The sequence below is a fragment of the Streptomyces sp. KL116D genome (assembly GCF_030766975.1).
GTDB lineage: Bacteria > Actinomycetota > Actinomycetes > Streptomycetales > Streptomycetaceae > Streptomyces > Streptomyces longispororuber_A.
The window spans coordinates 1-110,527 of sequence record NZ_JASERH010000032.1; the positions used below are offsets into that span (position 1 = coordinate 1).

A 110,527-nucleotide genomic window follows, 5' to 3' on the forward strand; every position below is an offset into this window, starting at 1 on the left:
TACGTCCTTGTTCGCTTCACCCGCGGATGTGCGCTGCTCTCCCACAACGATCCCGTCGGCCTCGTCGGCCTGCTCGGCTGGGCTACTGACCTGGCTGGTCACTGAACTGGACCTCCCTCGGGGCGGCTGTTCGGGCAGGCTCGTCCCACCGGCCTTCCCAAGGCCCACCCTACGTCTGTAAGGGTCGCCTTCCTCCGAGCATTCGCATGATGGACGTCGAAATGAGACGGCTTGTCGCCCTGGTTTGTCATGGTTCGCTCGATTCCCCCGACCCTCCCTTGAGACGCGCTCCAGTCATCCTTTGGTTCTAGGTCCGGATCGGCGCCCCGACATGCCCGATGCAGATATCTGACAGAGTGTCAGGTACTCAGGAGTTCAGGTAGGTCAGGACGGCCAGAACGCGACGGTGATCCCCGTCACTGGGCGACAGGCCCAGCTTCAGGAAGATGTTGCTCACGTGCTTCTCGACCGCACCGTCGCTCACCACGAGCTGCCGGGCGATCGCCGAGTTCGTCCGCCCCTCCGCCATCAGGCCGAGAACCTCGCGCTCGCGGGGCGTGAGATTCGCGAGCACGTCCTGCTTGCGGCTGCGCCCGAGCAACTGCGCGACCACCTCCGGGTCGAGCGCCGTACCGCCCTCCGCGACGCGTACCACCGCGTCCACGAACTCACGCACCTCGGCGACCCGGTCCTTGAGGAGGTAGCCGACGCCGTGGCTCGAACCGGCCAGCAGTTCGGTGGCGTACTGCTCCTCCACGTACTGCGAAAGGACCAGGACCCCGAGCCCGGGGAACTTCCCCCGCAAGTGGACCGCCGCGCGCACCCCCTCGTCCGTGTGGGTGGGCGGCATCCGTACGTCCGCCACGACGACGTCCGGGAGCTGGTCCTGCGCCCCCAGGTCGACGATGGTCTTGACCAGCGCGTCCCCGTCGCCGACACCGGCGACGACCTCGAGTCCGCGGTCGGTCAGCAGCCGGGTCAGCCCCTCCCTGAGCAGCACTGAATCCTCGGCGATGACCACCCGCACCCTGTCCTCCACGTTTCTCGTCCCCCCAGCGCCCCCGTGAATCTGTTCACGAGAGCCGTTTCTGACAGGTCCAGCATTCCAGCATCCGCACCCCCGTGCCCCTAAGCGGCGGAAATAGGGGGCGCATGCAGACAGCGCAGTGGTCGGGCGGCACCGAAACGGTGCCGCCCGACCACTGCGCTCACTTCCGTCGCGTACGTCTTCCCGTCATGCCCGGCGCCACGGCAGCTCCGCCGTCACCCGGGTCGGCCCGGCCGGCGGCGAGTCGACGAGGAGGATGCCGTCGACCGCGTCGAGCCGCTCGGCCAGGCCGGCCAGGCCCGAACCGCCGTCGGCGCTCGCCCCGCCCACCCCGTTGTCGTGGACCTGGAGCATCAGCCGGTCCCGGGTGCGCCACACGTCGACGGTCGCCCGGGTCGCCCGGCTGTGCTTGCTGACGTTCTGCAGCAGCTCGGACACGGTGAAGTAGGCGATGCCCTCGATGGCGGGGGCGGGCCGCTCCGTCAGGTCGACCTCGACCGTCACCGGCACCGTGCAGCGGGAGGCGACCGAGGACAGGGCCGCGTCCAGGCCGCGGTCGGTGAGGACCGCCGGGTGGATGCCGCGGGCCAGGTCCCGCAGCTCCTGCAGCGCCGTCTTCACCTCGCCGTGCGCCTCGCCCACCATGCGCGCCGCCTCCGCCGGGTCCTCGGCCAGCTTCTCCTTGGCGAGGCCCAGGTCCATCGCCAGGTTGACCAGGCGGGCCTGCGCGCCGTCGTGCAGATCGCGTTCGATGCGGCGCAGGTCGGCGGCGGCCGTGTCGACCACGACGCCGCGGTCCGACTCCAGCTCCACCACGCGGGAGGCGAGCCGCGACGGGCCGAGCAGCCCCGCGACCATCAGCCGGTCCACGGTGGTGAGCGCCCGCACCACCCACGGCGTCGCGAGCACGAAGAGCAGACCGACCAGCGAGGTCAGACCGATCTCGAAGGGGTTGTTCAGGTACACCGAGTGCTGGTCGTCCCCGTAGAGCTGGAGGCCGGCCTGACCGGCGTACATCGGGAAGACCCACTGCCACAGCGGGTAGGTGAACAGCGTCCAGCCCGTCGTCCAGAACGCCACCGCCACGGAGAACGCGAACGTCGCCCACGGGAAGTGCAGCACCCCGTACAGCAGGTGCCGCCAGGAGACGCCGCTCTTGAGCGTCGCGCCCATCCACGCGAACGGCCCGCCGTTGCGCGGCCGCAGCGGCTCGGGGGTGCCGACCTCCAGGCCGAGCAGACCGCGCGCCCGCACCCGCTCCAGGGCGCCGAACCCGCGCGCCCCCGCCAGCGCCGCCGCGAGCACCGGCACACCGATGAACGTGACGAGCAGGCCCGCGCCCAGCGACACCATCGTCACCGTCCACACGAAGAAGACGATGCTGAGGGGGAAGCTCAGCAGCACGTACCCGAGCTCGCGCCAGGCCCGCCCCTCGATCGGCGCCCGCAGCCCGGCGGGCAGCCGGCCGAGACCGCGCCGGGGGCGGGGCGCGCCGCCCGGGTGGTCGGTGTCGCCGATGTCGCCGATGTCGTCGTACGAGTACTCACCGCGGCGCTCACTGCGGTGTTCACTGCGGTATCCGTACTGGTGCGTGGCCATCGGTGTCGTCCGTTTCTGCTCGGGTCTCTGCTCGGTTCCGCTGCTCTGGTTCCAGGGTCCTCGCCGAGGCGGGGCCCGGCCATGCGGCGGGTCGGCGTCTTCGACCGGGGGTTTTCCCTACCCCCGTGGGGCCCGTCGGGCCTACTGCTGGTGCCGGTCGCGCCACGGCAGTTCGGCCGTGACCGTCGTTCCGGTGCCCTCCGGCGAGTCCACGACGAACAGGCCGTCGACCGCGCCGAGCCGCTCCGCGAGCCCGGCCATGCCGGTGCCCTTGTCGAGGCTCGCCCCGCCCCGCCCGTCGTCCCGCACCTGGATGAGCAGCCGGTCGTCCGACCGCCACACGTCGACCGACGCGGAGCGGGCGCCGCTGTGCTTGCTGACGTTCTGCAGCAGCTCGGACACGGTGAAGTACGCGATGCCCTCGATCGCCTCCGCGGGCCTGGCCGGCAGGTCCGCCGTCACCTTCACCGGCACCGTGCAGCGCGAGGCCACCGAGGAGAGGGCCGCGTCCAGGCCGCGGTCGGTGAGCACGGCCGGGTGGATGCCGCGGGCCAGGTCGCGCAGCTCCTGCAGCGCGAGCTTCACCTCGCCGTGCGCCTCGTCGACCATGGCGGCCGCCGTGTCCGGGTCCTCCAGGAGCTTCTCCTTGGCGAGACCGAGCCCCATGGCCAGGTTGACCAGGCGGGCCTGCGCGCCGTCGTGCAGATCGCGCTCGATGCGGCGCAGGTCGGCGGCCGCCGTGTCGACCACGACACCCCGGTCCGACTCCAGCTCGGCGATCCGCTGCTCCAACTCGTCGGACGGCGACAGGAGTCCGCGGACCATCGCCCGGTCCGCGTTGGTCAGCCCGCGCGCCACGAACGGCAGCACGGGCCACAGCACGAAGAGCCCGGTCAGCGTCACCGCGAACGTGACGATGCCCCACGGCAGCCGGATCACCTCGTACAGCACCGCGCGCCAGCCCACCGGGTCCTTCAGACCGGTCCACAGCCATCCGAAGAAGCCGCCGGCCCGCCGCACCGGCAGCGGACTCGGCTCCTCGACCCGCACCCCGAGCAGCTTGCGGGCCCTGGCCCGCTCCGCCCTGCCGAGCATCCGTGCGCCGCGCAGTCCCGCGGTGATCAGCGGCAGGCCGATCACCGTGACCGTCAGCCCGACGCCGAGTGCCAGCATCGTCACCGCGTACACGAAGCCGACCACGGCCAGCGGGAAGCTGCTCAGGAGGTACGCGATCTCCATCCAGGTGTGTCTGTCGTAGGCGAAACGCGGCGACGGCAGCGCCGGGCGGTCATCGCCCGGAGCGTCGGCGGCGTGCAGTGGGTCCGTCATAAGCGAAAGGGTGCCCTGCGCGCGCGGGGCGGCGCCATGAGGCGGGCTGCCGGGGACGAACGGGGGATAACCCCACCTCGCCGGTGCACCCCTTCGTACCGGGCTGCTTACCGTCCCTTTAACAGGCCCTAGACTCCCGTGCGTACAGATCGTCGAACACGACACATCACTACGAACACCCAACGAACACACGAGGGGCGACAGACGTGACGGGACCGACCGTGACCGTCATCGCGGCGGACTACTTCCACTCGTACTCGGTGGTCGGGCTGCTCGCCGTCGTCGGTGTGCTGTTCGTCGCCGTGGCCTTCGGCGCGGGCCGCCTGCTGCGGCCGGTGGTGCCCACCCCGGAGAAACTCCTCACGTACGAGTGCGGCGTCGACCCCGTCGGCGAGGGCTGGGCGCACACCCAGGTCCGCTACTACGTGTACGCGTTCCTCTACGTGATCTTCGCGGTCGACTCGATCTTCCTCTTCCCCTGGGCCACGGTCTTCGCCGCGCCGGGATACGGCGCGACGACCCTGGTCGAGATGTTCATCTTCCTCGGCTTCCTCGCCGTGGGCCTGCTGTACGCATACAAGAAGGGCGTCCTTACGTGGACGTGAGTGACGTGAGCGATGTGACCTCCTCGGAGCCGGTGTACCTGCCCGAGCCGAAGAAGCTGGGCGTGCTCTCGCGGCTCGCCCCCGAGCCGATGAAGGTGGTCCTCAACTGGGGCCGCCGCTACAGCCTGTGGGTCTTCAACTTCGGACTCGCCTGCTGCGCCATCGAGTTCATCGCGGCGTCGATGGCCCGCCACGACTTCATCCGGCTCGGCGTCATCCCGTTCGCTCCGGGCCCGCGCCAGGCGGACCTGATGATCGTCTCGGGGACCGTGACCGACAAGATGGCACCGGCCGTGAAGCGGCTGTACGAGCAGATGCCCGAGCCGAAGTACGTCATCTCGTTCGGCGCCTGCTCCAACTGCGGCGGCCCGTACTGGGACTCGTACTCGGTGACCAAGGGCGTCGACCAGATCATCCCGGTCGACGTCTACGTGCCCGGCTGCCCGCCCCGACCGGAAGCGCTGCTCCAGGGCATCCTCAAGCTCCAGGAGAAGATCGCCCGGGAGTCGCTCGGCGAGCGGTACGCGTCCGCCGACGCGGCGGCGGGCCGGCCCTCGGCCGCCGCGCTGAGCAGCGGTCTGGTCGAGCCGCCCGCCCCGGCCGGGGGTGAGCGATGAGCTGGCTGCCGAACCCCGTCGATGAGCTGTTCGGCGCCGGGGCCACGGTCGAGGAGGCGTACGACCTGCTGACCGTCGACGTCCCCGCCGCCGACTGGATCTCCGCCCTGGAGACGGCCCGTACGACGCTGGGATGCACCTACTTCGACTGGCTGAGCGCGGTCGACGAGCCGGAGGCGGGCTTCCGCGTCTGCGCCCACGTCGCGGCCGTCGCCCCCGGGTCCGTACGCCGGCTGCTGCTGCGCACGACCGTGCCGCACACGGCACCGGTGCTCGCCTCCGCGGTCGGCGTGTACGCGGGCGCCGCCTGGCACGAGCGCGAGACGCACGAGATGTTCGGCGTGGACTTCACCGACCACCCGGGCCTCGACCCGCTGCTCCTCCCCGAGGGCTTCGAGGGCCACCCGCTGCGCAAGGACTTCGTGCTCGCGGCGCGCGTCGCCAAGGCATGGCCGGGCGCCAAGGAGCCGGGGGAGTCCGAGCACGGCGGACCCAAGCGGCGTCAGATGCTGCCGCCCGGGGTGCCCGACCCGAACGAATGGGGTCCGCTGAAGGGCCAACTGCCGCCTGCTCCGGCACGCCCCGCACGTGGTGCGGGCCGTGCGGCGGGGGCCGGCGCGGCGGGCCGTACCGCGGGTGCCGGTGCGGGTGCCGAGGGGCGGGCCGTGGGGGAGCGTCCGGCGCGGCGCTCGCGGTCGGCGAGCGACGGTTCGGCGAGTCAGGCGGCGGCCGCGACCCCGGCGCCCGAGGCCTCGGAGGGGGCCGCCCGTCCGGCGCGGCGCTCGCGGAGCGTGTCGGACGGCTCGGCCTCGCAGCGGACGACGCCTCCGACGGCGGACACGGAGCCCACGCCCACGCCCAAGCCCCGGACGAGCGACGCGCCCTGGCACCACGCCAAACCGGCCTTCGACGAGGAGTCCCGCCCACCGGCGGCTCCCACGCCCGAGTCCGAGCCGGGCACCGCACCCGAATCCGAGCCCGCACCGGCTCCCGCGCCCGCGCCCGAGCGGGATCCCGCACCCGAATCTGACGACACGACCGACGGAGGCTCGCAGTGAACGACGCTCTCGACGTCGCCCTGCGCCTCGTCGTCGTCTTCGTCGCCTTCCTGGTGCTGCCCCTGGTCGTCGGCCAGACCGAGCACAAGGTCATGGCCCACATGCAGGGCCGCCTCGGCCCGATGTACGCGGGCGGCTTCCACGGGTGGGCCCAACTCGTCGCCGACGGCGTCAAGTTCGCGCAGAAGGAGGACGTGGTCCCGGCCGACGCCGACCGCCGCGTCTTCCAACTCGCGCCCGCTGTCGCCCTCCTGCCGTACCTCCTCGTGCTCCTCGCGATCCCGGTCGGCCCCGGCGACGGCGCGGTCGGCGCGGTCGTCGACGCGGGCATCTTCTTCGTGCTCGCGGTGATGGGCGTCGGCGTGCTCGGCTCGCTGATGGCGGGCTGGGCGAGCGCCAACAAGTTCTCGCTGCTCGGCGGTCTGCGCACCGCCGCACAGCTGCTGGCGTACGAACTCCCCATGCTGCTCGCCGCGGCCTCGGTCGCCATGGCGGCGGGCACGGTCTCGCTGCCCGGCATCGTCGACGCCTTCGAGTGGTGGTGGCTGCCCTGGCAGATCGTCGGCGCGCTCGTCTTCTTCGTGGCGGGTCTCGCGGAGTTGCAGCGCCCCCCGTTCGACATGCCGGTCGCCGACTCCGAGATCATCTTCGGCGCGTACACCGAGTACACGGGCCTGCGCTTCGCGCTCTTCCTGCTCGCCGAGTACGCGGGCATCGTCGTGCTGTGCGGCCTGACCACGGTCCTGTTCCTGGGCGGCTGGCACGGGCCCTGGGGCGCCGACGGCCTCGGCTGGGTCTGGACGCTCCTGAAGACGGCCGTGCTGGCCTTCGTCGTGATCTGGCTGCGCGTCTCGTACCCCCGGCTCCGTGAGGACCAGCTCCAGAAGTTCTCCTGGATCCTCCTCGTCCCGCTCGCCCTCGCGCAGATCGCGCTCACCGGCATCGTGAAGGTGGCGATCAACTGATGTCCGCGAAGTTCCCCGGGTCCGGCCTGGCCAAGGGCCTCGCCGTCACCCTCCGCACGATGACGAAGAAGACCGTCACCGCGCAGTACCCCGACGTCCAGCCCGAACTCCCGCCCCGCACGCGCGGCGTGATCGGCCTGTTCGAGGAGAACTGCACGGTCTGCATGCTGTGCGCCCGCGAGTGCCCCGACTGGTGCATCTACATCGACTCCCACAAGGAGACGGTGCCCCCGGCCGCCCCGGGCGGCCGCGAGCGCAGCCGCAACGTCCTCGACCGCTTCGCCATCGACTTCTCCCTCTGCATGTACTGCGGCATCTGCATCGAGGTGTGCCCCTTCGACGCACTGTTCTGGTCCCCGGAGTTCGAGTACGCCGAGACCGACGTCCGCGAACTCACCCACGAGCGCGACAAGCTCCGCGAGTGGATGTGGACGGTCCCGGCCCCGCCCGCCCTCGACCCGGCGGCCGAGGAACCCAAGGAACTGGCGGCGGCCCGCAAGGCGGCGGACAAGCTGGCAGCGGCGCAGGCGGCATCGACGGAAGCCCCGACCGCCCCGGCAACCGCGCCCGCGCCCGAGCCCGGGTCCCGCCCCGGCGGCCCCGGAGAGGAGCCGACCGCATGACCCTCGCCGTCCCGACGGCATCGGCAGCCGTCACCACGGCAGCCGAGAGCCACGGGTTCCTCTCCCCGACGGGCGTCGAGATCGCCTTCCTGCTCGTCGGCGTCGTCACCTTCGGCGCCGCGATCGTCACCGTCACCACGAAGCAACTGGTGCACGCCGCCCTGTGGCTGGTCGTCGCCCTCGGCGGCCTCGCCGTCGAGTACCTCCTGCTCACCGCCGAGTTCATCGCGTGGGTGCAGGTACTGATCTACGTGGGTTCCGTCGTGGTCCTCCTCCTCTTCGGACTGATGCTGACGCGGGCGCCCATCGGCCGCTCACCGGACGCGGACGGCCCCAACCGCTGGGCCGCCCTGGCCGTGGCCGTCGCGTCCGCCGCCGCCCTGGTCTGGGTCGTCGTCGACGCCTTCCGCACGACCTGGATCGACCTCGACCGCGCCGCCGACTCGGCCGGTGCCGGCGGGGGCAGCACGGCCGTGACCGGCTCGATCCTCTTCCGGCACTGGGTGCTGCCCTTCGAGGCGCTCTCGGTGCTGCTCCTCGCGGCCCTGGTCGGCGCGATCGTCCTGTCCCGCAAGAAGAGCGCCGCCGAGCCGTCGGACCCGGCCGGTGCCAGAGCCGGTGCCGGTGCCGGTACTGGAGCGCAGGAGGGCACCCGCTGATGCATCTCGCCTATCCCGCCGTCCTCGCCTCCCTCCTCTTCTGCACGGGCCTGTACGGAGTCCTGGCCCGCCGCAACGCGATCCTGGTCCTGATGTCGGTCGAGCTGATGCTCAACGCCGTCAACCTCAACCTCGTCGCCTTCGACGTCTGGCTGCGCGACGCCCTCCACTCCGGCCAGGCCCTGACGCTGTTCACCATCGCCATCGCCGCGGCCGAGATCGGCATCGGCCTGGCGATCGTGCTGGCCGTCTACCGCAACCGCGGCACGTCGGACATCGACAAGCTCCGCGACTCCGCCGAACCGCACGACCCGGACGACGACCCGCACGACCCGTCCGACGCCACCGCGACAGCCGTCACCCCGGCCACCGCGGCGGACGAGAAGGCCGAGGCCACCGCGTGACCACCACGACCCTCGCCGTACTCGTCCCCCTCCTGCCGTTCCTCGGCGCCGTCGCCGGCCTGCTGCTCGGCCGCACCGCACCCGGCTTCGTCCGCCCGCTGGCCGTGCTGCCGACCCTGGCCGCGCTCGTCCTCGCCGTGACCGTCGCCGGCCGGCAGGGCGGTGGCGGCGGCAACCGCACCGCCGCCCTCGACGCGCACACCGAACTCACCCCGACCGGCTCCGTGCCGATCGAACTGGCCCTGCACATCGACGGCTTCGCCGCCCTCGTCGCGATCCTGGTCGGCCTCGTCGCGACCTGCGTCCAGCTCTACTCGACGGGCTATCTGCGCGACGACCCGCGCTACCCCTCGTACGCCGCACTCGTCTCGCTCTTCACCTCCGCGATGCTCCTGGTCGTCTACTCAGGCGATCTGATGGTGCTGCTGGTCGGCTGGGAAGTCATGGGCATCTGCTCGTACTTCCTCGTCGGCCACTACTGGGAGACCCCCGAGGCGCGGGCCGCGTCCCTCAAGGCCTTCCTGGTCACGAAGCTCGGTGACGTCCCCTTCCTGATCGGCCTGTTCGCGCTCGCCACGGACGCCGGCTCGTTCCGCATCACGACGATCCTGGGCAAGGTCGCGAGCGAGGGCGGCCTCGACCACCCGACCCTGATCGCGCTCCTGCTGCTCGCCGGTGTGGCGGGCAAGTCCGCGCAGTTCCCGCTGCACACCTGGCTGCCCGACGCGATGGCCGGTCCCACGCCGGTCTCCGCGCTGATCCACGCCGCGACGATGGTCGCCGCCGGTGTCTACTTCGTCGCCCGCCTCCTCCCGGTCTTCACCGCCTCGCAGACGGCGCTGATCGTGCTCGCCGTCATGGCCGCCGTGACCATGGCCGGCTCGGCGCTCGCCGCGCTCGCCCAGGACGACATCAAGCGCGTCCTCGCGTACTCGACGATCGGCCAGCTCGGCTACATGACCGGCGCCCTCGCCGTCGGCGACCGTGGTGCCGCCGTCTTCCACCTCCTGTCCCACGGCGCCTTCAAGGCCGTGCTGTTCCTCGCGGCCGGCGTGATCATCCACGCCGCCGGCACCAACTCGCTCGCCGCGATGTCCCGCATGGACAACCTGCGGGCCCGCGTGCCCGACGCCTTCTGGACGATGACCGTGGCGCTGCTCGCGCTCGCCGCGATCCCGCCCTTCAGCGGCTTCTTCTCCAAGGAGGCCGTCCTCGGCGCCGCCAAGCACACCGCGACCGGTCACGAGCCCGGCGGCGTGGTGACCTCGGCTGTTCCCTCTGCGGCCGGCTGGATCGTCCTCGTCGCGGGCCTGGTCACGGCCCTGCTCACCGCCGCCTACGCGACCCGCCTGTGGCTGCTCGCGTTCAACGGGCGGGGTGCGCAGGCACCCGACCACGGCAGGCAGCCGGTCGTGATGAACGTCGTCCTGTGGGTCCTGGCGATCCCCTCCCTCACCTTCGGTCTGGTCACGCTCGTGCTGCCCGACTGGTTCGACGGGCGCTCGCTCACCCCGACCCTCACCACCTCCGTCCTGGGCACGGGCTTCGCTCTCGTCGGCGGCCTGGTCACCTACGCGGCCTGGCGCCACACCACCGCGATGGCGGCCCGCGCCACCGTCCCGATCGGCGCCGTCGCGATCGACACCGAGCAGGGCGACGGCGGCCTGGTCGAGGCCGAGGCCATCGCGACGCACACCCCGGCCTACGGCGACATCGCGAGCGCCCCCGACCCGGCCGACCCCGGCCGGCTGCTGCTCGGCCCGCTGCACCGCCACGCGGCCGTCGGCTTCCACCTCGACGCCCTCTACGCGACGCTCTTCGTCCGCCCCGTCCGGGCCGCGGCCGCACTGGTCCGCTTCCTGGACAGCGCGGTCGTCGAGACGTACGTGCGCGGAGCGGCCGAGGTCCCCAAGGCGCTCGGCTGGGCCGTCCGCCGCGCCCAGACCGGAAACGTGCAGACCTACCTCAGCGCACTGCTCGCAGGCACCGTCGTCCTGGTGGTCGCCGTCGTCCTCGTCGCCACCGCCGGAGCGTGAGCAGCCGTGATCGATATCAGCGAATCCGTGATGCAGTTCCTTCTCGCACTGATCGTCGTCGGCCCGCTCATCGGCGCCGTCCTCGCCCTTCTCCCGGCCCCGCCCGGACTGAAGGGGAAATCCCCGGACCAGGCCGTGCTCCGCCACGGCGTGACCGTGACCGGCGTGATCCTCGTCGCCGCGATCGTCCTCGCGCTCGGCTTCGACCACGACCATCCGTCCAAGATGCAGGCCACGACCGACATCAGCTGGATCCCGGCGCTCGACGTCCGTATCCACCTCGGCATCGACGGCATCTCCCTCCCCCTCCTCGTGCTCACCGCACTGCTCACGTTCCTGTGCGCGCTGTACTCCTACTTCAAGATGCCGAGCGGGCCGTCGCCCAAGGCCTTCGTCGCCCTGATCCTGGTCCTGGAATCGGGCACGCTCGCCACCTTCGCCGTCCTCGACCTCGTCCTGTTCTTCCTCGCGTTCGAGATGGTCCTCATCCCGATGTACTTCCTCATCGCCCGCTGGGGCGGTGCCGAACGGGCCGCGGCCGCCTGGAAGTTCATCCTCTTCACGCTGCTCGGCTCGGTCGTGATGCTGCTCGGGATCCTCCTTATCGGCGTTAAGTCGGGCACGTTCGACATGATGGCACTCGCCACTGACAACGGCCGGGGTCTGAGTACGTCCGTGCAGGTCATCGCCGTTCTGGCGATCGGGATCGGGCTCGCGGTGAAGACCCCGATGTGGCCGCTGCACAGCTGGCTGCCGGACGCCCACACCGCCGCCCCGACCGTCGGCTCGGTCCTCCTCGCCGGCGTGCTGCTGAAGATGGGCACGTACGGCTTCGTCCGGATCCTGCTGCCCGTCGCCCCCGACGGCTTCCGCACCTTCGCCCCGTACCTCGCCGCGTTCGCCGTCATCGGGATCGTCTACGGGTCGCTGGCCTGCCTGAACCTGGCGAAGCAGGGCGCGAAGGGCGACCTCAAGCGGCTCATCGCCTACTCCTCCGTCGGCCACATGGGCTTCGTGCTCCTCGGCATCGCGACGATGACGCCGACCGGCGTGAACGGCGCGCTGTTCGCGAACATCGCCCACGGCCTCATCACCGGCCTCCTCTTCTTCCTCGTCGGCGCGCTCAAGGACCGCACCGGCACCAGCGACCTCGACACCCTCGCCGAGCAGGGCGGCATGGCCCTGTACGGCAAGGCCCCGCGCCTGGGCGGGCTGCTCGCGTTCGCCGCCGTCGCCTCGCTCGGACTGCCCGGACTCGCCGGGTTCTGGGGCGAGATGCTCGCCCTGTTCGGCGCCTTCGACCCCGCGGACGACCTCAGCCGCCCGGCCTTCCTCGTGTTCATGTCGATCGCCGCGTTCGGCACCCTGCTCACCGCCGCGTACATGCTGATCGTGGTCCGCCGCGTCTGCATGGGCCCGCGCCCCCAGGCGGACCCGGGAACGCCCGTCCTCGCCGACGTGCAGGGCTACGAGTTCGCCGCCTGGACCCCGCTCGTCGCCCTCACCGTCCTCGCGGGCCTGTGGCCCGCTGCGCTGCTCGGCCTCACGAACCCGGCCGTGCAGAAGCTCCTCGCAGGAGGCCTCTAGTGACCGCCGTCGCCGCGCCCTCCGTGGCCTCCCTCGTCCAGTCCGTCGACTGGGCCGCGATCGCGCCGCCGACCATCGCGGCGGTCGTCGCCCTCGGCGTCCTGGTCGCCGACCTGTTCGTGGGCGCGCACCGCAAGGCGGTCCTCGGCTGGATCTCCGTCGCGGGCCTGGCCGCCGCCGGACTCGCCCTGATCCCGCTGATCGGCGACGAACGCTCCACCTTCTGCCTCACCGGCACCTCGTACGACGCCTGCAGCTACACGGCGGACCGCTTCACGCTCGTCATCCAGTTCCTGGTCCTGGCGGGCGCGCTGCTCACGGCACTGCTCTCGATCAGCTCCCTGAAGGACGCCAAGAACGCGAACAAGCCGCTTCCCGAAGGGGAGTTCTGGTTCCTGCTCCTGTCGTCGGCCGCCGGCGCCGCGCTGCTGCCCGCCTCCCGCGACCTGGCCACGCTCGTCGTCGCCCTGGAGGTGGCCTCGCTGCCCGCCTTCGCCCTCGTGGGCCTCAAGCGGGACGACAAGCGGTCGTCGGACGCGGCCCTGAAGTTCTTCCTGTCGTCGGTCACCGCGACCGCCGTCACCCTGCTCGGCGTGAGCTTCGTCTACGCGACCACCGGCAGCCTGCACCTCACCAGGGTCGCCTCCCAGCTCACCCACGTGGACGGCCAGTTCCACACCCTCGCCCAGGCCGGCGTGGCGCTCACCCTCGTGGGCTTCGCCTTCAAGACGGCCGCCGTACCGTTCCACTTCTGGGTGCCCGACACCTACGTAGGCGCACCGCTGCCGATCGCCGCCTACTTGTCGGTCATCGGCAAGGCGGTCGGCTTCTCCGGCATCATCCTCGTCACGGTCGTCGCCTTCCCGTCGTACGCCGACGTCTGGGGCCCGGCCCTCGCCGCGCTCGCCGCCCTGACGATGACCGTCGGCAACGTCGCGGCGCTGCGCCAGCAGGCCACGCGCGCGTACAGCGCCGTCCGCCTGCTCGCCTGGTCCTCCGTCGGACAGGCCGGCTACCTCCTGGTGCCGATCGCCGCGGCCGCCTACTCCGACGACCCGCAGAAGTCGATCGGCTCCACGCTCGCGTACGCCCTCATGTACGCCGCCGCGAACCTCGGCGCCTTCGCCGTGGCCGCCCTCGTCGCCCGTACGAAGCCGCTCAACCGCCTCGTCGACTACCGCGGCCTGTACGCCTCGCGCCCGCTCGCCGCGCTCGTCCTGGGCTTCTTCCTGCTCTGCCTGGCGGGCCTGCCGCCGGGCATCATCGGCCTGTTCGCGAAGGTCACCGTCTTCTCCGCCGCCGTCGACGCGGGCCTCGGCTGGCTCGCCGTCGTCATGGCCGTGAACGTCGTGATCGCGCTCTACTACTACCTCCAGTGGACCGCGACCCTCTTCCGCGCCCCCGAGGGCGAGCCGGTGGCCTACCGCACCTCCGTGCCGCTCACCGCGGCCATCGCCGTGACGGCCGTCATCGGCGTGGCCCTGTCCGGCGCGCCGCAGCTGGTCCTGCGTTTTGCCTCGACGGGCCTCTTCTAGGCACCCTCGTACGGCACCAGGAAACGCCCCACCTTCAAGGAGACAGACGCCGTGCTGAGCGGGTTCAAGGACTTCATACTCCGCGGGAACATCGTGACGATGGCCATCGGCCTCGCCGTCGGTTCCGCCTTCACCGCGGTGGTCACCGGTTTCAGTACGGCGTTCATCGCCCCGCTGATCGGCCTCGCGACCCGCTCCACCGGCGACTTCAGCAAGGCGCACTTCACGGTCGAGGGCACCGACTTCCCGTACGGCAAGTTCGTGAGCGCGGCCATCGCCTTCGTGATCACCGCGGCGGTGCTCTACTTCGTGGTCGTCGTCCCGATGATGAAGCTCCAGACGCGCATGGACCGCGGCAAGCCGGTCGACATCAAGGCCGCCCTGCGCGACTGCCCCCGCTGCTACAGCCAGATTCCCGGCATCGCCACGCGCTGCCCGAACTGCACCAGCGAGATCAAGGCCGACCCGGCCGCCCTGGAACTCGCGGGCATGCTGCCCGAGCAGCGCTGACCCGTACGGCCTACAGCGGCGCACCGCCCGCCGGGCGCGCACAAGGGAACTAGTCCTGCTCGTCTGGCGTTGACCAGTACGGGAGGGTCCACTGGACATGGAGGCGCGGCGCACCGCCGCGCACCCCCAGTGGAACAGCAAGACAGCAAGCAGTGGGTTCCCCTGCGCACCATCAGGAGGGCGTACCGTGCACCGCCGGCACAATGGGCTGAAGACCGCCGTACTCCTCGGGGGACTTTCCGCCCTCATCATCGTCATCGGCAGCTTCTTCGGCCGTATGGGGCTGGTCATCGGCCTCGTCATCGCGATCGGGACGAACGCGTACGCGTACTGGAACAGCGACAAGCTGGCCCTGCGCGCGATGCGTGCCCGTCCCGTCAGTGAGTTCGAGGCGCCCGCGCTCTACCGCATGGTGCGCGAGCTCTCCACGCAGGCCCGCCAGCCCATGCCGCGCCTGTACATCTCCCCGACGGAGGCGCCGAACGCGTTCGCGACGGGCCGCAACCCGCGCAATGCCGCCGTGTGCTGCACCGAGGGAATCCTGCGCATCCTGGACGAGCGCGAGCTGAGAGGCGTCATCGGGCACGAGCTCAGCCATGTCTACAACCGCGACATCCTGATCTCGTCGGTCGCCGGCGCCCTCGCCTCCGTGATCATGTTCCTGGTCAACTTCGCGTGGCTGATCCCGGTCGGCCGCTCGAACGACGACGACGGCCCCGGCCTCTTCGGGATGCTCCTGATCATGATCCTGGGCCCGCTCGCCGCCTCCCTCATCCAGCTCGCCATCAGCCGCTCCCGGGAGTACGAGGCCGACGCCTCCGGCGCGCAGCTGACCGGGGACCCGCTGGCCCTGGCCAGCGCCCTGCGCAAGCTCGACGCCGGAGTGAAGCAGCTGCCGCTGCCGCCCGAGCCGCGCATCGAGACGGCGAGCCACATGATGATCGCCAACCCCTTCCGTCCCGGTCAGGGAATGTCGAAGATGTTCTCCACGCACCCGCCGATGGCGGAGCGGATCGCCCGGCTCGAGCAGATGGCAGGTCGACAGCAGTGAAGACAATCCTGAACGTCATCTGGCTGGTCCTCAGCGGCTTCTGGCTGTTCCTCGGCTACCTGCTCGCGGGCCTGCTGCTGTGCATCACGATCATCGGCATCCCCTTCGGGATCGCCGCCTTCAGGATCGGCATCTACGCCCTGTGGCCCTTCGGGTACACGACGGTCGAGCGCAGGGACGCGGGCGCGCCGTCCTGCATCGGCAACGTGCTGTGGCTGATCCTCGCGGGCTGGTGGCTGGCCCTGGCGCACATCTTCACGGGCATCGCGCTGTGCGTGACGATCATCGGCATCCCGTTCGGCATCGCCAACTTCAAGCTGATCCCGGTGTCGCTGATGCCGCTCGGCCGCGACATCGTGCGCACGGACCAGCCCTTCGCGACGCGCTAGAAGGCTCTGCGCGCTAGAAGGCTCTACGCGCCAGAAGGCTCTGCGCGTCAGCGGGCTCTGCGCGGCGGGTGGCCCTGGCCCCTGCACGCCCACGCCGGCAGGCAGGGCTATGCGACTCGCTTGCGTACCCCGTAGGCGAGCGCCCCCACGGCGAGCACACCGGCGCCCGCCACCACCGACGTCACCGGCAGCGCGCAGGCGAGCGCCACGCACCCCACGGCCCCGAGCGCGGGCAGTGCGCGCGCCCGCGGGGCCGGACTCAGCGTCCACGCCGAGGCGTTGGCGATCGCGTAGTAGACCAGCACGCCGAACGACGAGAACCCGATCGCCCCGCGCACATCCCCGACAGCGGCCACGACGGCCACCACCGCGCCCACGGCGAGTTCCGCCCGCACAGGCACCCGGAAGCGCGGGTGCACGGCCGCCAGCGCGCCGGGCAGGTGCCCGTCCCGCGCCATCGCGAGCGTCGTCCGCGAGACGCCCAGGACCAGCGCGAGCAGCGACCCGAGCGCCGCCACCGCCGCCCCCGCCCGCACCACCGGCACCAGCCCCCCGACGCCCGCCGCCCGCACGGCGTCCGCCAGCGGAGCGGCGGCTCCCGCCAGTCCGTCCACCCCGAGCACGGCGACGGCCGCCGCGGCCACGGCGGCGTACACGACCAGAGCGATCCCCAGCGCCACCGGGATCGCCCGCGGAATGGTCCGCGCCGGATCGCGCACCTCCTCGCCGAGCGTCGCCACGCGCGCGTACCCGGCGAACGCGAAGAACAGCAGCCCCGCGCCGCTCAGTACGCCGCTCACGCCCTCGGAGAGCCCCGGCGCGAGCCGCCCGCCCTCCGCGCCTCCCGAGCCCGCACAGGCCACCACGACGGCCGCCAGCACCCCGAGCACGACGGCGACCGCCACCCGTGTCAGCCCCGCCGACCTCTCAACCCCCAGACAGTTCACGGCAGTCAGCGCCACCACGGCCGCGACCGCCACCGCGTGCGCCTGCCCCGGCCACACGTACGTGCCCACGGTCAGCGCCATCGCCGCGCACGACGCCGTCTTGCCGACGACGAACGCCCAGCCCGCCAAGTACCCCCAGAACGGCCCCAGTCGCTCCCTCCCGTACACGTACGTGCCGCCGGACACGGGATAGCGGGCGGCGAGCCGCGCCGACGCCATCGCGTTGCAGTACGCCACCACGGCGGCCACCGCGAGCGCGAGGAACAGCCCCGAACCGGCCGCGCGCGCCGCGGGACCGAGCGCCGCGAAGATGCCGGCCCCGATCATCGAACCGAGGCCGATCACCACCGCGTCCCGTACGCCCAACGCCCTGCGCAGCGAAGTCTCAGAAGCTCCCGGCTGTGTCATGGCCCGCACCCTAGAAGGCTGTGAGAAAGCTGTCGCAACCACGCCACGCCTACTTGTCGTCCTTCAGGGCAACAGTGGATCAAGGCAACGCCACTGCACGGCAACGCCGCACAACAGAAGGGCAGTACACGGCATGGGCATCATCAGCTGGATCATCCTGGGCCTGCTCGCCGGTGCCGTCGCCAAGTTCCTGCTACCGGGCCGGGACCCGGGAGGCCTGATCGGCACCACCCTGATCGGCGTGGCGGGAGCCTTCATAGGCGGCTGGATATCGGCGGAGTGGCTCGACCGGCCGATCTCCAAGGACTTCTACGACGGCGCCACCTGGGTCGCCGCGATCGGCGGCGCCCTGGTGCTCCTGATCGTCTACCGGATCTTCTTCGGCGACTCCCGCAGCCGCCGCTGAGGCGTGGCCGGACCGGGACCGGCAGCGAGACCGGTAACGAGACCGGTAACGGTGACAAGACCGGTAACAAGGAGGGGCGGTACCCGGCCGGGTACCGCCCCTCCTTCCGTCTTCCGTCCTCCGTCTTCCGTGCGACGGGCAGGCGGAGACCTACCGGTAGTTCACGAACTGCAGCGCGAAGTCGAAGTCCTTGCCCTTGAGCAGCGCGATCACGGTCTGCAGGTCGTCGCGGCTCTTGGAGCTGACGCGCAGCTCCTCACCCTGCACCTGCGCCTTGATGCCCTTCGGGCCCTCGTCGCGGATGATCTTCGCCACCTTCTTGGCGTTGTCCTGGGAGATGCCCTCCTCGATGGAGGCGAAGATCTTGTACTCCTTGCCGGACAGCTGCGGCTCACCGGCGTCCAGCGACTTCAGCGAGATGCCGCGCTTGATCAGCTTGGACTGGAAGACGTCGAGGATGGCCTTGACCCGCTCCTCGGAGTTGGCCTCCATCAGGATCTTCTCGCCGGACCAGGAGATGGAGGCGCCGACGTTCTTGAAGTCGTAGCGCTGGGAGATTTCCTTGGCGGCCTGGTTGAGGGCGTTGTCGACCTCCTGCCGCTCGACCTTCGAGACGATGTCGAAACTGGAGTCGGCCATGTCCTGTGGCTCCTTGTATCGGGGTTGTATCGGTGATGGGCCGGGAACCCGATCGGGTGCACATCGGGTTCAGGCCGGGTGCGCACCGGAGCTCCGCACCATGGGCAAAGCCTAGCCACCGCCCGGGGCCCGGCCGTCGATCAATCGGGTGGCGAAGCACCCCTGTCCATCGGGTATTGTTTACGTCGTTGCCACCGAGCACCGCCCAGAGCGGGTCTCACGGCAGCAAACCCAAGGCGGTGTGCCCGAGCGGCCAAAGGGAGCAGACTGTAAATCTGCCGGCTCAGCCTTCCCAGGTTCGAATCCTGGCGCCGCCACACTTGGGGGAAGCCCTCTCCGGATTCTGGAGGGGGCTTCGTCGTGTCCAGAGCCGTGCCGTGGTGCGGCGTGGCGCGGGGAGCCAGGGGCGTCCCCGCGCGATCCGCTCGGTCCAGTCGGTCCAGTCGGTCCAGTCGGTCCAGTCGGTCCGGGCAGTCCCGGGCAGTTCCGGTCGGTCCGGTCAGTCCACCGGCCGTAGATCGCTCCAGGTGCGCCCGCCGCCCGCGGCCCACGCGTCGAGCAGCCGCCCGGCCTCCTCCTGGGGCGCGGCGAGCCAGATCTCCTGGGAGCCGCCGTGGGCCGGCCTGCTGGACTCGTCCCAGTCGACCGTGCCCTCGCTGCAGCAGGCGCAGAGCAGGTGGAAGCTGCTGGCCGCCTCGGCGCCGAAGTCCTGGTCGAAGAACGACGAGACCAGGGCCTCCACGTCGGACGCCTCCGGCGCGTTGACGGTGACGTGCAGCGTCGGCAGCGGGGAGGGCTCGAAGAGCAGCAGTTCGTCGAAGACCGCGACCCGCTGCCCTTCGAAGGTCCGCTCGCCCGTCGGCTCCCCGTCGTGCACGACGATCTCGCCGAACCGCCGCCCCTTGGACGCCGGCACGTTCATCACGCGCCCGCGCGTGGGACAGAGCCGCTGGATCCAGACGACCTCCCGCTCGCCGTCCGTGTGCAGCCGCACGCACGCAGGACCGAACGCGCCGTTGATCTCGCCCTCGCCCTCCGGCAGGGGGATGCCGAAGCCCTCCCAGGCGTCGCGCGCGGTGGCCCAGTCGCGCTGGATGGTGGCCGCGACCCCCAGGTTCCAGAACGCCGGGTCCTGCTCGCCGCGGGGCGCGCGGGCGGCGGCCTCCCGGCCCAGCTCGTGGGCCTTCGGCCAGTCGCGCAGAAACTTGTACGCCAGGGCGGCGTCGTACCACCAGTCCGCGCTGGGCTTCTCGTCCGGGTAGTGCGCGAGGACCTGCTCGTACAGCTGGGCGGAGCGCAGCCACTCCTCCGCGTCCCACGCCTCCCTGGCCTGCCCCAGCAGCCTCTTCGCCTCGGACTTCTCCACGTGCCCCGCCCCTCCGGTAGTCAGGCCAGGAGTGTCGCACGCGGACCGGACGGCACATCACCCCCGTCATCCCCCTGACCAGGAGTGATGCCGGTGGCTCGGGCGGTCAGCGGGCCTGTACGTAGCCTTCGCGCAGCGGGCCCCCGACGAGGGCGAGCACCTTCTCCACCGCCGCGGCCAGCGGCGCCGTCTCGGCCCGCTCCGCGGCCGCCCGGTGGCCGGCGAGGAGGGCCTCGCCGCGTTCCGGGTCGGCGGCGAGGAGCCGGCGGGGCAGCCAGCGGCCGATGCCGGTCCAGGCGCCGTGGTGGGCGGTGAGCAGGTGGGCCGCCTCGCGGAGCACGAAGTCGGCCGTCGCGAGCTGCTCGTAGCGCTCGGTCGGCGGGGTGTCGAGGAGGTCGTCGAGGAAGCAGGTCAGGACGTAGCGGCTGCGCTCGCGCTCGGCCCCGGTCAGCGGGGCGGGCCCGGCCGCGAGGAGGGCGCGGGCCCGGCCCCGTACCCGGGCCAGGTCACCCTCGCGGTCGAGCAGCGGGATGCCCTGGTCGTAGATGAACAGGATCGTGCCGCGGCGCAGCAGCCGGTCGCGCTCGAAGAAGCCGGGGACGTCGGCGCGGGTGTGCAGGAACAGTTCCGCGGGACGGCCCTCGTGGCGGATCACCTCGCGGCGGCTGGTGCCCGTGTCGGGCAGCAGGACCGCCAGGTCCAGGTCGCTGGTCGCGCGCGCCGTGCCCCGGGAGGCGGAGCCGCCGAGGACGGCGCCCAGGGCGTCCGGGAAGCGCTCCTCGACCAGGCGAAGGGCCTGGGCGGCCAGCAGGGCGGAGACGGAGGCGGAGGTGGAGGCGGCCGGGTCGGAGGTGACGTCGGCCGGGGCGGAGGCGGCGTCGGGCTGCGGCAGGGCTTGATCACTCATGCCGTACGGGTCTACTCGGCGGCCCGCGACCGCGTCCAGTGCTTTCCGGTCGCCCGTCGCCCGTCGCCCGTCGCCCGTCGCCGGTCGTCGGTCGTCGGTCGTCGGTCGCCCGTCACCCGTCGCCCGTCACCCGTCGCCCGTCACCCGTCGCCCGGCACCCGTTGCCCCGGCACCCCTCGCCCCTCGCCAGTCGGCAATCGCCCGATGGCGCTGGGGCCCGCACGGTCTTGTGTGACGCATGGGGCACCCATAGGGTGAACCGCCTTATGGCATACGGGTGTTCGATCTCTGAGGGGCGAGGTCGGCACTCCTTCGACAGTCCGAGGATCCGAGGGGGCGGCATGGAGATCAAGAAGACCGTGATCCGTGAGGAAGAGCGCACCAACCGCAGGCCGGCCGTGATGGAGAAGCGGCCGACCCGCTGAGCGGCCACGGAGGGGGCGGTATGCGCGTTCAGCTGGTGACCATGCCCTGGCACCCGATCGATCTGCCCTCCCTCCAGGTGGGCCTGCTGCATCAACTGCTGCGGCAGGTCCGCCCGGACGACGAGGTGCGCGAGTTCCACGGCTCGCTGCGCTGGGCGGAGTTCCTGCTCGAACGCTCCGGCGGACGGCTGCGGCCCGGCGACTACGAGGCGATCGGCAGCGACTCGATCTTCCACGGGCTCGGCGACTGGGTCTTCTCCGGTGTGCTGTACGAGGACGACGACTGGGGCGTCGCCCGGCTCCAGGACTACGCCCGTAGTCGCGAACTGTGCGGCGACACGATCGACACCGTCACCGAGATGCGGGTGCACGCCGCCGAGTACGTCCGGCGCTGCGCGAGCGACGTCCTCGCCCACGACCCCGACGTCGTCGGGTTCACCAGCACCTTCATGCAGAACGTGCCCTCGCTCGCCCTCGCCCGCGAACTCAAGCGCCACCGCCCGGAGTTGACGATCGTCTTCGGCGGCAGCAACTGCGACGGCGTCATGGGCCACGCCCTGCACCGCAACCACCCCTACGTCGACCACGTCGTGCGCGGCGAGGGGGAGTACGCGTTCCCCGCCCTCCTCGCCCACCTCGACGCGGGCACCCCGCCCGCCGACGTGCCGGGCCTGTGCTGGTGGGACGACCGGGGCGACCGTGAAGGCGACAGCCCGGACGGCCCGGTCGGCGGGCAGCGAGTGTCCCGCGCCAACACCGAATCGCATCGGACCGTGGCTCCCGCGGACATCCCCTCGCCCGACTACGACCAGTGGCAGGCGGAGATCGAGGCGTCCCCCGTCATCGAGTACGTCTATCCGAAACTGGTCGTCGAGGGCGCGCGCGGCTGCTGGTGGGGCGAGAAGCACCACTGCACCTTCTGCGGCCTCAACGGCACGGCCATGGCCTTCCGGGCCAAGCCCGGCGAGCGGCTGTGGAGCGAGATCGACCGGCTCGTGCGCCGCCACCGCATCCTCGACGTCGTCACCGTCGACAACATCATCGACATGGCGTACTTCAAGGACTTCCTGCCGCGCGCCGCCGACAGCGGCTGGGACCTGCGGATGCACTACGAGGTGAAGTCCAACCTCAACCGGGAGCAGATCGCCCAGCTGAGCGCCGCGGGCGCCGTCCTGCTGCAGCCCGGCATCGAGAGCCTCAGCAGCCGCGTCCTGGACCTCATGGACAAGGGCGTCAGCGGCGCCCGCAACATCCGTACGCTGCGCGAGTTCGACAACCACGCGATCACCTGCACCTGGAACTACCTGTACGGCTTCCCGGGCGAGACGACGGAGGACTACGCGCGCGTGCTCGACCAATTGCCCGCGCTCGTCCACCTCCAGCCCCCCGGCGGCGCCCACCGCATCCAACTGGAGCGGTTCAGCCCGCACTTCACCGACCCGGGCCTCGGCTTCGGCAAACGCCGCCCCGCGGCGATGTACCAGCACGTGTACGAGCTGCCCGAGGACGAACTGACCGACCTGGTCTACCTGTTCGACACCGAGGACGCGGGCATCGGCGGCGCGACCGAGGCCGCGCTGCTGCGGGCCGTCGCTCAGTGGCGGGCCGGGCACACCGATTCGACGCTGGTGATGGAGGCGGCCGGCGAGGACGGGGGCACGCTGCTCGTCCACGACCAGCGCCAGGGCTGGCCGCAGCGCACCTACTGGTTCACCGGCTGGCAGGCGGCCGCTCTGCGCCACCTGGAGGACGGCCGCACGGCCCCCGCCCTGCACCGCAAGCTCACGGGCGACGAACACGACGTCTCCCTGGAGGAGTTGGGGGAGTGGCTCACCGAGGCGGTCGGCCTCGGCCTGCTCTTCCGGGACGGCGACGGCCGCACGTACGTGGCCCTGCCCACCCGCTCCGTCCCGGTCCGCGTCGACCGCGAGGCGGTGGCCGGATGACCGCCCTGCCCGCCAACGCCCTGCCCACCAACGCCCTGCCCGCGACCACCCTGCCCGCCACGGTCCCGCACCGGGTCACCGGCACCGACGTCCACGTCACCGATCCGCTGCCGCTGGACGGGGACGGCCGCGCCGTCACGCAGGCCGTCCAGTTCCTGCGCGAATGCCTGAGCCACGGGCTGCGTGTCACGTATGACGTCGCGCCGCCCGCGTCCGACCCCGCGCGCCCCGCCTCCGAGCCCGCGCGACCCGCCTCCGACGGCAGCAGTGCTACGTACGACGCCACAGGTGGTACGTACGACGCCACAGGTCGTACGTATGACGCCACAAGTGGTACGTATGACCCGGCCACGCTGCGCGCCCTGCGCCATCTGCCGCCGCCCGCCCAACACCCGGACGAACCGGCCGGGTTGGCGTCCTGGCGGGATGGGCACGCCTACGGAATGCTCTACCACCGCCGCGGACCGGACTTCGTGACCGTCATGGACCGCAGGGAGCGCCCCGCCTCCGCCCGGTTCACCCTCGACCACCCCGACCTGCTCGCCGCCTTCGACGCGCTCCACGAGGCCACGCCGCTCGACGCGCTCGACGCCGTCCACCAGGAGGCCGCGGGGCTGCTCGCCGAGGAGCGGCTCGCGCTCGTCGTCGACGGGTGGGCGGTGGCTCTGCCCCCACGACTGCGCCGCTGGCCCGTGCCCTGCACGGGGATCTGACGGGTGACCACCGCCCCTGGCAAGGGCACCGGCACGACAACGGAAGCGAGCACCGTCCCGCTGTGGCGGCACCGCCCCTTCGTGCTGCTGTGCGGCGAGCAGATCGCCAGCTCGCTGGGGCGGCAGATCACCGCGCTCGCGCTGGCGCTGCTGGCCGTGACGGGTCTCGGCGCCGGACCGTTCGGGGCGGCCGCGCTGCTCGCGCTGACCTATCTGCCCGGCGCGCTCCTGAGCCCGCTGGCCGGGGTGCTCGTCGACCGCGTCCCACTGCGCGGCCTGCTCGTCGTGGTGACGGCGGCGCAAGCCCTCGTCGTCGGCTCGGTGCCGCTCGCGGACGCGGCGGGGCAGCTCACCCGGCCGCATCTGTACGGCGTCGCCGTCGTCTCCGGCGCCCTCACCTTCACGCTCTCGGTCGGGCTCCAGGCCGCGCTGCCCCGCGTCGTCGGCCCCGACGGGCTCCTCGGCGCCAACTCGGCGCTGACCGCGGCCCGTACGAGCGGGCAGATCGGCGGTCCCGCGCTCGGCGGCGTCCTGGTCGGGCTCGTCGGACCGGCCCCCGCACTGTTCGCGGGCGCCGCCGCGTACGCCGTGGAGGCGCTGTTCGTGCTCGCCCTGCCGGCCGCCCTGAACGTACGGCTGAAGGCTTCCGCGATGTCCCCGCTGGACTCGCTGCGCTCCGGCCTCGCCGTCGTCCGCGCCGCACCGCGCCTGCGCCGCATGGTCCTCTCGGGCACGGGCCTGAACCTCGGCAGCGGCGCCGCCACCGCGCTCTACGTCTTCTACGCCACCCGTGAACTGGACCTCCCCGCCTGGCAGCTGGGTGCCACGTACGCCGTGTACAGCGCGGCCACGGTCGCCGGGGCGCTGCTCGCCGGACGCTTCGCGCGCACGGCGGGGCTGTGGCGGGCCACGCAGGTGTGCGGCCTCGCGGCGGGCGCGGCGGTGTTCCTGATCCCGGCCGCCTCGCTGGGCGCGGGCTTCGCGCTGCTGCTCGCCCACCAGGTGGCGTACGGCCTGACCGGCACCGTGTGGATGGTCTCCATGACGACCACCCAGCAGCTGGTCACCCCGAAGGACATGCAGGGACGCGTCGCGGGCCTCGTCCAGGCGGTGCTCCTGACGACGGTCCCGCTCGGCGCCCTCGCGGGCGGCGCGCTGGCGGCGTGGCTCGGCAACGTCCCCGTGCTCCTGGGCGCCGCCGCGATCGCGCTCCTCTCGGCGGCGACGCTCTGGGCACCCACCGCCGCCGACGAACCACTCGCCCGGTGACCGGAAACCACCCGCCCTGTAACCGGTGGCCGCCCGACCGGCTGGCCGGCTACGCCCGCTTCAACCGCTCCCGGAGCCCGTCCACCGACGCCTGCCGCTGCGCGCGATCATCGCGGCCAGGCCCCGGCCAGCCCCCGCTCAGACCCCACCCAAGCCCCTGCCGACCCCCGCCCGGCCCCGACACAGGGAAGCCCCCTCAGGAACGCTCCTGAGGGGGTTTCGCCGTGTGCCCGCGTCGATCACCGCGCAGACTGAACCCATGCCGACCACATCCCGCCGCCGAAACTGCCCCGAGTGCCGCCGCGAGATCGCCGTCGTCGGGGGCCGCTTCGCCCGCCACGACCCGCCCGGGGCCCGCGCCGCGGGCGAGCTCGTCTCCTGCCCCGGCTCCCGCCGCCAGGCCCAGCTCGGCGCGGTCCAGGACGCGCTCGACGGCTACGTCGTACCGCACGTGCCCGGCCAGATGCCGCTGTTCTGAGGGCGCGGCTGTTCTGAGGGCGCCGACGCTTCGACGCCCTCCAGGCGTGACGCCTTCCCGGCGGCGACGTGGCGCGCCGCCGGGACCGTACGGGATCAGTTGCCGGCGACCGACTTCACCGCGACCGACACGGGGGCCGAGCCCGAGACGAGCTCCAGGGTGAGCCCGGCCGTGGCCGGTGTCTCCACCAGCTCCGCCAGGACCGCGGCCACGTCGTCGCGCGGCACGGGCCCGCGCCCGGTCGAGGCCTCCAGACGTACGAGCCCCTTGCCGGCGTCGTTCGTCAGCTGCCCGGGCCGCAGGACCGTCCAGTCCAGGCCGGCACGCGCGCGTACGTTGTCGTCCGCGGCGCCCTTGGCCCGCAGATAGACGTCGAAGACGTCGTCGCCCTGGTGCGCGGCGTCCGCGCCCATCGACGACACCACGACGTACCGCCGCACCCCGGCCCGCTCCGCCGCGTCCGCGAACAGCACGGCGGCGTCCCGGTCCACGGTGTCCTTGCGGTCGACGCTGCTGCCCGGACCGGCGCCCGCCGCGAAGACGGCCGCGTCCGCGCCCTGCAGGTGCGCCGCGACCTCCTCCACGGACGCCGACTCCAGGTCGCACAGGACCGGCTCCGCACCGGCGGCCCGCAGGTCGTCACCCTGCTCGGGCCTGCGGATGATCCCCGCGACCTCGTCCCCGCGCGCGGAGAGCAGCCGCTCGAGCCGCAGCGCGATCTGACCATGACCCCCAGCAATGACAATGCGCATGCTTCCGACCGTACGCCCGACGCGAACAGTTCACCGCGCAACCATGTGGGCGGCTCGCGGGTCACATGGATACCGCGGCTCCATCCCGGCCGCGGTGGAACACGGGAGCCGGACATCAACGTCATACGTACCACCACCCTCACCGCGGCGGGCTGCGCCGCCCTGCTGCTCGCGACCACCGCGGCCTGCGGCACCGTCGAGAACCTCACCGCGGCCCAGAAGATCGACCGCGCCGCGGACAAGCTGGGCGAACGCACCTCGCTGTCACTGGAGTTGGGGCTCGACGCCACGCCCGCGGCCCTCACGAAGCTCGCGCAGTCCGACGAGGAGCCGCTGCCGCCGCAGATGGCCAAGGCGTTCACACAGTCCCGCATCAGCTTCTCCGTGCGCTCCAAGAAGCCGCTGGCCGACTCGGGAGAGAAGGACATCGTCGGCGCTGGCCTGAAGGTGACGGGCCCCGACGGCATGCTCGCGGAGTACCGCCTCGTCGGCGACTTCACGTACTACCGCATGAACCTGGACTCCTTCTCGAAGCTCGCGGGCTTCCCGGCGCCCACCGCCGACGAGCTCCCCAAGGGCGAGGAGGGCGAGGCCCTGCGGAACGTCGTCGAGGGCAAGTGGGTCAAGTTCAAGACCGACGACCTCACCGAGGGCCTCAAGGAGAGCGGCGCGGCCGGGAGCGGCAAGGGCGACAAGAAGGCGTCGTCCGACTCCGTGGACTCCGCGACCCAGAAGAAGATCATGAAGGCCGTACGCGGCGCCCTCACGCGCAACGTGACCTTCACCGACAAGGGCACCAAGGACGGCACCGACCACGTCACCGCCAAGGCGTCCTTCCGCGCGCTCCTGACCGACGTCTTCGACCGGCTGCGCCCGCTCGCCGACGAGCTGCCCGAAGGCGCCGAATTCCCCACGGCCAAGGACCTCAAGGACGCGCCGAACAAGAAGGTGGCCGTCGACTTCGCCATCAAGGACGGCGCCCTGACCCGCGTCTCCCTGGACGTCGCGACCCTGGCGGACGACGCCCGGGGTGCGAAGGTGCCGCTCTACATGAAGTTCGGCGAGGCCGCCTCGAGCGTCTAGAAGGCCCCGTCAGGCGCCACCGAAGTCTCCCTGACGGGCTCATGCTGGCGCGCAGCCCGTTCGGGGCCGACCCCAGCGGCGGCCCGGACTCCTTCGACCCGCTGGACGAGAACTTCTGACGATCCCTCACACATCAGCACGTACGCGCGCGTGTTCACTCACGGGTGACCACGCGCGCGGAGGCGGGGCGCTACGCGGGACCGCCGCCCCGTGCTTGGCCGCCCGCCCCTGCCGCGGCAGGTCGAGCGCGACGCGGCGGCCGAGTCGCGAGTACTCCCGCACCGCGCTGGTCCGTGCCACGACCGCCCCGGTGCACGACGATCCGGCTAGTACGCGAGCGACAGCGCCCCCGCCAGCGAGATCGCCCCGCACCGCGAGCAGCTCCGCGGGGAACCCCGCCTCCACCCGCACCTCCGGCAGCCCGAGCGCCGCCCGCGCCGCCGAACTCACCGCGTCGTACGCGTCTCGGCCCGCATCCCGACCGCGAGGCCAGCAAGTAGCCGGCCTCCAGCGGATCGCCCCGGCCCACCGGATTCGCGACGTCCCGCAACGCCCGCTGCCCGCCGCCACCCGCACCCCGGCCGCCCGCAGCAGCCGTACCGGCGCGACCCCGCCCGTCCACGCCCGCGCAGCCGCCTGCGGCAGGCACGCCACCGCACCCGGCGCCGCGAGCCCGTCCGCGGCCCGCCGCGCCGCCTCCGCGGGCAGCCGCGCCAGACCGCCCAGCGGGCCCACCGTGACACCACTGCGCGCGCCGCCGGCGGCCTGCCGCGAGCCGTCCGAGCGGGCCGGGTCGGCGCCGTCCGTGTGCAGGTCGGCCGGGCAGCCACCGTGCTCGGCGGCGACCTCCAGCCGCCGCCTCCACGTAGCCGTCGGGTCGGGATCCGGGCCAGGGCAGCCACCTACTACGGAGGCGCCCATCTTCTCGGCGTCCGCAGCGTCGCGACCCGTCCGCACGCGAGCGGTCAGCAGCCGCGGCATCGCCACCGCCGCAGGTCCGCGAGAGCCCCATCAGGGACCGCCGGGCCTGCAGCTTTCGGCTCCGGCCAGCCGAGCTCCGCCATGTCGCCGATCCGCACGTGGGAGCGCACCGCGGTGGCCCCAGTGCCCGAGCTGCAGGAGGGTGGCCTCGGTGCCCGGCGCTGGACGTCGTCCGCGTCGTACGGGACCGGCCGTCGCCGTCCGCCGTCGTGCCGTGTCGCCGATGCGCGTGATGCGGCTCTCCGCGGGGGCGGGCAGCAGGAGGTAGCCGGAGAGGTCCACGCGCGGCCCGTGCGCCGTGAGGCTGCCGGCGTGCCGCGGCCTCGATGCGCCCGCCGCCGAGCGCACGTCGGCACGGCACTGCCGTCGGTGAGCCGGGCGCCGCTCAGCGCTAGCAGTCCCGAGCCGTCCGGCACGGAGTCGTCGCCGGGTGCGCCGGGGACGGGGGCTGCGGCGGCGGGCTGTCGGGCATCGCGCTCCAGAGGGCTCGTCAGGGCTGGTGGCGGACTCAAGATCACGCAGAGTGGGATCGAGCCTACGGACGGTGGCCGGGCCGCTTCGGGGAAGGCCGCAAAAGTCGTACTGATGAGGTCCGAGTGGCGCAAGTGCCGGTCGGGGAAAGAGCGCCAGGGTTCCCTCGGGCAGTGGCGGCGAAACGGATTTGGGCGATCGGCGCGCGACCGTGTAATGTCTTCATCGCTCGCCCCAATAGCTCAGTCGGTAGAGCGTCTCCATGGTAAGGAGAAGGTCTGCGGTTCGATTCCGCATTGGGGCTCTGCGTGATGGTTCCTCACCTCCGTGAGGGCTCGCATCACAGCAGGGTGTAGCTCCGAGTCGGTAGAGCAAGCGGCTCATAATCGCCGTGTCACCGGTTCAGAGTCCGGTGCACCACGCTGCTGACAGTAGCCGATTTCGGGAGTCGGTCCTCTCGATCGAGCTACTCTTATGCTGTTAATCCATCCCGTCCGTCCGTCAAGGAGCACTTCACGTGGCTGCCACCGACGTCCGCCCGAAGATCAATACGCTGGCCTGCGTGGAGTGCAAGTGAGCGGAACTACATCACCAAGAAGAACCGGCGTGGCGACCCGGACCGTCTTGAGATGAAGCTGCACTGCCCGCGTTGCAACGCGCGCACACCGCGCACCGCGAAACGCGCGCGCTAATTGGGCGCTCGCACATGAGCGCCGTCCCCAATCTTGCGGCCTCATGTCGTTGTCCGCTGCTTGATCCCGTCGCATTCCCTCTCGTCACTCACCCAGGAGGTGCCGAGTCCATGGCGCATTCGAGCAGTCCTTCGTGGGGCGGACCTACCCGCCCACCGCCCCGTACGAGGTCGGCCGAGAAGATCCGCGAGTTCGCGTGGAGGCGGTCGGGGACGCGAACCCCGCCTACGTCGACCCGGCGGCCGCGCGTGAGCTCGGCCGCCGATGTGATCGCCCCGCCCACTTTTGTGTTCGCGATCACGTTCAAGGCGGCCGGCGAGGTCGTCCACGACCCGGAGCTGGGTCTCGACTACAGCCGCGTCGTGCACGGCGACCAGAGTTCGCCTACACGCGCCCGGTGCGCTCTGGTGACCGGCTCAGCGTCACCTCCACCATCGAGGGCATCAGGTCCCTCGCGGGCAACGACATCATCGACGTCCGCGGCGAGGTGCACGACGAGGCGGGCGAGCACGTCGTGACCGCCTGGACCAAGCTCGTCTCGCGCGCCGCTGAGGAGGCCTGATCGCCATGGCGACGACCATCAAGCACGCCGACGTCGAGATCGGCGCGAGCTGCCGGCGCAGAGCTTCCCGTGACGCGCGCACAGCGCTCGTCCAGTACGCGCGCGCCTCCGGCGACTTCAGCCCGATCCACTGGAACGAGAAGTTCGCGGTCGAGGTCGGTCTGCCGGATGTGATCGCGCACGGCATGTTCACCATGGCCGAGGCGATCCGCGTCGTCACCGACTGGGCCGGCGACCCGGCCGCGGTCGTGGAGTACGGCGTGCGTTCGCAGCCGGTCGTCGTCCCGAACGACGACAAGGGCGCCGAGATCGAGGTCGGCGCCAAGGTCGCGGCCAAGCTCGACGACAACCGCGTGCGGGTCGACCTGATGACGCCATGAGCGCGGGCCAGAAGGTGCTCGGGATGTCGCGAGCGGTCGTCCAGCTGGTCTGATCGCCGCCTGTAGCTGTGTGCGTAAGGGTGCCCGCCATGCTGGGCACCCTTACGCGCTCTCGTGGGCACCTCGTGCGCGTTCCGCCCTTCGGCCGCGAGGGGTTGACGTAGATAGTGATTGGCCATCTAACTTGGTCGCATGGTCAGGATGAGTGCGGAGGAGCGGCGCGAGAGCGTCATCCGTGCGGCGATGATCGAATTCGCCCGCGCGGCTACAAGGGCACGTCCACCGAGGCGATCGCCAAGCGTGTGGGTGTCTCGCAGCCGTATCTCTTCCGGCTCTTCCCGGGAAGCAGGCCATCTTCCTGAGCGTCCCGGCGTTGCTGCGAGCGGACCACACCGAGGTCTTCCGCAAGGCGCGTCAGGAGGGACTCCAGGGCGAAGAGAGCCTGCATGCGATGGGGCGGCGTACCAGTCGCTCATCGCCGACGAGCTCGGACGTGCTGCTGATGCAGATGCAGATGTACGTCGCCGTGGCCTCCCGCGGAGGCGTCCGGTGACCGGGAGTTCGCGGAGACGCTGCGGGCCGGCTGGATGGAGATGTACGACACGGTCCTGCTGGCGCTGGGCGAGGGTGAGACGACGCAGTTCCTGGCGTTCGGCATGTTGGTCAACGTCCTGGTGTCGATGGGCTTCCAGCCCGATCACCGGGTGCGGACGGGCTTCTACGAGCTCAGTTCAGCCGAGTAGCCGACGGTGCGGGCGTCATGAGGGTGCGGTTTTCTGTGCCCGTGAAAGTTGAGTCATCAATAACTAATCTTTCGGATCTCAGAAAGCACGTGTCGGAGCGAGCTGCGGCGGATAGCAGGCGCGGGGGAGCGGTCTGGGCCCTCCTCATCACCAGCGTCGCCGGATTCATGGCGGCGCTCGACAGCTCTCGTCGTCACCACCGCCCTGCCGTCCATCCGCGCGGACTTCGGCGGCGCGCTCGACGACCTGGAGTGGACGGTCAGCGCGTACACGCTCACCTTCGCCGTGCTGCTGATGTTCGGCGCCGCGCTCGGTGACCGGTTCGGGCGCCGCCGGCTCTTCCTCGTCGGCCTGACGGTCTTCACCGGGGCCTCCGCCGCCGCGGCCATGGCCCCGGTATCGACTCGCTGATCGCGGCCCGCGCGGTGCAGGGCGTCGGCGCCGCGATCATGATGCCGCTCACGCTGACCCTGCTCACCGCGGCCGTCCCGGTCGCCAAGCGCGGGATGGCGTACGGGATCTGGGGCGCGGTCAACGGACTCGCGGTCGCCTCCGGGCCCTCATCGGCGGCAGCCTCACCGAGCACATCTCCTGGCACTGGATCTTCTGGCTGAACGTCCCGCTGGGCCTCGCCCTGCTGCCCCTGGCCCGGCTCCGGCTGAAGGAGTCGTACGGGTCCGGCGCCCGGCTCGACATCGTGGGCACCCTGCTCGCCAGCGGCGGCCTCTTCGGCATCGTCTACGGGCTGGTGCGCGCGCCGATCGTCGGCTGGAGCGACACGCTCGTCCTGACCGGGCTGTTCGCCGGCGTGGCCCTGCTCTGCGGGTTCGTCCGCCACGGCAGCCGGCACCAGAACCCCATGCTCCCCATGCGGCTCTTCCGGTCCCGTGCCTTCGCCGGCATCAACGCAGCGAGCCTGCTGATGTTCCTCGGGATGTTCGGCTCGATCTTCCTGCTCGCCCAGTTCATGCAGGGCGTGCTCGGCTACTCGCCGACCGAGGCGGGCCTGCGGATGCTGCCCTGGACCGGCATGCCGATGCTCGTCGCGCCGATCGCCGGATACCTGTCGGACCGGATCGGCGGCCGCCCGGTCGTCGCCGCCGGACTCTTCCTCCAGGCCGTCGGACTCGGCTGGTTCGCCGCCGTGGTCGCCGCCGACGTGTCGTACGCCGCCCAGCTGCCCGCCCTCATCGTCAGCGGCATCGGGATGTCCCTCTACTTCGCCCCGGCATCCAACCTGGTCATGTCCAGCGCCGGCCGGACGAGCAGGGCATCGCCTCCGGGGCCAACAACGCACTGCGCGAGGTCGGCGGCGCCCTCGAGCATCGCGGTCATGGCGTCGATCTTCTCGGCGCAGGGCGGCTACGGCTCCGCGCAGCAGTTCGTGAGCGGCATCAGAGCCCGCCCTGTGGGTCGGCGCCGCCGTGGTGGCCGTGGCGGGCGTCGCGGCCCTGTTCATCCCGCGGGCCCGGAGCGCCTGCAGCCACTACGGCCGTAGTGCGGGACGCCGAGCCGGCGGTTCTGGAGAGACGCCTGACCGCAGGACGCCTGACCACAGAGCGCCTGGCCACCGGACAGCGGCCACAGGACGCCCGGCCACTGGACACCGACCTGGGAGGCGCGTCATGCCGACCCTGCCCTGGACCGTTCCGAACACCCCGCCACGCGCGCGGAGGCCGCGTCTTCGCCTCCCGCTTCGAGGCCCGCACCCTGTGCGGGCGCCCTGAAGTTCTTCCTCCGCACGCCCGCACGATCTGGCGCCAGGTGGGCCGCGCGCCCCGGCAGCCTACGGAGCGACCCTGAAGGCGCAGCCCCTCAAGCGCACCTTCTGGACGCTGTCCGTCTGGGAGTCGCCCAAGGCGCTCAAGGCCTTCGCGGCCTCCGCGCCGCACGGGCCGATCGCCGCCGGACTGCGCGGCCAGATGAAGGACGCGAAGTTCGTCACATGGCAGACCACCACCGACGCACTGCCGATCGACTGGAAGCGACGCCTCTGCGGCGCCTCCCGTGAGACGCGGTACGAGAACGGCCCCGCCCGACCGGCGGGGCCGTTCTCGTACCCTGGTGCGCGATGCAGGAACTCACGAAGCCCCCCTCGCTGACCACCTTCCGGCTCGGCGGGCCCGCCACCCGGCTGCTCACCGCGACGACCGACGCCGAGGTGGTCGACGCGGTGCGCAGAGCCGACGCCGCCGGCACGCCGCTGCTGATCATCGGCGGCGGCAGCAACCTCGTCATCGGCGACGAGGGCTTCGCAGGGCACCGCCCTGCGCATCGCCACCAAGGGCTTCGAACTCGACGGCACGAAGCTGGAGTTGGCGGCCGGCGAGGTGTGGACCGACGCCGTGGCGCGGACCGTCGAGGCGGGCCTCGCGGGCATCGAGTGCCTCGCCGGCATCCCGGGCTCGGCCGGCGCGACGCCGATCCAGAACGTCGGCGCGTACGGCCAGGAGGTCTCCGCCACGATCACCGAGGTGATCGCCTACGACCGCGAGGCGGGCGAGACCGTCACGATCCCGAACGCCGAGTGCGCCTTCTCGTACCGCCACAGCCGCTTCAAGGCCGAACCCGACCGCTATGTGGTGCTGCGGGTGCGGTTCGAGCTGGAGGACGCGGACGGGCTGAGCGCGCCCATCAAGTACCCGGAGACCGCCCGCACCCTCGGCGTGGAGGCCGGGGACCGCGTCCCGGCGGCCACCGCGCGCGAGACCGTCTTGAAGCTGCGCGCGGGCAAGGGCATGGTCCTCGACCCGGAGGACCACGACACCTGGTCGGCCGGCTCGTTCTTCACGAACCCGATCCTCACGGAGGCGGAGTTCGCCGCCTTCCACGCGCGCGCGTGGCCGAGCGCCTGGGCCCCGACGCGAAGGCCCCGCCTTCCCCGCGGGCGACGGGCTCACCAAGACCTCGGCGGCCTGGCTCATCGACAAGGCGGGCTTCACCAAGGGCTACGGCACGGGCCCCGCCCGCATCTCCACGAAGCACACCCTGGCCCTCACCAACCGCGGCGAGGCCACCACGGAGGACCTCCTGACCCTCGCCCGCGAGGTCGTCGCGGGCGTGCGCGAGGCCTTCGGCGCTGACGCTGGTCAACGAGCCGGTGACGGGCTCGGCGTCCGCCTCTGAGCCGCGATTTTCCATTGACCCCGTAGGCACTCGCGATAGTGACGACGTCAGAGCAGATCGACACGTACATCAGGGGTGGGGACACAGATGCAGGAGAACGGCGGCAGTCAGTGCTGCCCGCACACGAGCGCGCGCAAGCGCTGCTGCGCGCGCGAGTTCGGGCCGCGCGCGCCGAGGCACGGGCCGCCCTGGAGGCGCGCACGGACCGCACGCGGGCCTTTCGCTGAGTCCTCGGCCGCGCCCATGCCGCCGAGGACTGACGACGGCACGACCTGGAGGCCGAGCGCGCCTACCGCGCCGGACTCGGTACGCCTTCCGGACGACCTCGACCTGCTCGCCGCGTACGCGGAGCCGGTCCTGGCCTGGCGACCCCATGGAGCAGCCTCGGGCGCCTGGCGCGCGGGCGATCGGGCCGCGGACCGGCTAGCGGGAACTCGGCGCGGACTCGCCGCAGGCGCCGCGCCACGCGAGCCGGCCGACTGAGCGGTACGGCACCGCCGCGCGTCCGAGAACCGTGTCCAGCGCCACGACGCCAGGACCGCCCTGAACAGCGGCGTGGACCGCGCGCCGCCGCCGCGCAGGCGGAGGAGGCCGCACCCGGCCTGGCTCGAACGACCGGCGGCTTGCAGACGCGCCAGGGACGCTCGCCGCGCTGGTGCCGGACTCGGCCTCACGTGTCTGACGCTGCGCCGGCCGTACGCGGGCCGCTTTGCTCGTGCTCGGCCTGCTGGCGGGCGGCTCGGCTGCCGCCGATGCCCGCTCTGGGACTCTCCGAGCCGCGCTCCTGTGCGCTGACCGTGCTGGTCCCGTGCACTGCGCGAGCAGCCAAGGTGCTCTGTGGACGCGCAGGCGGCGGGCGCGCTGCGGCTGCCTCGGCACGGGATCCGCTCCGGCTCCCCGGACGTGCCGCCGCGGACCCGGCTGCGCGAGCAGGCGGCCCTCGCGCTCGCCCTGACCGTCGTGGCGGGCGCGCTGCGTGCGTCGCGGGATGGCAGTACGAGCGGTGGGCGGACTATCCGCGCTATGCGGCGGCGACGCCGAAGACCTTCCACGGGATGCCCTCGACTCGACGCGGGCGGCGTGGCCGACCAGCCGGAACTCTCTCGCTGGCGCAGACGGTGCCGGCCGACGACGCCGAACCGTTCTCCGCCGTCTACAAGGACGAGAAGACCGGCGCGCTGATCGTGTCCCGCCGGAGCACCGACCTGCACGACCAGGTTCCTCGAAGATCGCGGCAGGACGAGATGCGCGACGGGTTCGGCAGCGCGGGCATGATGCGGTGAAGGACACCTGGAGTGCCGACCGGAGGCCCTCGGCGGAGAGCTCGGGTGCGGCGCCTACAGCGCGTCCGGCGTGACGATCTCGGCATGTGCGCGCGCGCCGACAAGGGCAGCATGGGCATGGTCATGGTGTCCGGTGACGACGACCGCGAGGGCATCGCCAGGACCACTCGCGAACGGCGCGAGGCCACCTTGCGACCCATCGCGGAGGGCGCGGTCGGCGGCACGCCACCCCATCGCCCTGCTTCACCGCCGCCGGGTCGTCCACCATCGCCAGCATCGCAGTGCGCCACGTCCGCGCGGGAGATGAAGCTGGCCCGAGCGCGGGAAGCGCCCACGACGGTCCGGTACGAGCCGGTGAGCGGCTTGTCCTGGAGAGCGCGGGCGCACCTGGCGTCCAGTCCGTCGTGCGCTCGCCGCCACCTCGGCCTCCAGTGGCGGCCAGATCGACGCAGACGGCGCTCGAGGACCGAGCCGACCAGTTTCACCATGGCGCGCCGGCGAGCGGCGAGTTGGCGGGCGCCACCGTCCTGCGCTGACCACGAGCAGCCGGCGCACGCCCTCCGCCTCCATCGCCTTGAGGACGGAGCTGCGTCAGCTCCGCGGCGACGCCCGCGTCCGCCTTCTCTTGCGGGCGCCGAGCGAGAGCACCGCGTCCCGGCCCGCGACCGCGGGGCGCAGCGACTCCGGGTCCCTCAGGTCGCCGCGGAAGACCTCCAGGCGCTCCCCGGTCACGGAGAACCGCGCCGGATCGCGCACCACCGCCGTGACCTCGTGCCCGGCCGCCAGGGCCTGCTTGACGACCTCCTGCCCGATGCCGCCCGTCGCACCGAAAACCGTCGAGCTTCATGACCGCCTCCATGCTGCGTCACGTGGTGGGTGAGTACTCACTCACCCCCTCTCACCCTTAGAGTGAGTGAGTACTCACCCCCGCGGCGCCGCATGCTGGGAGCCCGCATGGACCAGAAGCCGGCCCGTGTCCGCATCACCGTCGACGCGGCGCACGAACTCATGCTGAGCATCGGCCTCGCCCGCACCACCACCAAGGCGATCGCCAAGGAGGCGGGCTGTTCCGAAGCGGCGCTCTACAAGTACTTCGCCAACAAGGAGGAGCTCTTCGTGACGGTGCTCAACGAGCGCCTACCGAAGCTGGGCTCCCTCCTGGGCCGCCTCCTCACGGAGGGCGCGGGAAACCCCGACCGCACGGTCGAGGAGAACCTCACCGACATCGCGCACGAAGCGGCGCTCTTCTACGAGCAGACGTTCCCGATGGCCGCATCCTGCACGCGGAGCCCCAGCTCAAGCGCCGCCACGAAGAGGTGATGCGCGAGCTGGGCACCGGCCCGCACAAGCCGATCCAGGGCCTCGACGCCTATCTGAGGGCCGAACAGAAGGCGGGCCGCATCAGCGCCGGAGCCGACACGTACGCGGCCGCCTCGCTCCTCCTGGGCGCGTGCTCCCAGCGCGCCTTCGCCTACGAGATGTCCCCGACCGCAGACCGCCGCAACCGGTCGACGAGTTCGCCCGGCACATCGCCGCCCACGCTGCTCACCGGCATCGCATAGGCCCGCCCCGCCCCGAGCCGGCCGATCAGTCGATCAGCCGACCAACCACGCGTCCACGCCGCCGAGGAGCTTGGTCTTGACGTGCCCCGGGCGCCGCGGAGCGCGCACCGACTGCCGTGCCAGCTCGGCCAGTTCGGCGTCGGAGAAGTCGTGGTGGCGGCGCGCGATCTCGTACTGGGCCGCGAGCCGCGACCCGAACAGGAGCGGGTCGTCCGCGCCGAGCGCCATCGGCACCCCGGCCTCGAACAGCGTGCGCAGCGGCACGTCCTCGGGCTTCTCGTAGACACCGAGCGCGACGTTCGACGCCGGGCACACTCGCAGGTGACGCCCCGGTCGGCGAGCGCTTCAGCAGCCGCGGGTCCTCGGCGGCCCGCACGCCGTGCCCGATCCGGGTGGCGTCCAGATCGTCGAGGCAGTCCCGCACCGAGGCCGGACCGGTCAGCTCGCCGCCGTGCGGCGCCGAGAGCAGCCCGCCCTCCCGGGCGATGTGGAAGGCCCGGTCGAAGTCCCGCGCCATCCCGCGCCGTTCGTCGCTCCGAGAGCCCGAACCCGACGATGCCCCTGGTCCGCGTACCGCACCGCGCGAGCCGCGCCAGCGTCCGGGCGTCCAGCGGATGCTTCATGCGGTTCGCGGCGACGAGCACCGCATCCGAGACCGGTCTCCCGCGACGCGCTCTCCACGGCGTCGAGGATGATCTCCAGGGCCGGATCAGCCCGCCCAGCCGGGGTGCGTACGACGTCGGGTCGACCTGGACTCTCCAGCCACCCCTGAGCCGTCCGCGATGATCCTCCTCGGCGGCCTCCCGCACGAGCCGCTGGATGTCCTCGGGCTCCCGCAGACAGGACCGCGCCGCGTCGTAGAGCCGCTGGAAGCGGAACCATCCGCGCTCGTCGGTGGCCCGCAGCTTCGGCGGCTCCGCCCCGGTCAGCGCCTCGGGCAGCCGCACGCCGTACTTGCCGGCGAGTTCGAGCAGGGTCGTGGGCCGCATCGACCCGGTGAAGTGCAGGTGCAGATGGGTCTCGGCAACTGACGTACGTCACGTGCTTCACGCTCCATCCCAAGATCCTGCCGTACGTACCTGTAGTACCGGTAGCGCCTTCCACCTTCGGGGCCCCGCCCGAACGAAGAAACGGGCCGCCTCCTGAGGAGGCGGCCGTTCGCGAGGCTTCTGCGCGCAGAAGCGGAAACTCAGTCCCGCGCCTCGGCCAGCAGCTTCTGGACGCGCGAGACGCCCTGCGACCAGGTCCTCGTCACCCAGCGCGTACGAGAGGCGCAGGTAGCCCGGCGTACCGAAGGCCTCGCCGGGCACGACGGCGACCTCGGCCTCCTCCAGGATGAGCGCGGCCAGCTCGACGGAGTCCTGCGGGCGCTTGCCGCGGATCTCCTGCCGAGCAGCCCCTTCACCGACGGGTACGCGTAGAAGGCGCCCTCGGGCTCGGGGCAGACGACGCCGTCGATCTCGTTCAGCATCCGCACGATCGTCCTGCGACGCCGGTCGAAGGCCTCACGCATCTTCTCCACGGCGGTCAGATCGCCGGACACGGCGGCGAGCGCGGCCGCCTGCGCCACGTTGGAGACGTTCGAAGTGGCGTGCGACTGCAGGTTCGTCGCGGCCTTCACGACGTCCTTCGGGCCGATGATCCGCACGCGCCAGCCGGTCATCGCGTACGTCTTCGCGACGCCGTTCACGATCGATGCAGCACTTGCCAGCGCAGCTCCGGAAGGATCGCGGGCAGCGGCGTGAACTTCGCGTCCCCGTAGACGAGCGGTGCTCGTAGATCTCGTCCGTCATGACCCACAGACCGTGCTCCACGGCCCAGCGGCCGATCGCCTCGGCGTCGGCCTCGCTGTAGCACGGCGCCGCGTCGGGTTCGGCGGCGACACGAACAGCAGCGACCTTCGATGCGCTCGGTGCGCGCGGCCTCCAGCCGCTCGACGGAGGCGCGGCAGCGGTCGTCCCGTCGGCCACGACGTCCACCGGCACGCCGCCCGCGAGGCGGATCGACTCGGGGTACGTCGTCCAGTACGCCGGGACGATGACCTCGTCGCCCGGGTCGAGGATCGCGGCGAACGCCCGTAGATGGCCTGCTTGCCGCCGTTCGTCACCAGGATCTGCGACGGCGTCGACCTCGTAGCCGGAGTCGCGCAGCGTCTTCGCGGCGATCGCGGCCTTCAGCTCCGCAGACCGCCGGCCGGCGTGTAGCGGTGGAACTTCGCTCTTGCAGGCTCGATGGCCGCCTCGACGATGTAGTCCGAGTCGGGAAGTCGGGCTCACCGGCACCGAAGCCGATCACCGGACGCCCGGCGGCCTTGAGGGCCTTGGCCTTGGCGTCGACGGCGAGGGTCGCCGACTCGGAGATGGAGCCGACGCGGGCCGAGACCCGGCGCTCGGTGGGGACGAACCAGCGGACCCAGCGGACGGGAAGGAGTTGCAGCGCTGCCATAACCCCATCGTTCCAGACCCGAAACCCGCCCGGCACACGGGTTTCCAAGACCATCGGATCCGCCGCCGATCCGATGTTGATCCACTTCCCGTCGGCATCTCGTTCGACGGAGGGCCGCGGAACACGTACACTCACTGCTCGTTGGCCTTCACCGGCCGCACTTTCTCCACCGCACTCCGTGCGTCCGGGCAGATGCGGTACGTTGGGGGAGACAAAGCGGTCGTAGCTCAATTGGTAGAGCACTGGTCTCCAAAACCAGCGGTTGGGGGTTCAAGTCCCTCCGGCCCTGCTACACACTCCTTCGCCAGGATGTGTGCGCATGTACGTACTGCATTGCACCGCCGTGCGGCTCAACCGGGCGCGGCACGGCCACGACCCGGAATCAGGTGAGGACGAGTGACGGACGCCGTGGGCTCCATCGACATGCCTGATGCCCAGGATGAGGCGCCGGAGTCCAAGAAGAAGGCCCGCAAGGGCGGCAAGCGTGGCAAGAAGGGCCCCTTCGGCCGCCTGCGCACTCTTCTACCGCCAGATCGTCGCGGAACTCCGCAAGGTCGTCTGGCCGACTCGCAGTCAGCTCTCGACGTACACGACCGTGGTGATTGTGTTCGCCGTCATCATGATCGGTCTGGTTACCGTGATTGACTATGGGTTCAACCACTCATCAAGTACATCTTCGGCTGAGCCGAGCGGAGGGCGCCGTGTCCGCGCCCCTTTCGCGTGTTCCACCCCCATGTATCCAGGAAGAAGCAGCCACCGTGTCTGACCCGAACCTGAACGACGCCATCGAGTCGGCGGAGTCCGTGGAGGACCAGCTCGACATCGTCGAGGCGGCGGACGCCGAGACCCGGACCAGGTCGAAGCTGCCGACATCGCCGCTGGTGAGCCCGCCGAGGAGGCCGCCCTCGAGGTCGAGGCCGACGGCGGGAACGACGTCGACGACGCCGAGGACGAGGCCGTCGAGGCCGAGATCGAGGCCGAGGAAGCCGTCGCGGAGCAGGTCGACCCGATCACCGCTCTGCGTGACGAGCTCGCGCGGCCTGCCCGGCGAGTGGTACGTGATCCACACCTACGCGGGCTGCGACGAAGCGCGTGAAGGCGAACCTGGAGCAGCGCGCCGTCTCGCTGAACGTCGAGCGACTTCATCTACCAGGCCGAGGTGCCCGAGGAAGAGATCGTCCAGATCAAGAACGGCGAGCGCAAGAACGTCCGGCAGAACAAGCTGCCCGGCTGACGTGCTCGTCCGCATGGATCTGACGAACGAGTCCGGGGCGTCGTCCGCAACACGCCGGGCGTCACCGGCTTCGTGGGCAACGCCTACGACCCGTACCCGCTGACCCTGGACGAGATCGTCAAGATGCTCGCCCCGGAGGCCGAGGAGAAGGCCGCCCGCGAGGCCGCCGAGGCCGAGGGCAAGTTTCGGCTCCGGCCCGCAAGGTCACCGTCGAGGTCCTGGACTTCGAGGTCGGCGACTCGGTCACCGTCACCGACGGCCCGTTCGCGACGCTGCAGGCCACGATCAACGAGATCAACGCCGACTCCGAAGAAGAAGGTCAAGGGCCTCGTCGAGATCTTCGGCCGCGAGACCCCGGTCGAGCTCAGCTTCGACCAGATCCAGAAGAACTAGTACGTCCTAGCAGCTTCTGGGCACACCGCTTCCGAACAGGTCAGATGGGCTCGCAAAAGCCTGTCTGACCTGCTCGGTTTTTGTAGCCGCGCATGGATACCCGTTATCGTTGTGCGGTATGCCTCCATCCGGATGATCTGGACGATCATCGTTCACGGGTGGCGGCTGAACACTCTCACTAAGACCCGGAGAGAGAGAGCACATGCCTCCCAAGAAGAAGAAGGTCACAGGGGCTCATCAAGCTCCAGATCCAGGCCGGCGCCGCCAGCCCGGCTCCGCCAGGTCGGCCCCGCGCTGGGCCAGCACGGCGTCAACATCATGGAGTTCTGCAGGCCTACAACGCCGCGACCGAGTCGCAGCGCGGTTGGGTCATCCGGTGGAGATCACGGTCTACGAAGACCAGCTCCTTCACCTTCATCACCAAGCACCCGCCGGCCGCGAAGATGATCCTCAAGGCCGCTGGTGTCGAGAAGGGCTCCGGCGAGCCGCACAAGACCAAGGTCGCCAAGATCACCGAGGCGCAGGTCCGCGAGATCGCCACGACCAAGATGCCCGACCTCAACGCCAATGACCTGGACGCCGCGTCCAAGATCATCGCCGGCACCGCCCGCTCCATGGGCATCACGGTCGAGGGCTGACACCCACCTCGTAGGTACATCCGTGGCAGGGCCTGCTCGGCCCGGACCACGACTCCTCAGAACACACAGGAGCAGTAGTGAGCAAGCGCAGCGAGACTCTCCGCGCTGCGGACGCCAAGATCGACCGGGACAAGCTCTACGCCCCGCTCGAGGCCGTCCGTCTCGCCAAGGAGACCTCCGCGTCGAAGTTCGACGGCACCGTCGAGGTCGCCTTCCGCTCCTGGGCGTTGACCCGCGCAAGGCCGACCAGATGGTCCGTGGCACCGTGAACCTTCCGCACGGCACCGGCAAGACCGCCCGGGTCCTGGTCTTCGCGACCGGTGACCGTGCTGCGGCCGCGGAGGCCGCCGGCGCCGACATCGTCGGCTCCGACGAGCTCATCGACGAGATCTCCAGGGCCAGCGCCTGAACGAGTTCGACGCCGTCGTCGCCACCCCGGACCTCATGGGCAAGGTCGGCCGCCTCGGCCGCGTGCTCGGTCCCCGTGGCCTCATGCCGAACCCGAAGACCGGCACCGTGACCCCGGACGTGGCCAAGGCCGTGAACGAGATCAAGGGTGGCAAGATCGAGTTCCGCGTCGACAAGCACTCGAACCTGCACTTCATCATCGGCAAGGCGTCCTTCGACGACACCAAGCTGGTGGAGAACTACGGCGCGGCGCTGGAGGAGATCCTCCGTCTGAAGCCGTCCGCCGCCAAGGGTCGCTACATCAAGAAGGCCGCCATCACCACCACGATGGGCCCCGGCATTCCGGTCGACCCGAACCGCACCCGCAACCTCCTCACCGAGGAGGACCCGGCCGCGGTCTGAGCTGCACAGCTCGCCTGAAGTCGGCGACGGGCCCCTGCACCTTCCGAGGTGCGGGGCCCGTTCCTCTTTCCCGCCCTCGTACGTACGGGCTGCGCTAGCGTCGTCGTGACCGACCCGGGGAGCGGATGAGGCACGGACGGATCGCGGCGCTCGTCGCGGCGGGCGCACTGCTGGTCGCCTGCGGCGGGCGGGAGCCGCAGGCCGACGAGGCCGCGAGCGCGCGCCCTGCGCACGGCGCAGCGGAAGGTCGCGGCGGCCGGCTCGGCGCGCGTCGAGGCGACGATGGACAGCGGCAGCCGCCTCACGTCGCGCAGCGCGGGCGCGCTCGGCTGGTCCGGCGGTCCCGCGGCACCCTCGAAGTACGCGTCACCGGCGGCGAACTGGCCGCCTCCACCCGCAAGTTGGGCGGCGACCCGTCCCAGACGCGGTTCCTGCCCGACGCGTACTACACGCGCATGACCGACGCGTTCGCCGCCTTCCAGGGCGGCCGGCACTGGATCCGCCACCCGTACGACGCGCACAGCGACCTCACCCCGGCCGACTCCCTCAAGGCGCTCGCGAAGGCCGACGACGTCCGCAGGGTCGGGCGGGAGACCGTGCACGGCGTCCGACCACCCACTACCGGGGGACCGCGGGCAAGCAGCGCATCGACGTCTGGCTCGACGCCCGCCACCTCCTGGTGCGGCGCACCCAGCGCGCGGGCGATTTCACCAGCACGGTCCGCTACAGCGACTACGGCGCGAAGGCCCGCGCCGAGCGGCCGTCCGCCCACGACACCGTCGACTTCGACGACGTGACCGAGGCCCGCTGATCCACGGACCGCTGTCCGAGGCGTCCGATATGGTGCGCTCAGTACGCATGTTCTAAGGGGTGGGATTGAGATGACTGTTGTCGTACGACGCGCGCTCGGCACTGCCGCCGCGACCGCACTGCTCTGCACCGGGGCCGTGGCCTGCGGCGGAGGCTCGGACAAGGGGACCGAGTCGGACGCGCAGTCCCACTCGCAGATCACCCGCGCCCTGACGGCCGCGTACGAGAAGACGTCCGAGGTCAAGTCCGCCAAGGTCGAGATGACCATGAAGATGCCGTCGTCGCCGATGGCCTCGGCCACGGGCGGCGGCACCATGAAGATGTCCGGCACCATGGGCTGGGACCCCACCGTCATGGATATGACGATGAGCGGTTCCGCGCTGGCCGCCGGGGACGGATGCGCCCAAGGACATCCGCATGGTCTGGCAGGACGACGTGATGTACATGGACATGGGCACCGCGGCCGCCAAGGACATGGACGGCAAGCGCTGGATGAAGATGGACCTCGGCGCCCTCGCGAAGGAGTCCGGCGACCAGGCGCTCACCCGCCAGATGACCGGCAGCCTGGACAGCGTGAACCAGGACCCGGCCCAGCAGATCGCGGTCCTGCTCGACTCGCCGAACCTGAAGCACATCGGCTCCGCCACGGTCGACGGCGTGAAGACCCAGCACTACAAGGGCAAGCTGACGGTCGACGAGATGATGAAGTCGAACGACTCCCTCAAGGTGCTCAGCAAGTCCGAGCGCAGCGAGCTCCTCAAGAACGTCAAGAAGGCCGGCATCAAGGACTACGACACGGAGCTGTGGGTCAACGAGGACGACCTGCCGGTCCGGATGGACGTCACGATGGACAGCGCGCAGGGCGCCGTCGAGGTCTCCGAGAAGTTCTCCGACTACGGGGCCGCGGTGAAGGTCGACGTACCGCCGGCGAACCAGACCTTCGACCTCATGGACATGCTCAAGGAGCTCGGCGACGCGGCGGGCGAGGGCGCCTCCGACAGCGACGTCTGAGCGGATTTGCTTGACACGTATCCCTTCACGTAACCTTCCACAGAAGCCAAAGACCGCTGGTCGTTGCCGCACTTTCGCAAGAGGGTGCTGGCGGCCGAAGAGATCCGCTGAAACCGCGGACGACCCGCGCAGGTGACTGTGGAAGTGCTCCTGGAGTCCTCACGGATTCTGGTCGAGCTCACGCCCCGTGCACCTGTGCCGGGGCGTTTCGTTTTTCCCAGCCTCCTTCTGAGCGGTCCTCATCACCCGGAAGGAGGCCGACGCTCTATGCCGACGCCCGACAAGGCTGCCGCGGTAGCCGAGCTCACGGACAAGTTCCGCAGCTCGAACGCCGCCGTGCTGACCGAGTACCGGGGTCTCACCGTGGCCCAGCTCAAGCAGCTGCGCCAGTTCGCTCGGTGAGAACTCCGAGTACGCCGTGGTGAAGAACACGCTGACCAAGATCGCGGCCAACGAGGCCGGGATCACCACGCTCGACGACCTGTTCAACGGTCCGACGGCGGTTGCCTTCGTCACCGGTGACCCGGTGGAGTCGGCGAAGGGTCTTCGTGACTTCGCCAAGGAGAACCCGAACCTCGTCATCAAGGGCGGTGTCCTTGACGGCAAGGCGCTGTCCGCCGACGAGATCAAGAGCTTGCGGACCTCGAGTCCCGCGAGGTTCTGCTCAGCAAGCTGGCCGGTGCCTTCAAGGGCAAGCAGTCCCAGGCTGCTCAGCTCTTCCAGGCGCTGCCCTCGAAGTTCGTCCGCACCGCGGAGGCGCTTCGTGCCAAGCAGGCCGAGCAGGGCGGTGCCGAGTAATTCGGCTCGCACATTGACCGCCGCCTGAGGCGACGGTCGAAGCGGGCCGACAGTACGCCCGCCTACATGGACAACCGGCACCAGCCGATTTAGTGGAAGGATCGCCCATCATGGCGAAGCTCAGCCAGGAAGACCTGCTCGCCCAGTTCGAGGAGATGACCCTCATCGAGCTCTCCGAGTTCGTGAAGGCCTTCGAGGAGAAGTTCGACGTCACCGCCGCCGCGGCCGTCGCCGCTGCCGCCGGTCCGGCCCAGGGTGGCGGCGACGCCGCTGCCGCCGAGGAGCAGGACGAGTTCGACGTCATCCTCACCGGCGCCGGCGAGAAGAAGATCCAGGTCATCAAGGTCGTGCGCGAGCTCACCTCCCTGGGCCTCAAGGAGGCCAAGGACCTCGTCGACGGCACCCCGAAGCCGGTCCTCGAGAAGGTCGCCAAGGACGCCGCGGAGAAGGCCGCCGAGGCCCTCAAGGGCGCCGGCGCCTCCGTCGAAGTCAAGTGACCTTGCGAGTCTGCTGACTCCTCTTCGGTGAAACTGGTCCCTCGAGCTGTAACACTGACGTACTGAAGGGCGATCACCCAACTGCGGTCGCCCTTCGGCGTTCGCTGGCCGCAGGTGGACGGTGCCTTGCGATGTCGGTCGCGACGAGTATGGTGATCTCGCTGCGCCTGGCGCCACCCCTGTTCGGCCAAGAGGGGGCCTTGACGAACCGCACGCAGCGCGCAATTCTCAGGACGCGTCGTCACAACGATCCGGATCCGAGGCATGGATCGACGGCGAAGAGGGCAGTAAAGATGTGCGCTCAGCGCACAAGGAACGCCGCAGACGGTGAACGGTTGAGGACAACGAGGGTCTCAAAAACCCGCACTGGACATCAGTGGGCCTTCTGGCTACACTGTCCCTTTCTGCGCTGCCTGTTAGCTGCTCCCTGCCGTCACCAGGGGCATGCCTCGCTTGAGCACTGTGGACTAAACCCGCCCTGACCTGGCCTTATCCCCAGATCAGAGGGGCCGTCCCCCTGCACGGCTTGGGACCGGTACGCGCGTAGTGAGTCCGAGCCCTCGGAAGGACTCTTGGCCGCCTCGCGCAACGCCTCGACCGCGAATACGAACAACGGCGCCAGCACCGCCCCGCTGCGCATCTCCTTTGCAAAGATCAAGGAGCCCCTCGAGGTTCCGAACCTTCTTGCGCTGCAAACCGAGAGCTTCGACTGGCTGCTCGGCAACGACGCGTGGAAGGCTCGTGTCGAGGCGGCTCTCGAAAGCGGACAGAACGTCCCCACCAAGTCCGGCCTCGAGGAGATCTTCGAGGAGATCTCCCGATCGAGGACTTCTCCGGGTCGATGTCTCTGACGTTCCGCGACCACCGCTTCGAGCCTCCGAAGAACTCGATCGACGAGTGCAAAGGAGCGCGACTTCACGTCTCGCCGCCCCGCTCTTCGTCACCGCCGAGTTCACCAACAACGAGACCGGTGAGACCGAGTCTCAGACGGTCTTCATGGGCGACTTCCCGCTCATGCACGAACAAGGGCACGTTCGTCATCAACGGCACCGAGCGTGTCGTGGTGTCGCAGCTGGTCCGTTCGCCCGGTGTCTACTTCGACTCCTCCATCGACAAGACGTCCGACAAGTGACATCTTCTCCGCCAAGATCATCCCGTCCCGTGCCTGGCTGGAGATGGAGATCGACAAGCGCGACATGGTCGGTGTGCGCATCGATCCGCAAGCGCAAGCAGTCCGTCACCGTCCTGCTCAAGGCTCTCGGTTGGACGACCGAGCAGATCCTCGAGGAGTTCGGCCAGCACGAGTCCATGCGCGCCACCCTGGAGAAGGACCACACCCAGGGCCAGGACGACGCGCTGCTCGACATCTACCGCAAGCTGCGCCCGGGCGAGCCGCCCACGCGTGAGGCCGCTGCAGACGCTGCTCGAGAACTCTACTTCAACCGAAGCGCTACGACCTCGCGAAGGTCGGCCGCCGCATGGTGAACAAGAAGCTCGGCGCCGACGAGCCGCTGGACGCCGGCGTGCTCACCACCGACGACGTCATCGCGACCATCAAGTACCTGGTCAAGCTGCACGCCGGTGAGACCGAGACGGTCGGCGAGTCGGGTCGCGACATCATCGTCGAGACCGACGACATCGACCACTTCGGCAACCGCCGCATCCGTAACGTCGGTGAGCTGATCCAGAACCAGGTCCGTACGGGTCTCGCCCGTATGGAGCGCGTCGCGCGCGAGCGCATGACCACGCAGGACGTCGAGGCGATCACGCCGCAGACCCTGATCAACATCCGCCCCGTGGTGGCGTCGATCAAGGAGTTCTTCGGTACGTCCCAGCTGTCCCAGTTCATGGACCAGAACAACCCGCTGTCGGGGCTGACGCACAAGCGTCGTCTGAACGCCCTCGGCCCGGGTGGTCTGCCATCCCGTGAGCGGGCCGGCTTCGAGGCTATCCGTGACGTGCACCCGTCGCACTACGGCCGCATGCGCCCGATCGACGACGCCCGAAGGCCCGGTCATCGGCCTTCCGATCGGCCGCTCGCCTCGTACGGCCGATCAACGCGTTCGGCTTCATCGAGACGTACCGCAAGGTGACCGACGGTGTGTCGTCGGCGACGAGGTGGACTACCTCACCGCCGACGAGGAGGACCGCTTCGTCATCGCGCAGGCCAACGCGCCGCTGACCGACGAGCTCCGGTTCGCCGAGGCCTTCGCGTCCTGGTCCGCCGTCGTGGCGAGAGGTCGACTACGTGCCCGGCGCACGGATCAAGCCGACTACATGGACGTCTCCTGCCGCGCCAGATGGTGTCGGTCGCGACCGCCATGATCCGTTCCTCGAGCACGACGACGCCAACCGTGCCCTCATGGGCGCGAACATGATGCGTCAGGCCGTGCCGCTGATTAAGTCCGAGGCGCCGCTGGTCGGCACCGGCATGGAGTACCGCTGCGCCGTCGACGCGCCGGCGACGTGCTCAAGGCCGAGAAGCGACGGTGTGGTCCAGGAGGTCTCCGCGACCACATCACCGCAACCAACGACGACGGCACGCGTACATGCACCACGTACCGCCTGCACAAGTTCTCGCCAAAGCTCCAACCAGGCACCTCTGTGAACCAGTAGCGTCGTCGTGGACGAGGGCCAGCGGGTCATCGCCGGCCAGGTGCTGGCCGACGGTCCCGCGACCGAAGAGGGCGAGATGGGCCCTCGGCAAGAACCTGCTCGTGGCGTCTCAGCGCCGTGGGAGGGTCACAACTACGAGGACGCCATCATCCTGTGCCAGCGGGTCTCGTCCGAGGTTGACGTGCTCTCTTCGATCCACATCGAAGAGCACGAGGTCGACGCGCGTGACACCAAGCTCGGCTCGAGGAGATCGGCCTTCGGGACATCCCGAACGTCTCCGAGGAGGTCCCGCCGACCTCGACGAGCGCGGCATCATCCGTATCGGTGCCGAGGTCGTCGCCGGCGATCATCCTCGTCGGCAAGGTCACGCCCAAGGGTGAGACCGAGCTGACGCCGGAGGAGCGCCTGCTCCGCGCGATCTTCGGTGAGAAGGCCCGCGAGGTCCGTGACACTCCCTGAAGGTGCCCCACGGCGAGATCGGCAAGGTCATCGGCGTCCGCGTCTTCGACCGCGAAGAGGGCGACGAGCTTCCCCGGGCGTGAACCAGCTGGTTCGCGTCTACGTGGCCCAGAAGCGCAAGATCACCGACGGTGACAAGCTCGCCGGCCGCCACGGCAACAAGGTGTTATCTCGAAGATCCTTCCTGATCGAGGACATGCCGTTCCTCGAGGACGGAACTCCGGTCGACATCATCCTGAACCCGCTGGGTGTGCCGTCCCGAATGAACCCGGGACAGTCCTGGAGATCCACCTCGGCTGGCTCGCCAGCCAGGGCTGGGACGTCTCCGGCCTCGCGACGAGTGGGCCCAGCGCCTCCAGGCGATCGGCGCCGACCAGGTCCAGCCGCGTACGAACGTCGCGACCCCGGTCTTCGACGGTGCGCGTGAGGACGAGCTGGCCGGTCTGCTGGAGCACACCATTCTGAACCGCGACGGCGACCGCATGGTCCTCCCGTCCGGCAAGGCGAGGCTGTCTCGACGGCCGCTCCGGCGAGCCGTTCCCGGACCCGATCTCGATCGGGTACATGTACATCCTCAAGCTGCACCACCTGGTCGACGACAAGCTGCACGCCCGCTCGACCGGTCCGTACTCGATGATCACCCAGCAGCCGCTGCGGTAAGGCCCAGTTCGGTGGCCAGCGCTTCGGTGAGATGGAGGTGTGGGCGCTGGAGGCGTACGGCGCCGCTTACGCCCTCCAGGAGCTGCTGACCATCAAGTCCGACGACGTCACCGGCCGCGTGAAGGTCTACGAGGCCATCGTCAAGGGCGAGAACATCCCCGAGCCCGGCATTCCCGAGTCCTTCAAGGTGCTCATCAAGGAAATGCAGTCCCTGTGCCTCAACGTGGAGGTGCTGTCCTCGGACGGCATGTCCATCGAGATGCGCGACACCGACGAGGACGTCTTCCGCGCAGCGGAGGAGCTCGGCATCGACCTGTCCCGGCGCGAGCCGAGCAGCGTCGAAGAGGTCTGACGGGAGTCAGGTGCGGGGGCTCAGGATGAGCCCCGCACCGACCCCGCGACCCCCGTTTCAGACCACAGACTTACGAACCCTGAGAGGGATTGACGCATAGTGCTCGACGTCAACTTCTTCGATGAGCTCCGGATCGGTCTGGCCACCGCTGACGACATCCGTCAGTGGAGCCACGGCGAGGTCAAGAAGCCGAGACCATCAACTACCGCACCTCAAGCCTCGAGAAGGACGGACTCTTCTGCGAGAAGATCTTCGGTCCTACCCGGGACTGGGAGTGCTACTGCGGCAAGTACAAGCGTGTCCGCTTCAGCGGGCATCATCTGCGAGCGCTGTGGCGTCGAGGTCACGCGCGCCAAGGTGCGCCGTGAGCGGATGGGCCACATCGAGCTCGCCGCTCCCGTCACGCACATCTGGTACTTCAAGGGCGTCCCTGTCGCGCCTCGCCAGCCTGCTCGACCTCGCCCCGAAGGACCTCGAGAAGGTCATCTACTTCGCGGCGCGACATGATCAGCGTTCGTCGACGAGGAGCGTCGTACCCGCGACCTGCCCTCCTCGAGGCGCACGTCCAGGTGGAGCGTCAGCAGGTCGAGAACCGCCGTGACTCCGACCTGAGGCCCGCGCCAAGAAGCTCGAGACCGACCTGGCCGAGCTCGAGGCCGAGGGTGCCAAGGCCGACGTGCGCCGCAAGGTGCGCGAGGGTGCCGAGCGCGAGATGAAGCAGCTGCGCGACCGCGCCCAGCGCGAGATCGACCGTCTCGACGAGGTGTGGAACCGCTTCAAGAACCTCAAGGTCCAGGACCTGAGGGCGACGAGCTGCTCTACCGCGAGCTGCGTGACCGCTTCGGCACGTACTTCGACGGGTCGATGGTGCCGCAGCGCTGCAGAAGCGCCTGGAGACCTTCGACCTCGAGGAGGAGGCCGAGCGCCTCCGCGAGATCATCCGTACCGGCAAGGGCCAGAAGAAGACCCGTGCGCTCTGGCAGCCTCAAGGTCGTCTCCGCGTTCCTGCAGACCAGCAACAGCCCAAGGGCATGGTGCTCGACTGCCGTGCCGAAAGTCATCCGCCGACCTGCGTCCGACGCGTGCAGCTGGACGGTGGCCGCTTCGCGACCTCCGACCTGAACGCACCTGTACCGCCGCGTGATCAACCGCGACAACCGCCTGGTGCGCTCTTCTCGACCTCGGTGCAAGCCCGAGATCTATCGTGAACAACGAGAAGCGCATGCTCCAGGAGGCCGTCGACGCGCTCTTCGACACGCGGCCGCCGTGGTCGCCCGGTCACGGGCCCCGGCAACCGTCCGCTCTCGAAGTCGCCGTCCGACATGCTCTAGGGCGCGTCCAGGGTCGATTCCGTCGTAGAACCTGCTCGGCAAGCGAGTCGACTACTCGGCGCGTTCCGTCATCGCCGTCGGCCCGCAGCTGAAGCTGCACCAGTGCGGTCTGCCGAAGGCCATGGCGCTGGAGCTCTTCTCGCTGGGCGCCGTGATGAAGCGCCTGGCGTCGACCTGAACCACGCGCAGAACATCAAGAGCGCCAAGCGCATGGTGGAGCGCGGCCGCATCGGTCGTGTACGGCGTCCTCGAAGAGGTCATCTGCCGAGCACCCGGTTCTGCTGAACCGTGCTCCCACTCCTGCACCGCCTCGGCATCCAGGCCTTCTCGAGCTCGCAGCTGGTCGAGCGTGCAAGGCCATCCAGATCCACCCGCTCGCCTGCACCGCTGCGTTCAACGCGGACTTCGACGGCGACCGATGGCCGTGCACCTGCCGCTCTCCGCGGAGGCGCAGGCCGAGGCCCGCATCCTGATGCTGTCCTCGAACAACATCCTCAAGCCCGCCGACGGCCGTCCGGTGACGATGCCGACGCAGGACATGGTCCTGGGTCTGTTCTTCCTCACCACCGACGGCGAGCTCCGTGACACCAAGGGCGAGGGCCGTTCGTTCGGCTCCACGGCCGAGGCGATCATGGCGTTCGACGCCGGCGAGCTGGCGCTGCAGTCGCAGGTCGACATCCGCTTCCCGGTGGGCACCATCCCGCCGCGTGGCTGGACGCCGCCGGCCGTCGAGGAGGGCGAGCCGGAGTACCAGTCGGGCGACAGCTTCCGGCTGCGCACGACGCTGGGCCGCGCGCTCTTCAACGAGCTGCTGCCCGAGGACTACCCGTTCGTCGACTACTCGGTGGGCAAGAAGCAGCTCTCCGAGATCGTCAACGACCTGGCCGAGCGCTACCCCAAGGTCATCGTGGCGGCGACGCTCGACAACCTGAAGGCGGCCGGCTTCTTCTGGGCGACCCGTTCCGGTGTCACCGTGGCCATCTCCGACGTCGTCGTTCCCGAGGCGAAGAAGGAGATCGTCGCCGGGTACGAGGCGCAGGACGAGAAGGTCCAGAAGCAGTACGAGCGCGGTCTCATCACGAAGGAAGAGCGCACTCAGGAGCTCATCGCGATCTGGACCAAGGCGACCAACGAGGTTGCCGAGGCGATGAACGCGAACTTCCCGAAGACCAACCCCATCTTCATGATGGTTGACTCGGGTGCCCGAGGAAACATGATGCAGATGCGTCAGATCGCCGGTATGCGTGGTCTGGTGTCGAACGCCAAGAACGAGACGATCCCGCGTCCGATCAAGGCCTCCTTCCGTGAGGGCCTGTCGGTGCTGGAGTACTTCATCTCGACGCACGGTGCTCGTAAGGGTCTGGCGGACACCGCTCTGCGTACCGCCGACTCGGGTTACCTCACCCGTCGTCTGGTCGACGTCTCCCAGGACGTCATCATTCGCGAGGAGGACTGCGGCACCGACCGTGGCCTCAAGCTCACGATCGCCGAGCGTGGCGCCGACGGCGTCCTGCGCAAGGCGGACGACGTCGAGACCAGCGTGTACGCCCGCATGCTCGCCGAGGACATCGTCGTCGACGGCAAGGTCATCGCGCCGGCCAACGTCGACCTGGGTGACGTCCTCATCGACGCCCTGGTCGCCAACGGCGTCGAGGTCGTCAAGACCCGCTCGGTCCTCACCTGCGAGTCCGCGGTCGGCACCTGTGCCTTCTGCTACGGCCGCTCGCTGGCGACCGGCAAGCTGGTCGACATCGGTGAGGCGGTCGGCATCATCGCCGCCCAGTCCATCGGTGAGCCCGGTACCCAGCTGACGATGCGTACCTTCCACACCGGTGGTGTGGCCGGTGACGACATCACCCAGGGTCTGCCCCGTGTCGTCGAGCTCTTCGAGGCTCGTACGCCGAAGGGTGTCGCCCCGATCTCCGAGGCTGCGGGTCGTATCCGCATCGAGGAGACCGAGAAGACCAAGAAGATCGTCGTCACCCCGGACGACGGCAGCGACGAGACGGCGTTCCCGATCTCGAAGCGTGCCCGTCTGCTCGTGGGCGAGGGCGACCACGTCGAGGTCGGCCAGAAGCTGACCGTGGGTGCCACCAACCCGCACGACGTGCTGCGCATCCTGGGTCAGCGTGCGGTCCAGGTCCACCTGGTCGGCGAGGTCCAGAAGGTCTACAACTCGCAGGGCGTGTCGATCCACGACAAGCACATCGAGATCATCATCCGGCAGATGCTGCGCCGCGTGACGATCATCGAGTCCGGCGACGCGGAGCTGCTGCCGGGCGAGCTCGTCGAGCGCTCGAAGTTCGAGACCGAGAACCGTCGTGTGGTCACCGAGGGCGGTCACCCCGCCTCCGGCCGTCCGCAGCTGATGGGTATCACCAAGGCCTCGCTGGCGACGGAGTCCTGGCTGTCGGCCGCCTCCTTCCAGGAGACGACCCGAGTCCTGACGGATGCGGCGATCAACGCCAAGTCCGACAGCCTCATCGGCCTCAAGGAGAACGTCATCATCGGTAAGCTCATCCCGGCCGGTACGGGTCTGTCCCGCTACCGCAACATCCGGGTGGAGCCCACCGAGGAGGCCAAGGCCGCGATGTACTCGGCCGTCGGCTACGACGACATCGACTACTCGCCGTTCGGCACCGGCTCCGGCCAGGCCGTTCCGCTGGAGGACTACGACTACGGTCCGTACAACCAGTAAGCGAGCAGGTTGCTTGAACCGCAGGGCGGTCACCCCGAGGAATTCCGGGGTGGCCGCCCTGCGGCGCGTTGGCGCATGATGGAGGGCACCGAAAGTCCGGTCCGGGGGAGTTGGTCTCGTGTCGAATTCGTCGTGGCAGCCCGCTCCTTGGCCGCCTCAGCAGGGCCACCAGCCGTCGATGCTCGCCGCGCACGCCGACCGGGAGCGCGCGGTCGACGTGTTGCGGGCCGGGTTCGCCGAGGGGCGGTTGCCGCAGGGGGAGTACGAGAAGCGGGTCGAGCGGGCCTATCAGGCGCGCACGGTGGGGGAGCTGTCCCAGTTGGTCGCCGACCTGCCGCAGGGGCCCGTACCCCAGCAGTCGTTCCCGCAGGCGCCCGTGCCGCGGACGTTCCTGCCGGCTCCGGTGCCGCCGCCGCCCACCAACGGCAAGGCGATCGGGTCGCTGTCGTGCGGGGTGGCGACGTTCTTCACGGCGGGGGCCACCGGGATCCCGGCCGTGATCCTGGGACACATGGCGCGGGCCGAGATCAGGCGTACGGGGGAGCAGGGCGACGGGATGGCCGTGGGCGGGCTCGTGCTCGGGTGGCTGTCCGTGGCCGGCTGGGCACTGGTGCTGCTGATCGCGATCGTGGCCGCGGCCCAGAGTGGCGGCTAGTAGCAGGCAGTGACGCCACGCCCGGCGTGTCCTGGCTGCGGGGTATTTGTTTTGACCGCAGCGTATGAGATAGGTACGCTCAGACCTTGTGCCTGGGGTGTGCCTGGGCTCGTGTGCGTGTCTTCAGCCGCACGGCGAGTCCGGATCGGAGCCGGTTCACGGTTTTGATCAAGGCCACCGCAATCTGCCGCCTTCCCGCCTTTGAGCGGGGGTCTGCAGTATTCGACACACCCGACCGCGTGGGTCGGCGACGTTCCAGGTTAGTTTCACGATCGGCACACAGAAACCGGAGAAGTAGTGCCTACGATCCAGCAGCTGGTCCGGAAGGGCCGGCAGGACAAGGTCGAGAAGAACAAGACGCCCGCACTCGAGGGTTCGCCCCAGCGCCGTGGCGTCTGCACGCGTGTGTTCACGACCACCCCGAAGAAGCCGAACTCGGCCCTCCGTAAGGTCGCGCGTGTGCGTCTGACCTCCGGCATCGAGGTCACGGCCTACATCCCGGGTGAGGGACACAACCTGCAGGAGCACTCCATCGTGCTCGTGCGTGGTGGCCGTGTGAAGGACCTGCCTGGTGTTCGTTACAAGATCATCCGCGGTTCGCTCGACACCCAGGGTGTCAAGAACCGCAAGCAGGCCCGCAGCCGCTACGGCGCCAAGAAGGAGAAGTAAGAATGCCTCGTAAGGGCCCCGCCCCGAAGCGCCCGGTCATCATCGACCCGGTCTACGGTTCTCCTCTGGTGACCTCCCTCATCAACAAGGTGCTGCTGAACGGCAAGCGCTCCACCGCCGAGCGCATCGTGTACGGCGCCATGGAGGGCCTGCGTGAGAAGTCGGGCAACGACCCGGTCATCACGCTGAAGCGCGCGCTCGAGAACATCAAGCCGACCCTCGAGGTCAAGTCCCGCCGTGTCGGTGGCGCGACCTACCAGGTCCCGGTCGAGGTCAAGCCCGGCCGCGCCAACACCCTCGCGCTCCGCTGGCTCGTCGGTTACTCCCGCGCCCGTCGCGAGAAGACGATGACCGAGCGTCTGATGAACGAGCTGCTCGACGCCTCCAACGGCCTCGGTGCTGCCGTGAAGAAGCGCGAGGACACGCACAAGATGGCCGAGTCCAACAAGGCCTTCGCGCACTACCGCTGGTAGTCGCTACCCACATCGAGACCGAGAGAAGACTGAAGCCTTATGGCTACCACTTCACTTGACCTGGCCAAGGTCCGCAACATCGGGATCATGGCCCACATCGACGCGGGCAAGACGACCACGACCGAGCGGATCCTGTTCTACACCGGCGTCTCGTACAAGATCGGTGAGGTCCACGACGGCGCCGCCACGATGGACTGGATGGAGCAGGAGCAGGAGCGTGGCATCACGATCACCTCTGCTGCCACCACCTGTCACTGGCCGCTCGAGAACGACGACTACACGATCAACATCATCGACACCCCCGGGCACGTCGACTTCACCGTTGAGGTGGAGCGCTCCCTGCGTGTGCTCGATGGTGCTGTGACGGTGTTCGACGGCGTCGCCGGCGTTGAGCCGCAGTCCGAGACGGTGTGGCGTCAGGCCGACCGTTACGGCGTGCCGCGCATCTGCTTCGTGAACAAGCTGGACCGTACCGGTGCCGAGTTCCACCGCTGCGTCGACATGATCGTCGACCGCCTCGGTGCGACCCCGCTGGTCATGCAGCTGCCCATCGGTGCAGAGGCCGACTTCCAGGGTGTCGTCGACCTCGTCACGATGAAGGCGTTCGTCTGGTCGGCCGAGGCCGCCAAGGGCGAGGCGTACGACATCGTCGACATCCCCGCCACGCACACCGAGGCTGCCGAGGAGTACCGCGGCAAGCTGCTCGAGGCCGTCGCGGAGAACGACGAAGAGATGATGGAGCTGTTCCTGGAGGGCACCGAGCCCACCGTCGAGCAGCTGCACGCCGCCGTGCGTCGCATCACCATCGCCTCCGGCAAGGGCGGCGACACCACCGTCACCCCCGTGTTCTGCGGCACCGCGTTCAAGAACAAGGGCGTTCAGCCCCTGCTCGACGCCGTCGTGCGCTACCTGCCGACCCCGCTCGACGTCGAGGCCATCGAGGGCCACGACGTCAAGGACCCCGAGGTCGTCGTCAAGCGCAAGCCGTCGGACGAGGAGCCCCTCGCCGCGCTCGCCTTCAAGATCATGAGCGACCCGCACCTGGGCAAGCTCACCTTCGTCCGGGTCTACTCGGGCCGCCTGGAGTCCGGCACTGCCGTGCTGAACTCCGTCAAGGGCAAGAAGGAGCGCATCGGCAAGATCTACCGCATGCACGCGAACAAGCGTGAGGAGATCGAGTCGGTGGGCGCCGGTGACATCGTCGCCGTCATGGGTCTGAAGCAGACCACCACGGGCGAGACGCTCTGTGACGACAAGAGCCCGGTGATCCTGGAGTCCATGGACTTCCCGGCGCCGGTCATCCAGGTCGCCATCGAGCCGAAGTCCAAGGGTGACCAGGAGAAGCTGGGTGTCGCCATCCAGCGTCTCTCGGAGGAGGACCCCTCCTTCCAGGTGCACTCGGACGAGGAGACCGGCCAGACCATCATCGGTGGTATGGGCGAGCTTCACCTCGAGGTGCTCGTCGACCGCATGAAGCGCGAGTTCCGCGTCGAGGCGAACGTCGGCAAGCCCCAGGTCGCGTACCGCGAGACGATCCGTCAGGCCGTCGAGCGCGTGGACTACACCCACAAGAAGCAGACCGGTGGTACCGGTCAGTTCGCCAAGGTGCAGATCGCGATCGAGCCGATCACCGAGTCCGACGGTCCGGCGTACGAGTTCGTGAACAAGGTCACCGGTGGCCGCATCCCCCGGGAGTACATCCCGTCGGTGGACGCGGGTGCGCAGGAGGCCATGCAGTTCGGCATCCTGGCCGGCTACGAGATGACGGGCGTCCGCGTCACGCTTCTCGACGGTGCCTACCACGAGGTCGACTCCTCCGAGCTCGCGTTCAAGATCGCCGGTTCGCAGGCCTTCAAGGAGGCCGCGCGCAAGGCCAAGCCCGTGCTGCTCGAGCCGATGATGGCCGTCGAGGTCACCACGCCCGAGGACTACATGGGTGAGGTCATCGGCGACATCAACTCCCGCCGTGGCCAGATCCAGGCCATGGAGGAGCGCAGCGGCGCTCGCGTCGTGAAGGGCCTCGTGCCGCTTTCGGAGATGTTCGGCTACGTCGGCGACCTCCGCAGCAAGACGTCGGGTCGCGCGAGCTACTCGATGCAGTTCGACTCCTACGCCGAGGTTCCGCGGAACGTCGCCGAGGAGATCATCGCGAAGGCCAAGGGCGAGTAACTCACTCGAGTTCACGCTTTAGGCTTGACTCCGGAGCCCGACCGGGCAATCCGTGACAACAGTCGCGGATTGCCCCCGGGCACCGGGCTTTCCAGCAAAGATCACCTGGCGCCGATGAAGTAAGGCGTACAGAACCACTCCACAGGAGGACCCCAGTGGCGAAGGCGAAGTTCGAGCGGACTAAGCCGCACGTCAACATCGGCACCATCGGTCACATTGACCACGGTAAGACGACCCTCACGGCCGCCATTACCAAGGTGCTGCACGACGCGTACCCGGACCTGAACGAGGCCTCGGCCTTCGACCAGATCGACAAGGCTCCTGAGGAGCGCCAGCGCGGTATCACGATCTCGATCGCGCACGTTGAGTACCAGACCGAGACGCGTCACTACGCCCACGTCGACTGCCCCGGTCACGCGGACTACATCAAGAACATGATCACGGGTGCCGCGCAGATGGACGGCGCCATCCTCGTGGTCGCCGCCACCGACGGCCCGATGCCGCAGACCAAGGAGCACGTGCTCCTGGCCCGCCAGGTCGGCGTTCCGTACATCGTTGTCGCCCTGAACAAGGCCGACATGGTGGACGACGAGGAGATCCTGGAGCTCGTCGAGCTCGAGGTCCGTGAGCTGCTCTCCGAGTACGAGTTCCCGGGCGACGACGTTCCGGTCGTCAAGGTCTCCGCTCTGAAGGCCCTCGAGGGCGACAAGGAGTGGGGCAACTCGGTCCTCGAGCTCATGAAGGCCGTCGACGAGGCCATCCCGGAGCCCGAGCGTGACGTCGACAAGCCGTTCCTGATGCCGATCGAGGACGTCTTCACGATCACCGGTCGTGGCACCGTCGTCACCGGTCGTATCGAGCGCGGCATCCTCAAGGTCAACGAGACCGTCGACATCATCGGCATCAAGACCGAGAAGACCACCACCACGGTCACCGGTATCGAGATGTTCCGGAAGCTCCTCGACGAGGGCCAGGCCGGTGAGAACGTCGGTCTGCTGCTTCGTGGCATCAAGCGCGAGGACGTCGAGCGCGGCCAGGTCATCATCAAGCCGGGTTCGGTCACGCCGCACACCGAGTTCGAGGCGCAGGCGTACATCCTGTCGAAGGACGAGGGTGGCCGTCACACCCCGTTCTTCAACAACTACCGCCCGCAGTTCTACTTCCGCACCACGGACGTGACCGGCGTCGTGACCCTCCCCGAGGGCACCGAGATGGTCATGCCGGGCGACAACACTGAGATGACCGTTGAGCTCATCCAGCCCGTCGCCATGGAGGAGGGCCTCAAGTTCGCCATCCGTGAGGGTGGCCGGACCGTCGGCGCCGGCCAGGTCACCAAGATCAACAAGTAAGCATCGCTTACCTGTTGAGTCCCTTCGGGGCTTGATGCCTGGTAGCTCCTGCGAGCTCTGAAAGGGCCCGTACGACATCACGTCGTACGGGCCCTTTTGCATGCGCGCGCGCAGGTTCTGCAGGGCTATCGCGGGACGGTCGCCCAGCGCACCACGGCGACCGCCACGAGGACCGTGGCCGGGACCGCCCACGGCCAGCTCATGAACCGGCGTACCGAGGGCGGCAGCCACAGGAGGACGACCGCGCCCGCCAGGGACACGGCGACGAAGCAGGACACCTCGATGCCGCGGTACGCGTCGTCGTCCCAGGCGCCCGCGGGGCGGATCGTCACGGCCAGCCGGCAGAACCAGGCCGCGACCAGGGTGAGCAGGACGAACGGCACCGCGAGCACGAGGCGCAGCAGGCCGCGGCCGGCGACGTCCCGGTCCGGGAGGGTGGGGCGGCTCATGGGCGCAGTGTCCCAGGGCCGGCGCCGTAGGGTCAGGCCTTCGCCTGGGTCGGGCGCCACAGCCAGGGGCGGGCGTCCGGGGACAGGCCCGCGGCCGTCGGGCCGCGCCGGTCCACGCTCAGGGACGGGCCGTCGAGGGTGGCGGGGGGCGTGGCCGGGCGGGTGATGTGGCCGTCGTGGAGGAGCTGGACGTGCCCGTCGGTGTCGCGGCCGAGCAGGTACGCGCCCGCCGCCGTCACCGGGCCGTAGCCGGGGAAGCGGACGGCCGGGGCGCCGGGGGAGAGCAGGCGGTCGGAGGCGGGCGGGCGGAAGTAGAGACGGCTGCCCGCTGCGGCTATCGCGTCCGCCGGGGTGGGCAGGCCGGTGAGCGGCGCGGGCCCGTCCGGCGTCCAGTGGTGGACGGTGTCGCGGCCGGGGGCGTACACGTGCACGACTCCGTCGTCCCCGACGACCGCCGTGAGTCCGTCCTGGACCGGGCCGCCGCCGAGCCGCCGCCAGGGCGACCAGGTGCCCGCCGCGTCCCGTACGCGGGTGCTGACGCCCTGGTCCGCGTCGCGTACGAAGAGGTGGACGCGGCCGTCGGGGGCGGTGACGGCGACCGGGACGCCGACGCGGCGGCCGCGGTCGGAGTCGGTGCCCTCGGGGTTGCCGAGGCCGGTCCAGGAGCCGTAGCGGCGCGGGCCGCGCTGTTCCAGGACCACGATCTCGCGCACGTCGGGGGCGCCCCGGCCCTCGATCGCCGCGAGGCGCAGGCCGAACACCAGGTGCCGGCCGTCGGTGAGCGTGGCGCTGCCGAGGACCGGGGCGAGGGGGCCGCCGCCGAGGTCGACCGGGGCGCCGAACCCGCCGTCCGTCGTGGGCCTCTCGTCGTAGCGGACCGCGCGCAGGCCGAGGACGCCGTACGCGGTGAGGCGGCCGTCGGCGGCCGGGGCGAGCGCGAGGCGGGGGCCCGGGTAGCGGTAGTGGGTGGCGCGGACCCAGCCCTTGCGGTTGGTCAGGGGGCGGTCGCCGCCGACGTTGTAGTCGCCGCAGCCCGCGGGGTTGCCGCACTGCCAGTCGGGGGCCGCGCCGTACGGGATCAGGTGGGCGGCCTTCTGGTCCAGGACCTGGGGCGGGAGGTTCTTGGGCCAGTGGTGGTTGTAGTAGCCGCGGAAGGCGGTGACGGCGAAGGCCGGGGGGCCGCTCTTCGTCCGCTCCGCCCAGCGGATCAGCGCGGCCCAGCTGAAGCAGGCGACGGCGGTGTGGTCGGCGTGGTCGGAGTAGCCGGGCTGCTCGCTGTCGCGGATCTGGGTCATCCGGTCGCTCGCCTGGATGTCCGGGTCGGGGTCGAGGGTCTGGACGAGGGTGGGGCGGTAGCGCTCGTAGAGCTCGACGAGGACGCCGACCAGCGACTCGTAGTCGTACGTCTGGACGGCGCGCACCGGGGAGCCCTGGGGGACGAGGGTGCGCAGCAGGAGGCCGCGGTCGCGCCACAGCGCGGGGACGCCCATGTGACCGGCCGGGGTGTGCATCGCCAGGTCCAGGTGGACGAGCTCGATCCGGCGGCCACGGTGCTGGAGGGTGCTGACCTCGGCCTGGAAGCCGCTGCGCAAGCGGATCGCGCTCGTCTCCCAGCGGGTGAAGACGGGCAGGCCGAGCTGGGTCGCGTACGACTGGCGCAGGCCCTGGTGGCGGGCGGCGGCGTAGGCGGCCTTGTCGGGGGCGGGGGCGCGGTCCGCCGACGTCTTGTTCCGCCCGTCGGCCTCGCCGGCCGTGACGTAGACGCAGACGAGCGGGGTGCCGGCGGCCAGCGTGTGCTGGGTGTCCGGGTTCATGAAGTACAGGTCGTCGTCGGGGTGGGCGAGGACCTGGAGCAGCAGGGCGCGCTCGGCCTGGGCGGCCGGGCGGCCCGTCGCGGGGGACGGGGCGGTGGTGTGCGGCGGGGGAGCGGGGGTGAGGCGGGAGCAGGCGGTGAGGGAGCCGGCGGCCGCCGCGGCGGCCGTGCCGAGGAGCATGCCGCGACGCGAGAGACCCGGGGAGATTGGTCTCTTAACGGGCTTTTCGGGCCTCGGTATCGCAGGTCGCTTCCGCACGGTGGCGCTCACTCCGTCCGCTGTGGAGGCAGCGGTCGGTGGGGCGCTCGCCTCTGTTCAGGTGGTTCACCTGGCTAGAGGGTCACCGAGCGGCACGGGTTCCATGCGCGTACATGTTCCGTTCACCCGGAAGGAGACGTCAGTCCCTGGTCACGAAGTCCCAGCGGGTGCCGAGCACTTCGAGCCGCTCCCGGTACTCCACGGCCCCCTGCCACTCCCGCGGCCAGTTCGCCGTGCCGCGGTGGGCGCCTGCGAAGGTGCCTGCCAGGGCCGCGGTCGCGGCCGAGGCGCCGGAGGTGTGGGCCGCTCGGCGCAGGGTGTCGCGGGGGCGGGCGTCGGTGATCAGGAAGGCGTACAGGGCGGCGGCCAGGACCTCGTCGGCGGTCCAGGCGGTGCCGACGGCGGCTCCGGGGTCCCGGTCCGGGTCCTTGGCGGCGACCGCCGTGGCCACGGTGTCCAGGGCCGTCAGGCACTCGTCCCAGCCCGCTGCGACGAAGGCGGCGGGGCTCGCCGCGCCCGCCCGTACGGCCAGGTCGCCGAGCCAGTCCGTGCGGTACGTCCAGCGGGACGCGGCCGCGTGGGCGCGCAGGCGGGGCAGCAGGTCGGCGGGCGGGCAGCCGTGTGCCAAGAGGTGGACGGCGTGCGCGGCGAGGTCGCTCGCGGCCAGCGACGTCGGATGGCCGTGGGTGAGCGCGGACTGCAACTGGGCGACGCCCGCCCGCTGTTCGGCGCTCAGGTACGGAGCGAGCCCGACGACGGCGGCCCTGACCACGCCGGCGCAGCCCTTGGAGGTCAGGGCGGACGCCGCCTGCCAGGGCGTCTCCCCGGCCAGCGCGGTGCAGGCGTCGACGGTGGTGCGGCCGGGGGACCGGTCGTTGTCGGGGGCGCGCAGCCAGCGGACCAGGTGGGTGCGCAGGGCGGCGGCGACGGCCCCGGGGGTGATCCAGGGCGGGGCGGGCAGCGCGCCGCGCGTGGTCAGGCTGTGCCGGGCCTCCGCCTCCGTCAGGGGCGCCCTGACGGCGACCTCGGCGAGCCCCTCGGCGACGGCGAGGGCGAGCTGCGTCTGGTCGGAGACGCGCACCGACTCCCCGTCGTACAGCGGGAGTTCCATCGCCGACCAGGTGCCGTACGTGGCCGTGATCCGGTCCAGGGGCAGGGTGGACAGCGGTCGGCCCATGGCGTCGCCGAGCGCGAGCCCGACGAGGGCGCCGCGCGCCGCGGACCACCGGCGCTCCGGGGCGGGCCGGTCCGCGAGGTCGTCCAGGAGGCGCAGGTGCGGGGCGGTGGCGAGCGGCCCGGCCACCAGACGGCCCGGTCCGGCCGCGGCGACCAGTTCCCGCAGCGCCGCGACCGGGGCGAGGCCGCGGGCCTTGGCGTCGTCGAGGCGGGGGCGCAGGTTCACCGCCTGGTTCCCGGCGTCCCCGCGGTCGATCTGGCCGGCCGCGCCGTCCTCGTCGTTCGCCCAGACGTACCCGGTGACGGTGCCCTTCGCGTCGGCCACCGCGACGTACCGGACGGGCAGCCCGGTCGTGCCCGCGTACCGGTCGGGCCCGCTCACGGAGCGGAACGCCAGGTCCTCCTCGAACCGTGGATTGATGGGCTTGCGCGGGACGAAGTGCGGGCCCGGACCGGCCGGCTGACTCACGTGCAGTTCCCCTCTGACGGCTCTCGCAGGAAGATCCGTCACAGCCAAACACACGCTTCCCCGTCGTCACCAGCCGCTCCGGGCCCTGCCCTCAGGCGGGGGTCACACCCGCTGCCACAGCGCGGGCACGTTCGGCGGCTCCCAGCCCGGCTGCGCCTGGTGGCCCTGGAGGCAGCGGTACGTGCCGCCGCCGTACGTCACGGTGGCGCCCGCCTGGTAGACGGTGCCGGCCGCCCAGGTGCCGCCCGGCTCACCGGGCTCGCCCGGGTCGCCGCCGCCCGTGGTCCTCAGCGTCAGCCCGTAGGTCTGCAGCAGCGGGTTGATCGGCTGGAAGTACGTGGTGCCGCCGCTGGTGCAGTTGCCGGAGCCGCCCGAGGTGACGCCCTGGGCCTGGCTGCCGGAGATGAACGAGCCGCCGGAGTCGCCCGGCTCGGCGCAGACCGAGGTGCGGGTCACTCCGGAGATCGTGCCCTCGGGGTAGGTGACGCTGGTGTTCAGCTGCTGGACCGTGCCGCAGTGCCAGCCGGTGGTGGAGCCCGAGCGGCACACCGAGGAGCCGACCGTCGCCTGCGTGGACCCGGCGACCTGGGCGCTCGACCCGTTCACGTACGGGGTCGCGGTCCAGGAGGAGTTGGCGGCCACCCACGCCATGTCGTTGCCCGGGAAGATCGAGCCCTGGAAGGTGCCCTGGGCGACCCGGTTGGACCCGGTGGTGCTGCTGCCCGCCCGGCCGCAGTGCCCGGCCGTGGCGAAGCCCTGCTGGGTGCCGCGGGTCACCGGGAAGCCGATGGAGCAGCGGCTGGAGTTGTCGATGTAGTACGCGTCCCCGCCCCGCAGGTCGTACAGCGGCCGGGGCCGCTGCGTCGACGCGACGACCCGCACCAGGCCCTCGTCGACCGCGGCGGACTTCAGCAGCGCGGGCACCGCGCCGCGCCGACTCGCCTCCACCACAAGGGAGTTGGTGGGTACGTCGACGTACCAGACCGGGGTGGCCGTGGTGTCGCGGTGGTCCGCGGCCCGGTCGAGGCGGGCCTTCGCGGCGTCGAGCGCGGACAGCGGGTGGCGTACGACGGCGGCGCGGGCGCCCGCCGCCTCGATGCCCGGCACGTCGGCGGCGTCGGTCGTCGCCACGGTCAGCACGGCGGATTCGGCGCCGCGCACCCAGGCCCCCGCGAAGTCCCGGCCGAGCGAGAGCCGCAGGGCGCCCGCGGTGGCGCCCGCCGCCGCCTCGTTGGCCAGCCGCTCCCGCGCCTGCGCACGGTCGAGGCCGAGGTCCCGTTGCATGGCGCTCAGCAGGGCGGGCGGTGCCTGGTCGGCGCCGAGGGTCTCGGCGGCCGTGGGGGCGGGAGAGGGGGCGGAGTCGGCGCTCGCGGAACTGCCGAGCCCCGCGACGAACAGCGCGGCGGACGTCGTCAGGGCCGCACACACGGCCCTGGTGCGTCTGTGGAGCATGGCGTCTCCTCGGTTGTCGGTGGGGAGGTGCCGAAACCGTAGGAGGCCGGATCGGGCCGCATAAGAGGTCAGCCGACCCCGGGGGCCGGCGTTATGGAAGCTCCGGCGGCGGCCGTGCGGGCGGTGGCCGCGTGCGCGGCACGGGCCTGGGCGAGGACGAGCCCGGCGGTGTCGGGGTGCTGGGCCGCGGGGTGCAGCCCCAGCAGGTGCCGCCACAGCAGCGGGGCCCCGGCGAGCGGGCGCACGGTGATCCCCGGGGTCGGCGGGAACGTGGCCCGGCACAGCCCCACCGCCCGCCCCACCTGCACCAGGTGCACGCAGGACGCGGTGTCCGTCTCGTACATCCGGCGCGGGGTGAAGCCGGCCCGCGCGCAGGCCGCGCCGAAGCAGTCCGCGAAGCAGCCGTCGCCGGGCACACAGGCCCACGCCTCGTCGGCCAGCGCGGTGAGCTCCGGCTCGGCGGCCCCGGCCAGCGGGTGGCCGTCCGGGAGCATCGCGCAGACCGGGTCGAGGGCGATCTCCCGCCACTCCAGGTGGGCGGGGCCGGGCGGCGGAGCGGAGCCGCAGGTGCCGAGCAGGGCGAAGTCGAGGCGGCCCTGGTCCAGGTCCTCGGCCAGCTCGCCCTCGGACCAGGAGGCGCGGGTCGTCACCGTGGTGTCCGGCAGCGCTCCGGCCAGCCGGTCCACCAGGGCGCCGAGCAGCGGGCCGTGCGTGCCGCCGAGCCGGAGCCGCTCGCGGCCGGGCCGGGCCGCAGCGAACCGGATCGCCTCCTGTTGCAGCCCGGACACGGCCGGCAGGACGATCCTGGCCCGCTCCAGGACCAGCTCGCCGAGGGCCGTGGCTCGTACGCCGTGCCGACCGCGTTCGAACAGTTCCCCGCCGAGGGCCCGCTCGATCCGCCTGAGCTGGGCGCTCAGCGCGGGCTGCGCGAGGCCCAGCACGGTCGCCGCCCGGGTGAGGCTGCCCGCATCGGCGATCGTCCGGACCGTCCTCAGATGCCGCAACTCCAGCTCCATGAAGGGAGCTTGGGGTGTGGGAGCAGCAGGAGCAAGGGGCTGGTACAGGCCAATGCGCGGCGACGGGGGTCGTGGGGCGTGGACACCCCTGGTTTGACCTTCGTCACTCAGGGGGTACTCTCTACGGCTCGATTGGCCCCGGACGTGCCCCGTATGGCAGACTGTCGGGGTTGCTCGGTTGAGTGCCGATGCTGCGCGCCTCCCGCCGGGAGGACCGGAAGCGAGTCCCACAGTACTCGTCGCCCTATCTGTCGCTTGCGGCAGCGCTGGGGCGGACGTACGGGAATCTTTCGGGAAGCTCAGCGCGGGGCGAGACCAGGCGCCTGGTGGGTTTCTTCCCCCAGTCCATGTGGCCCAGGGCCGCGGTTCCTGTTAGCAGGGAAATCCGTACGGATATTTCTGTCAGCAAGACTGCGACACGCCCGACCGCGTGGGTCGGAGGAAGTGTGAAACAGGGCCCCCAGGAGCCAGAGCGTTTCGAGAGACAGGACTACTAAGTAGCCATGGCGGGACAGAAGATCCGCATCCGGCTCAAGGCCTACGACCACGAGGTCATCGACTCTTCGGCGAAGAAGATCGTCGAGACGGTGACTCGCACTGGTGCGTCGGTCGCGGGCCCGGTGCCGCTGCCTACCGAGAAGAACGTGTACTGCGTCATCAAGTCGCCGCACAAGTACAAGGACTCGCGCGAGCACTTCGAGATGCGCACGCACAAGCGCCTGATCGACATCCTCGACCCGACGCCCAAGACCGTTGACTCCCTGATGCGACTCGACCTCCCGGCCGGTGTCGACATCGAGATCAAGCTCTGAAGGCCGGTGATCTGAGAGATGGCTAAGCAGATCAAGGGCATCCTGGGCGAGAAGCTCGGCATGACGCAGGTGTGGGACGAGAACAACCGTGTTGTTCCGGTCACCGTCGTCAAGGCCGGCCCCAACGTCGTGACCCAGGTCCGCACGAACGACACCGACGGCTACGAGTCCGTCCAGATCGCGTTCGGCGAGATCGACCCGCGCAAGGTGAACAAGCCCCTCAAGGGCCACTTCGCCAAGGCCGACGTCACCCCCCGTCGTCACCTCGTCGAGATCCGTACCGCTGGTGCCAGCGAGTACACCCTCGGCCAGGAGATCACCGCCGAGACCTTCGAGGCCGGCGTGAAGGTCGACGTGACCGGCAAGAGCAAGGGCAAGGGCTTCGCCGGTGTCATGAAGCGTCACAACTTCCATGGCGGCAAGGCTTCCCACGGTGCGCACCGCGTGCACCGCAAGCCCGGTTCCATCGGTGGCTGCGCCACCCCGGGCCGTGTCTTCAAGGGCATGCGCATGGCCGGTCGCATGGGCAACGAGCGTGTGACCACCCAGAACCTGACCGTCCACGCCGTTGACGCGGAGAAGGGTCTGCTGCTCATCAAGGGCGCGGTTCCTGGTCCGAACGGCGGCCTCGTCCTGGTCCGCACTGCGGCCAAGGGGGCCTGAGGTAACCGATGAGCACTGTTGACATCCTTTCGCCGGCAGGCGACAAGACCGGGACGGTCGAGCTCCCCGCGGAGATCTTCGACGTCGAGAAGATCAGCGTTCCGCTGCTTCACCAGGTCGTCGTCGCGCAGCTGGCCGCTGCCCGCCAGGGCACGCACAAGACCAAGACCCGCGGCGAAGTCCGTGGTGGTGGCAAGAAGCCTTACCGCCAGAAGGGCACCGGCCGCGCCCGCCAGGGTTCGACCCGCGCGCCGCAGTTCGCCGGTGGTGGCGTCGTGCACGGTCCCGTGCCGCGTGACTACTCGCAGCGGACCCCGAAGAAGATGAAGGCTGCCGCGCTGCGTCACGCCCTCACCGACCGGGCCCGCAACGCTCGCATCCACGTCGTCTCCGGCGTGGTCGAGGGCGAGGTCTCCACCAAGGCCGCCAAGACGCTGTTCGGCAAGATCTCGGAGCGCAAGAACCTGCTCCTGGTCGCCGACCGCGCCGACGAGGCCGCGTGGCTCTCCGCCCGCAACCTGCCCCAGGTCCACATCCTGGAGCCGGGCCAGCTGAACACGTACGACGTTCTCGTCTCGGACGACGTGGTCTTCACCCAGGCCGCTTTCGAGTCCTTCGTGTCCGGCCCGAAGGCCAATGACACCGAAGGGAGCGAAGCCTGATGGCTATCCGTCACCAGAGCATCGCGTCCAAGGCTGCGAAGGCTGCGAAGGCCGCGCGCGTCGCCAAGGCGAAGCGCATCGCGACCGAGGGCAAGATCGCCGTTGAGCCCACCCCGCTGAGCAAGTCCTTCTCGGACCCGCGCGACGTTCTCGTCAAGCCGGTCGTCTCCGAGAAGTCGTACGCGCTCCTCGACGAGGGCAAGTACACGTTCATCGTGGCCCCCGGCGCCAACAAGACCCAGATCAAGCAGGCCGTCGAGGCGGTCTTCTCGGTCAAGGTCACCGGCGTCAACACGATCAACCGTCAGGGCAAGCGCAAGCGCACGCGCACCGGGTTCGGCAAGCGTGCCGACACCAAGCGCGCGATCGTGACCCTTGCTGAGGGCGACCGTATCGACATCTTCGGCCAGGCCTCCTAACGGAGACCCTGGTCCGAATATCGGACGAGGACTGAGAAATGGGAATCCGCAAGTACAAGCCGACGACGCCGGGCCGCCGTGGCTCCTCCGTCGCCGACTTCGTCGAGGTCACGCGGTCCACGCCGGAGAAGTCGCTGGTCCGCCCCCTGCACAGCAAGGGCGGTCGTAACAACTCCGGTCGCGTGACCGTTCGCCACCAGGGTGGCGGACACAAGCGCGCCTACCGCGTGATCGACTTCCGTCGTCACGACAAGGACGGCGTGCCGGCCAAGGTCGCTCACATCGAGTACGACCCCAACCGCACCGCGCGCATCGCGCTCCTGCACTACGCGGACGGCGAGAAGCGCTACATCCTGGCCCCCCGTGGGCTCGCCCAGGGCGCCGTGGTCGAGAACGGCCCGGCGGCCGACATCAAGCCCGGCAACAACCTGGCGCTCCGCAACATCCCGGTCGGTACCACGATCCACGCGATCGAGCTCCGTCCCGGTGGTGGCGCCAAGTTCGCCCGCTCCGCGGGTGCCTCCGTGCAGCTGCTGGCGAAGGAGGGCACGATGGCCCACCTTCGTATGCCTTCCGGTGAGATCCGCCTGGTCGACGCGCGCTGCCGCGCCACCGTCGGCGAGGTCGGCAACGCCGAGCAGTCGAACATCAACTGGGGCAAGGCCGGCCGCATGCGCTGGAAGGGCGTCCGCCCGACCGTGCGTGGTGTCGTGATGAACCCGGTCGACCACCCGCACGGTGGTGGTGAAGGCAAGACCTCCGGTGGTCGTCACCCGGTCTCGCCGTGGGGCAAGAAGGAGGGTCGTACTCGTGATCGCAACAAGGCGAGCAACAAGTACATCGTCCGCCGCCGCAAGTCGAACAAGAAGCGCTAGGAGCGGGTTTAGATGCCGCGCAGTCTCAAGAAGGGACCCTTCGTTGACGGCCACCTCGTAAAGAAGGTGGACGCTCAGAACGAAGCCGGTACCAAGAACGTCATCAAGACCTGGTCCCGCCGCTCGATGATCATCCCCAGCATGCTGGGCCACACGATCGCGGTGCACAACGGCAAGACCCACATCCCGGTGTTCGTCACCGAGTCGATGGTCGGCCACAAGCTCGGCGAGTTCTCGCCGACGCGCACCTTCCGGGGTCACGTCAAGGACGACCGGAAGTCGAAGCGCCGCTAAGGCGGGGTGGAATCGACTATGACTAACACCGAAGGGACAACCATGGAAGCCAGGGCCCAGGCGCGGTACATCCGCGTCACGCCCATGAAGGCCCGCCGCGTGGTGGACCTCATCCGTGGCATGGATGCCACGGAGGCTCAGGCGGTCCTGCGTTTCGCCCCGCAGGCCGCGAGCGTGCCGGTCGGCAAGGTGCTGGACAGCGCCATTGCCAACGCCGCGCACAACTACGACCACACCGACGCCTCCACGCTGGTCATCAGCGAGGCGTACGTGGATGAGGGCCCGACCCTGAAGCGGTTCCGTCCGCGTGCTCAGGGCCGTGCCTACCGGATCCGTAAGCGGACCAGCCACATCACCGTGGTCGTCAGCAGCAAGGAAGGAACCCGGTAATGGGCCAGAAGGTAAACCCGCACGGGTTCCGGCTCGGTGTCACGACCGACTTCAAGTCGCGTTGGTACGCCGACAAGCTGTACAAGGACTACGTCAAGGAAGACGTCGCCATCCGTCGGATGATGACGTCCGGCATGGAGCGCGCCGGCATCTCGAAGGTTGAGATCGAGCGCACCCGTGACCGCGTGCGGGTGGACATCCACACCGCTCGTCCCGGCATCGTCATCGGCCGCCGTGGCGCCGAGGCCGACCGCATCCGCGGTGACCTCGAGAAGCTCACGGGCAAGCAGGTCCAGCTGAACATCCTCGAGGTCAAGAACCCCGAGGTCGACGCTCAGCTCGTGGCCCAGGCCGTTGCGGAGCAGCTGTCCTCCCGCGTCTCCTTCCGTCGCGCCATGCGTAAGAGCATGCAGTCGGCGATGAAGGCGGGCGCCAAGGGCATCAAGATCCAGTGTGGCGGTCGTCTCGGCGGTGCCGAGATGTCCCGTTCGGAGTTCTACCGCGAGGGCCGCGTGCCCCTGCACACGCTCCGCGCCAACGTGGACTACGGCTTCTTCGAGGCCAAGACGACCTTCGGCCGCATCGGCGTGAAGGTCTGGATCTACAAGGGCGACGTCAAGAACATCGCCGAGGTTCGCGCCGAGAACGCCGCAGCCCGCGCCGGCAACCGTCCGGCCCGTGGCGGCAACGACCGCCCGGCCCGTGGTGGCCGTGGTGGCGAGCGTGGCGGTCGCGGTCGCAAGCCGCAGCAGTCGGCTCCGGCCGCCGAGGCCCCCAAGGCCGAGGCGCCCGCCGCTGCTCCGGCTGAGAGCACCGGAACGGAGGCCTGACCGAAATGCTGATCCCCCGTAGGGTCAAGCACCGCAAGCAGCACCACCCGAAGCGCAGCGGTATGTCCAAGGGTGGCACGCAGGTTGCGTTCGGTGAGTACGGCATTCAGGCCCTCACCCCGGCGTACGTGACGAACCGTCAGATCGAGGCCGCTCGTATCGCCATGACGCGTCACATCAAGCGTGGCGGCAAGGTCTGGATCAACATCTACCCGGACCGTCCCCTCACCAAGAAGCCTGCCGAGACCCGCATGGGTTCCGGTAAGGGTTCGCCGGAGTGGTGGATCGCCAACGTCAAGCCCGGACGCGTGATGTTCGAGCTGTCGTACCCCAACGAGAAGATCGCGCGTGAAGCCCTGACTCGTGCGGCCCACAAGCTGCCGATGAAGTGCAAGATCGTTAAGCGCGAAGCAGGTGAGGCGTGATGTCGGCCGGGACCAAGGCGTCCGAGCTGCGCGAGCTGGGCAACGAGGAGCTTCTCAACAAGCTCCGCGAGGCCAAGGAAGAGCTGTTCAACCTCCGCTTCCAGGCGGCGACCGGTCAGCTCGAGAACCACGGCCGGCTCAAGGCCGTCCGCAAGGACATCGCGCGGATCTACACCCTCATGCGTGAGCGCGAGCTGGGCATCGAGACGGTGGAGAGCGCCTGATGAGCGAGAAGACTGTGACTGAAGAGACTGCCGCCCGCGGCTTCCGCAAGACCCGTGAGGGTCTTGTCGTCAGCGACAAGATGGACAAGACCGTCGTCGTCGCTGTCGAGGACCGCGTCAAGCACGCGCTGTACGGCAAGGTCATCCGCCGTACGAACAAGCTCAAGGCGCACGACGAGCAGAACGCCGCGGGCGTCGGCGACCGTGTCCTCCTCATGGAGACCCGGCCGCTGTCCGCGACGAAGCGCTGGCGCGTCGTCGAGATCCTGGAGAAGGCGAAGTAATCAAGCGGGGGCCATCCGCCCCCGCTGTCCCTCGCCCCGTTCCCGGGGCGCGGGTCTTCGCCTGCGACAGGCCAAGTAATTCCTGCGGGAAACTCCGCAGGACAGTTCCGCCAGGCTCGGCAGGGGTTCGTTCCAGAACCCCTGCCGGGAACCGGCAGACGATCAGGAGATAGACGTGATCCAGCAGGAGTCGCGACTTCGGGTCGCCGACAACACGGGTGCGAAGGAAATCCTCACCATCCGTGTTCTCGGTGGTTCGGGTCGCCGCTACGCGGGCATCGGTGACGTCATCGTCGCCACCGTCAAGGACGCGATCCCCGGTGGCAACGTGAAGAAGGGTGACGTCGTCAAGGCGGTCATCGTTCGCACCGTCAAGGAGCGCCGCCGTCCGGACGGCTCGTACATCCGCTTCGACGAGAACGCCGCCGTCATTCTGAAGAACGACGGCGACCCTCGCGGCACCCGTATCTTCGGCCCGGTGGGCCGTGAGCTGCGCGAGAAGAAGTTCATGAAGATCATCTCGCTCGCGCCGGAGGTGCTGTAAGCATGAAGATCAAGAAGGGCGACCTGGTCCAGGTCATCACCGGTAAGGACAAGGGCAAGCAGGGCAAGGTCATTGCCGCTTACCCGCGCGAGGAGCGCGTCCTGGTCGAGGGTGTCAACCGGGTCAAGAAGCACACGAAGGCCGGCCCGACCGCCAGCGGCTCGCAGGCCGGCGGCATCGTGACCACCGAGGCCCCCGTCCACGTCTCCAACGTCCAGCTGGTCGTGGAGAAGGACGGCAACAAGGTTGTCACGCGCGTCGGTTACCGCTTCGACGACGAGGGCAACAAGATCCGCGTTGCCAAGCGGACGGGTGAGGACATCTGATGACGACCACCACCACTCCGCGTCTCAAGACGAAGTACCGCGAGGAGATCGCGGCCAAGCTGCAGGAAGAGTTCTCGTACGAGAACGTCATGCAGACCCCCGGTCTCGTGAAGATCGTCGTGAACATGGGTGTCGGCGACGCCGCCCGTGACTCGAAGCTCATGGACGGTGCCGTCCGTGACCTGACGACGATCACCGGTCAGAAGCCGGCCATCACCAAGGCCCGCAAGTCCATCGCGCAGTTCAAGCTGCGTGAGGGCCAGCCGATCGGTGCCCACGTCACGCTCCGTGGCGACCGCATGTGGGAGTTCCTGGACCGCACCCTGTCGCTCGCGCTTCCGCGCATCCGCGACTTCCGTGGTCTGTCCCCCAAGCAGTTCGACGGCCGTGGCAACTACACCTTCGGTCTGACCGAGCAGGTCATGTTCCACGAGATCGACCAGGACAAGATTGACCGCGTCCGGGGTATGGACATCACCGTGGTCACCACGGCGACCAACGACGACGAGGGCCGCGCCCTCCTTCGTCACCTCGGCTTCCCGTTCAAGGAGGCGTAAGCGAGATGGCGAAGAAGGCTCTCATTGCCAAGGCTGCTCGTAAGCCCAAGTTCGGTGTGCGTGCGTACACCCGCTGCCAGCGCTGCGGCCGCCCGCACTCCGTGTACCGCAAGTTCGGCCTCTGCCGCGTGTGCCTTCGTGAGATGGCTCACCGTGGCGAGCTGCCGGGCGTGACCAAGAGCTCCTGGTAGTCCCCTAGTTGGGACTATTTGGATCTCTCGGTAAGTAAAGGGTCGGCAGAGGTCCCTGCTCTCATGGCTTAGGCTAGGAGGGTTGGGCGTCTGCCGCCCTGACCGACTTACTACGCCGTAGGTCCCCGCGCCGCACCCGTCCCGCCCCTGTGTGGGGAGAGGGATGGCGCATACAGGAAACCCCGGCGAGAGAGGCCGAAGGCCAATTCATGACCATGACTGATCCGATCGCAGACATGCTTACGCGTCTGCGGAACGCGAACTCGGCGTACCACGACACCGTGGCTATGCCGCACAGCAAGATCAAGTCGCACATCGCCGAGATCCTCCAGCAGGAGGGTTTCATCACCGGCTGGAAGGTCGAGGACGCCGAGGTCGGCAAGAACCTCGTCCTCGAGCTGAAGTTCGGCCCGAACCGTGAGCGTTCGATCGCCGGCATCAAGCGCATCTCCAAGCCGGGTCTGCGCGTTTACGCGAAGTCCACCAACCTGCCGAAGGTCCTCGGTGGCCTGGGCGTGGCGATCATCTCCACGTCGCACGGTCTCCTGACCGGCCAGCAGGCAGGCAAGAAGGGCGTGGGTGGGGAAGTCCTCGCCTACGTCTGGTAGCGGAAGGGAACGGAGGAAACAGCTATGTCGCGTATTGGCAAGCTCCCCATCACGGTTCCCGCCGGCGTGGACGTCACCATCGACGGCCAGACGGTCACGGTCAAGGGCTCCAAGGGAACCCTGACCCACACCGTCGTGGCGCCGATCGAGATCGCCAAGGGTGAGGACGGCGTTCTGAACGTCACCCGCCCGAACGACGAGCGTCAGAACAAGGCCCTGCACGGCCTGTCCCGCACGCTGGTGGCGAACATGATCACCGGCGTGACCACGGGTTACGTGAAGAAGCTCGAGATCAGCGGTGTCGGTTACCGCGTTCTGGCGAAGGGCTCCAACCTGGAGTTCTCGCTCGGCTACAGCCACCCGATCCTGGTCGAGGCGCCCGAGGGCATCTCGTTCAAGGTCGAATCGGCGACCAAGTTCTCGGTCGAGGGCATCGACAAGCAGAAGGTCGGCGAGGTTGCGGCCAACATCCGCAAGCTGCGCAAGCCCGACCCGTACAAGGCCAAGGGCGTCAAGTACGAGGGCGAAGTCATCCGCCGCAAGGTCGGAAAGGCGGGTAAGTAAGCCATGGCATACGGGCAGAAGATTGCTAAGGGCGACGCTTACAAGCGTGCTGCCATCAAGCGTCGTCACATTCGTATCCGTAAGCACATCTCGGGTACGGCTGAGCGTCCGCGCCTGGTCGTGACGCGCTCGAACCGCAACATCGTGGCCCAGGTCATCGACGACGTGAAGGGTCACACCCTCGCGTCCGCTTCGACCCTGGACGCTTCGATCCGCGGTGGCGAGGGCGACAAGTCCGCCCAGGCCAAGTCGGTCGGCGCCCTGGTCGCCGAGCGCGCCAAGGCCGCCGGTGTCGAGGCTGTCGTGTTCGACCGTGGTGGTAACCAGTACGCCGGGCGCATCGCCGCCCTGGCGGACGCCGCCCGCGAAGCCGGCCTGAAGTTCTGAGCCGGTTCCGTAGCTAGCGGAAACAGAGAGAGGTAATTCCAATGGCTGGACCCCAGCGCCGCGGTGGCGGTGCCGGTGGCGGCGAGCGGCGGGACCGGAAGGGTCGCGACGGTGGCAACGCCGCCGCCGAGAAGACCGCGTACGTTGAGCGCGTCGTCGCGATCAACCGCGTCGCCAAGGTTGTGAAGGGTGGTCGTCGCTTCAGCTTCACTGCGCTCGTCGTAGTGGGCGACGGTGACGGCACCGTGGGTGTCGGTTACGGCAAGGCCAAGGAGGTGCCGGCCGCCATCGCCAAGGGTGTTGAGGAGGCCAAGAAGCACTTCTTCAAGGTCCCCCGTATCCAGGGCACCATCCCGCACCCGATCCAGGGTGAGAAGGCTGCCGGCGTCGTGCTGCTCAAGCCCGCGTCCCCGGGTACCGGTGTTATCGCCGGTGGTCCGGTGCGCGCCGTGCTCGAGTGCGCCGGCGTTCACGACATCCTGTCGAAGTCCCTGGGCTCCGACAACGCGATCAACATCGTGCACGCGACCGTGGAGGCCCTGAAGGGTCTGCAGCGCCCCGAGGAGATCGCGGCTCGCCGTGGTCTGCCCCTCGAGGACGTTGCCCCCGCGGCTCTGCTCCGTGCGCGTGCCGGGGCTGGTGCGTAATGGCGCAGCTCAAGATCACGCAGGTGAAGTCGTACATCGGCAGCAAGCAGAACCACCGTGACACCCTGCGTTCCCTTGGTCTCAAGGGCATCAACACGCAGGTCGTCAAGGAGGACCGCCCCGAGTTCCGCGGCATGGTGCACACCGTCCGCCACCTCGTGACGGTTGAGGAGGTCTGATCATGGCGGAGAACAACCCGCTGAAGATCCACAACCTCCGTCCGGCCCCCGGCGCCAAGACCGCCAAGACCCGTGTCGGTCGTGGTGAGGCGTCGAAGGGTAAGACGGCCGGTCGTGGTACCAAGGGCACGAAGGCCCGTTACCAGGTTCCGGAGCGCTTCGAGGGTGGCCAGATGCCCCTCCACATGCGTCTCCCGAAGCTGAAGGGCTTCAAGAACCCCTTCAAGGTCGAGTTCCAGGTCGTGAACCTGGACAAGCTCGCCTCGCTGTACCCCGAGGGTGGCGAAGTCACCGTCGAGGGTCTGGTGGAGAAGGGTGCTGTCCGTAAGAACAGCCTCGTCAAGGTCCTGGGCCAGGGCGAGATCACCGTGGCGCTGCAGGTGACGGTCGACGCCGTCTCCGGCTCCGCCAAGGAGAAGATCACCGCCGCCGGCGGTACGGTCACCGAGCTCGTCTGAGTCACTCGGACGTCTCGATGACGTGAGCGATCCCGACCGGGGATACCCCACAAATGGGGTATCCCCGGTTGGTCGTTCCTAGGGGGGCATGTACGCCGGTAAGGTGGCGTCCGCTGTTAATTTCCGGGCTGTTGTGTGCCCCCGGCACCAATCCCGGGTTTTGACCGTTACCCATTCGTCGAATCCTCAAGACCGTCACCTCTGACGCACGCGCGCGGGGGTCGCAGGAGGCACCGTGCTCACCGCGTTCGCCCGGGCGTTCAAGACGCCCGACCTGCGCAAGAAGCTGCTCTTCACGCTCGGCATCGTCGTCATCTACCGGCTCGGGGCGCACATCCCGATTCCCGGCGTGGATTACGGCAATGTCCAGACATGCATGGACCAGGCCAGCTCCAACACCGGCCTGTTCGGTCTCGTCAACATGTTCAGCGGTGGCGCGCTGCTGCAGATCACGGTCTTCGCGCTCGGCATCATGCCGTACATCACCGCGAGCATCATTCTGCAGCTGCTCACCGTGGTGATCCCGCGCCTCGAAGCCCTCAAGAAGGAGGGCCAGGCCGGTACGGCGAAGATCACGCAGTACACGCGTTACCTGACCGTCGCGCTCGCCATCCTCCAGGGCACGGGCCTCGTCGCCACCGCCCGGACCGGCGCCCTCTTCCAGGGCTGCCCCGTCGCGAGCCAGATCGTGCCCGACCAGTCGATCTTCATCACCATCACGATGGTCATCACGATGACCGCCGGTACCTGCGTGATGATGTGGCTCGGCGAGCTGATCACCGACCGCGGCATCGGCAACGGCATGTCGATCCTGATGTTCATCTCGATCGCCGCCACGTTCCCGTCCGCCCTCTGGGCCATCAAGCAGCAGGGTTCGCTGGCCGACGGCTGGATCGAGTTCGGCACCGTCATCCTCGTCGGCCTGGTCATGGTCGGCCTGGTGGTCTTCGTCGAGCAGGCCCAGCGCCGTATTCCGGTCCAGTACGCGAAGCGCATGATCGGCCGCCGTTCCTACGGCGGCACGTCTACGTACATCCCGCTCAAGGTGAACCAGGCGGGTGTGATCCCTGTCATCTTCGCGTCGTCCCTCCTCTACATCCCCGCACTCGTCGCTCAGTTCGCAGGCGGCGACTCGCAGTGGAAGGTGTGGATCGACGACCACCTGACCAAGGGAAATCACCCGATTTACATCGTCACGTACTTCCTCCTGATCGTTTTCTTCGCGTTCTTCTACGTGGCGATCTCGTTCAACCCCGAGGAAGTCGCGGACAACATGAAGAAGTATGGTGGCTTCATCCCGGGCATCCGGGCTGGCCGACCGACCGCTGAGTACCTTTCGTACGTGCTCAACCGGATCACCTGGCCGGGTTCGCTGTACTTGGGTCTGATCGCTCTCGTACCGACGATGGCGTTGGTTGGTTTCGGGGCAAACCAGAACTTCCCGTTCGGCGGTACGAGCATCCTCATCATCGTGGGTGTTGGTCTGGAGACGGTGAAGCAGATCGAGAGCCAGCTCCAGCAGCGCAATTACGAAGGGTTCCTCCGCTGATGCGAATCGTCCTCGTCGGGCCGCCTGGTGCCGGCAAGGGAACGCAGGCCGCGTTCCTTGCCCAGAACCTGTCGATCCCGCACATCTCCACGGGCGACCTCTTCCGTGCCAACATCAGCCAGGGCACGGACCTCGGCAAGCAGGCGAAGTCCTACATGGACGCGGGCCAGCTGGTTCCGGACGAGGTCACCATCGGGATGGCCAAGGACCGCATGGAGCAGCAGGACGCCGTGAACGGCTTCCTGCTCGACGGCTTCCCCCGCAACGTCTCGCAGGCCGAGGCGCTGGACGTCGCCCTCAAGGCCGACGACGTGAAGCTGGACGCGGTTCTGGACCTGGAGGTCCCCGAGGACGAGGTGGTCAAGCGCATCGCCGGCCGCCGCATCTGCCGTAACGACTCGGCGCACGTCTTCCACGTCGCGTACAAGCAGCCGAAGGCCGAGGGCGTCTGTGACGTCTGCGGCGGCGAGCTGTACCAGCGCGACGACGACAAGGAAGAGACCGTGCGCAAGCGGCTCGAGGTCTACCACACGCAGACCGAGCCGATCATCGACTACTACCGGGAGCAGGGGCTCGTCGTGACGATCTCCGCGCTCGGCAAGGTGGAGGAAGTCACGGCGCGGGCCATGGAGGCCCTGGGACGCTAGTCCCGCTCTTCTTCTGTACGTGGCTGAGGCCGCGGTTCCCCGCACGGGGGACCGCGGCCTTAGTGTTGGTGGGTACGTAAACCCTCGTACCGGATGACGGAGAGCGCAGGCCCCCATGGTGCAGATCAAGACCCCCGACCAGATTCGCAAGATGCGGGAGGCGGGGCTTGTCGTCGCGGCGATCCACGCCGCGACCCGTGAGGCGGCCGTGCCGGGCGCGACCACCCGGGACCTGGACGAGGTCGCCCGCAAGGTCATCGCCGAGCACGGGGCGAAGTCGAACTTCCTCGGTTACGGCGGTTTCCCCGCCACGATCTGCACCTCGAAGAACGAGGTCGTGGTCCACGGCATCCCGAGCGAGAAGGTCGTCCTGGAGGACGGCGACATCATCTCGATCGACTGCGGCGCGATCATCGACGGCTGGCACGGCGACGCCGCGTACACCGCGTTCGTCGGCTCCGGTCACTCCCCGGAGCTGATCGAGCTGTCCCGGGTGACCGAGGAGTCGATGTGGGCGGGCATCGCGGCGATGAAGGCCGGTAACCGGCTGGTGGACATCTCCCGTGCCATCGAGACGTACATCCGCCGCCAGCCCAAGCCCGGCGGCGGCAAGTACGGGATCGTCGAGGACTACGGCGGCCACGGCATCGGCACCGAGATGCACATGGACCCGCACCTGCTGAACTACGTGGAGCGCCGCCGCGGCAAGGGCCCGAAGCTGGTCCCCGGCTTCTGCCTCGCGATCGAGCCGATGGTCTCCCTCGGCACCCCGCGCACCGAGGTCCTGGAGGACGACTGGACCGTCATCACGACGGACGGCACCTGGTCTTCTCACTGGGAGCACTCGGTGGCGCTGACGGAGGAGGGTCCGCTGGTGCTGACGGCGCCGGACGGCGGCAAGGCGAAGCTGGCGCAGATGGGTGTGACGGCGGCGCCCGACCCGCTGGGTTAGGCCCCTGTCGGTGTGCTTAGTGATCTTTGTGGTAGGGCAGAATCCCTGGATTCGTCTTTCTGGGGGTACTGACGTAGACTGACTCGTCGGCTCTCGTGTACTGGCATGTCCGCATGTCAAGCAAGAGTCGATCAAGGTAGTCGATTCGAAGGGCGAAGCGTGGCCAAGAAGCAAGGTGCCATCGAGATCGAAGGCACTGTCGTCGAGTCTCTTCCGAACGCCATGTTCAAGGTGGAGCTCCAGAACGGCCACCAGGTCCTGGCACACATCAGCGGCAAGATGCGCATGCACTACATCCGCATCCTCCCTGACGACCGGGTCGTGGTGGAGTTGTCTCCGTACGACCTGACGCGTGGCCGGATCGTCTACCGGTACAAGTAGATCTTGCCCGAGCTCCGCTTTCCGCGGGCCGCCGGCAACTGACCCGGAGAACCTCACCCATGAAGGTCAAGCCGAGCGTCAAGAAGATCTGCGACAAGTGCAGGGTGATCCGCCGTCACGGTCGGGTCATGGTGATCTGCGACAACCCGCGCCACAAGCAGCGCCAGGGCTGACGCAGACCCGTTAACTGCAGTTCGTTCGCAGAGTTCGCGCGACGCAGCACATTGAGTACATACGCAGAACCCGCCGGCGGTGGAACCTTCCACCGTGGCGACACCCTCGGTCGGAGGCCGAGGACCCACTTCGTACCGACTCTCCTCTGACGGAGGGAACGGCGGATGGGAGCGGTTCTGCTGCAGACCTCCGAGTATCAACAGGAGCCATGAATGGCACGCCTTGAAGGTGTTGACCTCCCGCGCGACAAGCGCGTCGAGGTTGCCCTCACGTACGTGTTCGGTATCGGTCGTACCCGCGCCCAGCAGACGCTGGACGCCACCGGTGTGGACCGCAACATCCGTGTTCGCGACCTGAGCGAGGAAGACCTCGTCAAGCTTCGCGAGTACGTGGACCAGAACTTCCAGACCGAGGGTGACCTCCGTCGCGAGATCCAGGCCGACATCCGCCGCAAGGTCGAGATCGGCTGCTACCAGGGTCTGCGTCACCGTCGCGGCCTGCCGGTCCGCGGTCAGCGCACCAGCACGAACGCTCGTACCCGCAAGGGCCCGCGTCGCGCCATCGCCGGTAAGAAGAAGCCGGGCAAGAAGTAGTCCACAGCGGACGCTTTTCAGCGGTCTTCGCTGTAGGACCGACCACCTCCCTGTAGGAGAACGACATGCCCCCCAAGGGTCGTCAGGGCGCTGCCAAGAAGGTGCGCCGCAAGGAAAAGAAGAACGTCGCTCACGGCCACGCGCACATCAAGAGCACGTTCAACAACACGATCGTGTCCATCACGGACCCGACCGGCAACGTGATCTCGTGGGCCTCCGCCGGCCACGTCGGCTTCAAGGGCTCCCGCAAGTCCACGCCGTTCGCCGCGCAGATGGCTGCCGAGTCGGCCGCCCGTCGCGCGCAGGAGCACGGCATGCGCAAGGTCGACGTCTTCGTCAAGGGCCCGGGTTCCGGTCGCGAGACCGCCATCCGTTCGCTCCAGGCGACCGGTCTTGAGGTCGGCTCGATCCAGGACGTGACGCCCACGCCGCACAACGGCTGCCGTCCGCCCAAGCGCCGTCGCGTCTGACGCACGACCGCTTGGTCAGAGGATTTCGGGCGGTACGGCTCTTTCGGGCCGTGCCGCCCGTACCCTTGCAGTACAAGTCGGGCATCAAATAGTGGGTGCCCATGACTGAAGGATGCATTTCATGCTGATTGCTCAGCGTCCCTCGTTGACCGAAGAGGTCGTCGACGAGTTCCGCTCCCGGTTCGTGATCGAGCCGCTGGAGCCGGGCTTCGGTTACACCCTCGGCAACTCCCTCCGCCGTACGCTCCTGTCGTCGATCCCGGGTGCGGCGGTCACGTCGATCCGCATCGACGGTGTCCTGCACGAGTTCACCACCGTGCCGGGCGTCAAGGAAGACGTCACCGACCTGATCCTCAACATCAAGCAGCTGGTCGTCTCCTCGGAGCACGACGAGCCGGTCGTGATGTACCTGCGCAAGCAGGGCCCGGGTCTGGTCACCGCCGCCGACATCGCGCCCCCGGCCGGTGTCGAGGTGCACAACCCCGACCTCGTCCTCGCCACGCTCAACGGCAAGGGCAAGCTGGAGATGGAGCTGACCGTCGAGCGCGGTCGCGGCTACGTCTCCGCCGTCCAGAACAAGCAGGTCGGTCAGGAGATCGGGCGCATCCCGGTCGACTCGATCTACTCGCCGGTTCTGAAGGTCACCTACAAGGTCGAGGCCACGCGTGTCGAGCAGCGCACCGACTTCGACAAGCTGATCGTCGACGTCGAGACCAAGCAGGCCATGCGGCCGCGCGACGCCATGGCGTCCGCCGGCAAGACGCTGGTCGAGCTGTTCGGTCTCGCCCGCGAGCTGAACATCGACGCCGAGGGCATCGACATGGGTCCGTCCCCGACGGACGCCGCGCTCGCCGCCGATCTGGCGCTGCCGATCGAGGAGCTCGAGCTCACCGTTCGGTCGTACAACTGCCTCAAGCGCGAGGGCATCCACTCCGTGGGTGAGCTCGTGGCCCGCTCCGAGGCCGACCTGCTCGACATCCGCAACTTCGGTGCGAAGTCGATCGACGAGGTCAAGGCGAAGCTGGCCGGTATGGGCCTCGCCCTGAAGGACTCGCCTCCCGGCTTCGACCCGACCGCCGCCGCCGACGCCTTCGGCGCCGACGACGACGCGGACGCCGGTTTCGTGGAGACCGAGCAGTACTGATGTGACTGCCCGCAGGCATCCGTCTGCGGGGCCCTGACCCCGGTACCTGATACGGCCGGGGCAGACACCTAGGAGAAACACCATGCCGAAGCCCACCAAGGGTGCCCGTCTGGGCGGCAGCGCCGCGCACGAGAAGCTGCTCCTCGCGAACCTCGCGAAGAGCCTCTTCGAGCACGGCAAGATCACGACGACCGAGGCCAAGGCCCGTCGTCTGCGCCCGTACGCGGAGCGTCTGGTCACCAAGGCGAAGAAGGGCGACCTTCACAACCGCCGTCAGGTGCTCACGGTCATCACGGACAAGAGCGTCGTCCACACGCTCTTCACCGAGATCGCCCCGCGCTACGAGAACCGTCCGGGTGGTTACACCCGTATCACCAAGATCGGTAACCGTCGTGGCGACAACGCGCCCATGGCTGTCATCGAGCTGGTCGAGGCCCTGACGGTCGCGCAGCAGGCCACCGGTGAGGCCGAGGCCGCCACCAAGCGTGCCGCCAAGGACGCCGAGGCTGCCGCTCCGGCCGCCGAGGTCGTCGAGGACGCTACGCCGGCTGCCGCCGAGGAGTCCAAGGACGCCTAGTCGTCCACCGGGTGCTGTTTCTGGGCGGCCGCGGCTTCGTCGTGGCTGGTCGCGCAGTTCCCCGCGCCCCTTCGGGGCGTGTTGAGCGGGTCCGTTCCTTCACCGGGACGGGCCCGCTTCGCGTTGCAGAGAGGATGCATGGGTGAGTGACGAGGTAGCGGACGGGTTCGTGCGGGTGCGGCTCGATCTGTCGTACGACGGCAAGGACTTCTCCGGGTGGGCCAAGCAGGCCGGCGGGCGGCGGACCGTGCAGGGGGAGATCGAGGACGCGCTGCGGACCGTGACCCGGTCCGCGGAGACGTACGAGCTGACCGTGGCCGGGCGGACCGACTCCGGGGTGCACGCGCGGGGGCAGGTGGCGCACGTGGACCTGCCGGTGGACGTGTGGGCCGAGCACGCGGAGAAGCTGCTCAAGCGGCTGGCCGGGCGGCTGTCGAAGGACGTGCGGATCTGGTCGGCGGCCGAGGCGCCGAGCGGGTTCAACGCGCGGTTCTCGGCGGTGTGGCGGCGGTACGCGTACCGGGTGACGGACCATCCCGGGGGCGTCGATCCGCTGCTGCGGGGGCACGTCCTGTGGCACGACTGGCCGCTGGACGTCGACGCCATGAACGAGGCGGCGCGGCAGCTGCTCGGGGAGCACGACTTCGCCGCCTACTGCAAGCGGCGGGAGGGCGCCACGACCATTCGTACGCTGCAGGAGCTGAGCCTGGTCCGCGGCGACGACGGGATCATCACGGCGACCGTGCGGGCCGACGCGTTCTGCCACAACATGGTGCGCTCGCTCATCGGGGCGCTGCTGTTCGTGGGTGACGGGCACCGGGGGAGCGACTGGCCGGGGAAGGTGCTGGCCGCCGGAGTGCGGGACTCCGCCGTGCACGTGGTGCGGCCGCACGGGCTGACGCTGGAGGAAGTCGGTTATCCCGCCGATGAGTTGCTCGCCGCGCGGAACCTGGAGGCGCGCAACAGGCGGACGCTTCCCGGGGCCGGGTGCTGCTGAGACGACACCCCAACTCGGCGGAAGGTTGTACGAGTTCGGGAAGGTGAGAGGAAACCCTCAGGTAACACGTTTGTTCGGGATTAACCCCGGTAACTCGGTTACGCTGCCGCGGGTCTGGCCAAGGGATCACATGGGGTGGCCGGGCGCAGTGGGGTAGTGCGGGCTCAGTGGGGTCCGGGGGGTCATGCATGAGCACAGCCGGTTCCACCCGTGCCTCGAACAGCCGGAGGCGCGGGTCCGTTTCGCGGAATCACGGGCTCCTGCCGCAGCCCCCCGACGACGCGGAGAAGTACTCGTACGCCCACCGGCATCTCTGGATGCTCACCATCGGGTCGCTGATCAGCTTCTTCTGCCTCGCGGTCAGTCAGTTCCTGTTCACCGCGTCGAGCCCGTGGTTCTGGCTGACCATGCCGCTGCTCGCGTTCGTGGTCGCGGACTATCTGATCTCGCTCTATCTGGACGGTCTGAGCCGGGACTTCGACATCAAGGGGCACCGGCAGCTGGTCCGGCGCTGGCAGCCCGCGCAGTACCCGAGCGTGGACGTCTTCCTGCCCGTGTGCGGTGAGCCGCTGGAAGTGCTGCACAACACCTGGGTGCACGTGAGCCGGCTCGCGGGCACCTACCGGGGCGTCGTGAACGTCCACGTACTGGACGACGCCGATGATGCCGAAGTCGGCGCCATGGCGGGGGACTTCGGTTTCCACTACGTGGTGCGCCCCAACCGCGGCTGGTTCAAGAAGGCCGGCAACCTGCACCACGCCTTCCAGATGACGTACGGGGACCACATCCTCATCCTCGACGCCGACTTCGCTCCCCGGCACGATCTGCTCGACGAGCTGCTGCCGCACATGGACGACGATCCGCGCGTCGGCATCGTGCAGTCCCCTCAGTTCTTCCGCGCGGTCGACCGGCAGAACTGGATCGAGCGCGGAGCCGGGGCCGTACAGGAGCAGTTCTACCGGTCGGTGCAGACGTCGCGTGAGGACAAGGACGGTTCCATCTGCGTCGGTTCCTGCGCCGTGTACCGGCGGACGGCGCTCGCCCAGATCGGTGGGATCACGCTGATCGAGCACTCCGAGGACATGTACACCGGCTTCGATCTGCGGGCCCTCGGCTGGAAGCTGCGGTACGTGCCCGTGGCCCTGTCCGCCGGTGTCTGCCCGGACACGGCCGGTGCCTTCCACAACCAGCAGTACCGCTGGTGCATGGGTTCTCTCGAACTCCTCACCAGCAAGCGGTTCTGGGAGATGGAGATGAAGTTCAAGACCCGGCTCTGCTACGTCTCCGGGTTCCTCTACTACCTCCAGACCGCCCTGGCCACGTTCCTCATGCCGATCATCCCGCTGGCCCTGCTGATCCTGCGGCCCGACCTGCTGCGTGCCGAGGCGTCGATGTGGGTGCTGCCGAGCGTCGCGTACGTGACCCTCGTGCTGCCCCTGTGGCATCGCGCGCCCTACCGGCTCGAAGCCTGGTCGGTCCGGCTGATGTACGGCTGGTCGCACGTCTTCGCCGTGTGGGACGTGCTGCGCGGCCGGCCCATGGGGTGGAAGCCGACCGGTTCCCAGGGCGCCAAGAAGAACGGCATGCGCCGCTACTGGGCCGGAATGATCTGCTGGACCGGTGGCACCGCCGTCGCCTGGGTCGGCGTGGCCGCCTGGCGCGTGCTGACGCAGTATCCACCGGACTTCGCCCTGATGCTCTCGGCCGGTCTGTTCTACGCGATGGTCGTGGGCCGGGTGCTCGTGCAACCGCGCCGCCAAGGAGTCGCCGCCGTATGAGGACTGCCATCAGGCTGCTGCTCGTGGCGGCGATGCTCGCCGCCGTCTCCGCGTGCAGCACCTTCTCCGACACCGGGCGTGACGAGTACGCGCGCAGCCAGGGCAAGACGCCCCACGCGTCGGCCGGCGCCAGCGCGGACGACGAGAAGCCCGAACCGCCGTACGACGTACGGCCGTTGCTCAAGCCGAAGAAGAAGTATCTGGGAGTCGCCGCCGACGGGGCGCCCGCCAAGATGACGGCGATCGAGTCGTTCGCGAAGGCCGCGGGCAAGAAGCCCAACCTGGTCGAGTTCTACTCGGCGTGGGGCGACCGCTACGAGACCCGCCTCGTGCAGAACGCGTGGGACTACGGCGCGTTGCCGTTCATCGCCTGGGAGCCCTTCAAGGCGTCCCTGAAGGAGATCGCGGCCGGCAAGGAGGACGCGTACCTGCGGGATTACGCCTCCTCGGTCAAGGAGTTGAACCTCCCCGTCGCGATCAGCTTCGCCCACGAGATGAACGGGTTCTGGTACGAGTGGGGGACGAAGAAGGCCACGGCCAAGGAGTTCGTCGCGGCGTGGAAGCACGTCCACGACGTCTTCGCCGACGAGGGCGCCACCCAGGTCATCTGGGTGTGGAGCCCGAACGTCGTCAATCCGATGCCGAAGGTGAAGCTCGCCCCGTACTGGCCGGGTGACACCTACGTCGACTGGGTCGGTGTCATCGGCTACTACGCGAGCGGTGGTCCGGCCACGTTCAGCACGCTCTACGGACCGACCGTGCAGCAGATCCGGGCGTTCACCAAGAAGCCGTTCGTCATCGCGGAGACCGCCGCGCAGGCCGGCGAGCGCAAGCCCGCCGACATCACCGATCTGTTCAAGGGGGTCGCGGCCCGCGAGGACTTCGTCGGGTTCGTGTGGTTCAACTTCGACAAGGAGTCCGACTGGCGCATCACCAGCGGGCCGCTGTCGCAGCGCACCTTCAAGGAGCAGGCCGCCGACGGCCGCTTCGGATTCGATGTGACCCGGCCATGAGCGACCGACCGCATCAGACCTCCTGGGGGCGGGGGACCCCGGACGAGGCCGAGTACCACGAGGTCTACGGATACGAGGCGCAGAACGCGTACGCGTATCCCGGCGCCCCCGGGTACGTGAACGTCCACATCCCGCAACAGCCGCAGGCCCCGTACTACGAGACCTACGACCCGTACGAGTTCGACGAGGCCTACCAGCAGTACGACCCCTACAGCCAGTACCCGCAGCAGGTCCCCGAACCGGAGCCCGAGCCCGAACCGGAGCCCGGCTACACGCTGCCGGCCGTGCCCGAATCGGCGTGGTCGGTGGACTCCCGGCGCAGCAAGCTGCTCGGCCGCGGAGTGCTGCTGTGCGTCCTCCTCGTCCAGGCCGGCCTCTCGCTGCGCCTGCGCCGCACGGCCTTCCAGGACGAGGCCCTGTACATCGCCTCGGGCCACTACGAGCTGGACAACCTGCTGCACGGCACCAGGCTGCCGGTGGACTTCGCGAGCTACTTCTCGGGTCACCCCAAGCTGTACCCGGTGCTCGCGGCCCTGGTCGACGACCGGTTCGGGCTCACCGGGGTGCGCCTGCTGAGCCTGCTGTTCATGCTGGGCGCGACCGGGCTGCTGTACTCGTTCACCCGCCGCCTGTTCAACCTGCGGGCCGCGCTCGGCGCCGCCGCCCTGTTCTCCGTCGTGCAGGCCACGTCGGTGCTCGGCAACCTCGCCACGTACGACGCGATGGCGGTCTTCCTGCTGGCCCTGTCGGCGTGGCTCGTCGTGCGGACCGACCGGATGAACGCGGCGGCCGTGCTGCTCGCCGCGCCGCCCGCCGCCCTCGCCTTCGGGGTGAAGTACGCGTCCGGGCTCTATCTGCCCACGCTGGTCCTGCTCGCCGTACTGACCGCGCACCGGCACCGGGGCGTGCGCGCCCTGGTCCGCGGGGTGGTCCTGGGGCTCGGCACCGGGGCGCTGCTCGCCGCCGGCTATCTGCTCTCCGGGCCGCTCGGCGGTATCAGCTCCACCACCACGGACCGCGCCCACGGCACCGACACGGCGTCCACGATGCTCCGGCACAGCGCCGAATGGGGCGGGCTGGTCTTCCTGGCGGCCCTGGCCGGCACCGTCGCGTACGCGCTGCGCGGCCGCATGGGCGAGATGCCGTGGATCGCGGGGGAGACCTCGGGGCGCTGGCGGCGCACCGGGCTCGGCGTCGTGCTCACCGGCACCGCGCTGCTCGCACCCGCCTACCAGATCCATCTGCAGACGGAGATCTCGCTCTACAAGCACGTCGGCTTCGGCCTGCTGTTCGCTGCGCCGCTCGCGGGCCTCGGTCTGGCGCGCCTGATCGGCCCGCACTTCCGGCACCCGCAGCTCGGCATCATGCTGTACGTCCTGACGCTCGTCTTCGGCATGGTGCAGGCCCAGCAGGCCTACAGCTGGCCCGACTCGACGCGGGTGATCGCCACGCTGCGTCCGCTCGTCGACCACGAGGGGACCTATCTCGCGGAGGAGCAGGAGGTCCCCGGCTACTACCTGCGGGACCGCACGGACTGGGGCCAGTGGCAGAACACGTACGTCATGGACTACCAGGCCAAGGACGGCAGACGGTACTCCGGCCCCGACGCCTTCGAACATGCCGTGCGCGACGGGAAGTTCGACGTGATCGTGCTGCACGGCATGGTCACGCCCGACACGTACGAGGCGGTGGCCAAGGGGCTGAAGGGCAACAGCCGCTACCGGCTCGCGGCCGTGATCCCCTTCAGCACGCCCGGCGGCGCGAAGGCCTACCGGATCTGGGTGAAGCAATGAGTGTCCACCAGGCCGTCCGCGCGGACGTCCCGGACGGGCCGGCCGACGGTGGGCGCGCCGCGCGCCGACGCGGGCGGCAGGGGGCCCGCACCTCCGACGGGCCGCTCGCCGCGGCCCTCGTCCTGGTGCTGCCCACGCTCGTGGCTCTCGTGCCGATCCTGCGCGGCCTCGGTGACCGCCAGCTGTGGCGCGACGAGCACGCCACCTGGTGGGCGGCGACGCTGTCGATCCACGACCTCAGCGTCCTGATCCGCACGATCGACGTCGTCTTCACGCCGTACTACGTGTGCATGCACCTGTGGGTCATGGTCGCCGGTGACTCACCGGCCGCGCTGCGCATCCCCGGCGCCGTCGCGATGGGGCTCTCGGCGGGGCTGCTCGGGCTGCTCGGGCGGCGGCTGTTCACGACGCGGGTCGGTCTGGTGGCCGGGCTCGCCTTCGCCGTGCTGCCGAGCGTGACCCGGTACGGCCAGGAGATCCGGCCGTACGCGTTCGCCGTCGCGGCCGTGCTGCTGTCGACGCTGCTGCTCGCGCGCGCCCTGGACCGGCCCACCTTCAAGGTGTGGGTGGGATACACGCTGTCCGTGCCGTTGGTGGGCTGGAGCCATCTCGCCTCGCTGGCCGTGCTCGCCCCGCACCTCGTGATGATCCTCATCGCGCGCCGGTCGGGCGACAGGATCGTCGGGTGGGCGTACGCGGCGGCGGCCACACTCGGCATGTGCTTCGTCGTGCCGATGGCGATCCAGGGCTCGGGCCAGAGCGGTCAGATCGCCTGGAACAACCCCGTCTTCAAGGACCTCGTCGACTTCCCCAAGAACCTCTTCGGGTCGTGGGCGGTGGCCGTGCCGGTCATGGTGCTCGCCGGGGCAGGACTGTTCTTCGCGGGCCGCAGGGCACTGCCGCTCGCGGTGTGGATCGTGCTGCCGCCGCTCGTCACCTACGTCACGGCGTCCAAGCTGCACCTGTTCCTGCCGCGCTATCTGCTCTTCACGATGCCCGCGTGGGTGCTGCTCGGCGCGGTCGCCGTCTGCCGGATCGCGGGACCCGTGACGGGGGCCCGGGCGGGCGCGGGGGCCGCGGCACGCAAGGGCCTCGGCATGGTTCTCGCGTTCGCCGCCGTGGCGGGGCTCGCCTGGCAGGCGCTGCCGGGGATCCGGGACGCGCGCCGGCCGCCGCTCGGAGAACCGGACTTCCGCGGCGCCGCCCGGCTCATCGCGGCGGAGCAGCGCAAGGGTGACGGCATCGTCTTCAACGGCGTGATGTCCGAACGCCGCGCCCTCGACTACGAGTTGCGCGACGACGCGGGGCGCCCCGAGGACGTCCTGATGTACCGCACCCCGCAGCAGCTGGGCTCGTTCGGCGCCGCGGAGTGCCCCAGGCCGTCGTCCTGCCTGGCCCGCACCGATCGGCTCTGGATGGTGGCGAGCACGTACAACGGCGACCCGTACGCAGGGATGCCGAAGCAGACCAGGACCGCACTCGACCGGAGCTTCCGCGTGGTGCGCACCGAGAAGCTGGAGAACCTCCAGGTGCTGCTCATGGAACGGTCACGCTCCACCGGCCGCGACGCGGGCGACGACGACGCGGGCGACCGGAAGGTCCACACCTGACCCGGCCGCACGGGCCGGGGCTGGGATTTCCGGGGGCTGGGGAGGCCCCCGGTGGGGAGGGAAAGAGATGACGTACGCACAGGGCAGCGCGGATCTGGGGAGATCCGACGCCCGGGTCACCGTGGTGATGCCCACCTACAACGAGGCGGCCAATCTGCCGCGCATCGCCGAGCTCGTCCTCGGGCAGCCGATTCCGCGGCTGCGGCTGAAGGTCGTGGACGATTCGAGCCCGGACGGCACGGGCCGGCTGGCCGAGGAGCTCGCGGAGAAGTACAACGCCGATCTGCCGGACGGCGAGCGGCGGATGAGCGTGCTGCACCGGGTCGAGAAGGACGGGCTCGGGCGGGCGTACGCGGCCGGGATGAGCGCGGCGGTCGCCGAGGGGGCGGCGTACGTGGTGCAGATGGACGCCGACGGCTCGCACCCGGCGGAGGCGCTGCCGCGGATGCTGGCGGCGGCCGAGGAGTCCGGGGCGGGGCTGGTCATCGGGAGCCGGTACGTCGAGGGCGGCTCGCTCGACGAGGAGTGGGGCTGGCACCGCAAGGCGCTGTCCCGGTTCGCCAACGGGTACGCGCGCACCGTGCTCGGCACGCGGCAGATCTCCGACCTGACCGCCGGGTTCACGATGTGGCGCGCCGACGTGCTCGCCGCCGTCGACGTGCGGTCCCTGGACAGCGCGGGCTACAGCTTCCAGGTCGAGCTCAAGTACAAGGCGGTGCGCGGGGGTTGTGAGGTCGTCGAGGTCCCGATCCGGTTCGAGGAGCGGACCGAGGGGGAGTCGAAGATGAGCCTCGCCACGCAGGTCGAGTCGGCGATGATCCCGCTGCGGCTGCGCCGCCGCTACCGGGGGCTCTGAGCCGCCGATGACCGGGAGACACGGGGGCGCCCCGTCCGCGCTCAGCAGGCTCTACGCCGAGATCGCCAAGTTCGGGGCGGTCGGCCTGCTCGGCATCGTGGTGAACCTCGTGGCGTTCAACCTGCTGCGCTGGACCACGGACCTGCAGACGGTGCGCGCCGGTGTCGCCGCCACCGCGGTCGCGATCGTCGGCAACTACATCGGGTTCCGGTACTTCACGTACCGGGACCGGGAGACGGTGAGCAGCAAGCGGCGCGAGATGGCGCTGTTCGCGTTCTTCAGCGCCGTCGGGCTGCTGATCGAGAACGGGGTGCTCTACGGGGCGACGTACGGGCTCGGCCTGCACGACGCCCTGTGGAGCAACTCCTTCAAGTTCGGCGGGATCGGCGTCGCGACGCTGTTCCGCTTCTGGTCGTACCGGACCTGGGTGTTCAAGAGCGCACCCGAGGCGGCCGCGGTGCCGGCGCACGGCTTCGACACGGCCGCCTTCGTGGAGTCGGTCGACCAGACGCTGACGCTGCGGGCGGTCAGCCCGCCGTCGCGGCCGCCGAGGCCTGTGTCTCGCCGCGCCTCTTGATCTGCTCGAACGTGAACTGCTGGAGGTCGTCGCCGAGGGTGAACATGGCGGTGTCCTTCTTGGTGGCGTCCTTGCCGTTGGTGAGGCCGCCGTTGGTGAAGTACGCGTAGCGTCCCCAGGCGTTCGCCGTCGCACGGCACACCGTCGTCCGGCAGAACGTGGGGACGCCGGCGCCGGGCAGCGAGACGACGGTGCCGTCCGAGTACTGCTCCTTGGCCTTCATGGCCTGCGCCTTGGTGTCGAAGACCGCCACGCCGATGGTGACCGCGGAGCCGCCCTTGTAATAGGTGGCGCGGATCAGCTGCGTGCAGTCGTTCTTCTTCAGGACGCCGGACAGGCCCTTCTGCGCCGCGGAAGCGCAGTCCGTGGTGCGGGTCGTGGCGCCCTTCTTGTAGACCCGGTCGCCGACGGTGAGCGTCTTGCCGGGGAAGAGCGTGTCCTGGTTCAGCGGGGCCTTGTCCTTGGCGGCGCTGTCGATGAAGTCGTTCGGGTCGAGCGGGGGCGGCGGCGTGGTCTCCGCGAAGGACGGGCCCGGGGTCTTGCCCGCGCTGGGGATGTCCGCGGTGCTCGGCAGCTGGTCGGCCGGCTTGTTCCCGGCCTCGCTGTCCTTGTTCGCCGAGACGATGCCCCAGGCGACGACCGAGCCGACCGCGAGCGTCGCGACGACGGCGCCGCCGATCATCATCAGCCGCTTCTTGCGCGCGCGGGCCTCGGAGGCCTCGGCGAGCGCCGCCCAGTCCGGGGCGTTTCCGTTGTCACCCGGGCCCCACTGGGGTCCCCCTTGCCCGAAACTCATGTCGCGCATCTTAGACGGGGCGCAGGCGGGCCTGTCGTCCCCGTCCGGTCCCGATCCGGTGCCGATGCGGTGGCGATGAGGTACCGGTGCGACACCGGTACGGCTCCGCCGCGCCCACCCGCGCCCTTCCCCGGCCCTCCGGTCGCACCGCCCTAACGTGAACCGCATGAAATCGGCCCAATCTCCCTTGGCTGCTTGGTTGTTGCGGCCCGCCCCGGGGGCCGCCCGCGCCGTCCTCGCCCTCGTGCTCGCCGCAATCCCCGTGCACGCCGCCCTCAAGTCGCCCGGCAGCGGGGTCGACAACCGCATCGTCGTCCACGCGGCCCGGCTCTGGCTGGCCGGCGGATCGCCTTACGCCGATCCGCACTTCCTCTACTTCCCGAGCGCCGTGCTCGCCGCGGTGCCGCAGGCGGCGGCGCCGGCCGGCGTGCTGCGGGTCGCCGTGCCCGTGCTCGTGACCGGCGGACTGGTCGCCGGGTGGGCGTGCGCGCTGCGCGTGCACGGGGTCGGGTGGCGCAGCCGGTTCGCCGTGGCCGGGCTGCTCGCGCTCGCCCTCGGCTTCGCGCCCTTCGCGCACCTGGTGCACCTCGCGAACTGGACCGTGACGGCCGCCGCCGCGCTGCCCTGCGCCCTGCTCCTCGCCACCCGCGGGCGGTGGCTCGCGGCGGGGCTCGTGATCGGGGCCGCGCTCGCCCTCAAGCCGCTGCTCGCGCCGGTCGCCCTCCTCTTCGTCCTGGCCCGGCAGTGGCGCGGGCTCGCGGCCCTGGTCGCCGTGCCCGCCGGGGCCTCGGCCGCCGCGGCCCTCGCGATGCCCGATCCGGCCGGCTTCTTCACCCGGACGCTGCCCTTCCTGCTGCGCGGCGACGACGTCTTCGTCCGGCTCTACGAGGCGTCCCCCGGGGCCGTCCTCACCCGACTCGGCGTCCCGCCCGCCGCGGCCGCCCTCGTCGCTGCGGCGGGCGCGGCGGCCGGGCTGTGGTGCGCCCGGCGGCGGTGGCGGCGGGGCGACGAGGGGGTACGGCGGCCGGTGGAGACCGCCGTGATGCTGCTGCTCTCGGCCTTCCTGGTCTCCCGGCCCTCCTACGACCACTACCTGCTGGTCGTCGTGCCGCTGCTGCTCGCCGGGGCGCTGGAGCCGGGGGCGCCCGCCCGCGGCCCCTGGTTCTGGGCGGTGCTGCTGCCGCAGGTGCCGGGACTTGCCTGGCCCTGGCTCGACACCGGGGAGCGCCGGGCGTTCCTGGACTGCGCGGCGCTGTGCGGCCTCGCCCTGGTCGCGGGACTGCACTGCGCCCGGCGGGGGCCGGTTACCCTGGAACCTTCCGGCACGACAGGAACGCCCACGGTCCCCGGTTCCCGGGACGATCACGTTTTGACCCGTCCGGGTCAGCGCGGGTATCCTGCCTAGTCGTTATGTGTATCGGCTTGCTCATTCTCATGTGAGACGCCCTTACACGGGTTCCCTGGAGCAGTTACCAGTGGGCGGCATACGGGCGCTGAACCCGGCACTGTCGTCCCCAGCTGCACGATCGCTTCAGTGATGCCATGTTCAGCACCCATCCACTGAAGAAGAAGGCTGCGAAGTGCGTACGTACAGCCCTAAGCCCGGCGATGTGACCCGCCAGTGGCACGTCATTGACGCGCAGGACGTCGTCCTGGGACGTCTGGCCACCACTGCTGCGACCCTCCTCCGTGGCAAGCACAAGCCGACCTATGCTCCGCACATGGACATGGGCGACTTCGTCATCATCATCAACGCCGACAAGGTTCACCTGTCCGGCAACAAGAAGACCCAGAAGCTGGCGTACCGCCACTCCGGCTTCCCGGGTGGTCTGCGCTCCGTCCGTTACGACGAGCTGCTGGCGAAGAACCCCGAGAAGGCCGTCGAGAAGGCCATCAAGGGCATGATCCCCAAGAACACCCTGGGCCGTCAGATGCTCTCGAAGCTGAAGGTCTACTCGGGCGACCAGCACCCGCACGCTGCCCAGCAGCCGGTGCCGTTCGAGATCACCCAGGTCGCGCAGTAGTTCCGGCCACACCCCCAAAGACAGAAAAGAATCTGAGGAGCATCGTGGCCGAGACCACCGCCGAGACGCCGGTCGAAGAGATCGTCGACGTCGAGAGCTACACCACCGAGTCGGACGCGCCCGTCGAGGGCGAGTACACCTCGGAGTCCAACCCCGCCCGCTTCGGTGACCCGCAGCCGGCCGCCGGCCTGGGCCGTCGCAAGAACGCCATCGCGCGCGTTCGCATCGTGCCCGGCACGGGCAAGTGGAAGGTCAACGGGCGCACGCTCGAGGACTACTTCCCGAACAAGGTCCACCAGCAGGAAGTCAACGAGCCCTTCAAGGTGCTCGAGCTCGACGGCCGCTACGACGTCATCGCCCGCATCTCGGGTGGCGGCGTCTCCGGTCAGGCCGGTGCCCTGCGCCTCGGCGTGGCCCGCGCGCTGAACGAGGCCGACGTGGACAACAACCGCCCGGCGCTGAAGAAGGCCGGTTACCTGAAGCGTGACGACCGTGCGGTCGAGCGCAAGAAGGCCGGTCTCAAGAAGGCCCGCAAGGCCCCGCAGTACAGCAAGCGCTAAATCTCGCTGCCTGCTTGTTTTTCCCGTTCGCCCCGGCGGCACCTTCCGTGCCGCCGGGGCGTTCGGCTTATGGACGACATGAAGTTGTGGAGGACACCAAGTGGGACGACTCTTCGGCACGGACGGCGTGCGCGGTGTCGCCAACGCGGACCTGACCGCCGAGCTGGCGCTCGGCCTTTCGGTCGCCGCGGCACACGTACTCGGTGAGGCGGGCTCCTTCGAGGGGCACCGTCCGGTCGCCGTCGTCGGCCGTGACCCGCGTGCCTCGGGCGAGTTCCTGGAGGCCGCGGTCGTGGCGGGCCTGGCCAGTGCCGGCGTCGACGTCCTGCGCGTCGGTGTGCTGCCCACCCCCGCGGTGGCGTATCTCACCGGTGCGCTGGGAGCCGACCTCGGCGTGATGCTCTCCGCGAGTCACAACGCCATGCCCGACAACGGCATCAAGTTCCTCGCCCGTGGCGGCCACAAGCTGGACGACGCCCTGGAGGACCGCATCGAGACGGTCTACGAGGAGCACCGCACGGGCGCTCCCTGGGACCGTCCCACCGGCGCCGGCGTCGGCCGCGTGAAGTCGTACGACGAGGGGCTCGACCAGTACATCGCGCACCTCGTCGGTGTGCTGCCGAACCGGCTCGACGGCCTGAAGGTCGTCCTCGACGAGGCGCACGGTGCCGCGTCCCGGGTCTCGCCCGAGGCGTTCACCCGGGCCGGCGCGGACGTCGTCACCATCGGTGCCGAGCCCGACGGGCTCAACATCAACGACGGCTGCGGGTCGACCCACCTCGACCTGCTGAAGGCCGCCGTCATCGAGCACAAGGCCGACTTCGGCATCGCGCACGACGGGGACGCCGACCGCTGCCTCGCCGTGGACCACACCGGGTCCGAGGTCGACGGCGACCAGATCATGGCCGTGATCGCCCTCGCGCTGCGCGAGCGCGGCGAGCTGCGCCAGGACACCGTCGTCGCGACCGTCATGTCGAACCTCGGCCTCAAGCTGGCCATGGAGCGCGAGGGCATCCACCTCGTGCAGACCGCGGTCGGCGACCGGTACGTGCTGGAGAACATGAAGGAGCACGGCTACGCGCTGGGCGGCGAGCAGTCCGGCCACGTGATCGTGCTCGACCACGCGACCACCGGTGACGGCACGCTCACCGGCCTGCTCCTCGCGGCGCGGGTCGCGCAGACCGGCCGGTCGCTGCAGGACCTCGCGGGCGTGATGGAGCGGCTGCCGCAGGTGCTCATCAACGTGCCGGACGTCGACAAGTCCCGGGTCACCACCTCCCCCGAGCTGGCGTCGGCGATCGCCGACGCCGAGCGCGAGCTCGGCTCCACGGGGCGGGTGCTGCTCCGCTCCTCGGGCACCGAGCCGCTGGTCCGGGTGATGGTCGAGGCGGCCGACATCGAGCAGGCGCGGCGCGTCGCGGGACGGCTCGCGGACGTCGTGAAGTCGGCGCTCGGCTAGGCCGGACGAGACACCCACGGAAGGCGCGCTCCCCGATCAGGGAAGCGCGCCTTCCGCGCATCGTGCGTCAGAGCTTGCGCAGGCGCAGCCGCTGCACCTTGTGGTCGGGGCCCTTGCGGACGACGAGACCGGCGCGGCCGCGGGTGGGGGCCACGTTCTCCAGCAGGTTCGGCCGGTTGATGGTGCGCCAGGTCGTGCGCGCGTAGTCGAGGGCCTCCTCCTCCGACACCTGCGTGTACTTCCTGAAGTACGAGGACGGGTCCTGGAAGGCCGTCGCGCGCAGCTTCAGGAAGCGGTTCAGGTACCAGCGCTCGATGTCCTCCTCGCGCGCGTCCACGTACACACTGAAGTCGAAGTAGTCGGCGAGACCGACCCGGGTGCGGCCGTCCTTGCCGGGCAGGGCGGGCTGCAGCACGTTGATGCCCTCGACGATGAGGATGTCGGGGCGGCGCACGACGAGCTTCTCGCCGGGCACGATGTCGTAGATCAGGTGCGAGTAGACGGGGGCCGTCACCTCGTCCTTGCCGGCCTTGATGTCGGCGACGAAGCGGGTGAGGGCGCGGCGGTCGTACGACTCGGGGAAGCCCTTGCGGCTCATCAGGCCGCGGGCCTCCAGCTCCTTGGTGGGGAGCAGGAACCCGTCCGTGGTGACGCGCTCCACGCGCGGGTGCTCGGGCCAGCGCGACAGCAGCGCCTGCAGCAGACGCGCGACGGTCGACTTGCCGACCGCCACCGAGCCCGCGACCCCTATGACGAACGGGGTGCCCGCCTGCGACGCCTTCTGCACGGTGTCGCCGAGGAAGGTGTTCACGGCGCTGCGCAGACCGTCGGTGGCGCCGACGTACAGATTGAGGAGCCGGGAGAGCGGCAGATAGATGTCGCGGACCTCGTCCAGGTCGATCACGTCACCGAGGCCGCGCAGCCGCTCCACCTCCGCCGCGCTCAGCGGAAGCGGCGTCTTGTCTCGCAGCGCGCTCCATTCCGTGCGGGTGAGGTCGACGTAGGGAGTCGCCTCCGGCTTGTGCCGGTGGGCGCTCCGCAGGGGTTCGGAGACCGGAGAGATCACAGTCCATTGTTACGGCTGTGTGGACGGGGCGGGGGGTGGGGTGCGTCACGCCACGTGTCGGCACCGTCCGTCACAGGTCGTGCACAGGTATGGACCTGAGGTGGAGGCGGCGATACGTTCCGGACACCCGTGGGGCAGAGCCGCACCCGCGGGGCGGGAGGTGAGCCGTCATGTCCGTGCTGCGCGTGCCAGGTTTCGTACGGCGCAGATCCGCTGCCGCGACGCGGAGCGAGGAGTGGGCGGGGCACGTCCGCAGCGAGCTGGCGGCCGAGCTGCCCGACGAGGACATAGGCGAGGACCTCGACGACTGCCTCGACTTCTACGAGATGGGCAGCAAGCCGCGCTGCGAGGAGGCCGAGTACCTCTGGCTCGTGCAGGACGCGCGGGACCGGATCGTGTGGGGGCGCTGACAGCGGGCTTACGCTGCCGCTTATGTGCGGAATCGTGGGATACGTAGGTTCACAGTCGGCTCTGGACGTCGTCCTCGCCGGGCTCAGGCGCCTGGAGTACCGGGGGTACGACTCGGCGGGTGCGGCCGTGCTCGCGGACGGGTCGCTGGCCTCCGCCAAGAAGGCCGGGAAGCTCGCCAACCTGGAGAAGGAGCTGGTGGACCGGCCCCTGCCGGCCGGCGCCACCGGCATCGGACACACCCGCTGGGCCACCCACGGCGGCCCCACGGACGCCAACGCGCACCCGCACCTGGACAACGCGGGCCGGGTCGCCGTCGTCCACAACGGCATCATCGAGAACTTCGCCGCGCTCCGCGCCGAGCTCGCCGAGCGGGGCCACGTCCTGGCCTCCGAGACCGACACCGAGGTCGTGGCGCACCTGCTCGCCGAGGAGTTCTCCGCCTGCGGCGACCTCGCCGAGGCGATGCGGCTGGTGTGCCGCCGCCTGGAGGGCGCGTTCACGCTGGTCGCGGTGCACGCGGACGCCCCGGACGTGGTCGTGGGCGCCCGCCGCAACTCGCCGCTCGTGGTCGGCGTGGGGGAGGGCGAGGCGTTCCTGGCCTCGGACGTGGCCGCCTTCATCGCGCACACCCGCTCGGCGATCGAGCTGGGCCAGGACCAGGTCGTCGAGCTGCGCAGGGACGCGGTGACGGTGACGGACTTCGACGGGCGGGCCGCGGACGTCCGGCACTACCACGTCGACTGGGACGCCTCCGCCGCCGAGAAGGGCGGCTACGACTACTTCATGCTCAAGGAGATCGCCGAGCAGCCGAAGGCCGTCGCGGACACGTTGCTCGGCCGGATCGGGGCCGAGGGCCAGCTGACGCTGGACGAGCTGCGCATCCCGCCGCAGGTACTGCGCATGGTCGACAAGGTCGTGATCGTGGCGTGCGGGACGGCGTTCCACGCCGGGCTCATCGCCAAGTACGCCATCGAGCACTGGACGCGGATCCCGTGCGAGGTGGAGCTGGCCAGCGAGTTCCGCTACCGGGACCCGATCCTGGACGCCCGCTCCCTGGTCATCGCGATCTCGCAGTCCGGCGAGACGATGGACACGTTGATGGCGCTGCGGCACGCGCGCGAGCAGGGGGCGACGGTCCTCGCCATCTGCAACACGAACGGTTCGACGATCCCGCGCGAGTCGGACGCGGTGCTGTACACGCACGCCGGTCCCGAGGTCGCGGTCGCCTCGACGAAGGCGTTCCTGACGCAGCTCGTGGCCTGCTATCTGGTCGCGCTGTACCTGGGGCAGGTGCGGGGCACCAAGTGGGGCGACGAGATCGCCGCCGTCGTACGGGAGCTGGCGCGCAGCGGGGAGGAGGTCGAGCGGGTCCTGGAGACGATGGAGCCGGTGCGCGAACTGGCCCGCTCGCTGGCCGACCGGGACACCGTGCTGTTCCTGGGGCGGCACGTCGGCTACCCCGTGGCCCTGGAGGGCGCGCTCAAGCTCAAGGAACTCGCCTACATGCACGCCGAGGGCTTCGCGGCGGGCGAGCTGAAGCACGGGCCGATCGCCCTGATCGAGGAGGGCGTGCCGGTGGTCGTGGTGGTGCCGTCGCCGCGGGGCCGGTCGGTGCTCCACGACAAGATCGTGTCCAACATCCAGGAGATCCGGGCACGGGGCGCGCGGACGATCGTGATCGCGGAGGAGGGCGACGACGCGGTGACCCCGTACGCGGACCACGTGGTCCGGGTCCCCGCCACCCCCACGCTCCTGCAGCCGCTCGTCGCGACGGTGCCGCTCCAGGTCTTCGCGTGCGAGCTGGCCACGGCGCGCGGCAACGAGGTGGACCAGCCGCGGAACCTGGCGAAGTCGGTGACCGTGGAGTGAGTGCTCCGGCCGCCGTAGGGTGCCCGGTATGAGCATCATCGGGGTCGGTATCGACGTTGCGGAGATCGAGCGGTTCGCGGCGTCCCTGGAGCGTACGCCCGGGATGGCCGAGCGGCTGTTCCTGAAGGGCGAGCTGCTGTTGCCGAGCGGCGAGCGGCGGGGGGTCGCCTCGCTCGCCGCGCGGTTCGCCGCGAAGGAGGCCATCGCCAAGGCGCTGGGGGCGCCGGGCGGGTTGCGGTGGACCGATGCGGAGGTGTGGGTCGAGGAGAGTGGGCAGCCGCGGATGCGGGTGACCGGGACCGTGGCGGCTCGGGCCGCGGAGCTTGGGGTGACCGGGTTTCATGTGTCGCTGAGCCACGACGCGGGGGTCGCTTCCGCGGTGGTCGTGGCGGAGGGGTAGCGGGGCGGGTCCGGCTTTCGTCGCGGGCTGCGGGCCGGTGGGGCGTCTCGCGCAGTTCCCCGCGCCCCTGAAAGGCCGACTGCGTCTGCCCCGTTGCTGTCGCGTCGCGGAGTGCGGGCCGCTGGGGCGTCTCGCGCAGTTCCCCGCGCCCCTGAAAGGCGCACTCCGTGCGCCTCCAGGAGAAAGCGCGGCGAAGCCGCAGCTTTCAGGGGCGCGGGGAACTGCGCGAGCAACCACGACGAGAGCCGCGGTCGCCCGCCGGGCATGCGGAGTTACGGCGCCAGGGGCGCGGGGAACTGCGCGAGCAACCACGACGAGAGCTGCGGCCACTCACCGCGCAAGCGGTTACGGCGCCAGGGGCGCGGGGAACTGCGCGACCCGCCCCCACCGGACCCGCACCCGCCCACCCGCAGGGATCGGCAGACGCTAGACGCCCACCACGTCCCGCCACACCGCAGGGATCGCCGAGGAGACGTCCTGGGCCGATACGGGGGCGCCGTCCGCCGCATGGCGGGCGGCGAGGCCGTGGAGGTATGCGGCCACCGATGCCGCGTCCAGGGGGCGGAGGCCCGCCGCCAGGAGGGAACCGGTCAGGCCCGACAGGACGTCGCCGCTGCCCGCGGTGGCGAGCCAGGGCGTGCCCGTCGGGTTCACCCGGACCGGGCCGCCGTCCGGGGACGCCACCAGCGTCGTGGAACCCTTCAGGAGGACGGTCGCGCCGTACCGGGACGCCAACTCCCGTACGGAGGACAGGCGTCGGGACTCCACCTCGTCCCGGGCCGAGCCCAGCAGGGCCGCCGCCTCCCCGGCGTGCGGGGTGAGGACGGTGGGGGCGGTGCGGGCCCGTACCGCCGCCTCGCCCGCCAGCCGGAGGCCGTCCGCGTCGATCAGCACCGGCACGTCCGACGCCAGGACGTCCCCGACGCCCGACGCGTCGTCGCCCAGGCCGGGCCCGAGCACCCAGGACTGGACCCGCCCCGCCTTGGCCGGCGGACCGGCCGACACCAGCGTCTCCGGGAACCGGGCGAGCACCGCGTCGGCCGCGGGACCCACGTAACGGACCGCCCCGGCCCCGCCGTGCAGCGCCCCGGCGACCGCGAGCACCGCCGCCCCCGGGTAGCGCGCCGAACCGGCGACCACGCCCACCACGCCCCGCCGGTACTTGTCGCTCTCGCCGGTGGGGCGGGGCAGCAGCGCCGCCACGTCGTCGTACTGCAACGACTCCAACCGCGCCTCGGCGAGCGGGAGTTCGAGGCCGATGTCGATCTGGCGGAGGGCGCCGGCGTAACCGTGCGCCGGGTCGATGAGGAGGCCTGGCTTGTACGTGCCGAACGTGACGGTCGCGTCCGCGTCGACCGCCTCGCCGTGCACCTCGCCGCTGTCCGCGTCGACCCCGCTGGGCAGGTCGACGGCGACCACGAGCCCCCGTGCGGCGGCGGCCAGTTCGGCCGCGCGGGGGCGCAGGCCGCCCTTGCCGCCGATGCCCACGATGCCGTCCATCACCAGGTCGGCCCGGCCGACGGTCTCCACGGCCGCCTTCGCCGCCGCGTCGAGCACGGTGCCGCCCGCCGCGCGCAGCGCGGCGAGGCCGCCCGGGTGCGCCCGGTCGGGCGCGAGGAGCAGCGCCGTGACGCCCGCGCCGCGCCGCGCCAGCCGGGCGCCCGCGTACAGGGCGTCGCCGCCGTTGTCCCCGGACCCGGCCAGCAGCGCGATCCGGGACCCGTACACCTTGCCGAGCAGGTCGGCGCAGGCGGCGGCGAGTCCCGCGGCGGCCCGCTGCATCAGCGCGCCGTCCGGGAGCCGCGCCATCAGTGCGCGTTCGGCGGACCTGACTGTTTCCACGTCGTAGGCGTAGCGCATGTCATCGAGTGTCTCCCAGGAGGTGGGTGCGGAGCAGGTCGGCGGTCTCGGCGGGGTGGGTGGACCAGCCGTTGTGGGCGCCGGGGAACGCGGCCAGTTCGAGCCCGAGGCGGTCGGCGATGAGCGCCGCGGGGCGGTACGGGAGGTGCGGGCGGGTCCGCGTGCCCGCCGCCAGGGTGAGGCGCGGCCCGGCCTGCGCGAGCGCGTCGAGATCGGGCTCGTACGCGGCGAAGCTGCGGTGCTCGTGGCGCAGCGCCAGCGGGGCGTTCGCCGCCATCCTGGTCATCGCCCGCACGGCCCGGGGCGAGGGCGGCTCGTCCGTGGCGGGGCGCGGCAGCAGGACCGGGCCGATCCCGCGCAGGAACCGCTCGCCGGCCGCTTCCGGGCCCCGTGCCTCGAACGTCTCGTACACCTCCTGGAAGAACGCCAGCTGCTCGGCCGCGTCCGGCAGCACGCTCCACGACGGCGGCTCGTGCGCCACCGCCGCGCGCACCCGCTCCCCGTGCCGGGCCAGCAGCGCGAGGGTGACGATCGCGCCGCTGGACGCGCCCGCCACGTAGGCCGGTTCGCCGGGGGAGACCGCGTCGAGGAGGCGGCGCGCGTCGTCCGCGTGGACCGGTACCCGCTGCTCGGTGTGCGGGCCGTCGAGCGTGCTGCGCGAGTAGCCGCGCGGGTCGTGCGTGAGCACCGTGAACGTGTCGGCCAGGGCGTCCGCGAGCGGGTCGAGGGCCGCGGCGTCGCCGCCCGCGCCGGGCAGCAGCAGGAGGACGGGCCCGGTGCCGCGCAGCTCGTGGTGGAGGGTCGCGCCGGGCACCCGCAGGGTGTGGGTGGTGATCAACTGCTCTCCTCCGTCGGCCAGTTGGTGAGCGTGATGTGGAGCGCCTCCAGGGCGCGGGCCCAGGTCGCCGTCACGTCCCGGTCGTGCCGGAAGCCGCCCGCGAGCTCCAGCGTGACGAAGCCGTGGAACGTGCTGCGCAGCAGCCGGCCCGCGTCCGTCAGGTCGGGCTCGCCCAGGCCGTAGCCGCGCAGCAGCGCGTGGACGCAGGTGAGGTTGCGGCGCAGTCCGGGGTGTTCGTCGAACGCCGACGGGTCGAGCTCCAGCTGCGTCGCCGCGTACCGGCCGGGGTGGGCGAGCGCGAAGTCCCGGTACGCGTGCGCGAACGCGAGCAGCGCGTCACGGCCCGACCGGCCCGCGAGCGCGTCCGAGATCCGGTCGGCGAGGTCGAGCCCGGACAGGATCGCGACCCGGGTGCTCAGGTCGGAGACGCCCCTGACGTGCGCGTACAGGCTCGCGTCCTTGACGCCGAAGCCGCGGGCGAGCGCCGCGATCGTGAGGTGCTCGAAGCCGACGGCGTCCGCGAGGTCGGCGGCGGCCGCCACCACCCGCTCCCGGGTGAGACCCGCCCTGGCCATCATCATCGTCGTCCTCGCTCCGTCTTCCCGGGGAACCACAAACCTAGGGACCCTAGGTATTTGCTTACGGTACCTAGGTTCAGCCGGGCAGATCAACGGCTTTTCGGGGGACCTCGCCGCGCGGCTGCCGGGCATCGGGCGCCCGGCCGGATTCCCTCGGCCCATGACCAGCACCCTCGTGCGCGGCGGCGTCGCCGCCCTGCTCGCCCTCGCCGCGGCGCTGCCGGCGGGCCCGGCCCTCGCCGACCCCGTCCCGCCCCGGCCCGCCGCCCCCGCCCAGGGCCCCGCGCTCGTCCCCGGCATCCCGCTCGCGCCGTACGACACCCGCCCGCTGGACACCCCCGACCAGGCGCTGCCGCCCCGGGTGTACGAGCCGAGCGCCGCCGAGGACGCCGTCGAGCCGTACGAGCCGCCGCTCGGGTCCGACCCGCTCGTCGAGTACGTGCCGCCGAGCGAGGTGCCGGCCGCGCCCGGCAGCCTCGGCGCGCCGGCCGCCGCCACCTGCACCAAGAAGACCGGCACCCACCAGCGCAAGGTCGAGCGCTGGCTGCGTCTGAAGGTGGACGGCAAGCAGTCGCCCGCCGACTGCCGGGCCATCCGCGCCTTCCAGACCAAGCAGGGCATCCGCCCGAACATCGGCTACGCGGGACCCGTCACCTGGGCCCGCATGCAGTGGCTGTCCGCCCGCAAGAACCCGAACGCGGCGAAGAAGTGCCCCACGCGCGCGTACCGCCTCGCCTGCGTCGACCTGCCGCGCCAGCTGATGTGGGTCACCAAGGGCAAGAAGGTCGTCTTCGGCCCGGTCCCGATCCGCAGCGGGCGGGCCGGGTACGCGACCCGCACGGGCTGGCACAAGGTCTACTGGAAGCACAAGAACCACTGGTCGACGCTGTACAACACCCCCATGCCGTACTCCCAGTTCTTCAGCGGCGGGCAGGCCTTCCACGCGATCTACGGCAACGTGTACAACCCGCCCGGCTCGCGCGGCTGCGTGAACATGCGGCTCGGCGACGCCAAGAAGCTGTGGGGCGTCCTGAAGAAGGGCGACCGCGTCTACGTGTGGGGCCGCAAGCCCGGTACCTGAGGGGCTGCCCGACCCCTCTGAGAGACTGGGCCCACGATGAACGAGAACGTGACTGCCCCGCTCCGCGCCCGTGCCGAGATCGATCTGGCCGCACTGAGGGCCAACGTGCGGTCCCTGCGCGCCCATGCGCCCGGGGCCGCGTTCATGGCCGTCGTGAAGGCGGACGCGTACGGGCACGGCATGCTCCCGGTGGCCCGCGCCGCCAAGGAGGCGGGTGCCGAGTGGATCGGCACCGCCACCGCCGAGGAGGCGCTCGAACTGCGCGCGGCCGGGCTGACCGGGCGCGTCATGTGCTGGCTCTGGGTGCCCGGCGGGCCCTGGCGCGAGGGCATCGAGGCCGATCTGGACATGTCCGTGAGCGGCATGTGGGCGCTGCGGGAAGTGACCGCCGCCGCACGGGAGTCGGGCCTGACCGCCCGGATCCAGCTGAAGGCCGACACGGGACTCGGACGCAACGGCTGCCTGCCCGCCGACTGGCCCGAGCTGGTGGGCGCCGCCCTGGACGCGCAGCGGGCGGGCCTGGTCACCGTCACCGGCCTGTGGTCCCACTTCGCGTGCGCCGACGAGCCGGGCCACCCGTCGATCGCCGCGCAGCTGGACCGCTTCCGCGAGATGGTCGCGTACGCGGAGGGGGAGGGCGTCACCCCGGAGGTGCGGCACATCGCCAACTCGCCGGGCACGCTCACCCTCCCCGAGACCCACTTCGACCTCGTCCGCCCCGGCATCGCCATGTACGGGATCTCGCCCAGCCCCGAGCTCGGCACGCCCGCCGACTTCGGGCTGCGCCCGGTCATGACGCTGAAGGCGAACCTCGCGCTCGTGAAGCACGCACCGGGTGGACTCGGCGTCAGTTACGGGCATCACTACGTCACACCGGGGGAGACGACCCTCGGTCTCGTCCCGCTCGGCTACGCGGACGGCATCCCGCGGCACGCCTCCGGCACGGGCCCGGTCCTGATCGGCGGCAAGCGGCGCACGGTCGCGGGCCGGGTCGCGATGGACCAGTTCGTCGTCGACCTCGGCGGCGACGAACCGGCGGCCGGGGACGAGGCGGTGCTGTTCGGCCCGGGCGACGGGGGCGAGCCGACCGCCGAGGACTGGGCGGCCGCGTCGGGAACCATCGCGTACGAGATCGTCACGCGGATCGGTTCCCGCGTGCCGCGCGTCTACGTGGACGAAGCATGACCCCTGGCCCCTAGGAGGAGCGGCACGTGAGCGAGAGCAGCGCAGAGGCCACGGCGGCCGTCGCCGAGGCCGCGGCCTCGGCGACCTGGCGGCGGGCCGGCCTCGCGGGCGCCGCGATAGGCGTGGTCGCCGCGGGCGCCGCCGCCGGTGTCGCCGTCGAGCGGCTGACCGTCGGGCGCGGGATGCGCCGCAAGGCCCGGCTCGCCCTCGACGCGTCGGGGCCGTACGGCGCGCTGCGCGGCGTGCCCGGCAAGGCGTACGCCGACGACGGCACCGAGCTGTACTACGAGGTCGACGAGGTGGAGGCGGAGAGCGGCGCGGGCCCGCGCAGACGGCGCCTGTTCGGCCGCAAGGCCCCCGCCCCGGTCACCGTCGTCTTCAGCCACGGCTACTGCCTCAACCAGGACTCCTGGCACTTCCAGCGCGCGGCCCTGCGCGGCGTCGTGCGCTGCGTGTACTGGGACCAGCGCAGCCACGGCCGCTCCGGGCGCGGCGTCGAGCAGGTCGAGGAGGGCGTGCCGGTCTCCATCGACCGGCTCGGCGGCGACCTGGCGGCGGTCGTCGCCGCGGCCGCGCCCGAGGGCCCGCTCGTCCTCGTCGGCCACTCCATGGGCGGCATGACCGTGATGGCGCTGGCCGACCGGCTGCCCGGCCTGATCCGTGACCGGGTCGTCGGCGTGGGCCTGGTCGGGACGTCGTCGGGGAAGCTCGGCGAGGTCAACTACGGGCTTCCGGTGGCCGGGGTGAACGCGATCCGGCGCGTGCTGCCCGGGGTGCTCAAGGTGCTGGGGCAGCGGGCCGAGCTGGTCGAGAAGGGGCGGCGGGCGACGGCCGACCTGTTCGCCGGGATCATCAAGCGGTACTCGTTCGCGTCCCGGGACGTCGATCCGGCGGTCGCCCGGTTCGCCGAGCGGATGATCGAGGGCACGCCCATCGACGTGGTCGCCGAGTTCTACCCGGCGTTCCAGGAGCACGACAAGACGGCCGCCCTCGCGCACTTCGCGCGCCTCCCGGTGCTGGTCCTCGCGGGCGACCAGGACCTGGTGACGCCGAGCGAGCACAGCGAGGCGATCGCGGCGCTGCTGCCGGACGCCGAGTTCGTCCTTGTACCGGACGCCGGGCACCTGGTGATGCTGGAGCACCCGGAGGTCGTCACGGACCGGCTGGCCGACCTCCTGGCCCGCGCGGGCGCGGTCCCCGCAGGGGCTACCGTGGGCAGTTATGGAGACACCGGCAGCACCGCACAGCCCGGCGGCTGACCCCGCCACCCCCGTCACCCCTGTTTCTACGGTCACGGTGACCGTCAACTCCCCGGACGAGATGCGGGAGTTGGGCCTCGCGCTGGCCAAGCAGCTGCGTCCCGGCGACCTCGTGATGCTCACCGGTGAGCTGGGCGCGGGCAAGACGACGCTGACCCGCGGGCTCGGCGCGGGCCTGGGCGTGCGGGGCGCGGTGACGTCGCCGACGTTCGTCATCGCCCGCGTCCACCCGCCGCTGTCCGGCGGCCCCGCCCTGGTCCACGTCGACGCGTACCGGCTCGGCGGCGGCCTGGACGAGATGGAGGACCTCGACCTCGACGTGTCGCTGCCGGACTCCGTGGTCGTCGTGGAGTGGGGCGACGGCAAGGTCGAGGAGCTGTCCGACGACCGGCTGCACGTGATCATCGACCGGGCCACCGGCGACACCACGGACGAGGTCAGGATCGTGACGCTGAACGGCATCGGGGCGCGCTGGGCCGAGGCGGACCTGGGCTCCCTGGCGGGCTGACGGCCCGGCGGCGGGTATTCCGACAACGCGTCGGCAAAATGTTGCGCGACGCGGCTTTGCCGTGTTCACATGGGGGTGTGACGTAGTTAGGTCTACCTAACTTAGCGTGCTCCGGCGGCCCACGGGAGGCGTCCATGTCGACTTCGGAACGTGACGGGTTCTCGATGCGGGACCTGCTGGCGGCGTGTGCGGCGGCCCGCACCGTCTCGACCCCGCCGGTGGAGGCGCCCTGCCAGGGGCGCGCGGCCGCATCGGTCGGCGGCTCCGCCGCGGGCCACGAGCAGTCGCACGGCACCCGCCCGCGTGACGCGAAGATCCGCCCCTACGGCGCGTAACGGCGGCTACGGCACCACGACGACGCTGCGGCCGATCGTGGCGAACTCCCACATCAGGTCGCCGTTCTCCCGCGACTGGCGGATGCCACCGGTCTTCTTCGACGCACCGGGCGCCGCCGTCGACCCGTCCACCGCCGCGCTGAACCCGACCGCGAGCCCCTGCGCCGTGGCGAACCGCACGACGTGCTCGATCGGCACGCCGTCCGTCCCGGTGACCGAACCGGAGCGCGAGGTCACCGTGTACGCACCGGGCGCCGGGTCCACCGAACCCGCCGTCACCGGGTACGAGCGCACGCCCTTGTTCGCCGGAGTGACCAGCCACACCCGGTCCTTGCCCAGCGAGTACACGACCCGCTCGCCCTTGCCGGACTGCCCGGGCAGCGCCATCGGGTCCGCCTTCTCCTTGGGGGAGCGGGACGCCGTCGCGGACGGGGAGTCGGTCTTCGGCTTGCCGAGGTCGGCCGGCGCGTTCGCCGACGCCTGGTAGGCGAGGACGCCGACCACGGCGAGCGCGCCCGCGGTCAGCGCGGTGACGAATCCGGTGCTGCTCCGTGCCACCAGGTGCCTGCCTCTCAAGTCCGAACCTCAGGGTGACGGTAGCAGCCGGGGCCCTGCCGCCCCGGGCTTGTGGGAGCGCGGACGTGTCCGCCCCTCCGGAGCCGGAAGGCCCTGGCACGGGTTTCCCGCCTGCCTGACGGCGCCCGGCACGCGCATCTGCGGCGTTGTCGTCGGTCGATGACGCTCCGCGTCGCCTCCCTCCTCCGCCTCGCAGCCGCACGCACCGGGCGCCGTCAGGCCCGCCCTTCGGGCGGACGACGGGAAACCCGTGACAGGGCCTAGGCTGTTTGCGTGCTGTTGCTCGCCATGGATACCGCCACCCCCGCCGTCACCGTCGCCCTGCACGACGGCTCGTCCGTCGTCGCGGAGTCGAGTCAGGTGGATGCCCGCAGACACGGGGAGCTGTTGCTGCCCGCCGTCGACCGCGTGCTCGCCGAGGCCGGTGTGCGGCTCGACGGCGTGACCGGGATCGTCGTGGGCGTCGGCCCGGGCCCGTACACCGGACTGCGCGTCGGGCTGATGACCGCCGACACCTTCGGCCTCGCGCTCGGCGTCCCCGTGCACGGCGTGTGCACGCTGGACGGGCTCGCGTTCGAGGCCCAGGTGGACGGCCCCTTCGTCGTCGCCACCGACGCACGGCGCAAGGAGGTGTACTGGGCCCGGTACGAGAACCCGCGGACCCGCACCACCGACGCCGCCGTCGACCGGCCCGCCGACATCGCCGAGCAGGTCGCCGGGCTGCCCGCCGTGGGCGCCGGAGCCGTGCTGTACCCGGACACGTTCCCGGACGCGCACGGGCCCGAGCACGTGTCCGCCGCGGCCCTCGCCGCCCTCGCCGCGGAGCGGCTCGCGGCCGGCGAGGAACTGCTCGAACCGCGGCCCCTCTACCTGCGCCGCCCCGACGCGCAGGTCCCCAAGAACTACAAGGTGGTCACCCCCAAGTGACCCCCTTGAGCGCCGAACTGCGCGAGATGCGCTGGTGGGACATCGATCCCGTGCTCGCCCTGGAGAAGGACCTCTTCCCGGACGACGCCTGGTCGCGCGGCATGTTCTGGTCCGAGCTGGCGCACGCGCGCGGCCTCGGCTCGACGCGGCGGTACGTCGTCGCGTACGAGGGCGACCGGCTCGTCGGGTACGGCGGCCTGGCCGCCTCCGGTGACCTGGCCGACGTACAGACCATCGCCGTCGCCCGCGACCAGTGGGGCACCGGGCTCGGCTCCCGGCTGCTCACCGAACTGCTGCGGCACGCCACCGCCTTCGAGGTCGCCGAGGTGATGCTCGAAGTGCGCGTGGACAACACCCGGGCGCAGAAGCTGTACGAGCGCTTCGGCTTCGAACCGATCGGCTTCCGGCGCGGCTACTACCAGCCGGGCAACGTGGATGCCCTCGTGATGCGCCTGACCACTGAGAAAGCGACCGAAGAGAAGAACCATGGCTGACGAACCGCTCGTCCTCGGCATCGAGACCTCCTGCGACGAGACCGGCGTCGGCATCGTCCGCGGCACCACCCTGCTCGCCGACGCCGTCGCCTCCAGCGTCGACGAGCACGCCCGCTTCGGCGGCGTCGTGCCCGAGGTCGCCTCCCGCGCGCACCTGGAGGCGATGGTTCCCACGATCCAGCGCGCCCTGAAGGACGCGGGGGTGACGGCCGAGGACCTCGACGGGATCTCCGTCACCGCCGGGCCCGGCCTCGCGGGCGCCCTGCTGGTCGGCGTGAGCGCGGCAAAGGCGTACGCGTACGCGCTCGGCAAGCCGCTCTACGGCGTCAACCACCTCGCCTCGCACATCTGCGTCGACCAGCTGGAGCACGGCCCGCTGCCCGAGCCGACGATGGCCCTGCTGGTCTCCGGCGGGCACTCCTCGCTGCTGCTGTCCAGCGACATCACCTCGGACGTGCGGCCGCTCGGCGCCACCATCGACGACGCGGCGGGCGAGGCCTTCGACAAGATCGCGCGCGTCCTGAACCTCGGCTTCCCGGGCGGGCCCGTCATCGACCGGTACGCGAAGGAGGGCGACCCGGACGCGATCGCCTTCCCGCGCGGTCTGACCGGCCCGCGCGACCCCGCGTACGACTTCTCCTTCTCCGGCCTGAAGACCTCGGTGGCCCGCTGGATCGAGGCCAAGCGGGCGGCCGGCGAGGACGTGCCGGTGCGCGACGTGTCGGCGTCGTTCCAGGAGGCCGTCGTGGACGTGCTGACGCGCAAGGCGGTGCGGGCCTGCAAGGACGAGGGCGTCGACCACCTGATGATCGGCGGCGGCGTCGCCGCCAACTCGCGGCTGCGGGCGCTGGCCCAGGAGCGCTGCGAGCGGGCCGGGATCCGGCTGCGGGTGCCCCGCCCCAAGCTGTGCACGGACAACGGCGCGATGGTCGCCGCGCTCGGCGCCGAGATGGTGGCCCGCAACCGGCAGCCCTCGTCGTGGGACCTGTCGGCGGA

113 protein-coding genes, 4 tRNA genes and 19 pseudogenes (1 of these 136 cut by a window edge) are annotated in these 110,527 nt (G+C 70.3%); 111 read left to right on the top strand and 25 right to left on the bottom strand.

Translation table 11 applies throughout. The features are described from left to right. Window positions 1-367: 367 nt before the first annotated feature. The 3 genes from RBJ77_RS11770 to RBJ77_RS11780 form a co-directional block, all read right to left on the bottom strand. Entirely contained in the window at window positions 368-1,027 is a 660-nt protein-coding gene (locus tag RBJ77_RS11770; protein ID WP_308284791.1) for a response regulator transcription factor, read from the bottom strand. A gap of 207 nt (window positions 1,028-1,234) precedes the next feature. Beyond that, window positions 1,235-2,647 (bottom strand): sensor histidine kinase, encoded by a 1,413-nt coding sequence (locus RBJ77_RS11775; RefSeq protein ID WP_372344970.1) that lies wholly within the window; start codon window positions 2,645-2,647, stop codon window positions 1,235-1,237. A 141-nt stretch (window positions 2,648-2,788) separates the two neighbouring features. Then, window positions 2,789-3,976, bottom strand: a complete 1,188-nt coding sequence (locus RBJ77_RS11780; RefSeq protein WP_372344971.1) for a sensor histidine kinase — start codon at window positions 3,974-3,976, stop codon at window positions 2,789-2,791. 206 nt (window positions 3,977-4,182) lie between these two features. Between RBJ77_RS11780 and RBJ77_RS11785 the strand changes: the two genes are divergently transcribed. The 13 genes from RBJ77_RS11785 (at window position 4,183) to RBJ77_RS11845 (ending at window position 16,015) form a co-directional block, all read left to right on the top strand. Further along, entirely contained in the window at window positions 4,183-4,581 is a 399-nt protein-coding gene (locus RBJ77_RS11785) for an NADH-quinone oxidoreductase subunit A (RefSeq protein WP_255977301.1), read from the top strand. After that, window positions 4,578-5,198 (top strand): NADH-quinone oxidoreductase subunit B, encoded by a 621-nt coding sequence (locus RBJ77_RS11790; protein WP_372344972.1) that lies wholly within the window; start codon window positions 4,578-4,580, stop codon window positions 5,196-5,198. Before RBJ77_RS11785 ends, RBJ77_RS11790 begins: the two co-directional genes overlap by 4 nt. Beyond that, window positions 5,195-6,256, top strand: coding sequence for an NADH-quinone oxidoreductase subunit C (locus RBJ77_RS11795; RefSeq protein ID WP_372344973.1), 1,062 nt, complete (start codon window positions 5,195-5,197; stop codon window positions 6,254-6,256). Before RBJ77_RS11790 ends, RBJ77_RS11795 begins: the two co-directional genes overlap by 4 nt. Then, a complete protein-coding gene (locus RBJ77_RS11800; RefSeq protein WP_255977305.1) occupies window positions 6,253-7,221 on the top strand; it encodes a complex I subunit 1 family protein in 969 nt (322 codons plus the stop codon). Before RBJ77_RS11795 ends, RBJ77_RS11800 begins: the two co-directional genes overlap by 4 nt. Next, a complete protein-coding gene (locus RBJ77_RS11805; RefSeq protein WP_372344974.1) occupies window positions 7,221-7,844 on the top strand; it encodes an NADH-quinone oxidoreductase subunit I in 624 nt (207 codons plus the stop codon). Before RBJ77_RS11800 ends, RBJ77_RS11805 begins: the two co-directional genes overlap by 1 nt. Then, window positions 7,841-8,503, top strand: coding sequence for an NADH-quinone oxidoreductase subunit J (locus RBJ77_RS11810; protein ID WP_372344975.1), 663 nt, complete (start codon window positions 7,841-7,843; stop codon window positions 8,501-8,503). Before RBJ77_RS11805 ends, RBJ77_RS11810 begins: the two co-directional genes overlap by 4 nt. Next, window positions 8,503-8,907 carry an NADH-quinone oxidoreductase subunit NuoK gene (gene nuoK / locus RBJ77_RS11815; protein WP_372344976.1) on the top strand — a complete coding sequence of 135 codons (405 nt, stop codon included), beginning with the start codon at window positions 8,503-8,505 and terminating at the stop codon, window positions 8,905-8,907. Before RBJ77_RS11810 ends, nuoK begins: the two co-directional genes overlap by 1 nt. Then, the gene (locus tag RBJ77_RS11820; protein ID WP_372344977.1) at window positions 8,904-10,943 is read left to right on the top strand and encodes an NADH-quinone oxidoreductase subunit L; all 2,040 of its coding nucleotides are present in this window, start codon (window positions 8,904-8,906) and stop codon (window positions 10,941-10,943) included. Before nuoK ends, RBJ77_RS11820 begins: the two co-directional genes overlap by 4 nt. A 6-nt stretch (window positions 10,944-10,949) precedes the next feature. Further along, on the top strand, window positions 10,950-12,530 hold the full coding sequence (locus RBJ77_RS11825) for a NuoM family protein (protein ID WP_372344978.1): 1,581 nt from the start codon (window positions 10,950-10,952) through the stop codon (window positions 12,528-12,530). Then, window positions 12,530-14,065: an NADH-quinone oxidoreductase subunit N gene (locus RBJ77_RS11830; RefSeq protein ID WP_372344979.1), complete on the top strand. Its 1,536-nt coding sequence runs from the start codon at window positions 12,530-12,532 to the stop codon at window positions 14,063-14,065. The genes RBJ77_RS11825 and RBJ77_RS11830 overlap by 1 nt, the downstream gene beginning before the upstream one ends. Window positions 14,066-14,116: 51 nt before the next feature. After that, on the top strand, window positions 14,117-14,575 hold the full coding sequence (locus tag RBJ77_RS11835; RefSeq protein WP_372344980.1) for an MscL family protein: 459 nt from the start codon (window positions 14,117-14,119) through the stop codon (window positions 14,573-14,575). 187 nt (window positions 14,576-14,762) lie between these two features. Continuing rightward, window positions 14,763-15,626, top strand: a complete 864-nt coding sequence (gene htpX / locus RBJ77_RS11840) for a zinc metalloprotease HtpX (RefSeq protein ID WP_255977319.1) — start codon at window positions 14,763-14,765, stop codon at window positions 15,624-15,626. Then, on the top strand, window positions 15,623-16,015 hold the full coding sequence (locus RBJ77_RS11845) for a YccF domain-containing protein (protein ID WP_372344981.1): 393 nt from the start codon (window positions 15,623-15,625) through the stop codon (window positions 16,013-16,015). The genes htpX and RBJ77_RS11845 overlap by 4 nt, the downstream gene beginning before the upstream one ends. Before the next feature lie 107 nt (window positions 16,016-16,122). Here RBJ77_RS11845 and RBJ77_RS11850 read toward each other — a convergent pair whose 3' ends face one another. Then, window positions 16,123-17,370, bottom strand: a complete 1,248-nt coding sequence (locus RBJ77_RS11850) for an APC family permease (RefSeq protein ID WP_372344982.1) — start codon at window positions 17,368-17,370, stop codon at window positions 16,123-16,125. 133 nt (window positions 17,371-17,503) lie between these two features. Between RBJ77_RS11850 and RBJ77_RS11855 the strand changes: the two genes are divergently transcribed. Beyond that, entirely contained in the window at window positions 17,504-17,776 is a 273-nt protein-coding gene (locus RBJ77_RS11855; protein ID WP_372344983.1) for a GlsB/YeaQ/YmgE family stress response membrane protein, read from the top strand. Between the two features lie 150 nt (window positions 17,777-17,926). Here RBJ77_RS11855 and RBJ77_RS11860 read toward each other — a convergent pair whose 3' ends face one another. Then, a complete protein-coding gene (locus tag RBJ77_RS11860; protein WP_372344984.1) occupies window positions 17,927-18,415 on the bottom strand; it encodes a YajQ family cyclic di-GMP-binding protein in 489 nt (162 codons plus the stop codon). 235 nt (window positions 18,416-18,650) lie between these two features. Between RBJ77_RS11860 and RBJ77_RS11865 the strand changes: the two genes are divergently transcribed. Continuing rightward, window positions 18,651-18,732: transfer RNA gene (locus RBJ77_RS11865), tRNA-Tyr, on the top strand. Between the two features lie 182 nt (window positions 18,733-18,914). Here RBJ77_RS11865 and RBJ77_RS11870 read toward each other — a convergent pair. Further along, a complete protein-coding gene (locus RBJ77_RS11870) occupies window positions 18,915-19,781 on the bottom strand; it encodes a tetratricopeptide repeat protein (RefSeq protein WP_372344985.1) in 867 nt (288 codons plus the stop codon). 106 nt (window positions 19,782-19,887) lie between these two features. Continuing rightward, window positions 19,888-20,688 (bottom strand): nucleotidyltransferase domain-containing protein, encoded by an 801-nt coding sequence (locus tag RBJ77_RS11875; RefSeq protein ID WP_372344986.1) that lies wholly within the window; start codon window positions 20,686-20,688, stop codon window positions 19,888-19,890. Window positions 20,689-21,133: 445 nt separating this feature from the next. Here RBJ77_RS11875 and RBJ77_RS11880 point away from each other — a divergent pair, with 445 nt between their 5' ends. The 4 genes from RBJ77_RS11880 to RBJ77_RS11895 all read left to right on the top strand — a co-directional run bounded on the left by RBJ77_RS11880 (window position 21,134) and on the right by RBJ77_RS11895 (window position 25,519). Continuing rightward, window positions 21,134-23,059, top strand: a complete 1,926-nt coding sequence (locus RBJ77_RS11880) for a RiPP maturation radical SAM C-methyltransferase (RefSeq protein ID WP_372344987.1) — start codon at window positions 21,134-21,136, stop codon at window positions 23,057-23,059. After that, window positions 23,056-23,772, top strand: coding sequence for a DUF5825 family protein (locus RBJ77_RS11885; protein ID WP_372344988.1), 717 nt, complete (start codon window positions 23,056-23,058; stop codon window positions 23,770-23,772). The genes RBJ77_RS11880 and RBJ77_RS11885 overlap by 4 nt, the downstream gene beginning before the upstream one ends. 3 nt (window positions 23,773-23,775) lie before the next feature. Beyond that, window positions 23,776-25,041 carry an MFS transporter gene (locus tag RBJ77_RS11890; protein WP_372344989.1) on the top strand — a complete coding sequence of 422 codons (1,266 nt, stop codon included), beginning with the start codon at window positions 23,776-23,778 and terminating at the stop codon, window positions 25,039-25,041. Between the two features lie 259 nt (window positions 25,042-25,300). Further along, entirely contained in the window at window positions 25,301-25,519 is a 219-nt protein-coding gene (locus RBJ77_RS11895) for a hypothetical protein (RefSeq protein WP_255977335.1), read from the top strand. A gap of 95 nt (window positions 25,520-25,614) precedes the next feature. Here the strand turns inward: RBJ77_RS11895 and RBJ77_RS11900 are convergent, their stop codons facing one another. Continuing rightward, on the bottom strand, window positions 25,615-26,271 hold the full coding sequence (locus RBJ77_RS11900; protein ID WP_372344990.1) for an SDR family oxidoreductase: 657 nt from the start codon (window positions 26,269-26,271) through the stop codon (window positions 25,615-25,617). Here RBJ77_RS11900 and RBJ77_RS11905 point away from each other — a divergent pair. The 12 genes and pseudogenes from RBJ77_RS11905 to RBJ77_RS11960 all read left to right on the top strand — a co-directional run bounded on the left by RBJ77_RS11905 (window position 26,245) and on the right by RBJ77_RS11960 (window position 35,592). Further along, on the top strand, window positions 26,245-27,354 hold the full coding sequence (locus RBJ77_RS11905; protein ID WP_372344991.1) for a hypothetical protein: 1,110 nt from the start codon (window positions 26,245-26,247) through the stop codon (window positions 27,352-27,354). The genes RBJ77_RS11900 and RBJ77_RS11905 overlap by 27 nt on opposite strands. A gap of 1,683 nt (window positions 27,355-29,037) precedes the next feature. Then, window positions 29,038-29,110 (top strand) — tRNA-Thr (locus RBJ77_RS11910). 45 nt (window positions 29,111-29,155) lie between these two features. Further along, window positions 29,156-29,226: transfer RNA gene (locus RBJ77_RS11915), tRNA-Met, on the top strand. A gap of 97 nt (window positions 29,227-29,323) precedes the next feature. Continuing rightward, a pseudogene (gene rpmG / locus RBJ77_RS11920) lies at window positions 29,324-29,491 on the top strand (50S ribosomal protein L33); the annotation flags it as partial. A gap of 117 nt (window positions 29,492-29,608) precedes the next feature. Then, window positions 29,609-29,818: pseudogene (locus RBJ77_RS11925) on the top strand (MaoC family dehydratase); the annotation flags it as partial. A gap of 77 nt (window positions 29,819-29,895) precedes the next feature. Continuing rightward, on the top strand, window positions 29,896-30,060 hold the full coding sequence (locus RBJ77_RS11930) for a hypothetical protein (protein WP_372345116.1): 165 nt from the start codon (window positions 29,896-29,898) through the stop codon (window positions 30,058-30,060). Window positions 30,061-30,065: 5 nt separating this feature from the next. Then, window positions 30,066-30,493, top strand: a pseudogene (locus RBJ77_RS11935) (MaoC/PaaZ C-terminal domain-containing protein). A gap of 139 nt (window positions 30,494-30,632) precedes the next feature. Beyond that, a pseudogene (locus tag RBJ77_RS11940) lies at window positions 30,633-31,183 on the top strand (TetR/AcrR family transcriptional regulator). Window positions 31,184-31,350: 167 nt separating this feature from the next. Continuing rightward, a pseudogene (locus RBJ77_RS11945) lies at window positions 31,351-32,661 on the top strand (DHA2 family efflux MFS transporter permease subunit); the annotation flags it as partial. Window positions 32,662-32,808: 147 nt separating this feature from the next. Further along, window positions 32,809-33,168, top strand: a pseudogene (locus tag RBJ77_RS11950) (DUF3291 domain-containing protein); the annotation flags it as partial. 86 nt (window positions 33,169-33,254) lie between these two features. Further along, window positions 33,255-34,289, top strand: a pseudogene (locus tag RBJ77_RS11955) (UDP-N-acetylmuramate dehydrogenase); the annotation flags it as partial. Between the two features lie 1,138 nt (window positions 34,290-35,427). Further along, window positions 35,428-35,592 carry a hypothetical protein gene (locus RBJ77_RS11960; protein ID WP_372344992.1) on the top strand — a complete coding sequence of 55 codons (165 nt, stop codon included), beginning with the start codon at window positions 35,428-35,430 and terminating at the stop codon, window positions 35,590-35,592. 223 nt (window positions 35,593-35,815) lie between these two features. On the opposite strand, the pseudogene RBJ77_RS11965 reads toward RBJ77_RS11960, so the two are convergent. Beyond that, window positions 35,816-36,405, bottom strand: a pseudogene (locus RBJ77_RS11965) (NAD(P)-dependent oxidoreductase); the annotation flags it as partial. A 141-nt stretch (window positions 36,406-36,546) separates the two neighbouring features. On the opposite strand from RBJ77_RS11965, the pseudogene RBJ77_RS11970 reads away from it, so the two are divergent. Continuing rightward, window positions 36,547-37,154: pseudogene (locus tag RBJ77_RS11970) on the top strand (TetR/AcrR family transcriptional regulator). A 33-nt stretch (window positions 37,155-37,187) separates the two neighbouring features. On the opposite strand, the gene RBJ77_RS11975 reads toward RBJ77_RS11970, so the two are convergent. The 4 genes and pseudogenes from RBJ77_RS11975 to RBJ77_RS11990 form a co-directional block, all read right to left on the bottom strand. Then, the gene (locus RBJ77_RS11975; protein WP_372344993.1) at window positions 37,188-37,469 is read right to left on the bottom strand and encodes a hypothetical protein; all 282 of its coding nucleotides are present in this window, start codon (window positions 37,467-37,469) and stop codon (window positions 37,188-37,190) included. A gap of 85 nt (window positions 37,470-37,554) precedes the next feature. Then, window positions 37,555-37,671, bottom strand: a pseudogene (locus RBJ77_RS11980) (adenosine deaminase); the annotation flags it as partial. Window positions 37,672-37,744: 73 nt separating this feature from the next. Continuing rightward, window positions 37,745-38,143: pseudogene (locus tag RBJ77_RS11985) on the bottom strand (adenosine deaminase); the annotation flags it as partial. A gap of 200 nt (window positions 38,144-38,343) precedes the next feature. Further along, window positions 38,344-39,599: pseudogene (locus RBJ77_RS11990) on the bottom strand (pyridoxal phosphate-dependent aminotransferase). 215 nt (window positions 39,600-39,814) lie between these two features. Here RBJ77_RS11990 and RBJ77_RS11995 point away from each other — a divergent pair. The 20 genes and pseudogenes from RBJ77_RS11995 to RBJ77_RS12090 all read left to right on the top strand — a co-directional run bounded on the left by RBJ77_RS11995 (window position 39,815) and on the right by RBJ77_RS12090 (window position 50,384). Then, window positions 39,815-39,888 (top strand) — tRNA-Trp (locus tag RBJ77_RS11995). A 107-nt stretch (window positions 39,889-39,995) separates the two neighbouring features. After that, window positions 39,996-40,283: pseudogene (gene secE / locus RBJ77_RS12000) on the top strand (preprotein translocase subunit SecE). A 74-nt stretch (window positions 40,284-40,357) separates the two neighbouring features. Further along, window positions 40,358-41,226: pseudogene (gene nusG / locus RBJ77_RS12005) on the top strand (transcription termination/antitermination protein NusG). A gap of 202 nt (window positions 41,227-41,428) precedes the next feature. Then, window positions 41,429-41,864: pseudogene (gene rplK, locus RBJ77_RS12010) on the top strand (50S ribosomal protein L11). A gap of 77 nt (window positions 41,865-41,941) precedes the next feature. Beyond that, window positions 41,942-42,674, top strand: a pseudogene (gene rplA, locus RBJ77_RS12015) (50S ribosomal protein L1). A gap of 125 nt (window positions 42,675-42,799) precedes the next feature. Next, complete coding sequence (locus RBJ77_RS12020) at window positions 42,800-43,471, top strand: hypothetical protein (RefSeq protein WP_372344994.1); 672 nt, start codon at window positions 42,800-42,802, stop codon at window positions 43,469-43,471. 84 nt (window positions 43,472-43,555) lie between these two features. Beyond that, window positions 43,556-44,495: pseudogene (locus RBJ77_RS12025) on the top strand (hypothetical protein). Window positions 44,496-44,762: 267 nt separating this feature from the next. Continuing rightward, window positions 44,763-45,293: pseudogene (gene rplJ, locus RBJ77_RS12030) on the top strand (50S ribosomal protein L10). 110 nt (window positions 45,294-45,403) lie between these two features. Beyond that, window positions 45,404-45,790 carry a 50S ribosomal protein L7/L12 gene (gene rplL, locus RBJ77_RS12035; RefSeq protein WP_372344995.1) on the top strand — a complete coding sequence of 129 codons (387 nt, stop codon included), beginning with the start codon at window positions 45,404-45,406 and terminating at the stop codon, window positions 45,788-45,790. A gap of 572 nt (window positions 45,791-46,362) precedes the next feature. After that, window positions 46,363-46,641: a hypothetical protein gene (locus RBJ77_RS12040; protein WP_372344996.1), complete on the top strand. Its 279-nt coding sequence runs from the start codon at window positions 46,363-46,365 to the stop codon at window positions 46,639-46,641. Window positions 46,642-46,760: 119 nt separating this feature from the next. After that, window positions 46,761-46,922 (top strand): hypothetical protein, encoded by a 162-nt coding sequence (locus RBJ77_RS12045; RefSeq protein WP_372344997.1) that lies wholly within the window; start codon window positions 46,761-46,763, stop codon window positions 46,920-46,922. Between the two features lie 71 nt (window positions 46,923-46,993). Further along, window positions 46,994-47,275, top strand: a complete 282-nt coding sequence (locus RBJ77_RS12050) for a hypothetical protein (protein ID WP_372344998.1) — start codon at window positions 46,994-46,996, stop codon at window positions 47,273-47,275. After that, complete coding sequence (locus tag RBJ77_RS12055; RefSeq protein WP_372344999.1) at window positions 47,269-47,883, top strand: hypothetical protein; 615 nt, start codon at window positions 47,269-47,271, stop codon at window positions 47,881-47,883. Before RBJ77_RS12050 ends, RBJ77_RS12055 begins: the two co-directional genes overlap by 7 nt. Window positions 47,884-47,908: 25 nt before the next feature. Beyond that, window positions 47,909-48,115 carry a hypothetical protein gene (locus RBJ77_RS12060; RefSeq protein WP_372345000.1) on the top strand — a complete coding sequence of 69 codons (207 nt, stop codon included), beginning with the start codon at window positions 47,909-47,911 and terminating at the stop codon, window positions 48,113-48,115. Window positions 48,116-48,482: 367 nt separating this feature from the next. Beyond that, window positions 48,483-48,611 (top strand): annotated as a pseudogene (locus tag RBJ77_RS12065) (hypothetical protein); the annotation flags it as partial. Between the two features lie 119 nt (window positions 48,612-48,730). Then, a complete protein-coding gene (locus RBJ77_RS12070) occupies window positions 48,731-48,865 on the top strand; it encodes a hypothetical protein (protein ID WP_372345117.1) in 135 nt (44 codons plus the stop codon). Window positions 48,866-48,968: 103 nt separating this feature from the next. Next, the gene (locus tag RBJ77_RS12075; protein WP_372345108.1) at window positions 48,969-49,292 is read left to right on the top strand and encodes a hypothetical protein; all 324 of its coding nucleotides are present in this window, start codon (window positions 48,969-48,971) and stop codon (window positions 49,290-49,292) included. A gap of 137 nt (window positions 49,293-49,429) precedes the next feature. Further along, entirely contained in the window at window positions 49,430-49,525 is a 96-nt protein-coding gene (locus tag RBJ77_RS12080; RefSeq protein ID WP_372345001.1) for a hypothetical protein, read from the top strand. A 31-nt stretch (window positions 49,526-49,556) separates the two neighbouring features. Beyond that, entirely contained in the window at window positions 49,557-49,877 is a 321-nt protein-coding gene (locus RBJ77_RS12085; protein ID WP_372345002.1) for a hypothetical protein, read from the top strand. Window positions 49,878-49,976: 99 nt separating this feature from the next. Continuing rightward, on the top strand, window positions 49,977-50,384 hold the full coding sequence (locus RBJ77_RS12090; protein ID WP_372345003.1) for a hypothetical protein: 408 nt from the start codon (window positions 49,977-49,979) through the stop codon (window positions 50,382-50,384). A 311-nt stretch (window positions 50,385-50,695) separates the two neighbouring features. Here RBJ77_RS12090 and RBJ77_RS12095 read toward each other — a convergent pair whose 3' ends face one another. After that, window positions 50,696-50,938 (bottom strand): hypothetical protein, encoded by a 243-nt coding sequence (locus tag RBJ77_RS12095; protein ID WP_372345004.1) that lies wholly within the window; start codon window positions 50,936-50,938, stop codon window positions 50,696-50,698. Between the two features lie 301 nt (window positions 50,939-51,239). On the opposite strand from RBJ77_RS12095, the gene RBJ77_RS12100 reads away from it, so the two are divergent. The 7 genes from RBJ77_RS12100 to tuf all read left to right on the top strand — a co-directional run bounded on the left by RBJ77_RS12100 (window position 51,240) and on the right by tuf (window position 59,221). Beyond that, on the top strand, window positions 51,240-51,386 hold the full coding sequence (locus RBJ77_RS12100; RefSeq protein WP_372345109.1) for a hypothetical protein: 147 nt from the start codon (window positions 51,240-51,242) through the stop codon (window positions 51,384-51,386). 240 nt (window positions 51,387-51,626) lie between these two features. Then, on the top strand, window positions 51,627-53,906 hold the full coding sequence (locus tag RBJ77_RS12105; RefSeq protein ID WP_372345005.1) for a hypothetical protein: 2,280 nt from the start codon (window positions 51,627-51,629) through the stop codon (window positions 53,904-53,906). A 178-nt stretch (window positions 53,907-54,084) separates the two neighbouring features. Beyond that, the gene (locus RBJ77_RS12110) at window positions 54,085-54,561 is read left to right on the top strand and encodes a DUF1707 and DUF4190 domain-containing protein (RefSeq protein ID WP_255976272.1); all 477 of its coding nucleotides are present in this window, start codon (window positions 54,085-54,087) and stop codon (window positions 54,559-54,561) included. 297 nt (window positions 54,562-54,858) lie between these two features. After that, a complete protein-coding gene (gene rpsL / locus RBJ77_RS12115) occupies window positions 54,859-55,230 on the top strand; it encodes a 30S ribosomal protein S12 (RefSeq protein WP_003948652.1) in 372 nt (123 codons plus the stop codon). Window positions 55,231-55,232: 2 nt separating this feature from the next. After that, window positions 55,233-55,703, top strand: coding sequence for a 30S ribosomal protein S7 (rpsG, locus tag RBJ77_RS12120; RefSeq protein WP_111663838.1), 471 nt, complete (start codon window positions 55,233-55,235; stop codon window positions 55,701-55,703). Window positions 55,704-55,742: 39 nt separating this feature from the next. Beyond that, a complete protein-coding gene (gene fusA, locus RBJ77_RS12125) occupies window positions 55,743-57,872 on the top strand; it encodes an elongation factor G (RefSeq protein ID WP_255976266.1) in 2,130 nt (709 codons plus the stop codon). A gap of 155 nt (window positions 57,873-58,027) precedes the next feature. Next, window positions 58,028-59,221: an elongation factor Tu gene (gene tuf / locus RBJ77_RS12130; RefSeq protein ID WP_372345006.1), complete on the top strand. Its 1,194-nt coding sequence runs from the start codon at window positions 58,028-58,030 to the stop codon at window positions 59,219-59,221. A 125-nt stretch (window positions 59,222-59,346) separates the two neighbouring features. Here the strand turns inward: tuf and RBJ77_RS12135 are convergent, their stop codons facing one another. The 5 genes from RBJ77_RS12135 to RBJ77_RS12155 form a co-directional block, all read right to left on the bottom strand. Then, entirely contained in the window at window positions 59,347-59,670 is a 324-nt protein-coding gene (locus tag RBJ77_RS12135) for a hypothetical protein (protein WP_372345007.1), read from the bottom strand. 32 nt (window positions 59,671-59,702) lie between these two features. After that, the gene (locus RBJ77_RS12140; protein ID WP_372345008.1) at window positions 59,703-61,664 is read right to left on the bottom strand and encodes a PIG-L family deacetylase; all 1,962 of its coding nucleotides are present in this window, start codon (window positions 61,662-61,664) and stop codon (window positions 59,703-59,705) included. Between the two features lie 217 nt (window positions 61,665-61,881). Continuing rightward, entirely contained in the window at window positions 61,882-63,387 is a 1,506-nt protein-coding gene (locus RBJ77_RS12145; protein ID WP_372345009.1) for an ADP-ribosylglycohydrolase family protein, read from the bottom strand. A gap of 102 nt (window positions 63,388-63,489) precedes the next feature. Beyond that, complete coding sequence (locus tag RBJ77_RS12150; RefSeq protein WP_372345010.1) at window positions 63,490-64,839, bottom strand: carbohydrate-binding protein; 1,350 nt, start codon at window positions 64,837-64,839, stop codon at window positions 63,490-63,492. Between the two features lie 68 nt (window positions 64,840-64,907). Then, on the bottom strand, window positions 64,908-65,855 hold the full coding sequence (locus RBJ77_RS12155; RefSeq protein ID WP_372345011.1) for a LysR substrate-binding domain-containing protein: 948 nt from the start codon (window positions 65,853-65,855) through the stop codon (window positions 64,908-64,910). A gap of 503 nt (window positions 65,856-66,358) precedes the next feature. On the opposite strand from RBJ77_RS12155, the gene rpsJ reads away from it, so the two are divergent. The 37 genes from rpsJ to RBJ77_RS12340 all read left to right on the top strand — a co-directional run bounded on the left by rpsJ (window position 66,359) and on the right by RBJ77_RS12340 (window position 91,305). Next, window positions 66,359-66,667 carry a 30S ribosomal protein S10 gene (rpsJ, locus tag RBJ77_RS12160; RefSeq protein ID WP_003948644.1) on the top strand — a complete coding sequence of 103 codons (309 nt, stop codon included), beginning with the start codon at window positions 66,359-66,361 and terminating at the stop codon, window positions 66,665-66,667. Between the two features lie 18 nt (window positions 66,668-66,685). Next, on the top strand, window positions 66,686-67,330 hold the full coding sequence (rplC, locus tag RBJ77_RS12165; RefSeq protein WP_372345012.1) for a 50S ribosomal protein L3: 645 nt from the start codon (window positions 66,686-66,688) through the stop codon (window positions 67,328-67,330). Window positions 67,331-67,338: 8 nt separating this feature from the next. Beyond that, complete coding sequence (gene rplD / locus RBJ77_RS12170; protein WP_372345013.1) at window positions 67,339-67,992, top strand: 50S ribosomal protein L4; 654 nt, start codon at window positions 67,339-67,341, stop codon at window positions 67,990-67,992. Further along, a complete protein-coding gene (gene rplW / locus RBJ77_RS12175) occupies window positions 67,992-68,411 on the top strand; it encodes a 50S ribosomal protein L23 (protein ID WP_055564827.1) in 420 nt (139 codons plus the stop codon). Before rplD ends, rplW begins: the two co-directional genes overlap by 1 nt. Window positions 68,412-68,449: 38 nt before the next feature. Continuing rightward, on the top strand, window positions 68,450-69,286 hold the full coding sequence (gene rplB / locus RBJ77_RS12180) for a 50S ribosomal protein L2 (RefSeq protein ID WP_255974900.1): 837 nt from the start codon (window positions 68,450-68,452) through the stop codon (window positions 69,284-69,286). A 12-nt stretch (window positions 69,287-69,298) separates the two neighbouring features. Next, a complete protein-coding gene (rpsS, locus tag RBJ77_RS12185; RefSeq protein ID WP_030788278.1) occupies window positions 69,299-69,580 on the top strand; it encodes a 30S ribosomal protein S19 in 282 nt (93 codons plus the stop codon). A 42-nt stretch (window positions 69,581-69,622) separates the two neighbouring features. Continuing rightward, the gene (gene rplV, locus RBJ77_RS12190; protein WP_009997296.1) at window positions 69,623-69,970 is read left to right on the top strand and encodes a 50S ribosomal protein L22; all 348 of its coding nucleotides are present in this window, start codon (window positions 69,623-69,625) and stop codon (window positions 69,968-69,970) included. Further along, entirely contained in the window at window positions 69,970-70,800 is an 831-nt protein-coding gene (gene rpsC / locus RBJ77_RS12195; protein ID WP_255974901.1) for a 30S ribosomal protein S3, read from the top strand. Before rplV ends, rpsC begins: the two co-directional genes overlap by 1 nt. 5 nt (window positions 70,801-70,805) lie before the next feature. After that, a complete protein-coding gene (rplP, locus tag RBJ77_RS12200; protein ID WP_055553500.1) occupies window positions 70,806-71,225 on the top strand; it encodes a 50S ribosomal protein L16 in 420 nt (139 codons plus the stop codon). After that, window positions 71,225-71,449, top strand: a complete 225-nt coding sequence (rpmC, locus tag RBJ77_RS12205) for a 50S ribosomal protein L29 (protein WP_010036720.1) — start codon at window positions 71,225-71,227, stop codon at window positions 71,447-71,449. The genes rplP and rpmC overlap by 1 nt, the downstream gene beginning before the upstream one ends. Then, the gene (gene rpsQ, locus RBJ77_RS12210; RefSeq protein ID WP_111663851.1) at window positions 71,449-71,733 is read left to right on the top strand and encodes a 30S ribosomal protein S17; all 285 of its coding nucleotides are present in this window, start codon (window positions 71,449-71,451) and stop codon (window positions 71,731-71,733) included. Before rpmC ends, rpsQ begins: the two co-directional genes overlap by 1 nt. Window positions 71,734-71,908: 175 nt before the next feature. Then, a complete protein-coding gene (gene rplN / locus RBJ77_RS12215; protein WP_003974257.1) occupies window positions 71,909-72,277 on the top strand; it encodes a 50S ribosomal protein L14 in 369 nt (122 codons plus the stop codon). Window positions 72,278-72,279: 2 nt separating this feature from the next. Beyond that, window positions 72,280-72,603, top strand: a complete 324-nt coding sequence (rplX, locus tag RBJ77_RS12220; RefSeq protein WP_030685463.1) for a 50S ribosomal protein L24 — start codon at window positions 72,280-72,282, stop codon at window positions 72,601-72,603. Then, complete coding sequence (gene rplE / locus RBJ77_RS12225) at window positions 72,603-73,160, top strand: 50S ribosomal protein L5 (RefSeq protein WP_255974902.1); 558 nt, start codon at window positions 72,603-72,605, stop codon at window positions 73,158-73,160. The genes rplX and rplE overlap by 1 nt, the downstream gene beginning before the upstream one ends. 5 nt (window positions 73,161-73,165) lie before the next feature. Further along, a complete protein-coding gene (locus RBJ77_RS12230; RefSeq protein ID WP_003956452.1) occupies window positions 73,166-73,351 on the top strand; it encodes a type Z 30S ribosomal protein S14 in 186 nt (61 codons plus the stop codon). Window positions 73,352-73,560: 209 nt separating this feature from the next. Next, window positions 73,561-73,959 carry a 30S ribosomal protein S8 gene (gene rpsH, locus RBJ77_RS12235; RefSeq protein ID WP_018528360.1) on the top strand — a complete coding sequence of 133 codons (399 nt, stop codon included), beginning with the start codon at window positions 73,561-73,563 and terminating at the stop codon, window positions 73,957-73,959. Window positions 73,960-73,983: 24 nt separating this feature from the next. After that, a complete protein-coding gene (rplF, locus tag RBJ77_RS12240) occupies window positions 73,984-74,523 on the top strand; it encodes a 50S ribosomal protein L6 (protein ID WP_164321728.1) in 540 nt (179 codons plus the stop codon). A gap of 3 nt (window positions 74,524-74,526) precedes the next feature. Further along, window positions 74,527-74,910: a 50S ribosomal protein L18 gene (rplR, locus tag RBJ77_RS12245; RefSeq protein ID WP_188337376.1), complete on the top strand. Its 384-nt coding sequence runs from the start codon at window positions 74,527-74,529 to the stop codon at window positions 74,908-74,910. Between the two features lie 41 nt (window positions 74,911-74,951). After that, window positions 74,952-75,557: a 30S ribosomal protein S5 gene (gene rpsE / locus RBJ77_RS12250; RefSeq protein WP_207824967.1), complete on the top strand. Its 606-nt coding sequence runs from the start codon at window positions 74,952-74,954 to the stop codon at window positions 75,555-75,557. Then, window positions 75,557-75,736, top strand: a complete 180-nt coding sequence (rpmD, locus tag RBJ77_RS12255; protein WP_052580766.1) for a 50S ribosomal protein L30 — start codon at window positions 75,557-75,559, stop codon at window positions 75,734-75,736. The genes rpsE and rpmD overlap by 1 nt, the downstream gene beginning before the upstream one ends. A 2-nt stretch (window positions 75,737-75,738) precedes the next feature. Then, window positions 75,739-76,194: a 50S ribosomal protein L15 gene (gene rplO / locus RBJ77_RS12260; protein ID WP_111663854.1), complete on the top strand. Its 456-nt coding sequence runs from the start codon at window positions 75,739-75,741 to the stop codon at window positions 76,192-76,194. Between the two features lie 235 nt (window positions 76,195-76,429). Beyond that, window positions 76,430-77,743 carry a preprotein translocase subunit SecY gene (secY, locus tag RBJ77_RS12265; RefSeq protein WP_255974903.1) on the top strand — a complete coding sequence of 438 codons (1,314 nt, stop codon included), beginning with the start codon at window positions 76,430-76,432 and terminating at the stop codon, window positions 77,741-77,743. Next, on the top strand, window positions 77,743-78,390 hold the full coding sequence (locus RBJ77_RS12270) for an adenylate kinase (protein WP_372345014.1): 648 nt from the start codon (window positions 77,743-77,745) through the stop codon (window positions 78,388-78,390). Before secY ends, RBJ77_RS12270 begins: the two co-directional genes overlap by 1 nt. Before the next feature lie 115 nt (window positions 78,391-78,505). Then, the gene (gene map / locus RBJ77_RS12275) at window positions 78,506-79,342 is read left to right on the top strand and encodes a type I methionyl aminopeptidase (RefSeq protein WP_372345015.1); all 837 of its coding nucleotides are present in this window, start codon (window positions 78,506-78,508) and stop codon (window positions 79,340-79,342) included. Between the two features lie 159 nt (window positions 79,343-79,501). Beyond that, complete coding sequence (gene infA / locus RBJ77_RS12280; RefSeq protein WP_003948620.1) at window positions 79,502-79,723, top strand: translation initiation factor IF-1; 222 nt, start codon at window positions 79,502-79,504, stop codon at window positions 79,721-79,723. Between the two features lie 59 nt (window positions 79,724-79,782). Beyond that, the gene (gene rpmJ / locus RBJ77_RS12285; RefSeq protein WP_003974245.1) at window positions 79,783-79,896 is read left to right on the top strand and encodes a 50S ribosomal protein L36; all 114 of its coding nucleotides are present in this window, start codon (window positions 79,783-79,785) and stop codon (window positions 79,894-79,896) included. A gap of 213 nt (window positions 79,897-80,109) precedes the next feature. Continuing rightward, entirely contained in the window at window positions 80,110-80,490 is a 381-nt protein-coding gene (gene rpsM, locus RBJ77_RS12290) for a 30S ribosomal protein S13 (RefSeq protein ID WP_255974906.1), read from the top strand. A gap of 65 nt (window positions 80,491-80,555) precedes the next feature. Further along, window positions 80,556-80,960, top strand: a complete 405-nt coding sequence (gene rpsK, locus RBJ77_RS12295; protein ID WP_003948617.1) for a 30S ribosomal protein S11 — start codon at window positions 80,556-80,558, stop codon at window positions 80,958-80,960. 121 nt (window positions 80,961-81,081) lie between these two features. Next, window positions 81,082-82,104 (top strand): DNA-directed RNA polymerase subunit alpha, encoded by a 1,023-nt coding sequence (locus tag RBJ77_RS12300; protein ID WP_003966937.1) that lies wholly within the window; start codon window positions 81,082-81,084, stop codon window positions 82,102-82,104. An 82-nt stretch (window positions 82,105-82,186) separates the two neighbouring features. Continuing rightward, window positions 82,187-82,681, top strand: a complete 495-nt coding sequence (gene rplQ, locus RBJ77_RS12305; protein ID WP_372345016.1) for a 50S ribosomal protein L17 — start codon at window positions 82,187-82,189, stop codon at window positions 82,679-82,681. A gap of 142 nt (window positions 82,682-82,823) precedes the next feature. Beyond that, entirely contained in the window at window positions 82,824-83,678 is an 855-nt protein-coding gene (gene truA, locus RBJ77_RS12310) for a tRNA pseudouridine(38-40) synthase TruA (RefSeq protein ID WP_372345017.1), read from the top strand. A gap of 188 nt (window positions 83,679-83,866) precedes the next feature. Continuing rightward, window positions 83,867-85,456, top strand: coding sequence for a glycosyltransferase family 2 protein (locus RBJ77_RS12315; RefSeq protein WP_372345018.1), 1,590 nt, complete (start codon window positions 83,867-83,869; stop codon window positions 85,454-85,456). Further along, window positions 85,453-86,469, top strand: coding sequence for a glycoside hydrolase family 26 protein (locus RBJ77_RS12320; protein WP_372345019.1), 1,017 nt, complete (start codon window positions 85,453-85,455; stop codon window positions 86,467-86,469). Before RBJ77_RS12315 ends, RBJ77_RS12320 begins: the two co-directional genes overlap by 4 nt. After that, on the top strand, window positions 86,466-88,262 hold the full coding sequence (locus RBJ77_RS12325) for an ArnT family glycosyltransferase (protein ID WP_372345020.1): 1,797 nt from the start codon (window positions 86,466-86,468) through the stop codon (window positions 88,260-88,262). Before RBJ77_RS12320 ends, RBJ77_RS12325 begins: the two co-directional genes overlap by 4 nt. After that, on the top strand, window positions 88,259-89,872 hold the full coding sequence (locus tag RBJ77_RS12330; RefSeq protein WP_372345021.1) for a glycosyltransferase family 39 protein: 1,614 nt from the start codon (window positions 88,259-88,261) through the stop codon (window positions 89,870-89,872). The genes RBJ77_RS12325 and RBJ77_RS12330 overlap by 4 nt, the downstream gene beginning before the upstream one ends. 67 nt (window positions 89,873-89,939) lie before the next feature. After that, on the top strand, window positions 89,940-90,728 hold the full coding sequence (locus RBJ77_RS12335; RefSeq protein WP_372345022.1) for a polyprenol monophosphomannose synthase: 789 nt from the start codon (window positions 89,940-89,942) through the stop codon (window positions 90,726-90,728). Between the two features lie 7 nt (window positions 90,729-90,735). Continuing rightward, the gene (locus RBJ77_RS12340; RefSeq protein ID WP_372345023.1) at window positions 90,736-91,305 is read left to right on the top strand and encodes a GtrA family protein; all 570 of its coding nucleotides are present in this window, start codon (window positions 90,736-90,738) and stop codon (window positions 91,303-91,305) included. On the opposite strand, the gene RBJ77_RS12345 is transcribed toward RBJ77_RS12340, so the two are convergent. After that, entirely contained in the window at window positions 91,256-92,101 is an 846-nt protein-coding gene (locus RBJ77_RS12345; RefSeq protein ID WP_372345024.1) for a hypothetical protein, read from the bottom strand. The genes RBJ77_RS12340 and RBJ77_RS12345 overlap by 50 nt on opposite strands. Before the next feature lie 202 nt (window positions 92,102-92,303). Between RBJ77_RS12345 and RBJ77_RS12350 the strand changes: the two genes are divergently transcribed. The 4 genes from RBJ77_RS12350 to glmM all read left to right on the top strand — a co-directional run bounded on the left by RBJ77_RS12350 (window position 92,304) and on the right by glmM (window position 96,144). Next, a complete protein-coding gene (locus RBJ77_RS12350; RefSeq protein WP_372345110.1) occupies window positions 92,304-93,506 on the top strand; it encodes a glycosyltransferase 87 family protein in 1,203 nt (400 codons plus the stop codon). A 175-nt stretch (window positions 93,507-93,681) separates the two neighbouring features. Continuing rightward, window positions 93,682-94,125 (top strand): 50S ribosomal protein L13, encoded by a 444-nt coding sequence (gene rplM / locus RBJ77_RS12355; RefSeq protein WP_372345025.1) that lies wholly within the window; start codon window positions 93,682-93,684, stop codon window positions 94,123-94,125. Window positions 94,126-94,169: 44 nt separating this feature from the next. Beyond that, entirely contained in the window at window positions 94,170-94,685 is a 516-nt protein-coding gene (gene rpsI, locus RBJ77_RS12360; RefSeq protein WP_111663862.1) for a 30S ribosomal protein S9, read from the top strand. A 100-nt stretch (window positions 94,686-94,785) separates the two neighbouring features. After that, window positions 94,786-96,144 carry a phosphoglucosamine mutase gene (glmM, locus tag RBJ77_RS12365; protein ID WP_372345026.1) on the top strand — a complete coding sequence of 453 codons (1,359 nt, stop codon included), beginning with the start codon at window positions 94,786-94,788 and terminating at the stop codon, window positions 96,142-96,144. Between the two features lie 67 nt (window positions 96,145-96,211). Here glmM and coaA read toward each other — a convergent pair whose 3' ends face one another. Beyond that, window positions 96,212-97,210: a type I pantothenate kinase gene (coaA, locus tag RBJ77_RS12370; RefSeq protein ID WP_255974919.1), complete on the bottom strand. Its 999-nt coding sequence runs from the start codon at window positions 97,208-97,210 to the stop codon at window positions 96,212-96,214. A 170-nt stretch (window positions 97,211-97,380) separates the two neighbouring features. On the opposite strand from coaA, the gene RBJ77_RS12375 reads away from it, so the two are divergent. The 3 genes from RBJ77_RS12375 to RBJ77_RS12385 are packed head-to-tail and all read left to right on the top strand — an operon-like array spanning window position 97,381 to window position 99,890. Further along, on the top strand, window positions 97,381-97,620 hold the full coding sequence (locus tag RBJ77_RS12375) for a hypothetical protein (RefSeq protein WP_372345027.1): 240 nt from the start codon (window positions 97,381-97,383) through the stop codon (window positions 97,618-97,620). Window positions 97,621-97,642: 22 nt separating this feature from the next. After that, entirely contained in the window at window positions 97,643-99,490 is a 1,848-nt protein-coding gene (glmS, locus tag RBJ77_RS12380) for a glutamine--fructose-6-phosphate transaminase (isomerizing) (RefSeq protein ID WP_372345028.1), read from the top strand. A gap of 28 nt (window positions 99,491-99,518) precedes the next feature. Continuing rightward, window positions 99,519-99,890, top strand: coding sequence for a holo-ACP synthase (locus RBJ77_RS12385; RefSeq protein WP_372345029.1), 372 nt, complete (start codon window positions 99,519-99,521; stop codon window positions 99,888-99,890). Between the two features lie 426 nt (window positions 99,891-100,316). Here the strand turns inward: RBJ77_RS12385 and RBJ77_RS12390 are convergent, their stop codons facing one another. The 3 genes from RBJ77_RS12390 to RBJ77_RS12400 are packed head-to-tail and all read right to left on the bottom strand — an operon-like array spanning window position 100,317 to window position 103,163. After that, complete coding sequence (locus tag RBJ77_RS12390) at window positions 100,317-101,750, bottom strand: NAD(P)H-hydrate dehydratase (RefSeq protein WP_372345030.1); 1,434 nt, start codon at window positions 101,748-101,750, stop codon at window positions 100,317-100,319. 1 nt (window position 101,751) lies between these two features. Continuing rightward, window positions 101,752-102,588 carry an alpha/beta fold hydrolase gene (locus RBJ77_RS12395; protein WP_372345031.1) on the bottom strand — a complete coding sequence of 279 codons (837 nt, stop codon included), beginning with the start codon at window positions 102,586-102,588 and terminating at the stop codon, window positions 101,752-101,754. Further along, a complete protein-coding gene (locus RBJ77_RS12400; RefSeq protein WP_372345111.1) occupies window positions 102,585-103,163 on the bottom strand; it encodes a TetR/AcrR family transcriptional regulator in 579 nt (192 codons plus the stop codon). Before RBJ77_RS12400 ends, RBJ77_RS12395 begins: the two co-directional genes overlap by 4 nt. A 163-nt stretch (window positions 103,164-103,326) precedes the next feature. On the opposite strand from RBJ77_RS12400, the gene RBJ77_RS12405 reads away from it, so the two are divergent. From RBJ77_RS12405 to RBJ77_RS12425, 5 genes are all read left to right on the top strand, one after another. Next, window positions 103,327-104,247, top strand: coding sequence for a L,D-transpeptidase family protein (locus tag RBJ77_RS12405; protein ID WP_372345032.1), 921 nt, complete (start codon window positions 103,327-103,329; stop codon window positions 104,245-104,247). Window positions 104,248-104,283: 36 nt separating this feature from the next. Then, entirely contained in the window at window positions 104,284-105,432 is a 1,149-nt protein-coding gene (alr, locus tag RBJ77_RS12410) for an alanine racemase (RefSeq protein ID WP_372345033.1), read from the top strand. 26 nt (window positions 105,433-105,458) lie between these two features. Beyond that, window positions 105,459-106,691 carry an alpha/beta fold hydrolase gene (locus RBJ77_RS12415; protein ID WP_372345034.1) on the top strand — a complete coding sequence of 411 codons (1,233 nt, stop codon included), beginning with the start codon at window positions 105,459-105,461 and terminating at the stop codon, window positions 106,689-106,691. Then, the gene (tsaE, locus tag RBJ77_RS12420; RefSeq protein ID WP_255979017.1) at window positions 106,654-107,199 is read left to right on the top strand and encodes a tRNA (adenosine(37)-N6)-threonylcarbamoyltransferase complex ATPase subunit type 1 TsaE; all 546 of its coding nucleotides are present in this window, start codon (window positions 106,654-106,656) and stop codon (window positions 107,197-107,199) included. The genes RBJ77_RS12415 and tsaE overlap by 38 nt, the downstream gene beginning before the upstream one ends. Before the next feature lie 134 nt (window positions 107,200-107,333). Then, window positions 107,334-107,534, top strand: coding sequence for a hypothetical protein (locus tag RBJ77_RS12425; RefSeq protein ID WP_372345035.1), 201 nt, complete (start codon window positions 107,334-107,336; stop codon window positions 107,532-107,534). 6 nt (window positions 107,535-107,540) lie between these two features. Here the strand turns inward: RBJ77_RS12425 and RBJ77_RS12430 are convergent, their stop codons facing one another. Then, complete coding sequence (locus tag RBJ77_RS12430; protein WP_372345036.1) at window positions 107,541-108,092, bottom strand: hypothetical protein; 552 nt, start codon at window positions 108,090-108,092, stop codon at window positions 107,541-107,543. 291 nt (window positions 108,093-108,383) lie between these two features. Between RBJ77_RS12430 and tsaB the strand changes: the two genes are divergently transcribed. The 3 genes in view from tsaB to tsaD are tightly spaced (at most 26 nt apart) and all read left to right on the top strand, a layout consistent with a single transcriptional unit that may run on beyond the window. Continuing rightward, the gene (tsaB, locus tag RBJ77_RS12435) at window positions 108,384-109,037 is read left to right on the top strand and encodes a tRNA (adenosine(37)-N6)-threonylcarbamoyltransferase complex dimerization subunit type 1 TsaB (protein WP_372345037.1); all 654 of its coding nucleotides are present in this window, start codon (window positions 108,384-108,386) and stop codon (window positions 109,035-109,037) included. 26 nt (window positions 109,038-109,063) lie between these two features. Beyond that, window positions 109,064-109,531: a ribosomal protein S18-alanine N-acetyltransferase gene (rimI, locus tag RBJ77_RS12440; RefSeq protein WP_372345112.1), complete on the top strand. Its 468-nt coding sequence runs from the start codon at window positions 109,064-109,066 to the stop codon at window positions 109,529-109,531. Continuing rightward, window positions 109,524-110,527 carry the 5' portion of a tRNA (adenosine(37)-N6)-threonylcarbamoyltransferase complex transferase subunit TsaD gene (tsaD, locus tag RBJ77_RS12445; protein WP_372345038.1) on the top strand. 91 nt of this gene lie beyond the right edge of the window, so 1,004 of the gene's 1,095 nt are visible here — the first part of the coding sequence; its start codon is at window positions 109,524-109,526; its stop codon lies beyond the right edge, outside the window. Before rimI ends, tsaD begins: the two co-directional genes overlap by 8 nt.

Excerpts from the sequence above, each read along its gene's own strand:
- RBJ77_RS12325 (WP_372345020.1), top strand. The coding sequence starts at position 86,466 with ATGAGCGACCGACCGCATCAGACCTCCTGGGGGCGGGGGACCCCGGAC.
- RBJ77_RS11795 (WP_372344973.1), top strand. The coding sequence starts at position 5,195 with ATGAGCTGGCTGCCGAACCCCGTCGATGAGCTGTTCGGCGCCGGGGCC.
- rplR (WP_188337376.1), top strand. The coding sequence starts at position 74,527 with ATGGCATACGGGCAGAAGATTGCTAAGGGCGACGCTTACAAGCGTGCT.
- RBJ77_RS12135 (WP_372345007.1), bottom strand. The coding sequence starts at position 59,670 with ATGAGCCGCCCCACCCTCCCGGACCGGGACGTCGCCGGCCGCGGCCTG.
- rpsM (WP_255974906.1), top strand. The coding sequence starts at position 80,110 with ATGGCACGCCTTGAAGGTGTTGACCTCCCGCGCGACAAGCGCGTCGAG.
- RBJ77_RS11850 (WP_372344982.1), bottom strand. The coding sequence starts at position 17,370 with ATGACACAGCCGGGAGCTTCTGAGACTTCGCTGCGCAGGGCGTTGGGC.
- RBJ77_RS12020 (WP_372344994.1), top strand. The coding sequence starts at position 42,800 with ATGAGGCACGGACGGATCGCGGCGCTCGTCGCGGCGGGCGCACTGCTG.
- RBJ77_RS12425 (WP_372345035.1), top strand. The coding sequence starts at position 107,334 with ATGTCGACTTCGGAACGTGACGGGTTCTCGATGCGGGACCTGCTGGCG.
- RBJ77_RS12095 (WP_372345004.1), bottom strand. The coding sequence starts at position 50,938 with ATGACTTTCGGCACGGCAGTCGAGCACCATGCCCTTGGGCTGTTGCTG.
- RBJ77_RS12155 (WP_372345011.1), bottom strand. The coding sequence starts at position 65,855 with ATGGAGCTGGAGTTGCGGCATCTGAGGACGGTCCGGACGATCGCCGAT.
- RBJ77_RS12405 (WP_372345032.1), top strand. The coding sequence starts at position 103,327 with ATGACCAGCACCCTCGTGCGCGGCGGCGTCGCCGCCCTGCTCGCCCTC.
- rpsG (WP_111663838.1), top strand. The coding sequence starts at position 55,233 with ATGCCTCGTAAGGGCCCCGCCCCGAAGCGCCCGGTCATCATCGACCCG.
- glmS (WP_372345028.1), top strand. The coding sequence starts at position 97,643 with ATGTGCGGAATCGTGGGATACGTAGGTTCACAGTCGGCTCTGGACGTC.
- rpsJ (WP_003948644.1), top strand. The coding sequence starts at position 66,359 with ATGGCGGGACAGAAGATCCGCATCCGGCTCAAGGCCTACGACCACGAG.
- RBJ77_RS12340 (WP_372345023.1), top strand. The coding sequence starts at position 90,736 with ATGACCGGGAGACACGGGGGCGCCCCGTCCGCGCTCAGCAGGCTCTAC.
- rplC (WP_372345012.1), top strand. The coding sequence starts at position 66,686 with ATGGCTAAGCAGATCAAGGGCATCCTGGGCGAGAAGCTCGGCATGACG.
- rpsC (WP_255974901.1), top strand. The coding sequence starts at position 69,970 with ATGGGCCAGAAGGTAAACCCGCACGGGTTCCGGCTCGGTGTCACGACC.
- RBJ77_RS11895 (WP_255977335.1), top strand. The coding sequence starts at position 25,301 with ATGCCGACCACATCCCGCCGCCGAAACTGCCCCGAGTGCCGCCGCGAG.
- RBJ77_RS11860 (WP_372344984.1), bottom strand. The coding sequence starts at position 18,415 with ATGGCCGACTCCAGTTTCGACATCGTCTCGAAGGTCGAGCGGCAGGAG.
- rplP (WP_055553500.1), top strand. The coding sequence starts at position 70,806 with ATGCTGATCCCCCGTAGGGTCAAGCACCGCAAGCAGCACCACCCGAAG.
- rimI (WP_372345112.1), top strand. The coding sequence starts at position 109,064 with ATGCGCTGGTGGGACATCGATCCCGTGCTCGCCCTGGAGAAGGACCTC.
- RBJ77_RS12315 (WP_372345018.1), top strand. The coding sequence starts at position 83,867 with ATGAGCACAGCCGGTTCCACCCGTGCCTCGAACAGCCGGAGGCGCGGG.
- RBJ77_RS11810 (WP_372344975.1), top strand. The coding sequence starts at position 7,841 with ATGACCCTCGCCGTCCCGACGGCATCGGCAGCCGTCACCACGGCAGCC.
- RBJ77_RS12390 (WP_372345030.1), bottom strand. The coding sequence starts at position 101,750 with ATGCGCTACGCCTACGACGTGGAAACAGTCAGGTCCGCCGAACGCGCA.
- rplE (WP_255974902.1), top strand. The coding sequence starts at position 72,603 with ATGACGACCACCACCACTCCGCGTCTCAAGACGAAGTACCGCGAGGAG.
- RBJ77_RS11885 (WP_372344988.1), top strand. The coding sequence starts at position 23,056 with ATGACCGCCCTGCCCGCCAACGCCCTGCCCACCAACGCCCTGCCCGCG.
- fusA (WP_255976266.1), top strand. The coding sequence starts at position 55,743 with ATGGCTACCACTTCACTTGACCTGGCCAAGGTCCGCAACATCGGGATC.
- RBJ77_RS12150 (WP_372345010.1), bottom strand. The coding sequence starts at position 64,839 with ATGCTCCACAGACGCACCAGGGCCGTGTGTGCGGCCCTGACGACGTCC.
- rplV (WP_009997296.1), top strand. The coding sequence starts at position 69,623 with ATGGAAGCCAGGGCCCAGGCGCGGTACATCCGCGTCACGCCCATGAAG.
- RBJ77_RS11900 (WP_372344990.1), bottom strand. The coding sequence starts at position 26,271 with ATGCGCATTGTCATTGCTGGGGGTCATGGTCAGATCGCGCTGCGGCTC.
- rpsQ (WP_111663851.1), top strand. The coding sequence starts at position 71,449 with ATGAGCGAGAAGACTGTGACTGAAGAGACTGCCGCCCGCGGCTTCCGC.
- RBJ77_RS12110 (WP_255976272.1), top strand. The coding sequence starts at position 54,085 with ATGCTCGCCGCGCACGCCGACCGGGAGCGCGCGGTCGACGTGTTGCGG.
- rplO (WP_111663854.1), top strand. The coding sequence starts at position 75,739 with ATGGCGGAGAACAACCCGCTGAAGATCCACAACCTCCGTCCGGCCCCC.
- rplW (WP_055564827.1), top strand. The coding sequence starts at position 67,992 with ATGGCTATCCGTCACCAGAGCATCGCGTCCAAGGCTGCGAAGGCTGCG.
- rplF (WP_164321728.1), top strand. The coding sequence starts at position 73,984 with ATGTCGCGTATTGGCAAGCTCCCCATCACGGTTCCCGCCGGCGTGGAC.
- RBJ77_RS11875 (WP_372344986.1), bottom strand. The coding sequence starts at position 20,688 with ATGAGTGATCAAGCCCTGCCGCAGCCCGACGCCGCCTCCGCCCCGGCC.
- rplQ (WP_372345016.1), top strand. The coding sequence starts at position 82,187 with ATGCCGAAGCCCACCAAGGGTGCCCGTCTGGGCGGCAGCGCCGCGCAC.
- RBJ77_RS11855 (WP_372344983.1), top strand. The coding sequence starts at position 17,504 with ATGGGCATCATCAGCTGGATCATCCTGGGCCTGCTCGCCGGTGCCGTC.
- RBJ77_RS12335 (WP_372345022.1), top strand. The coding sequence starts at position 89,940 with ATGACGTACGCACAGGGCAGCGCGGATCTGGGGAGATCCGACGCCCGG.
- RBJ77_RS12270 (WP_372345014.1), top strand. The coding sequence starts at position 77,743 with ATGCGAATCGTCCTCGTCGGGCCGCCTGGTGCCGGCAAGGGAACGCAG.
- RBJ77_RS11905 (WP_372344991.1), top strand. The coding sequence starts at position 26,245 with ATGACCCCCAGCAATGACAATGCGCATGCTTCCGACCGTACGCCCGAC.
- RBJ77_RS11780 (WP_372344971.1), bottom strand. The coding sequence starts at position 3,976 with ATGACGGACCCACTGCACGCCGCCGACGCTCCGGGCGATGACCGCCCG.
- rplL (WP_372344995.1), top strand. The coding sequence starts at position 45,404 with ATGGCGAAGCTCAGCCAGGAAGACCTGCTCGCCCAGTTCGAGGAGATG.
- rplD (WP_372345013.1), top strand. The coding sequence starts at position 67,339 with ATGAGCACTGTTGACATCCTTTCGCCGGCAGGCGACAAGACCGGGACG.
- alr (WP_372345033.1), top strand. The coding sequence starts at position 104,284 with ATGAACGAGAACGTGACTGCCCCGCTCCGCGCCCGTGCCGAGATCGAT.
- rpsK (WP_003948617.1), top strand. The coding sequence starts at position 80,556 with ATGCCCCCCAAGGGTCGTCAGGGCGCTGCCAAGAAGGTGCGCCGCAAG.
- RBJ77_RS12300 (WP_003966937.1), top strand. The coding sequence starts at position 81,082 with ATGCTGATTGCTCAGCGTCCCTCGTTGACCGAAGAGGTCGTCGACGAG.
- RBJ77_RS12345 (WP_372345024.1), bottom strand. The coding sequence starts at position 92,101 with ATGAGTTTCGGGCAAGGGGGACCCCAGTGGGGCCCGGGTGACAACGGA.
- rpmD (WP_052580766.1), top strand. The coding sequence starts at position 75,557 with ATGGCGCAGCTCAAGATCACGCAGGTGAAGTCGTACATCGGCAGCAAG.
- tsaE (WP_255979017.1), top strand. The coding sequence starts at position 106,654 with ATGGAGACACCGGCAGCACCGCACAGCCCGGCGGCTGACCCCGCCACC.
- RBJ77_RS12375 (WP_372345027.1), top strand. The coding sequence starts at position 97,381 with ATGTCCGTGCTGCGCGTGCCAGGTTTCGTACGGCGCAGATCCGCTGCC.
- RBJ77_RS12385 (WP_372345029.1), top strand. The coding sequence starts at position 99,519 with ATGAGCATCATCGGGGTCGGTATCGACGTTGCGGAGATCGAGCGGTTC.
- RBJ77_RS12230 (WP_003956452.1), top strand. The coding sequence starts at position 73,166 with ATGGCGAAGAAGGCTCTCATTGCCAAGGCTGCTCGTAAGCCCAAGTTC.
- RBJ77_RS12105 (WP_372345005.1), top strand. The coding sequence starts at position 51,627 with ATGGCCGTGCACCTGCCGCTCTCCGCGGAGGCGCAGGCCGAGGCCCGC.
- RBJ77_RS12320 (WP_372345019.1), top strand. The coding sequence starts at position 85,453 with ATGAGGACTGCCATCAGGCTGCTGCTCGTGGCGGCGATGCTCGCCGCC.
- rpsS (WP_030788278.1), top strand. The coding sequence starts at position 69,299 with ATGCCGCGCAGTCTCAAGAAGGGACCCTTCGTTGACGGCCACCTCGTA.
- rpsH (WP_018528360.1), top strand. The coding sequence starts at position 73,561 with ATGACCATGACTGATCCGATCGCAGACATGCTTACGCGTCTGCGGAAC.
- rpmJ (WP_003974245.1), top strand. The coding sequence starts at position 79,783 with ATGAAGGTCAAGCCGAGCGTCAAGAAGATCTGCGACAAGTGCAGGGTG.
- RBJ77_RS11775 (WP_372344970.1), bottom strand. The coding sequence starts at position 2,647 with ATGGCCACGCACCAGTACGGATACCGCAGTGAACACCGCAGTGAGCGC.
- RBJ77_RS11805 (WP_372344974.1), top strand. The coding sequence starts at position 7,221 with ATGTCCGCGAAGTTCCCCGGGTCCGGCCTGGCCAAGGGCCTCGCCGTC.
- RBJ77_RS12085 (WP_372345002.1), top strand. The coding sequence starts at position 49,557 with ATGGAGGTGTGGGCGCTGGAGGCGTACGGCGCCGCTTACGCCCTCCAG.
- RBJ77_RS12055 (WP_372344999.1), top strand. The coding sequence starts at position 47,269 with ATGGTGAACAAGAAGCTCGGCGCCGACGAGCCGCTGGACGCCGGCGTG.
- rpsE (WP_207824967.1), top strand. The coding sequence starts at position 74,952 with ATGGCTGGACCCCAGCGCCGCGGTGGCGGTGCCGGTGGCGGCGAGCGG.
- rplX (WP_030685463.1), top strand. The coding sequence starts at position 72,280 with ATGAAGATCAAGAAGGGCGACCTGGTCCAGGTCATCACCGGTAAGGAC.
- RBJ77_RS12330 (WP_372345021.1), top strand. The coding sequence starts at position 88,259 with ATGAGTGTCCACCAGGCCGTCCGCGCGGACGTCCCGGACGGGCCGGCC.
- RBJ77_RS11880 (WP_372344987.1), top strand. The coding sequence starts at position 21,134 with ATGCGCGTTCAGCTGGTGACCATGCCCTGGCACCCGATCGATCTGCCC.
- nuoK (WP_372344976.1), top strand. The coding sequence starts at position 8,503 with ATGCATCTCGCCTATCCCGCCGTCCTCGCCTCCCTCCTCTTCTGCACG.
- RBJ77_RS12400 (WP_372345111.1), bottom strand. The coding sequence starts at position 103,163 with ATGGCCAGGGCGGGTCTCACCCGGGAGCGGGTGGTGGCGGCCGCCGCC.
- RBJ77_RS12140 (WP_372345008.1), bottom strand. The coding sequence starts at position 61,664 with ATGCTCCTCGGCACGGCCGCCGCGGCGGCCGCCGGCTCCCTCACCGCC.
- rplB (WP_255974900.1), top strand. The coding sequence starts at position 68,450 with ATGGGAATCCGCAAGTACAAGCCGACGACGCCGGGCCGCCGTGGCTCC.
- RBJ77_RS12080 (WP_372345001.1), top strand. The coding sequence starts at position 49,430 with ATGTACATCCTCAAGCTGCACCACCTGGTCGACGACAAGCTGCACGCC.
- rpmC (WP_010036720.1), top strand. The coding sequence starts at position 71,225 with ATGTCGGCCGGGACCAAGGCGTCCGAGCTGCGCGAGCTGGGCAACGAG.
- map (WP_372345015.1), top strand. The coding sequence starts at position 78,506 with ATGGTGCAGATCAAGACCCCCGACCAGATTCGCAAGATGCGGGAGGCG.